The following is an 81054-nucleotide window of genomic DNA, read 5'->3' as shown; positions in this document are numbered from 1 at the left end:
AGTAGCCGGCTTGATGCTGGCGGCGGCCATTAATATCCGGCCCATTTACCTGGCCAGTGCGCCGGGCATGCTATGGCTGTTGCTGCGAAAGTCTCAGCCGGGCTCCGGCTCCCGCCCGGTACTCTGGCGGCGTGGGGTGGGGCTGGCGGTCGGGCTGACACTGCTGTGGCTGCCGCAGCTGCTCATCAACCTGCGGCATTTTCAAACCCCGACCCCGCTGGTGCTAGCCCGGCTGCCCGGCACCGCGCCGCTCTATTTGATGCAGCTGACTTGGGGTACCGCTTTCCAACGCTACGAATCTAGTCTGGTGCCGGAAATTCCCCGTTCGCTGGTTTACGCCGATTCCGCCGGGCAGTATGCCCTGCTAGGTGAGCCCGGCCACCGATTTAACAGCTACGGACAGTACGTGCAGTTTGCGCTGCACCAGCCGGTTGCCAGCAGCGGGCGCTACCTCCGCCACCTGTTCAACGGCTTGGATATTCGCTTCCCAACGCCCTATCCCCGGCAGCTACACCCGCCGGGGCAGGCGTCGTTGCGGCTGCTGAACTATGCGCTGCTGGGCTTAGGCACATGGCTGGCTTTATCCACATGGCTGAAAAACCGCCGGGCGACGTGGAAGCCCGTGGCAGTGGGCACGCTTCTGGCATTGCTACTGCCGTGCCTGCTGGTGCTGCCCACGCTCATGGAGTGCCGGTTTCTGCTGCCGCTGCATCTGCTGGTGCTCACGGTGGTTGCGGGTACGTGGCAGCCGGGTGCATGGTGGCTTGGGTCCGGCACTCCTGTGCGTCGGATTGCCTTTACTGTGGTTGCCGTCGGCTGGCTATGGGGCTGCTGGCAATTATCCGAAGCCACCGCCGGGCAACTGCGCCCGCCGAGTGAGGCACCGCAGGAATAATAGCCTCTCGCATCAACATTAAAAAGGCCCCGTCAGCTTTCGCTAACGGGGCCTTTCAATTATCATAATTCAGTCTTACACCTTGGCGTAGGTCACTTCCTTCACGGCCTTCACCACGCGGGCCACGTTGGGCAGCGAGGCTTCGATGAGGGTGGGGGCGTAGGGCAGGGGCACGTCGGCGCAGGTGATGCGGATGACGGGCGCGTCGAGATAATCGAAGGCGCGGCGCTGCACGATGTAGGCCAGCTCGCCCGAGATGCTGGCCAGCGGCCAGGCCTCTTCGATAACCACCATGCGGTTAGTTTTCTTCACCGAGGTGATGAGCGTGTCGTAGTCAATCGGGCGCACCGAGCGCAGGTCGATTACTTCGGCTTCGATGCCTTCTTTGAGCAATTCGTCAGCGGCAGCGTAGGCGATTTTCATCATTTTGCCGAAGCTCACGAGCGTGACGTGCTTGCCCTGGCGCACGATGTTGGCTTTGCCGATTTCGAGCAGGTACTCTTCTTCGGGCACTTCGCCCTTGTCGCCGTACATCAGCTCCGACTCCATGAAAATCACCGGGTCGGGGTCGCGGATGGCTGATTTCAGCAGGCCCTTGGCATCGTAGGGGTTCGAGGGAATCACTACTTTCAGGCCGGGGGTGTTGGCAAACCAGTTCTCGAAGTTCTGCGAGTGCTGGCTGCTGAGCATGCCGGCATTGCCTGTGGGGCCACGGAACACGATGGGGCAGGAGTACTGTCCGCCCGACATCGAATAGAGCTTGGCGGCCGAGTTAATTACCTGGTCGATAGCCACCAACGAGAAATTGAAGGTCATGAACTCGATGATGGGAATCAGCCCGTTAGCAGCCGCGCCTACGCCGATGCCGGCAAAGCCCAGCTCGGCAATCGGGGTGTCAATCACGCGCTCAGGGCCGAACTCGTCGAGCATGCCCTGGCTTACTTTGTAGGCGCCGTTGTACTCGGCCACTTCTTCGCCCATGAGGAACACCCGCGGGTCGCGGCGCATTTCCTCGGACAGGGCCTCGCGCAAGGCCTCACGGAATTGAATTTGACGCATGGTTTTCTTTAGGGTAAAGCCGGTTTTCAGCCGTTTGGCAAAGCTACGACAGGCACGGGCGTTGGGCCAAAGCTAATTGGCGCTTACTTGAGGGCATCGCGAAATACCTTGCCCTGCGCGTAATCCTGAAACTCCAGGTCCTCCACGGCGCGCTGGGCGTAGGCACGGTCGAGGGCCACGGCCTGCTTGAGGAAGGTGCCCACGGCGGCTTCGTTTTTCTGGCGGGCGGCTACTACGGCAAAGCCATAAATGGGCGCGGCGGCCGTGGGGCGCAGGGTTTGGGCCAGCTGGTACTGTTCCTTGGCCAGCTCGTAGTGCTCGCGGCCTACTTCGATGAGGGCGCGATTGAGGGCGTTCTGGTAGCTGGGACCGGCGTATTGCAGGCTGCGCAGCGCCTCGTCGGGTTGGCCGACTTCGATTTCCAGCGCGGCGCGGTCGGAGAAAATTTTGCGCAGCAGCGGGCGCGGGCCGCCCAGCTTGATGGCGTAGTCGTAGTTCTGGAGGGCTTCGAGGCGGTCGCCGGCGCGGTGGTAGGCGGTGGCGGCGTGGTAGAAGAACTCGGCCGTGGGGTTGCGATGGGCGGCCAGCGTGAAGTTGACGGCCGCGCGGCGGTAGTAGGCCTTCTGGATTTTATCGGTGGGCTCTTTTTCGGCGCGCATCAGCAGCACCACACCCAGGTTGTGGAAGGCTTCCCAGCTGTTGGTATTGGCGGCTGAGACTTCGTAGATGCGTTGTTTTTCAGCTAATAAAGGCGTGAGGGTAGCGGAATAGCGCAGCTCCTCGGGGGTGAGGGCATCGGTTTCGATTTGTTTCTCGACAATCTTTTTTGAGAGCAGATACACTTCCGAATCGTAGCGCTTGGGGGCGGTGTAGGTGACGGCCACGGTGCCGAAACGCAGCACGGGGTAGATATACTGCTCGATGTAATCGAAGGAAGAAAGCCGGTGCAGGGCCTTTTCCTTCTGCTCGAAAGTGCCCTTGGTGTCGTTGATTAGGGTGACGACGGAGTCAATCTGGTCGGCTTTCAGGGCCGAGGTCGTGACTTTTTGCAGGAAGGTGTCCCACTTGCGCACGTAGGCCAGTGTGTCGTAGCGAATTTCCTCGTTCTTATTGAGATAAGAGAAGTTTTTCACGCGCTGCTTGTAGTAGTAGAGCAGCATCCGAACGCGTTTACTGGCCAGCAAGCGGTTGTGGGCGTCGGTGGAGTCGGGCGAGTGGCCCGCGATGATGAGCACCTGCCGGGTGTGCTGGTTGGCGTCAATCAGGTCTTCGAGGGCGGCCACGTTAGTGCCCAGGTAGCCCCGGATAAACCACTTGTCCTCATCGAAGAAGAAGGGCAGGACGCGGGTGCCGCTCATGTTGTTGCTGGCGCGCTCGGGCAGTAGCGCCAGGGCAGTGTCTTCGCGCACCACCAGGCGGGCGGGGTCGGCAATGCCGCGGGCCACGCGCACGTCGGCGGGGGCGCGGAGGATTTTGCCGTTCTTTTTCAGCTCGCGCACCTGGGCGTGGGCCAGCAGCTCACCGGGATTGCGGCCGGGCGTGTTGGGCAGGGTAAATTTTTGAGTGGCGAGGAGTTGGCCCTTGTGCTCGTCGTCGTACACGAAGTTGCCCGACGTGAAGGTGATGCGGCCGAGGGTGTCTTCGCGCAGGCCGTGCTCGTAGCGGTAGCGCAGCAGCAGCTCGTAGGCCACGCCTTTGTGCAGGTGTTGGGCGGGCACGCGGGCTTCCACGGCGAAGGGAACGGCCTCGCCCGAGGCCGTGAGCACGGCGGGGCGGGCCACCACGGTGCGCCCGGCTTCGGCCTGCTTCAGCACCCGGGGCAGGGTGCAGGCCGAGAAAAATACGGTGGCTGCCAGCAGCCCGTGGGCCACTGGCCGCAAATAATTACGCATTAAAACACCTGAGGTGGGAAAACAAAAACCGCCCTTTCTAACGTAGAAGCCCCAAAATTAGTCGGCTTCCGAGGGGCGAAATTACACCGGGCGGGTTGCCCTTGCCTGGTGAGTGCCTTATCTTAGCCCAGAGAAACTGTTTTTGGCCAGCCCTTATTTCCCATGAAACGCTTCACCGACTACCTCGAAACGCAGTCCTTTGGCCTGTGCTCGGCCCTGGCGCAGAAGTGGGGCTTCAGCACCCGCAGCGTCCGGCTGTCGTTCGTGTATGCCTCGTTTTTCACGTTTGGCTCGCCCATCGTGCTTTATTTCGCTGGGGCGTTTTGGATGAATGTGCGGCGCGCCATGCGCCAGCAGCGCAGCACCGTTTGGGATTTGTAAATGGCATCTGTCATTGCGAGTGGAGCGCAGCGGAACGCGGCAATCTGTCCTCTCTTGGCAACAAGCTTTAATTATGTGAAAAGCCCCGGCTCTGGATTAGAGTCGGGGCTTTTTTATGTCGGGGCTTTTTTATAAGGTTCGTCACATCTCAGGGCTAGTCGCATCGGGAGGACGGATTGCCGCGTTCCGCTGCGCTCTACTCGCAATGACAGACTTCTTTATTTCAGCCCTAACTCGCTGAACTTGCGCTTGCCTTTTCCAAAATACGCCCACACCAAGCTGCCATCATACACCCCAGCGCGGTCTCGCACCCGCAGGTGCGGCCGGGCGGCCCGACGCTTCTTCTGCCAGTAGCCAAAGCTGCCATAGAAGCTGAAATGCGCCCGTAGCACGGCCCAGAAATTCCCCAATTGCCCGCTCAGTAAAAATCGCAAGCCCGCCACGCCATCTAGGACGAGGCGCTGGAACATGGGGCCGTACAACTCGCCGGGCGCGGCGTTTTTGTAAAGCAAAGCCAAGCCGTTGCGGAAGTTCAAATACGTTTTGCGGGGGTTGGTTTTGTGCAGAGTGCCGCCGCCGACGTGCTGCACAGCGCTGCCACCGTGGTACCAGACTTCGTGGCCGGCATTCTGCAGCCGCCAGCAGAAGTCGATTTCCTCCATGTGCGCAAAAAAGGCCGGTTCTAGTCCGCCAAGGGCTTGCCAAGCAGTGCGCCGCACCATGAGGCAGGCCCCGGTAGCCCAAGCCACGGGGCGTGGGTCGTCATACTGGCCGAGGTCTTTTTCGAGGGTGTCGAAGAGGCGACCGCGGCAGAAGGGGTAGGCTAAGCGGTCGAGGTAGCCGCCGCCGGCTCCCGCGTACTCAAATGACGTAGGGTCGATTTGGGACAGGATTTTGGGCTGCACGGCGGCAATGCGCGGGTTGGCTTCGAGCAGGCCGCGCAACGGGCGCAGCCAGCCCAGCGTGACTTCTACATCGGAATTCAGCAGCACGAAAAACGGGCTGTCGACTTGCGCTAATGCCTGGTTGTAGCCTTCGCAGAAGCCCCAGTTGCGGTCGAGCAAGAGTAGCTCCACGGTCGGAAAGTCTCGGGCCAGCAGCTCCACCGAGTTGTCGGTGGAGGCGTTATCGGCCACGATTACGCGCGCGCCGTCGGCGTGGGCGACCACGCCGGGGAGGAAGCGGTGCAGGAATTTCGCGCCGTTCCAGTTCAGGATGACGATGGCCACGTCGGCGCAGGCGCCGGCCGGGGCCGCAGTGTTAGGCCCCAAAACCGCTCAAATCGAGGCCGGGTACGTTGGGCATCAGGCCGCTGGTTTTGCGCTGGAGCTCCTGGCGGGCCAGTTCGGCGGCTTCGTCGAGGGCCTTGTTCACGGCGGCTACCACGAGGTCAGCCAGCATGTCACGGTCCTGCGGGGTGAGGAGGGTTTCGTCGATTTCGAGCTTGAGGATTTTGCGGTGGCCGTTGGCCGTGGCGCGCACCATGCCGCCGCCGGCTTCGCCCGTGGCGGTGATGTGCTGGATTTCCTGCTGGGCCTGCTGCATCTTGTCTTGCAGCTCTTTCACTTTGCCCATCATGCCGGTGATGTCGAATGCCATATTGCTAGTTGTCAGTTATTAGTTGTCCGTTGTCAGTGAACAGGAAGAAGGCCAAAAAGGATGCCTCACAGCGTCGGTATTGACTGAAATTCCCCGCAAAGGTGGCGGTGGGGCGTGGTTTTATTTCAGAATGGTAACCGAGCCCGTGGCTGAGAATGGCTGGCCGTCCTCGTTATTCTGCTGAAAGCGCCACACATACGCGCCCAGCACCGGGGCGTGGCCTCTGATGGTGCCGTCCCAGGTTTCGCTGCGCTGGGTACCGCGAAAAACCTCCTGACCGTTGCGGTCCACCACCACGAAGGTGTAGTTGTTCAGGTACTTGCCCTTTACTTCGAGTACGTCGTTCAGGCCGTCGCCATTGGGCGTGAAGGCGGTGGGAATGGTGAGCGTTAGCTGCCGCGTGAGGCTGGCCAGGTTGGAATAGCTGAACGTGCCGGTCGGCAAACCTGCCCCACTGATTTGCAGGCGGTAGCGCAGCACCTGGCGGTCGGTGGGCGGGGTGAGGTCGGTATACGTATTGCCCGTCATGGCTACGGTGCTCAGTATGGAGCCATCGGCGGCGAGACGCTGGAGGGTGTAGGTGGCCGGAATAGCGGGGTCGGGGCCGGTGAAGGCCGTCCAGGTGAGGGCGGTGGTGCTGCCGTCGGCATCGGCGGCGCTGGCCGAGAGGATGGCCGGGCAGGTGGCCGGGCTGGCGGGCGAGATGTTGCCGCAGAAATCCACGAGGCGCACCGAGTAGCAGGGCGGGCTGGCTTTGAGGGTAGCCAGGTCGGTGGAATCGCGGGGCGCACGTAGCGAGGCGACGGGTTTGCCGAAATCGGTCGGTGCGCCGCTGCCAGCCGTACGGCTGTAGTGCAGTGAACTGCCAGCGGGCAGGGTGGGCGTGGCCAGCGTCGGCGTCAGCACCACCACATTATTAAGGTTGAAGCTGGCCACCAGGCGGGGCTGTGGCGGCGGCAGTTTTGATACCGTGCGGATGGCAAAGGGATTGGAAATAGCCACCCCGCCGCCCGGCTGCGTGGCCGTTACCACATAGGTGTAGCGGATGCCGCATTGCACGTCGGCATCCTCGAAGCCATCGCCTGTGCGGGTGAGTGTGTTGATGGCCGTGCCGTTGCGGGTGACGGTGTAGGCGGTGCCGGGGCGGAAGCCGTTGGCATCGTCCAGCACCAGCTGGTTGAGGTTGCTGGCCGATGCGCCGGTTAGGCTCAGCGTGCCGATTTCGAACGAGGCGTCCGGGCTGCCGCCGCAATAGTCGGCGCGGGCAATGCGGTAGCGGCCTTTCACCGTGCCGGGCACAGGGAAGGGGGGGCTGCCCGGCGGCACGTTCACGTGGGGCACCACGTCCTGAAAGCCGGTGCCGGTTTCAACCTGCAGGGTGTAGCGGTAGCCGGCCGGCAGGTTGCCCACGGCCAGCGTGGCCGTGCCGCTGGGCAGTGGGGCACTGAGCGTGAGGCTGGTGAGAGTTGGTTTTACGGCCGGAGCCAATGTGCCTACGGGCTGGGTGGCGGTTCGTTCGCACACGTTATTATCCTTGTAACGGCCCGTGACGGTGACGGAAGTAGCGCCCATTAAGGGCACAAACAGCGGCTGGTTATACGCAATGGGCTGGCTCGTGCCCGTGCCAGCCTGCACCTCATATCTGTTGTAAGTAGAATCGGTGACGGTGACCAAGGCCGCGCCGCCGGGGCAGGGCGCTACCGTGAAGACGGGCAGCGGGGTATCGTAAACCTTGAAGTTGCGGATGTAATACGTGTCTTTTCCCACTTCATTTGCCAGTTCCGAAACTGTAACCGGCCCGGCTGCCGTGGGCGTGTAGGTATAGGGCAGATAATTGGTTGGAAAGCAACGCGGATTTGCGTTGATGTATGTCGCATCTGTTCCTGGCAGGACGCCATAGCTTAGCTTGTCTAACGGAATATTGCGGCCGGGGCATTGTTCAAACCGAACTGGCCTTCCCACGCAAAATGCATCAACATAGCTGTTGCTAATTATATCGACGGCCCGAAACGTGCAACTCAACTGAACCTGGTTGGGGCGGGCACAGGGGTTCGTCTGTGCCTGGGCCAAGGTGCTCCAAAGGCAAAGAAGAAAAAAGCAGCGGTTCACCAACTTCATAAGCTGTACTCGTAACAAGACGTGCGGCATTGCTTGGGCCGCATGAACTCCTGACCGCAAACCTTATCAAAAGGTGCCGCAATCGGTGGCATTACGCCGAAACAGCCCGCTTTATTGCCAGTCAAACTTACGGACGAAGGCGGCGGCTTTGTGCAAATCCGGGTACAGTACCCGGTCGCGCACCACGAATTTTACTTCCTGCCCGAAGGCTTCCACTACGCGCTCCAGCGCCTCGGAGGTGCGGCCGGGGCGGCGGAAGGCCAGCGCCTGTACGGCCGTAAGCAGTTCGATGCCCAGCACCTGCTCCACGTTTTCGATGACGCGGCGGGCCTTGGTGGCGGCGTTGGCACCCATGCTCACGTGGTCTTCCTGGCCGTTGCTGCTCACGATGCTGTCGACCGAGGCGGGGGTGCAAAGCTGCTTGTTCTGGCTCACGATGCCGGCGGCGGTGTACTGCGGAATCATCAGGCCGGAGTTCAGGCCGGGCTCGGCCACCAAGTAAGTAGGCAGGCCGCGCTGGCCGGAAATGAGCTGGTAGGTGCGGCGCTCCGAGATGCTGCCCAGCTCGGCCATGGCAATGGCGAGGTGGTCGAGGGCCAGGGCCAGGGGCTGGCCGTGGAAGTTGCCGCCGCTCAGAATCAGGTCTTCGTCGGGGAAGATGTTGGGGTTGTCGGTGACGGAGTTGCACTCGGTTTCGACCACCTGGGCCACGTAGGCCAGGGCATCGCGTGAGGCCCCGTGCACCTGCGGCTGGCAGCGGAAGGAGTAGGGGTCCTGCACGGCCAGGCGGGGCTGGGTTTGCAGCTCGGAGCCGGCCAGCAGCTCGCGCAGGCGCTTGGCCACCAGCACCTGCCCCGCGTGGGGCCGGATGCGGTGCAGGTTCTCATTAAATGGATGCGTGCAGCCGCCAAACGCTTCGGTGGAAAGTGCCCCGATGACATCGGCCGCGGCCGCCAGGCGCTGGGCGCGTAGCACGCCATCCACAGCGTAGGCCAGCATAAACTGGGTGCCGTTGAGCAGGGCCAGGCCTTCCTTGGCTTGCAGGGTCAGTGGCTCCCAGCTGAAGAGGCTCATGGCGTCTTCGGCGCTGAGGCGGTAGCCCTGGTAATTGACTTCGCCCAACCCTAAAAGTGGCAGGCAGAGGTGGGCCAGCGGGGCCAAATCGCCGGAGGCTCCGAGACTGCCCTGCTCGTACACCACGGGCAGCATTTCGCGGTTGTACATGGCCACAAGGCGCTCGGCGGTAGTCACCTGCACGCCGCTGTGGCCGTAGCTCAGGCTCTGGGCCTTGAGGAAAAGCATGAGGCGTACAAGGTTTTGCGGAACTTCGGCCCCGGTGCCGCAGGCGTGCGACATCATCAAATTTACCTGCAATTGGGTGCGCTCCTGGGGGGCAATGCCCACATTATACAAGGAGCCGAAGCCGGTATTGATGCCGTAAATCGGCTGGTCGTCGTGGGCCAGACGCTCGTGGAGGTAGGTGTGGCAGGCGGCAATCTGGGCCTTAGCGTCGGTGCCGAGCTCGACGGGGCGGCTGTCGGCCAGCAGGGCAGCCAGCGCGGCCAGGGTGAGGGGCTGCGCGGGCGAAATGGTGTGGGTGGGCATTAAAAAGGGGCGGGTGGTGAAGTTGGGGGCAACAAAGAACGAAAAAAACTCCCCTCCTTACCAAGGAGGGGATGTTCGAGCCAACGGCTCGGACGGGGGTGGTTGTGGCGTTGAATGCTATTGGAACGAACTGCCAACGGCGCGCAAGCCCTAACCACCCCCGTTTCAGCTTCGCTGAAACATCCCCTCCTTGGTAAGGAGGGGAGTTTGTTGTTCAATACAATTCCTGATTACTCCACCGTCAGCGCCGCCACTACTTCGCCCAGCGGCAGCACGCGCTCCACGCCGGAGGCCATGATTTTCACCTTGGCCACGCCGGCCGCGATTTCCTCCGGGCCGAGCACGATGACCAGCGGAATGCCCTTGGCATCGGCGTACTTGAACTGCTTTTGCAGCTTGCTCACGTCGGGGTATAACTCGCTGGGGATGCCGGCGGCGCGCAGTTGCGCCAGCAGCGGCAGGGCGGCCCGGCCGCTGGCCACGTCGAAGTGCGTGATGAGGCAGCGGGTGGGAGTCTCAGCCGTCATCGTGAACAAATCCAGCGCCTCTAGGCAGTCGTACAGCCGGTCCACGCCAAACGAGAAGCCCACGCCCGACACGCCCGGCAGCCCGAAGGAGCCGGTGAGGTTGTCGTAGCGCCCGCCGCCGCTCACGCTGCCCATCTGCACGTTGTTGATTTTGACTTCGAAAATGCAGCCCGTGTAGTAGGAGAGGCCCCGCGCCAGGGTGGGGTCGAATTCGAGCCGGTCGAACTGCCGGAAACCGGAGGCCACCAGCAGGTCGCGCACCTCGGCCAGTTCCGTCAGGCCCCGGTAGCTGGCGGTTATTTCATCGGTTGCGGCCGAGTCTTCGGCCGCCGTGGGGCGAGTGCCGTCGGGCTCCACGCCAGCCGTCACGAAGCCGGCCAGCAGGCGCTGGAGCTTCTCCTCGTAGCTGCCATCCACCCCGAGCAGGGCAAACAGCGTGTCAATGGTCGGCTCGGTAAAGCCGCGTTCCAGCAGCTCCTTGGTCACGCCGTCGCGCCCGATTTTATCGAGCTTATCAATCGCCACGAACAAATCCGTCTCCCGTCCTTCGCCGCCCAGCGCCTGGTGAATGTTGCGCAGCACGCCCCGGTGGTTGATTTTGATGGTGAAATCGTGCAGGCCGAGGCCGTCCAGCACCTGGGCCATCATGAGCACGATTTCGGCTTCGCAGAGCAGCGAGTCGGTGCCCACCACGTCGGCATCGCACTGGTAAAACTCGCGGTAGCGGCCGCGCTGGGGACGGTCGGCGCGCCACACGGGCTGCATCTGGTAGCGCTTGAAGGGGAAGGTGAGGGTGCCCCGGTTCATGGCCACGTAGCGGGCGAAGGGCACGGTGAGGTCGTAGCGCAGGCCTTTTTCGGCCACTTTGGGCAGCAGGGCTTTCGAGCCGGTAGCCAAATCTTCAGCCGTCACGTCCTTGGCAAAATCGCCGGAGTTCAGCACCTTGAACAGGAGCTGGTCGCCCTCGTCGCCGTACTTGCCGGTGAGGACGGAGAGGTTTTCCAGCGTCGGCGTTTCGAGCGGCGCAAAGCCAAACGACTCGAACGTGCGGCGGATAACGTTGAAAATGTGTTGGCGGCGCGCCACCTGCGCGGGGCCAAAGTCGCGGGTGCCCTTGGGAATACTCGGTTTTTGCATAACGGGGCAAAGGTAGTTGGGCCCCGCCGATGGCCCACGGATGGCGCGGGCCTGCGGCCCGTGCCGACTATTGGCAGGCTTCCAGCCTGCAATCGTTGAACAAAACCCAAACGGCGCGGGCACCCGCGGGCCTGGAGGCCCGCCAATAGCCGGCACGGGCCGCAGGCCCGCGCCATCCGTTTCCTCACCCAGTACAAAAAAGCCGCTTCCCTCGCAGCGGAGGAAAGCGGCTTACGTAATGCCAACCTAGTTCTTTTATGCCTTGGCTACTTTCGCGGCCCGTACGGGCTTCTTGCGCTCGCTCTCGCGGATGCCACCGCACTGCTCGTACTCGCTGCTGTCTTTGGTCAATTTCTGGCCCACGCCCGTGAGCAAGGCACTCGATTTCTTGGCCAGCACTTTTTCCGACGCGTCCAGGGTATTCTTGAGCGCGTCGAGGGTTCTGCGGGCCTCGTTGTAGTTGCTGAGGTTGGTTTTCACGGTGTCCATCTGTTCCTGATAGGATTTCATGGTGTGGCCGTTGCCCAAATCGAGCTTGCCGTCGGGGTCGATGGCTTTGAGGCCATTCATGCGTTTGGTCGCGGCGGCCAGCTCAGCCGATTCGCGTTGGATAGAAGCCATGTTGTGGAAATTTTGGTAAAGAAGTAGATGAAGAATTCGTGCCTGATTGGCCCGGCCAAACTACGGGAAATAATTGAATTTCAGGCGTGAAATCAGCCGTATTGCGTGTGGAAATATTCGATGCCAGTGCCGGAGAAGAAATTGCCGAATCCGAGAAAGACTTAACTAGTACCAGCAACTCTTTTACCAACGCTGAATAAGACTTGACCAGCATTAGTAAAGGCTTTTCCGGTAGTAGAAAAGACTTATTCAAGGCTGGCAAAGCCTTTACTGACAGTGAAAAACCTTTAACCAATGCTGGATAAGTCTTTTCCACTACCAGAAAAGCCTTTACTAATGCTGAAATAAAAGTTAGTAGCTCACCGGAAGAAGCAAAAAGCCGCTCCAGATGCACTGGAACGGCTTTGCGGTGTCTCCTTGGGCTGCGGGGTGACTTAGAAGCGCTTCACGCCAAGGACTTTGAGTACCGTGTAATGCAATTGAGGATTGCCAAAACTGCCTTGGAACGTGGTATCAGTACGTAGCCGAATGCTTAAATAGTCATTGGGCCTCACGTCGACAAGGCCCTGATGGAATTCCTCTAGCCACGCCGTATCGGCCATTTTTGCGGGAATAGTGTGGTTTTTCAATACCAACTCCCACATGGCTTCGCCCATAAAATCGGGCCGTTTGATTCTAACCAGATACTCGTTTTCGGACGTTTCAGTATTCGTCGCAAGCAAAGCCCGGAGGTTCGAGGTATCAAAGTTGGGATTGATGCGGGCATTTCCGAATTGCGAACGGTAGTCGGCGTAATCGTTAGAACGTAGGAGCGCGGCGGCCCGAACAATGTCCTCAATCAATCCCACAAGTTTGATGGATGGAATCTGGCCCGGCACCATTAAGGGGTTGAATGTTTCGGTGGGAGCCATCGATTCTAGAGAGATGCGCAGGTTTTCGATTTCCTGTGCGTCGGTAAAGCTCTCTTTCCCTTCCAATAGCTTTAATAGGTTATACTTCGCTTTTAGCAAAAAATGGCCGACCAGTTTTTTCCAGTCGAAGTTCTTGATAGCTTCGTCGGGGATGCCGCGCAATAAAATAGCCAGCTTTGACCGGATGGAACCTGCTTCTACATCGTCCAGAATCAACTCGGCGTGCAGCTCGGGAAGAATAGATTGCGCTAGTAATTCATCGAATTTGGTAAAGGCAGTCACCAAATCTGCAATGGCCTTAAACACCCGTTGCGGGGTTTGGCTTTGCCGCTCAAACTGGACATACAATTCAAATTCAGCGACGACTACTTCCATTTTATAAATGCTGAGTAATTCCTGAAATCACACCCTTCATCTCAGTGATAATGGTGCAACGCATTATACAATGAGCCGCGAAGTAACGGAGCTTATTATGTAATAAACTGCGGCATTTATTTTAATATCATTCAAAACACAAAACCCCGCCGCCGGAGAACCGACGACGGGGTTTTTCGCAGAAAGAAGAAGGTGAGAAAAGCGGGGTGGCAATGGGTGGTAAAAGGAGGTTAACCTCAGCCGCCGAAGCCGCCACCGCCCTGGGGCGCGGCCTCGATGCGGCCCGGCTTGGCCTTGCTGGCCCCGATGTACCAGGTGAAGCCCAGCCAGCCCACGCGGGTTTCGTCCTTGCTGTAGCGGGTGCTGCTCAGGGCATCGGTGGCGATTTCGGTGCGGTACACGTTGGTGTTGAAGAGGTCGGAAACGCGCAGGGTGAGGGCGGCGCGGTCGGAGAAGAGGCGCTGGCGCAGGGCCAAATCGACCTGCCCCCAGGCCAGCTGCCGGCCCTGGGCCGTGAGCGAGGCCGAGCGCACGTTGCCGCTCAGCTGCATTTCCAGGGTGGGGCGGATGGTGAAGTTGTTGGCGAGGCGGGCGCTGCCCACCAAGGCCGTGCGGTTGTTGGCGATGCCGTTGCCGGCAATCTGGGCGCGGTAGAGGCTGGTGCTGGCAGTCACGCGCCACCACTTGGCCAGGGGCTGGTTGAGGCTGAACTCGGCCCCGAGGTTGGTGGTGGTACCCAGGTTGTCGTAGGTTTCGGCGGTCACGAGGCCCGCGCCGGCCCCGGCCAGGCGGGTAGCCGTGGTGTCGATGAAGCGCAGGCGCTGGATGGAATTGGTGGTGATGCGGGCAAACAAGGTGCTGGTGATGGTGGCCTGCCCGATGGTGAGCTGGTGACCCAGCTCAATGTTGTTGCTGAACTCGGCCTGCAAGCGCGGGTTGCCGAGGCGGTAGCTGCGCGGGTCCTGGTAGATGGCCAGCGGCAGCTGCTGCATGAAGTTGGGGCGGTTGAGGCGGCGGGCGTAGCTCAGCTGCAGGCGGTTCTGGCCGGCTTCCTTGCCAAAGTCCCGGCTGATGAGGGCCGACGGGAAGAAGCTGAGGTAGTCCTGGCTGAGGCTGCCGCGCTGGGCAATGCCCTCGCCGCCCTGGATGGAGCCGGACAGGTAAGTGTATTCGGAGCGCAGGCCGGCCTGGGCGTTCCACTTCTTGCCGAAGCTGTGCTGGGCGGTCACGTAAGCGGCGGGCACCACCTGCTGCGAGGTGTAGGTGAGCGAGCGGGTAGGGTCGTTGCGGAAGTCGTCGGGGCGGGCTTCGCTGGTGGCATAGCCGAAGCTGTTGCTGCCGTCGTTGGCCTGGCGCTCTACTTTAGCCCCCATTTCGAGGCGGCCTTTGCCGTCGGCCAGGGGGTGGGTGTAGTCCACCTGCCCGTACTGCACGTTGGCCAGCAGCTCCAGCAGCTGCCGGGTGCCGGGCTGCGGCACGCCCACCGAGCCGGCTTCGGCGTACTGCCGCTGCACCACCGGCACGTTGGCGTCAATCACCACGCCGCCGAAGTTGGCGCTCAGCTCGCGGCCCTTGTGGGCTTCCCAGGTGCGGCGGTAGTTGCTGTTGAAGTTCAGGACTTTCACTTTCACGTCGAGGTCCTGCCGGCCCCGGGCGCGCTGCACGGCGTCGGCGTTGGTTTGCTGGCCCAGCTCCTGGCTTTCGCCTTCGATGTTGCGCTCGGTGCTGCCGTTCACGCTCAGGCCCAGGGTCTGGCTTTTGGGCAATTCCAGGTCCACGCCGGCCCGTAGCGAGTGGTTGCGGTGGATTTCGTCGCCCACGCTTACCTGCGTGGTGCGCACGGTTTCGCCGGGGCCCAGCAGGGCGGTTTGCTCGGCGTGGCCGTGGCTGCCGTAGGTCACGTCGCGGCCGTCGTAGCCGGCGGTCCAGGTGGCTTTGCCCACCTTGCGGCTCAGGCTGAGGTTGCCGCTGTATTTGTCGGCGGTGCCCAGGTTGATGGCGGCCGTGCCATTGGTGCCGGTCTTGGTTTCTTTCTTGGTGATGAGGTTGATAACCCCGCCGCCGCCGGCCGCGTCGTACTTGGCCGAGGGGTTGGTAATCACCTCAATCTGGGCAATGCGCGAGGCCGGAATCTGGTCGAGGCGCTGGCCGCCGCCACCGCCGCCGTTGCTCACGCCCGCCGGCTTGCCATCAATGAGGATGGTGATGTTGGAAGTGCCGCGCATCGAAACCGTGCCGTTCACGTCCACGCTCACCGAGGGCACATTCTGGAGCACGTTGGCCGCCGTGCCGCCCACGCTGCCCAGGTCCTTCTCCACGTTGATGACGCGCTTGCCCAGCTCTTCCACCACGGCCGCTTTCTGGCCCGTCACCACCACTTCACTCAGCTTGGTAGCCTTGGCCGCGCTCATCTTCAGGCCCGATAATTCGACCGAAGGCGCGGCAGCTGTAAGGGTAAAGCGGCGGCGCAGCACGCCGTAGTTCAAGTCCTGCACCCGCAGCAAGTAAGTGCCCAGCGGCAGCGCAGCCGCTTTAAAAGTGCCCTGCTCCGTGGTCTGGGCCACCGCCACAAAGGTGGAATCGGCCGAGCGCAGCAGCAGCACATCGGAGAAGGGCACGGCCTGGCCGGAGCCAGCCTCCACCAGGCTGCCGCTCACGCGGCCGGGGCCAGCGGTTTGGGCCATAGCCGCCCCAATGGGCAGGAACATCATCGTAGCCGAAGCGAGCAGCAGGCGGCCAAAGCAGAAACCAGTGAGTGGCGTGAAAAAGGTTTTCATGGTGCAGCGAAAAAGATGAGGTCGGGCGAGGGGCGGCTCAGGTCCGGCAGCGGCCGCGGTTCCGCTGGGGAGGTGAGGGGTCCGGGGCCCGAATCCCCGGTGAGTGAGAAGCCGCGCCGGGTAGCGGGCCGTCTTTGGTACGCGCTGACGGCAGCTACTGGGCGTTGTATGGAACAAATGTAAAGCAGGTACTTTGTAACGCAAGGTACTGGTTAAATAAATTTCTGTTAAGCAAAGCTTTTGAGATTGTTACCAGTTGAAATTCAGATTATAAGCGCCAGAAAAATAATTTTGGCGTAGGGGCCTCGGAAGGCGTGGCGGAGGAATGGGGTTCGAAGCGTTAGATGCCGGGTTGCATCCGGCGGTTGCCTGAGTTATTTAAAATCGACTCAAGAGCAAAAAAAAAGCCCCGCCTAACAGGGCGGGGCTTTCAGTGCAACAGTAAAATGCACGTCATGCAGAGCGCAGCGAAGCATCTTTACTGCGCAACTAATTGATTTTACTATTGAGGTAAAGATGCTTCGCTACGCTCTGCATGACCCTCTTGTATCCAAACACTACTTCCGTTTCAGCGGGGGCCGGGGCTTGGCTTTGGGCTGTTTGATGGGGTCGGTGACCTGCTGGCCGTTGCGGTAGGTCACGGTGCGGTCCACGGTGGTGCCATCTTCCTTGTAATAAGTCCACACGCCGCTTTGGCGGCTGTTGCGGTACAGGCCGTTCACGGCCACCGTTCCATTCTCGCGGTATTCTTTAAACGGCCCCTGAATCTGGCTGCGCACGTAGGTGGTTTCCTTGCGCAGCTTGCCCGAGGCAAAGTATTCCTGCCCCACACCGCCCAGAAAGCCGTTCAGATACGTCTGCTTGGTCTGCACCTGGCCATTCTCGAAATAAGTAATCCGGTCGCCCACCAGGCGGCCGCTGGGGCCGTAGGTTTCCTGTTTGCGCACGGCCTTGCCGTCGGGGTAATAGTCGCGCCAGGTGCCGGCGGGGCGGTTGTTCTTGTACTGCTCTTCGGCCTGCACCACGGCGGGCGCGGCGTCCTGGTAGCGCGTGATTTTGCGGTCGCGGCCGTTGTTGCTATAGTCGGTTTCCTCGTGCAGGTGGCCGTTTTCAAAGTATTCCAGGCCATGGCCCGTGGGGATGCCGTTGCGGTACGTCAGCTTGCTCTTGATTTGGCCACTCTCGTAGTAGCTGGTGGCGGGGCCGTCGAGGTTGCTGGTGCCAGTGGGCGGGGCCACGCGCTTGGTCAGGTCGTCGCCAAGCTGGTTTTTCACGGGGCGCTGCACCAGCGGAGCGGGTGCGTAGGTGCTCTCCGTCTGGAGCTTGCCGCTCTGGTAGTAGCTGCGGTAGCGGCCCCGGCCGTTCTTATCGGCCAGCACTTCCACCTCAATCTGCCCGTTCGGATAATACGTTTTGTAGGGACCCGACAGCAGCCCGCGCGTGAAGCTGCCCTCGCTCTGCACCGCGCCGTTGGGGTAGTAGAATTTCACCGCGCCGTTGGGCTGGCCGTTCTCATAGTTCACCTCGGCCTGGGTTTTGCCGTCAGGGTACACGGCTTTCAGCGGCCCGTTGGGCTGGCCCTTCACCAAAGTGGTTTTCAGGCGGATGGAACCATCGGGATGGTAATAGGTCAAGTCGCCGTTGGGCTCATCGTCCACAAAAAAGCCGGCCTGCGCCACTTTCCCATCATCATAGTAGGTTTTGAAAGGCCCCTGCCGGACGCCATCCTGATAAGTAGCCTCCAGCCGCCGCGTGCCGCTGGGATGAAACTCCACGTAGGCCGAATCGCGCTTGCCCTGCCGGAAGCTGGTCTGCTGCTCCAGTTTGCCGTTGCGGTAAAAACGCTTGTAGCTGCCCTGCGGCACAGTATCGGCCGCCACCAAGGCCGTATAAACCTCGCGCTTGGTCGTTTTCAGCGAGTCGTAGTAGGTGATGAATCGTTTCAGCCGCTGCCCATGCGAGGGGAGGGCCAGCAGCAACAAACAAAAAGGCAACAAATATTTCATAGGCGAAAGAACGCAGGAATTGCTATTTCCGTGCGGAAGGGCTTCTTGCTAAAATTCGGGCCAAAAAAAGCCCCGCCGGTTTCAAACGGCGGGGCTTTCGGAATTTAATTATCGAAAAGGCTACAGCGCCTCCACCACAATGGCGCTGGCACCGCCACCACCGTTGCAGATGCCCGTGACTCCAATTTTGCCGCCCTCGTTCTTGAGCACGTTCATCAGCGTGGTCACGATGCGCGCGCCCGAAGCTCCCAGCGGGTGGCCCAGGCTCACGGCTCCGCCGTACTTGTTCACCTTGCCGCCGTCCAGGTTCAGCAGCTTATTGTTGGCTAGACTCACCACCGAGAAAGCCTCGTTGATTTCGTAGAAATCCACGTCAGCGGCCGTCTTACCGGCGTTTTTCAGTGCCTTCGGAATAGCCAGCGAGGGCGAAGTGGTGAACCACTCCGGAGCCTGCTCAGCATCGGCGAAGCCCAGAATGCGGCCGATGGGCGTGAGGCCCAGCGCGTCGGCTTTCTCGCGGCTCATCAGCAGCACGGCGGCCGCGCCGTCGTTCAGCGTCGAGGCGTTGGCGGCCGTCACGGTGCCGCCTTCTTTAATGAAAGCGGGTTTCAGGGTGGGGAATTTGGCGAAATCTGCTTTCAGGTATTCCTCATCATCCTCAATCACCGTGGTTTTGCCGCGGCTCTCGATGGTGACGGGCACAATTTCGTCTTTCTTTTTGCCGGCCTTAGCAGCGGCGGCGCTGCGGGTGTAGCTCTCGATGGCGAAGGCATCCTGCTGCTCGCGGGTAATTCCCATTTCCTTGGCCGTGTGCTCGGCCGCGTTGCCCATGGCGTAGTCGTTGTACGGGTCCCACAGGCCGTCGCGTACCAGGCCGTCAATCATCTGGCCGTGACCATATTTCGCACCGAAACGAGCCTTGTCGAGGTAGTAGGGCACGTTGCTCATGCTCTCCATGCCGCCGGCCAGCACCACGTCCGACTGTCCCAGCATGATGCTCTGGGCGGCCATCATAATGGCTTTCGAGCCCGAAGCGCACACTTTGTTCACGGTCGTGCATTCCACGGAGTCGGGTAGGCCGGCTTTCTTGGCGGCCTGGCGGGCCGGAGCCTGGCCCAAATTGGCCGAAATCACGTTGCCCATAATCACCTGGTTTACCTCCGAGCCGGCCACGCCGGCCTTGTCGAGCGCGCCCTTGAGTGCAATAGCGCCCAACTCAGTAGCCGACAGCGAAGCGAGGGACCCGCCAAATGAGCCAATCGGCGTGCGAACGGCCGAGATGATGACAACTTCTTTAATCTGCATAATCAGGAAAATGAAAGGGTTGGGGTGGGATGGTGAATCAGGCCGCAAAAGTACGGATTTCAAACGCACCGGCCGGCAGTTTGCCTAACAGTCGTTAGCCGTGGCGAGTTGCGATGATGAATGACTTCCCAGAATAACGATATAAAACCTACCACGTCGGTTTATCGGGGTCGGGCTTCTGCATAGTCGGCCGCGTAAGCTGCTGCAAATACTGCTGCTCCTGCGCCCGCAGCGTTTCCAGCAGCTGTCGGGCCTGGGCCGGACTCAGGTTCATGGCTTGCAGGCGCTCGCGCTGGGTTTGCAGGCTGAGGTCGGCAGCCGTAGCGGCATCTGTGCCGGGTCGGTTGCTCCTGCCGCCCGCTGCCGAGCCGGCCGTAGCACTGTTGCGGTCCAGACCGCGCTGGGTGCCGGGTGCGTTGCCGCTGGCCACGGGCTGCGCCGGTCCGGTGCCGGGAGTCCGGCCACCATTGGCGGCGTTGCCGGGGCTTACGGCAGGACGTTGGTTATCCGGCTGGCCCGCCGCGTCGGGTCGGCTGGACTGGGGCGCGGTCGGGGAGGGCGGGGCCGTCTTGTTATCATCGACTTCGCCCTTGCGGTCAGTGCCCGCCTTTTCACCCGGCTTATTTTTCTCCATTGATTTCTTATCGTTCGAGTCTTTGGGCTTGCCAGGAGCTGGCGCTTTGGACGGGGCCGAAATCTGCGGGCTGTTGGGCCGGCGGGCCAGGTAGTCGCTCACGGCTTCAAAGTCGAACCGCGCCCCAGCATTAGTAGGGTCGAGCAGCAGCGCCTGCCGCAGCAGGCTCAGCGCCTGCGCCAACTCGCCCCGCTGCGCCGCCAGCACAGCCAGCTGTTGCCGCGCAATGCTGCCCAGCCGCGCCGGTGTGCCCGCCAGCAAGCGCCCATAAGTAGCCTGCGCGGCCTCTGGCTGGTTGGCCAGCACCTGCGCATGAGCCAGATTAAGCACTAGGCGCGGGTCCGGGCTTTTCTGGCGTTGGGCCGCCAGCGCCGCCGCAAAAGCCCGGGCCGCCCGCGAGGCATTACCCCGGGTGTACGCGGCCGTCGCGTCGGCCACGGCCACGTTGCGGTCGCGCACGCCCGTCAGCAGGTGCCACGCCGGGCCGCCCAGCATTAGCAGTAGTAGCACCGCGTATTTCATGGCCGGATAACGGTGATGGTGAGCGCCACATCCAGCGCCAGCAGCAGCAGCGCCGCCGCCAGCGGGTAGCGGTAACGGTTATCGGCCACAGCCACGGTGCGTACCTGCTCGGCAGTGCCCTGCATGGCCCGTAGCGAGCGCAGCAACGGCCCAAACCCGTTCTGCTGGTTGGTCAACTCCACGTATTGCCCGCCGGTTTGGGCCGCCAGCTGCAGCAGCGGAGCTTCGCGCAGACGGGTTTGCACGGCCCGGCCCTTTCCATCTACCACAAAGCTGCCGTTGGCCTTCGGAATTTTGGACCCCACCGCCGTGCCCACCCCAACTGTATATATCCGCGCCCCGGTGCGGCCCAGGGCGCGCAGCGTGGGCTCCAGGTTTTCGCCAAAGTCCTCGCCATCACTCACCACCACCAGAGCCGTGGCGCGGGGTGGGGCAGGGCTGCCGGTACTGGGGGCCACCGTCAGGCGGCTCAACAGCAATTCCAGCGGCGCTTGCAGCGTGGTGGGGCCGGCCGGCAGCAGGCTGGTGCGCAGCGTGGCAATAAAAGTTTGCACGGCCGCTTGGTCATACGTGAGCGGGCATTGCACCACCGCCTCCGCCCCAAACACCACCAGCCCCAGCCGGTCGGCCGGGAACTGCACCACCAAGTCTTGCAATTCCGCCTGGGCGCGCAGCAGGCGGGTAGGGGCCACATCGGTAGCATCCATCGAGCGCGACACATCCACCAGCAGCCACACGTCTTTGCCGGCCGTGCGCACGGGCCGCTGGCTCACGCCCAGCGACGGCCCCAGCACGGCCGCCAGCAGCAGGCCACCCGCCACGATGCGCAGCACGGCCTTCCAGCCGCGGTGGTGCGGCCGGCTGCCCAGCAGATGCGCCAGCCGGCCGCCCCGCCGCCAGTGCCATACCAGCAGGCCCAGCATCAGGCCCAGCGCCAGCGCCGCTACTATAAAATCAGGATAAGCCCAGGTCAGCACGTTCGGTCAGAATGAGCACCAATATTACTACGCCTGGCCGGGCTACCCATTTTTTTGCATTAGTTGACAGGCGCAAATCAGCACTTCAAACGCTTGATTTAGTTAGCAGATAGGCCCGCGCGGAACCCTTCGTTTTTTAACAGCGCAGATATTTTTTTCGGCAAAAGCATGGCTCTTTCAGTTCGGCCCGTATATTTGCACCCGCTTCAGACGGAAGCGAACAACAGCCGGAGAAGTGGGTGAGTGGCTGAAACCAGTAGTTTGCTAAACTGCCGTAGCTCTAAAGGTTACCGGGGGTTCGAATCCCCCCTTCTCCACTATAATGTTGGGTTGCGAAAGCAGCTCGTTGGGGCTCCACCCAATAAGTCGTTTTCTAAACTCAACATTATTTTTTTTCGGGGTGTAGCGTAGCCCGGTATCGCGCCTGGTTTGGGACCAGGAGGTCGTAGGTTCGAATCCTGCCACCCCGACATTTTTTTGCCCCGTTTCGACCCCGTAGCTCAGCTGGATAGAGCAACTACCTTCTAAGTAGTCGGTCTTTGGTTCGAATCCAAACGGGGCCACTGTACAAGGCCCTCCCCCCGCGGGGAGGGCCTTTTGCATTTTCAGGCTGTTGCTTTCAAAACGAAGGGCTACAGTAGTGATAAGCACTCAGCAGCGTGCCTGGCAGAGCCCCACCATTCCCGGTTTTGCCGAAGCTCATCCGTTATTTTGAGGTAAAATCCACAACCCTTCTTATCTTGGAGCCCGAATAGCAACCTTGCCAGCTAATGGCCGGAGGTTGCCATTCATTTCATCACCCACCCCCGTTTGATTTTCATTTTCCCTCTTCACCCCTTTTAACATCTTAGTTGTCATGAAGAAACAGTTACTTTTCCTGGGCCTGCTGGGCTTAGCCACCCAAGCTCGCGCGCAGAGTCCCTGGACCCTGGTTAACTATCCCAACAGCAACATCCTGACCCAGTATAATATCAATGACATCCACACTCTGTCGCCAACCGTGGCTTGGGGCGTAACGTCAGATAAGGTAGCTACTGGGGCTCCGGCTGCTATTCCCAATACCTTTATTCGTACGAATAACGCGGCGGGCGATGAATTTGATTTCAACTCCGTTACGCTGACTACCGACGGGGCTGTGCCAACGGCTCACTCCGCAACGCTGGGCAATATTTCCGGGGTCAGCGACCTCATCGCCGTGGCGGCTGCTTACCCTGGCAGCACTTTTGTGCAGCCCACCAACGGCTCGCCAGCCTATGGCGGCGAAATCCGCAAGACCACTGACGGCGGCACGACCTGGCTCAACAAAACCGTTGGTAAGTTCGTTGGCGACGGCTCTTTCTGTAACTGGGTGCACATGTTCAACGCCACGACCGGCGTAGCCCTGGGCGACCCTACCGGCAAGACGGCTACTAACCCGGGCGTTTTTGAAATTTTGCGCACCGTTGACGGTGGCGAAACCTGGAACCGCCTGACGGCGGGCGTTCCCGCACCCCTGCTGGCCGAATACGGCAACGCCGGCGCCTTCTACGCTTCTACCTCCACGCCGGGTACGCTGTGGACAGGCCTGGCTTCGGCCAATAGCACCGACCAGGTGCGGGTGTTCAAAACGACTGACTTTGGCTTGACTTGGACGGCTTCGGCCATCATCCCGAACATCATCGGGTCCATCTCGCAGTTGACTTTCAAGAGCAATAACCTTGACGGCATTGCTTACGGCTACGTCATCACGGGCTCGGGCTCCAGTGCCACAGTTACCGGCATCAACTACGCCCGCACCAGCGATGGCGGCCTGACCTGGTCGCCCTTCACGCCCGTAAACACGGCTACCGGCAGCTTCTTCCGCAATGCCATCGATGCCGTTGGTAATACGTACTACAGCACCGGTCCGCGGTACCCCGTGCCCACCACCGGCCAGGTTCCCGAAGATTTCGGTTTCTCTTCCAGCACCGATGGCATCAACTGGACTAACATTACGGTTTCCGGCAGCAATCTGAACAATCCGGGCTATTTCTTCTGCATGGACCTGATTGCCGGCACCGCGCCTAACAGCGTAGTGGGCTACGGTGGCCTCTACACGGATGTGAACGGCCTGGGCGGTGTCTACAAGTATTCGCGCACGACGCTGGCCACCCGCAATGCGGCCCTGCAAAGTGCTTTGAACGTGTACCCCAACCCCAGCGCTAACGGCCAGTTCAGCATAGACCTTGGCTCGGAGCTGAAAGCTGGCGCACAACTCACCGTTTCGGACGCTTTGGGCCGTCAGGTGAAGTCGCAGACGTTGAACGCCGCCACTGTTGGCTCGCGCAAAGTCAACCTCGACCTGAGCGGCGAGAAAACCGGTGTGTATACCCTGCAAATCCGCACGGACGCCGGCCTGGCCACCCAGAAGATTGTGATTGACTAAGTAGCTAGCCTTCTTTTGAAAAGGGCCTTTCTCTGCGGAGAAAGGCCCTTTTTTTGTGCCGGTTTGCAGGCCCTGGACGGGACTGCCACGAACCCCTTTCCAGCGCACAGGAAAATGAAAAAATCCGAGGATAAATGGCGCGAAAAATACTCAAAATGGGATTAAATATGTACTTTTGAGTGTTCAGTACCTAGCCGCCCGTGGGGCGGTTTTATGACCTGATTTAATCCCGCCCTCATGAGCGAAACAACAGCAAAGATTCCCCAGTCGGACTATTCGGCCGACAGCATTCAAGTTCTCGAAGGATTGGAGGCCGTGCGCAAGCGGCCCAGCATGTACATCGGCGACACCGGCCTGAAAGGCCTGCACCATTTGGTGTGGGAAGTGGTCGATAACTCGATTGACGAAGCCCTCGCCGGGCATTGCGACCTGATTAACGTGACCATCAACGAGGACAACTCGGTGACCGTGCGCGACAACGGCCGCGGCATTCCCGTGGACTGGCACGCCAAGGAAGGCAAGTCGGCCCTGGAAGTGGTGCTGACCGTGCTGCACGCTGGCGGCAAGTTCGACAAAGGCTCCTACAAAGTATCCGGTGGCCTGCACGGCGTGGGCGTGAGCTGCGTGAACGCGCTCAGCACCGATCTGAAGGTGACCGTGCGCCGCAACGGCCACAAGTACGAGCAGGAGTATAAAATCGGCTTCCCGCAGTACCCGGTGAAGGAAGTGGGCGATACCGACGAGCACGGCACCGAGGTGCAGTTCCTGCCGGATGCCACCATCTTCTCCGAAACTGAGTACCGCTACGACACCGTGGCCTCGCGTCTGCGCGACCTTTCGTACCTCAACAAAGGCATCCGCATCACCCTCACCGACCGTCGCGAGAAGCTGGATAGCGGCGAGTTTCGCGGCGAAGAGTTTTACTCGACCGGCGGCCTGCGCGACTTCGTGCAGTACCTCGACGGTGAGCAGCGGCCTTCGCTGCTCTCGGAACCCATTTACGTGGAGAGCGAGAAGGGCGGCACGCCGGTAGAAGTGGCTCTGCAGTACAATACCTCGTACCAGGAAAATGTCTATTCCTACGTCAATAACATCAACACCATCGAGGGTGGCACGCACGTAGCGGGCTTCCGCTCGGCCGTGACGCGGGTGCTCAAGAGCTACGGCGACAAGAACAAGCTGTTCGAAAAAGCCAAAGTGGAAATCACCGGCGACGACTTCCGCGAAGGCCTCACGGCCGTTATCTCGGTGAAGGTGATGGAGCCGCAGTTTGAAGGCCAGACCAAAACCAAGCTGGGCAACTCCGAAGTGAGCGGTGCCGTGAACTCGGTGGTGGGCGAAATCCTGATGCAGTACCTGGAGGAAAACCCCAACCAGGCCAACCGCATCATGGAGAAGGTGATTCTGGCCGCCAAGGCCCGTATTGCCGCTCGTAAGGCCAAGGACATGGTGCAGCGCAAGGGCGTACTCTCCTCAAACAGCCTGCCGGGCAAGCTGGCCGACTGCTCGGAGTCGGACCCCGAAATCTGCGAGCTGTACCTCGTCGAAGGAGACTCGGCTGGTGGCACGGCCAAACAGGGGCGCAACCGGGCGTTTCAGGCCATTCTGCCGTTGCGCGGTAAAATCCTGAACGTGGAGAAAGCCCAGGAGCACCGCATTCTGGAAAACGAGGAAATCAAGAACATGATTACCGCGTTGGGCGTGAGCTTCAACGAGCGCAAGTCGCTGGCCTTCACGACGGAGGACGACGGCACCGAATCGGGGCCGCTGAACTTCAGCAAGCTGCGCTACCACAAGGTCATCATCATGACTGACGCTGATATCGACGGCTCGCACATTCGCACGCTGATTCTGACCTTCTTCTTCCGCTACATGCGCGAGCTGGTGGACCGGGGCATTATTTACATCGCCCTTCCGCCGCTCTACCTCGTGAAGCGCGGCAAAGAGGAGCGCTACTGCTGGACCGAGGAGGAGCGCAGCCAGGCCCAGGAAGACCTCGGCCGCGGCAAGCCCGAAACGGTGAACGTGCAGCGCTACAAAGGCTTGGGCGAGATGAACGCCGAGCAGCTCTGGACCACCACTATGCAGCCCATGACCCGTACCCTGAAACAGGTAACGGTAGAATCGGCCGCTGAGGCCGACCACCTGTTCTCGATGCTGATGGGTGATGAAGTGGCCCCGCGACGGGATTTCATCGAGCGCAACGCCAAGTACGCGAAACTCGACGTTTAACTTCCAACTCAATGGAAAGGCCCGCTGCAAAGTGGGCCTTTTCTTTTGGTAACTCTTCCATTCTAATCGATGCGACAATTAATTTCTTCCGGTGCGCCGTGGGAGGCCGTGGTAGGTTATTCCCGGGCCGTGCGGGTAGGCAATGTGGTAGAAGTGGCCGGCACCACGGCCCAAGATGGCGACACCGTAACTGGCACCGATGCCTATTCCCAAACCAAGCGCGTGCTGGAGAAAATTGGGGCGGCACTTAATGCAGCCGGTGCATCGTTTGAGGATGTAGTGCGTACGCGAATGTTCGTGACCGACATCTCGCAATGGGAAGAAGTGGGGCGGGCGCACGGCGAAGTTTTTGCGACAATCCGGCCGGCGGCGTCCATGCTGGAAGTTAAGGCACTGATTGACCCGCGATTGTTGGTCGAGATTGAAGCCACCGCTATTATTTCCGCGTAGAGTGTTATTCCCGGGGCATATTTCACGTATTTTGCCCTGTCATCCTTATCCATTATGAAGCTCTTCAAGTCCGCCGACCTTATCCGCAAAAGCAAATACATCAGCCGCGATTTGAGCTGGCTACGGTTCAACTACCGCGTGCTCGACCAGGTGCAGGACGCCAGCCGGGGCCTATTTGATAAGCTTAAGTTTCTGGCCATCACCAGCTCGAACCTGGACGAATTTTTCATGATTCGCGTGGGTTCGCTGTATAATTACCTTGATTACGGCAAGGAGCGGATTGACTACTCGGGCCTGCGTGAGCTGCCGTTTCGGCGCAAGCTGTTGGATTTCGCGCATCGTTTCGTGAACGACCAGAGCCTGACGTACCTGAATGAGCTGAAGCCGAACTTTGAAAAGAACGGTTTCAATATTCTCAAGATGAGCGACCTAACGGAGTTGGAAGTGAAGAAAGCTGACGGCTACTTCAAGAACACCGTGTTTCCGCTGCTCACGCCGATGGTGTACGACTCGTACCATGGCTTCCCGCTGATGATGAACCAGATGCTCATCTTTGGGGTGGTCACGCGCATTGGCAACGGCATTGCGGTGGGCCTGGATGGCGAGGCCGAGAAAGGGCAGGAGCGTCTCACCTTTGTGCAGATTCCGCAGAACCTGACGCGGTTTTTTGAACTTACGCGCAAGGACAAAGTCATTTTTGTGCCCATTGAGGAAGTGGTGCGTGAGTTTCTGCCGCGCCTGTTCCGCAACGTGGAAATTGTATCGGCCGACCTGTTCCGCATCACCCGCAACGGGGATTTCACGCTGGAAGAGTCGGATGATATTGATAATGACTTTATCAAGGAAATTCAGGTGGGCCTGAAAACCCGCAAGCGCGGCCGCGTGGTGCGCGTGGAGGTGGAGCCGAACGCCTCGCCCGTGCTGATGAACGTGCTGCGCGAGCGGTGGAACATTGATAACGGCAACGTATTCGTTATCAACTCGCTGATTGACTTGAAAGGCCTTTGGCAGATTGTGCGCCACCCCAATTTCCGGGGCCGCGCCGCCAAGACGCCGGCTTCGGTGCAGCCGCTGAGCCTGCCCGAAGGGGCCGACGAAAACCTGTTTGAATACCTCAAGCACCACGATGTGCTGCTGCACCATCCCTACAACAGCATCGAGCCGATGGTGCGGCTGCTGGAGCAGGCGGCCGTGGACCCGCACGTGCTGGGCATCAAGCAGACTATCTACCGCCTGGCCGATGACTCGCGCGTATCGGCCGCGCTGCTGAAGGCGGCCGAGAACGGCAAGCACGTTTCGGTGCTGTTTGAGGTGAAGGCGCGCTTTGACGAGGAGAAGAATATCCGCGAGGGCGCACGGCTGGAAAAGGCGGGCTGCTTCGTGATTTATGGGGTGAGCAAGTACAAGACGCACACCAAGTTGCTCATGATTATCCGTAAGGAGGGCGAGAAGGTGACGCGCTACGTGCACATCGGTTCGGGCAACTATAATGAGCAGACTTCGCGTCTCTACACTGATGTTAGTTTGCTGACAACCAACGACGTGTATGGTCACGATGTGTCGGAATTCTTCAACGTAATCACCGGGCACTCGCAGCCTGACGATTACGAGTACCTCATCACCGCGCCGAAAGACATGCGGCAACAGCTCATTCACCTCATTCGGGAGGAAGTCAAGCACGCCAAAAAAGGACTGCCCAGTGGCATCGTGATGAAGATGAACTCGCTGGAAGACAAGGAGATTATTGATGAGTTTTATCGGGCGGCGAAGGCAGGCGTGCCTATTCGCTTCATCGTGCGCGGTATTTGCTGCCTGCGGCCGGGGCGGCCGGGCCTGAGCGAGAACATTGAGGTGCGCAGCATCGTGGGCGAGTATCTGGAGCACACGCGGCTGTTTTACTTCCACAATGGCGGCGATGCCAAGGTGTATGCTGGCTCGGCCGATATCATGGTGCGCTCGTTTGACCGCCGCATTGAGGCGCTGTTCCTGATTGTGAATCCGCAGCTCAAGCGGGAGGCCATCAATATCCTGATGATGAATATGATGGACAACCAGAATAGCTACGTGATGCGGGAGGATGGGGCCTATATCCGGCAGCACCCGGCTCCCGGCGAGCCGGTGGTGAATGTGCACAAGGACTTCTTCAAGCGTGATGAGGCGCAACTGGCCACTGCCACGGCTGAAGGCCTGCTAGCCCTGCTGGGCGTGCAGGCTCAGCGCCGCGCCGATGTGGCGGCTGCTCTGGAAGCGTCGGAAGCTGCCGCCGCGCTCACCGCATTGGAGTCTGTGGAAGCCAATACGCAGGATGATTCCTTCGGCGAAGGCGGGGAACCCGACGACGTGTGCGAGGACGATGCCACGCCCGTGGGGCACATTGACGAAGCGGCAGTGGGAGCGGCGCAGGTGTAGGCGGACTGAGCCGTTTGTCATTGCGAGCGAAGCGCGGCAATCCGTCCTGTAAAAACCAGACATTCTCTTTTACCAGAAAGCCCCGATACTTCGCAGTATTGGGGCTTTCTGTTGGCAAAAAAAGCTTTGTCATATCTCAGGGCTAGTCGCACTGAGAGGACGGATTGCCGCGCTTCGCTCGCAATGACAGGTGGGCACTTCACTCACGCAATGATGACCTTAGCCTTACTCCATTTCGGCGGGCTGGTTCTGCACGTCGGGAACGGGGAGGATGGCGGGGTGGCCGCCTTCGGGGCTTAACTCGTCGAAAAACTCTTCGAACAGGGCTTGGAGCATGCCGTCTTTCAGGCCGATATCGGGCACGACCATGGTGGTGACGTTGGCCCACTGCATGGCCGAGAGGTAGATGTGGCCAGCGGGGATGATGACGTCGGCGCGGTCGGGGTTGAGCATGGCCACGTTCACGCGCTCGGTCATGCTGAGGCCGGAGAGGCGCTTGAGCGTGGTTTCGATGGCGCGGCGGGTGATGTGCTTGTCGGGGGCCGAGGAGGTGAGGCTGTAGATTTTGTTGATGTTGCCGCCCGTGCCGATGGCGCGGGTGACGTGGTATTGGCGGGCGTTGTGGCGTACCCAGGCTTCCATGCGGGCCCAGAGCTCGGCCTGGGCTTCGGTGCCGACTTCGCCGCTTTCTTCCTGCTGCATGCGGCGGATGGAACCGATTTCGAACGACTGCGCGGCCACCTTGCGGCGGTCGTGGTAGATGTTGAACTCGGTGCTGCCGCCGCCTACGTCGATGTGTAGGTAGTGGCGCTTGTCTTCCAGCACGTGCTCGATGACGCGGTTGATGTAGAAGGCTTCGTCCTGACCGTCGATTACCTTGATTTCCATGCCCAGTTCCTGACGCACGCGGGCGGCAATGGCCGCGCCATTGGCGGCCGAGCGCATGGCCGAGGTGGCGCACACGAGGTAGTGGGCCACGTCGTGCACTTCCATCAGCAGGCGCAGGGAGTGCAGGAATTTGACGAATTTTTCCTCCTTGGCGGGCGAAATCTCGCCGCTGGCAAACACGTCCTCGCCCAGCCGCATGGGGAAGCGCACGTATTCGACGCGCTTGAGGCGGTAACGGCCTTCGTAATACAGCACAGCCGATATCTGACAACGAACGGCGTTGGACCCAATATCAATGGCGGCGAGCTTGCGAAGGGGGAAATTCATGCAGGAGCGGGGGATAAATAAAACCCAAAGGTAAGCCGCCGGGCGGGGCTTTGGGCATCGATTTTGGTTGCCCGGCAGGCGGGCGGGCTGAATCCTTGCTTACTCAAAAAACCTCACCCAGGTTTAGCGAAAGGCCATTGGAGCCGTCGGCTCCGAAGCCGTAGTCGATGGCCAGATTGGTGTTGGAAACCTTGTTGAGGCGGACGCGCAGGCCGGCCCCGGCGGCGGGTACTATTTTTTCGAAGCGCCGGCTTTCCTGCTCGGTCACGCTTTGAGCATTGGCGAACACCACGCCACCCAGCAGGTGGTTGCGGCTGATGCCGTAACGGTATTCGACCTCGCCGTAGAGCAGGTCATCGCCCCGAAACCGGCCCTGGATGAAACCGCGGCCGGTGTTGCTGTACGTGTCCCAGCCGGTGCTGGGCAGGTCGAGGAAGGGCGGATTGCCGGCGATGGTGACGGCGTTGTAGGACCAGAAAGCCAGGATATTGGCTGAGCGCGGCGAGGGGTGCAGGTAGGTGCGGGCGTCGATAAGCAGCATTTCGGAGGCGGTGGTGCTGCCGAAAGACTTCAGATTGGTGCGCAGTTGGGTGCTGAGATATTCGCCGCCTTGCGGGTTGATGGCATTGGCGCGACTGTCGTGCAAAATCGACAAAACCGGCCCCGACGACACCGATGTGCCCTCAATCCCGTAGCGGTAGCGCGAAATCCGGCTCACCTCGCGGAAGCTGTTACGGCTCACGATGTCCCAATGGTAGTCGAGCTGATAGCCCAGGCCCGCGTACCAGGCCGGGGCCACGCGTCGGAGGGCGCTTTCGTAGATGCGCAGGTAGTCGTAGTTCATGCTCACCACGCGGTCGGTGGTGCTGGTGTACATGCCCAGGCCGTAGGTGCTTTGGGGATAGCGCATCAGCCGCCAGTCGCCCACGAAATACCAGCGGTTATCGGGCAGCCAGATGGAGGAGGTGGCCGTGATGATGAGCTGGTCGTTGGCGGTGTAGGCCGCCCCGGCCAGCACGGTTGAGACGTTGGCTGCCGGGCGAGCGAAGGCTAGGCTGAACGCCAGCTGTGCGATGCCACCGGTTTGCTGGGTGTAGCCGAGTACGGGCACCACCAGTAGGGCCTTCTGGCCGTGTTGTAGAGAAAGCGAATCGTGGGCGGGCAGGCGCGGGAAGGCCAGTCGGGCCACGTCCACGATATCGGCGGAGGCCGGGAGGGGTGGCGCGTCTTGGCCGTGCGCGGTAAGCGCAATGCCCAGGATGAGTAGCGGCCCGGCGGCCACGGCGCGTTTTTGCCGTAGAAAAGAGGCGCGGAGCCAAGATAACATAGGAGGGTAACCGAAAAGGGCCGGACTGGTTTCGGCCGGCTGTTTTGGCATAGACCTCGAAGGTAGCCGAAGGTTACATCGGGCGGCACGGCATTCGGCCAATGGCCGGTACGGGTCGACGTTGCGGCAATTGAGGCCGTTAGAGAGGTCGGTTCGTGAAGTAGGGTGCGGGGCTTGCCCCCGCCCGTCGTTGAACAACAGTCGTTCAGCGACGGGCGGGGGCAAGCCCCGCACCTACTACTTGTTTAATTACTTATCCAACCGGAAACCCAGCCCGAACTGAATGAGCGAGCTTTCCACCGACTTCTGATAGGATACGGCGAAGGCCAGCGTTTCGACCACCGGGGCGATGTAGAAGCCCGCACCGTAGCCCGAGTGCCAGCCGCTTGGCGAAGCACCCTGGTAGTACACGCGGCCCTGGTCGTAGAAGCCAAATACGCCGTAGTAGAAGGGCAGGAAACCATTTTTGACCTGGCCGAGGGCGAGGCGCAATTCTGTGTTGTAGTAGAGGCTGGCATCGCCGCTGAAGCGGTTGCGGTAGTAGCCGCGCAGGCCTTCGTTCTGGCCCAGGCTGGCAAATTTGTAGAAGGGAATGTCGTTGTCGGGGCCGTAGTTTTTGGCGCCGCCTCCTTTCAGCACGAGGGTGACGGGGATGCCGATTTTGGCCGTGCCGTAGTATTCGGCGAAACCTTGAGTGAGTCCGAAGTTGCTTTTGGTGCTGGTGAGCTGGTAGTAGCTGTCGTGTTGCACGCGGATGCGGACGCCACGCTGGGCGAAGCCGGGACGGTTGCGCAGGTCGAGGTCGAACACGCCGTTCAGGCCAACTAAGCTCTGCTGGCTGGTGTTGGGCCGCACGTCGGCCGGGCGGGTGTTGATGGTGCCGAGGTAGGTATTGTCGCCAAAGCTGCTGGTATAATTCTCATACGTGGGGCCGACGCGGATAACGCTGCGCTGGAGGAAGGTGCGCTCCAGGAAGGCATTCACGGTGTAGCCCTGGTAGCGGGCGTTGTAGAATTTGTTGTCGTACAGCGTCTGGTCGAAGCCGGTGTTGTTGCCCAGCCCGAAGAAGCGGTAGAAGGGGAAGTAGCTGCCGTAGCTGGCCGTGGCTCCCACGTCAACTTTGCCAATGGCATAGCGGTGCCGCGTGCTGGCCGTGAGCTGGAACAAGCCGTTGATACTGCCCTGCACATCGAACGAGTACATATTCTTATACCCCGGCTTGCGGAAGCCCTGGCGCAGGAAGGTGATGCCCGCGCTGGCACCGAATCCGTCGTTGGCGTTGTAGAACAGGCCGATGCTGGGCCGGTAGCTGTTGAATTCGAACTGCTCCCGGTCGTATTCATTCACGCCGGGGCGTGTGCTGGTGCGGTTGTCCGATTCCGAGCCAAGCTGTAATTCGGTATCGGGCAAGTCGTAGACTTTGGTGAGGCGGCGCAGACCGCTGGCGGTGGAGTTGTCGGCAATTTTATCCTTGCCGTCGCCGCCAATCACGCGCACTAGAATGCTGTGCTTGCCACCGTCGCCCGTCACAGTGAATACGTCCTTGCCGCCGAGGCCGTAGAGGCAAACTTCCTGCGTTTCGTTGGGGTTGAAGGTGCGGTCGAACAGAGCCGCGCCTTTGGGGTTTTCGGTGTCGCCAGCGCGGTCAAACATCTGCACGCGCACCTGGCCGCCGGGCAGCCGGTTCACCTGGAAAACTTCGCCCTTGTTGGAGCCAACCACGTCGACGCGGCGGGCCAGTAGGAGGTAGTATTCATCGATAGCCTTAGGCAATTCCTGAATACGGGCCTTTAGCTTGCGGTTGATATCCTGCGCCGACAAGGACTGGATTTCGGCCGGGAGTTGGGCCGTGGCCCCGTCGATAACGGCAGGCGTGATTTTGGCTTGTAGATATTTAGCGGCTTCCTGCCACTGCTCGCGGGTGAGGTCCTGGAGCAGGAACCTGTCGAGGTGGCGGGCGGGCCAGTTCAGGCTTTTCATGTCCTGAAACTTGGTTTCAAAACCTTCGATGCTGGGCACGGCCCACTCGCGGTTGGCGAGGTAGGTGAGGAAGCCATTCCAGAGGGTGAAGCTCTGGTCGCGGTCGCGCGGGATGGGGCGGTAGAGCGTGCCGCCGTCCTTCTGCTTGTAGCCGGCCCATTTCCAGTTGTCCTCGTGCTTGCCGAAATCGGCCACCAGCATGTCGAAGGCGCGGGCGCGGGCCAGAGCGGGCTCGTCCACCTTGTTGTCGTGGTCCTTGTAGAGCTTGCGAAACAGGCCGAAGCTGCGCGTTACCTCATCGGAGCCGCCGAAGCCGGGCAGGTTGGGCTTGGGGTCTTTTGGCGAGTCTTCGAGGGTGCCGAGCAGATTGGCATATTCGGCGCGGTAGGGGCCGAGTTGCTGGTTGTCGGGCAGGCGGAACAGGCGCGGACGGGCGTGCAGAATGTCCGTCTGGTCCAGCATATAGCTGATGGGCAGGTTGCTGTACGGGTTGGCCGTGGCCGTTACGTCGCGCAGCACATCCGAGGCAATGGAGTTGCGCAGCTCGGGCGGCAGAATCTTGGTCACGTCCTTGTCCACGGAGCGGAAAACGTATTCCGCACTGTCGGCCGCAATGAGCTTGAGGGAAGTGGTCTGGCGTCCGCCGCCCTTGCCGGTGGGGCGCAGACCGCCTTTTTCGGCGCTCAAATCCAGCGTTTTCACCGTGACGGGTTGCAGCCACGACGAACGGTAGATTTTGCCGATGAAGAAATTACGGCTGCCGGTGGGCTTGTATTCCGGGCCGGGCACCACGGTGGTCGTGGCCTGGAAAGGCGCGTCGGGTTTGGCTTCAGCTACGGTTTTGGTAGCGCCGGGGCAGTTGGTGATGAACGGGTTGGCGGGGGCTTTCTGGTCGCCACCCTCGGCGCAGCCTGAGCGAAAGAGGGTGGCGGAGTAAGCGTCTTTGGCCGCCTGGCCTTTGTCATCGAAGGTGAAAACGTGCGTCTTCACGGTGCCATCGGCGAAGTATTCGAGTGTAGTATAGCCTTCCTCACTTTTGCTGTAAAGCGACTGGCCTTTGGCCCCCACATGCTCACTCTCGGCAAAGCTGCCGCTCACCACGTGGTAGTTGCCCTGAAAGGGCGTGATTTGCAGGCTAAAGTCGTGGGCGGCGGCGTAAATCACGCCGGGGTTGCTTTGCAGCGTGTTCAGCAGCTCTTTTTTCAACTCCTGGTAGCGCGGGTTGGCGAGGTCGCGCGGGGTGCCCACGTTCTGGCGGTAGGCCGCGTAGATGGTGCCGAACACCGGCGGGCTGAGGTGGCGCGAAAGCGGCTCGTGGCCGCCATACACGCCGTTGGTAACCACCGGGTGGTGGCCCAGCAGCAGCACGTTCTTGTTCTTGGTTTCGTCAATCAGGTCCTGCAGCTGCTCGCGGAATTCCTCCTTGGTGAGAGTCTTACAGTCAGTGTCGGGTGCTTCGGGGCGGTCGAAGGGATGAGTGAACCATGGGGTATTGATGGCCACGAGGCGCACCAGCGGGGCCACGTCCACCACTTCGGGACCGGGGCAGCCGTTGGTGGGGATGAAGGCATTCTGGCCGGGCAGCTGCTGCTCGATGTATTTTTCGAGGCGGCGCACGGCTTTGAGGCCGGCGGGGCCGGAGTTAGCCCAGTCCTTATCGCCGGGCAGGAAGTAGATTTTGCCCTGCGGTAAGTCCTTTACCAGGGCAATGAGCTGGTCGGCGCGGTCGCGCTCGGCTTGGGCCAGGGCGGTGTCGCTTTTGGCCACCAGGCCGGTATTACCCACGATATCGCCGAGGTGCACCACGGTGAAAGGACCGGTTTGCTGCTCCAGCGTAGCACGTAGTAGCTTGAGGCGGGCGGTGGGCAGCTCGGCCTGGGCGGTGTTGCCCAGCAGGAAAACGGTGTGGGCCGGGGCCTGGGCAAAACCGGGAACCGAAGCAGTAAGAAGTAGCCCCGCAAAGAGGGCGCGAACGTAGCGAAAAGGCATAAGCGAAGAAGATATAGCCTTCTTCTACGGCAGAGGAGTAGGGTGCGGTTATTTCCAGCGGCTTGAAAGACACATTCGCCTATATTTACCGCCCAACGGGCCGCCTTCGCCGATGAATTCAACTGCTGCTAACGTGCTGATTGCCGGGGCCGGCCCCTCGGGGTTGATGCTGGCGCTGGAACTGTGCCGCCACGGCGTGCGGCCCCGCATTATCGACCCGCTGCCCGGCCCGTCGCCCCTGAGCCGGGCCCTGGTCATGCACGCCCGCACTCTGGAGCTGCTCGACCGGCACGGGCTGGCCGATACATTCGTGGCTCAGGGCGAAATGGTGCGTGGCGTGGCCCTGCGCCGGAAAGGTCGCGTGGCGGCCAAGCTGCCATTGGGCCGCATCGGTGAGGGGCTGAGCCCGTTTCCCTTTGCCCTGACCATCTCGCAGGACCAGACCGAACGGCTGCTGCGCGAGGCGCTGGCCACCCACGGCGTGGCCGTGGAATGGAACACTAGCCTCACCGGTCTCACGCAGGACGCGGCCGGAGCCACCGCCACGCTGCAAGCCCCCGGCCAGCCGCCCGAAACGGTGGCTGCCGCATACGTAGCGGGCTGCGATGGGGCGCACTCCGCCGTGCGGCACGCGCTGGGCATCGGCTTTCCGGGCGGGACGTATGAGCAGGTTTTTTTCGTGGCCGATACCGTAACCGAGGGCTTGGACGTGGATGCCCGGCTGGGGCGACTGCTGGAAGTGTCGCTGGCCCCGCGCACCTTCAATGCCTTCTTCCCGATGCCGCAGGGGCGGATGCGCGTCATCGGCCTGCTGCCGGATGGGCTGGCCGCGGAAGCCGCCAGCTTCGCCGCCGTGCAGCCGGGACTGGAGGCGGCCGAGCACGTCCGGGTGCAGTCGGTGAGCTGGTTTGCCACCTATCGGGTGCATCACCGGGTGGCCGACCATTTCCGGCAGGGTCGGGCATTTCTGGTAGGTGATGCGGGCCACATCCACAGCCCAGCCGGCGGGCAGGGCATGAACACCGGCCTCGGCGATGCCGTGAACCTGGGCTGGAAAATCGCTGCCATGCTGCAACACGCCGCCCCCGAGGCCCTGCTCGATACCTACGAGGCGGAGCGCATTCCCTTTGCCCGGCAGCTGGTGGCTACTACCGACCGCGCCTTCACCGGGGCCACGCGGGCCACGGCGTGGGCCAGCTTCGTGCGCAGCTGGGTGGCCCCGCTGCTGCTGCCGCTGGCCGTGCGTGTGCCCGCCATCCGCCGGCTGATGTTTCGCACCATCTCCCAGATTGGCATTAAGTACCCGCATTCGCCTTTGAGCCAGGGGCGGGCAGGCAGCGTGGCGGGCGGCCAGCGGCTGCCCTGGGCCGCCGGGCGCTACGAGGCGTTGCGGCCCGTGGGCTGGCATCTGCTGCATGTGGGCCCGGTGCCGGCGGCGCGGGCGTGGGCGGCAGCGCATTCATTGGCCGTCACAGAAGTTGCTCCCGCCGCTGCCGAAACGCCGGGCACCGTGTACCTCGTGCGGCCCGATGGCTACGTTGGAATAGTGGCGGCTGCGTTTAATGAAGCAGAGTTTGCCGCCTATGCCCGGCAGTGGCTGGGGGAATAGGGTACCAGTATTCAATTTAACTAAGTTGCGGCATGTCGGGCCAGCCCCAGCGGGGCGGCATATCGGTAGTAAGTCCTATAGAATTGACGTTAAAGCCCCAGCGGGGCGACATTCGTCGAACGAGTGTCGCCCCGCTGGGGCTTTTGAAATTTTAGCAGCTGTCGTTTCTACCGATATGCCGCCCCGCTGGGGCTATGGGCCGATACGCCGCTGATAGGGTAGCTCATTGACCTAGCGGACTAGCGCTGCACCAGTTTTTCCTCGCTCCGACCAACCCATAGCCTCTGCCAGCCCAGCAACAGCAGGCACGGCAGGCCCACCCATAGGGCTTCACTGGCCAGCACTCGCAGCCCCCTGGCTCCGAAGAAGCCCCGGATGCTCAGGGGTGATACTTTGATGGGCCGGAAGGGGAAGAAGTAGCGCTCCAGGTGCCAGGGGCTGAAGAATGCCACACCCAGGCCGCCGGTGGTAAGGGCATCGAGCACGCCGTGCGAGGCGGTGGCCAGGAACAGCAGCAGCGCCAGTCGCGCGGCGGGTGGCCGCTGGCCGGGGCGGGCCAACTGGGCCAGCAAAGTGCCTATGGCAGCTACTACAATGGCGGCCAGCAGTGAGTGCGTCAGCCCCCGATGGCCCCAGAGGCTGTCGTAAGGCACGCCCAGGCGGTAGCCTATCGAATCCACATCGGGCAGGGCGGCGCAGAGGGCGGCGGCCACCCAGTAGGGCCAGTGCCGATGGTCTGGGAGCAGGAGCTTGCCCAGGGTGGCCCCCAGGGCGGCGTGGCCAAATGCGGAAGCCATGAAAAGTGGGCAGGGAAAAACGCGACTGGTCCGCCTACCGGGGGCAGGCGGACCAGCGCGAAAAGGGAGTATTGGATTACCAGCGGCGAATAATGCCGGCGCGCTCAAGCAGCCACAGCACCACGACGATGCCCACGATGATAAGGGCTTTGGGCCAGAATTCGCGCCAGAAGCCGCGGGTGGGCGGGGTGGACATAGGGCGGGCTTACACGTCCATTGGGTCGGCCATCACCATGTGGTGCACGGGCAGGACCACAAATTCGGGGTGGTGGCGCAGGTCTTCGTGGTTGCTCAGGGCCCAGTCGAAGGCGGCTTGTTCGGTATTGAAGGCTTCGGGGGCTCCCGCAACTGGCCTAAGCATCATGTGATTGTGCTGGTGGGCGGCGTCGTGTTCGTTGCGTAGGCCGAACAGCTGGTATTTGGTGACGAGTCTGTACATGGCGCTAAGGTAGAAAAGAGAAGGTATTCGGTGGATGAAATTTTTCGATAATGGAATGACGGGTGACGTATGGTCTATCTGTCATCCTGAGCGGAGCGAAGGACCTTATCACGCTCGCTGTCGATAGAAATTACTGCAAGCTGTTCAGCGGCGATAAGGTCCTTCGCTGTGCTCAGGATGACAAATAGATTCTAATCACCCTTCCCCTGCCAGCTCCTTCAGCACCTTGGGCACGCCCGTACTGGCCGCCTCGGCCACGTAGCGTACGCCGCGGCGGCCGGCCTCGGGCTGGTGCGGGTCGATGACGAAGACGGGGCAGGTGGCGGGGGCGTAGTGGAGCAGGCCGGCCGCCGGGTACACTTGCAGGGAGGTGCCGACTATTAGAAGGGCATCGGCGGTAGTGACGGTTTCGGCGGCTTCTTCGATGGCGGGCACCATCTCGCCGAACCAGACGATGTGGGGGCGGAGCTGGTGGCCGTCGGGGGCAAGGTCGCCGAGGTTGATGTCGCCGGGGCAGTCGTAGACGGTGATTTCATCGGCTACGGAGCGCATCTGGTTGAGCATGCCGTGCAGGTGCAGCACGTCGGTGGAGCCGGCGCGTTCGTGCAGGTCGTCCACGTTTTGGGTGATGATGCTGACGCGCCAGTTGGGCTCTTCCTCGAAGCCGGCCAGGGCCAGGTGGGCGGCGTTGGGCTGTACGGTGCGGGCCTGGGCGCGGCGCTGGTTGTAGAAATCAAGCACCAGGGCGGGATTGCGGGCGAAGCCTTCGGGGGAGGCTACGTCTTCGACGCGGTGCTCTTCCCAGAGGCCGTTGGTGTCGCGGAAGGTGCGGATGCCGGACTCGGCCGAGACGCCGGCACCGGTAAGGACGACGAGGTGTTTCATGATTTTTGGGTAGGAGGGTGGGATGGTTAGGAGGGTAGGAGTTGGGAGAACCCCGTTATAGAACGTCATGCTGAGCGGAGCCGAAGCATCTCTACCGCAATAGTAAACCCTTTCGATTGGATTAGTTACGCGGTAGAGATGCTTCGACTGCGCTCAGCATGACGGCCTTTTTGCCTGACTGACGCTCTACAATTCCTGACGGCTACAGCGTCACTTCGCCATCCTGTTCGCCGTGCCAGAACTTGATGCGCTTGGCCTGCACGCGGATGAGCACGATGCCGGGGGTATCAATCCCGTCTTTGAACCAGCGCTTGAGCTCGGGCAGCCAGTGCTTTTCGAGCGTGGCTTTTTGGCGGATGAGGGTGGCGGTGCCCACTACGGATACATAAAGCCAATCGGGGCCGGAGAAGCCGAGGCTGACGTGCGGGTTTTCGGTGATGTCGGCGACGGTGCGGGAGCCTTCGTAGGTGAAATAGTAGGAATTGCCGTCGTATTCCACATCGCCGTTGTTGCTCATGGGGCGGGTGCTGAGGTGGCCGCGGCTGGTGTGGGTGGTGAGCAGGGCGATGTCGAGCTTCGCCATTTTGGCGGCGACGGCTTTGAGGGTGGTTTCGGCCATGATGTTTGGGCGGGAAAGGAGTGAGGGCGGAGTACGTAGGGAGGGTGGCGGTTGTTCATGGAAAAAGCCCGCTGCGGGGCAGCGGGCTTTGAAACAAGCGGGTGATGGGGCAGCCTAGGCTTTGGGCGGGGCCGCATCGGCGCGGCCGGCCGAGCCGGGGCGGTCGACCACGGCGCGGGCATCCATGACGCGGTTGTAGAAGTCGGCATCGCGGCGCTTGTATTTGCGCATGAGGCGCTGGAAACGGTCTTTGAGCAGGGTGCCGAGCTCGGCAAACTCGGCGCGGAGGCTCACGCGGGTGGCCTTGCCGTCGACCTGGGCCTGGCGGGGGGCGGTTTTCAGGCCGTTGAAGGCGGCGATGGCTTCGGCTAATTCCTTGATGCGGGCTTTGTCGATGCCGTATTCGTCTTCGAGCACGGTTTTGTGGTTGGGCAGCTCGGCGAGCAGGGCGGTGGCGACGTCGGAGAGGCGGGAGCCGCGCAGCTTGAGCATGCCGGTTTCGTTGTAGTCGGCGAGGGCTTGCAGGGCGGGGAGCTTCTTTTCAGAAGCGTAGGCGAAGACATCGCCGGCGATTTCGGCGGTAACGATGGCGAGGGTTTCGCGGGCGGTTTCCTTGTCGGACTTGCCGCCGGCGGGGGCTCCGGCATTGGCCGTGCGCTGGGTGGCGGTGCGCAGGGGCTGCATGTCAGCAATGATTTCGTCGAGGCGCTGAGCTACGGTTTGCAGCGCCTTGTCATTGGCATAGGGGCTGGGGTCAGTTTTGAGGGCGGCAGAGAGGGTTTCGGCGGCGCTGAGGCGGTTGTCCTGCTTGGCGGTGAGCATGTGTTTGGGGAAGAAAACAATGAAAAAAATGGGAGACGCAGCAGGGGGCGGAGCGCGGAAAGGCGCGGCCGGGGGGAGGAAAGGCGGGGCGGGGGTTCGGCTCTCCGAATCCTTGATTCGGAAGCCCGGGGCGGGACGTCGGAGACGTGGGGCGGGAGGTAGGAGAGCCGGGGCCGAAGGCCGGAAAGGCGGGGCGGGAGGTAGAAAGGTTGAGGCGGAAGGTAGGAAAGGCGCGGCGGCAGGTAGGAGCGCTGGGGCGGGAGGTAGGGAAAGCGTGGCGCTAGGTAGGAAAAATTGTTGGGATTATCAGGGAATGGGGGCCCCGTACCTATTCCCGCCGGCGGGCAAGTGGGCCTGAATCTGCACGGCAGGGGCTTACTTTGCCGCTATGGCTAAAAAAACAATTTCTGCGCCGGCACCCGCGCCGGCTAACCGCCCGCCGTACATGCTCATCGAGGAAATCCGGGTACAGGGGTATAAGTCGTTGGTGGATGCCACGCTACACGTGCGGCCGCTGACGCTGCTGACGGGCACGAATAGCTCGGGGAAATCGAGCATCATGCAGCCGCTGCTGTTGATTAAGCAGACGATGGAAGCGCCGTATCAGCCGGCCGGGGCGCTGGTGCTGAGTGGGGCGCACGTGCAGGCGGAAACGGCGGCGGAATTGGTAAGTAAGATTGGTTCTAATTCCGAAAGCCCGTTTGTTTTAACGTCAGTAGGCTTCAATAAAATGGTCAACTCTAATATTCCAATTTCTATTGAATTCGCATATAGTAAAGACGGCACAAATTTCCGTCTCATTTCGCAGCAAACAGTATCTGAAAATGACGAAAATTACAGAGTAAGAATTGAGCCTGAATTCACCGAAGAGGATATGCCAAATATCCTTCTAGCAGCAATAAATGAATACGAAGGAGAGCCCATTAAATCTTTGTGGACGGAATATCACAATGGTTTTTTAGAACTTCATTACATCGGCAAGGACGATAAAAAGCGAACGACCAGCAGCGGAGCGTATTTAGAAACAAGTCTTGCTTCGCTCATGCATATACCAGGTTTGCGTGGCGCGCCACAGCGCAGTTATGCAGCTACTTTCTTCAAAGAGCAAATAAAAGGCACCTTCGACCTTTATGCTGCCGGCACCGTCAGCCAGTGGCAGCAGCAACAAGACACTGAGAAACTAGCGAAACTCAACGACTACCTGCGCCGCCTCGGCCTCACCGATTCCGTCACGGCGAAAGTGAAAAACGCCAACGAAGTAGAGCTAAGCGTGAGCCGCCTGCCCGCCGGCAGCAAGGGCAAGCCTCGCAAAGCCGACATGGTGAACATTGCCGATGTGGGTATCGGCGTATCGCAGGTGCTGCCGATACTGGTTGCTCTCATCGCGGCGCAGGAGGGGCAGATAGTGTACGTGGAGCAGCCGGAGCTGCATTTGCACCCCCGGGCGCAAGTAGCAATGGCGGAGCTGCTGGCCGAGGCTGCCAACCGGGGCGTGCGCGTTATAGTGGAAACGCACAGTAGCTTGTTGCTGCTGACGGTGCAAACGCTAATTGCACAAGATAAAATCAAGAATACCGACGTGGCACTGCACTGGTTTGCGCGGGATGCCAAGGGGGCGACGACGGTAGATTATGTGCAACCCGACGAGGACGGGGCGTATGGGGAGTGGCCGGAGGATTTCGGGGATGTGGAGTTGAAGGCGCAGGATGCGTACCTGACGGCGGTAGGGATGCGGCACTTTGGCAACGCGGTGAAATAATGCGGCTGCCAACTACTTCGCGCCGCCTCGTGGTGGATACCAATGTGGCACGTTCAGCTAGCGAAAGCCTGCATCCGGTTTCGGATGCCTGCCGACGGGTGATGGAAACGATGTTTGACGGACAGCACTATGTTGTGCTATCGGCTACGCAGTTCATGGAGTGGCAAAAGCATCAGTCGGGTTATTCTAAGCGGTGGCTGGTTCGCATGAAGGCAAAAAAGCTCTGGCACATTCTGGCACCAGAGCCGGATAGTGGATTAGCAGCCCGGGCCAAAAAAATAGCATGTACCGAAGCGGTGCGACAGGAGATATTGAAGGACCTGCATTTGCTGGAAAATGCGCTGACGACTGACAAAGTCGTGTTGTCGATGGAAACGAATGTTTTCGACCTTTTCAGCGAGCACAAGAAGGTGCTGAAAGTGCCACATCCGGTGGCGTGGGTGAATCCGAAGGATGATATTGACGCTTGCGTAGCGTGGATAGAGGCCGGGGCGGATGTTGCGAAGGCGCGTTGTGTTCCGGCCAGCGCTTAGCGAATCAGAAGCCCCAGAAACGTGAAACGCGCCGCCGCTCCCGTAACCGGAGCAGCGGCGCGTTTTTGGTGTTGCGGGTGTGGGCTGCGGCCGGTAGGCGCGGGGAGCCGGCTCACCTCGGCGGATGCTGTTGAGGAAATAGATAATATTTAGGAAACATTATATTCTGGCGCCTGGCGGTTAGCTTTACAAGGCAGGGCTGCCGGGCGGCATACCACAACGCCGGTGCCCTGACGCCTTTTCTCACCTTATTTACTGCAACGTACTTATGGCAACAATCACGGTAAAAGACGGAACCGAAATCTATTACAAGGACTGGGGCACGGGCCAGCCGCTGGTGTTTCACCACGGGTGGCCGCTGTCGAGCGACGACTGGGATTCCCAGCTGATGTTTTTCCTGAATAAGGGCTACCGGGTTATCGCGGCCGACCGCCGCGGGCACGGCCGCTCGGGGCAAAGCTCAACCGGCCACGACATGGACACCTACGTGGCCGATATCATCGAACTGGTCGACCACCTCGACCTGAAGGATGCCGTGCACATCGGTCATTCTACGGGCGGAGGGGTAGCCATCCGCTACGCCGCCCGGGCGGCGAAGGGCCGCGTGGCCAAGGCGGTGCTCATCAGCGCCGTGCCGCCCCTGATGGCGCAAACCCCCACTAACCCCGACGGCGTGCCCATGTCGGTATTTGATGAAATCCGGGAGAGCACGGCCACCAACCGGGCGCAATACTTCCAGGATTTCTCCATGCCCTTCTATGGTTACAACCGCGAAGGAGCCCAGATAAAGCAGGGCATCCGCGACAACTGGTGGCGGCAGGGCATGAACGGCGGAGCCAATGCCCACTACCTCGGCATCAAGGCCTTCTCGGAAACCGATTTCACCGAGGACCTCAAAAGCGTGGCCGTGCCCGTGCTGCTGCTGCACGGCGAAGACGACCAAATCGTGCCGTTTGCCATCAGCAGCGCCAAGTCCATCAAGCTGCTGCAACATGGGAAATTGATTTCGTACCCCGGTTTCCCCCACGGTATGCCTGCCACGGAGGCTGCGACTATTAATGCCGATTTGCTGGCCTTTATTCAGGGCTAGGGGATTCTAGCTTGTTCTTGATTCAACAAAAAAGCTGCCCTGGTATGGGGCAGCTTTTTTGTGTTATTGGGTTGGTAGCCCAGTTGTAGAGACGCATAATTGCGTCTCGTCGGCCGCATCGTTCGGATATCGTTCAACGACGAGACGCAATTATGCGTCTCTACGCGTTTCAAATAACCTTTTAATGGTTAATCGGGCATTCAATGAGCAGAAACCGGGTATCGGCCGCTGCTTCGAGGCTCACGCTGTCCGTTTCCCAGATGCCGAGGCTGTCGCGGGTGCCTACTTCCTGGCCGGCTACCGTTACGGAGCCGCTGATGACGAACAGAAACAGCAACTTATTCAGCGGCTTGAAGCTGTAGGCCACCGTTTGGGCTTCGGTATAGTAGCCGAGGGAGAGCTTGGCGTTCTGGTTAATCCAGCAGTGGGCCTGGCCTTCCTCGTTGCTCACGATGGTGGTGAGCTTATTGGGGCGCTGGGCTTCCGGGAACTGGCGGCGCTGGTAGCGCGGGCCGATGTTCTGGAGCTTGGGCTCAATCCAGATTTGCAGGAAATTCACGTCGGTATCGCCCACGTTGTGCTCCTCGTGGCGCAGGCCGGAGCCGGCGCTCATAATTTGCACCCAGTCCTGGTGCACCACTTCAGTATAGCCGAGGGTGTCCTTGTGGTTCATGCTGCCGGCCAGCATCACCGAAATGATTTCCATGTTGGCGTGGCCGTGAATGCCAAAGCCGCCGCCGGGCTGCACCACGTCGTCGTTGAACACGCGGAGCAGGCCGAACCCGCTACGCTCGGGGTCGGGGTAGGGGCCGAAGCTGAGCGAGAGGTGGCTTTTCAGCCAGCCAATGTCTTTGAGGCCGCGGTCGGCGGCGCGGGTGAGGCGGGTTTTCATTAGGCGGGCAGCTCGTTCTGGAAGGCGAATTCTGCTACCGGCTTGCGGCTGCGGGCGGCTTTCTCGCGGCTCAGGTAGGGCTCTTCAAGTTGCTCGGCTTCGCCGATGTAGCCCAGGGCCATTATCACGGCCGGGGTCAGGTTATCGGGGAGGTTGAAGTCGCGGCGGGTTTTCTCACGGTCGAAGCCGCCCATGAGGTGGCCGTGCAGGCCCAGCGCGGTGGCTTCGAGGAAGAGGGTAGCGTTGGCCGCGCCGAGGTCGTGCATGGCCGCGCCGTTGGGCTGGCCGTCGGCGTTGGCCGTTTGGGCCAGGGCGATGATGAGCACGGGCGCATTTTTGGCCCAGGGTTGGTTACCCGGCACCAGACAATCGAGGATTTTTTGGAAGGCAGCCGTGTCGGCCTTGTGGGCATAGATGTACTGCCAGGGCTGCAAATTCATGGCGCTGAAGGCCCAGGAGGCAGCTTCAAACACTTGGTTCAATTTCTCCTGCTCCACGGGCTGGGCCGCGAAAGAGCGCGGGCTCCAGCGGTTGCGGATGAGCTCGTGGACGGGGTAGGTGGTGGGGGCGGGTTTCATAAGGTTGGGTTGGTACTTGGTATTGGGTAGTCAGTAGTGAGATTTATTCCGGGATTCGGCATTCCGTCTCACTACCGACTACTGCAACAAAAGTTAAAATTCCATCGGTACTTCCATCAGCAGCAGCTCGGCGTTGCTGTCGGCGCTGATTACCAGTTTGTCGGTTTCCCAGATGCCGAAGCCGTCGCGACGGTGCAGGGCCTGGCCGTTGATGGTCACGTCGCCTTCCAGCACGAAGGCGTAGACGCCGTTGCCGGCCTTTTTCACGGCGTAATCGGTCGTAAAGCCTTTATCGAGGTTGCCGATGTGGAACCAGGCATCCTGGTTGATGTGCGGGTTGGTGCCATCGCCGGCGGGCGATACTACTTGCAGCAATTGGTTGTGGCGGGCCTCCGGGGCGAAGGTTTCCTGGCCGTAATTAGGCTTGATGCCGCGCTCCTTGGGGAACACCCAGATTTGCAGGAATTTTACTTCCTGGTGCTGGTTGTGGTTTTTCTCGGAGTGGGCCACGCCGGTGCCGGCGCTCATCACCTGCACGTCGTTCTGGCGGATGACGGTTTTGTTGCCCATCGAATCCTGGTGCTCCAAATCGCCGGACAGCGGGATGGAGATAATCTCCATGTTATCGTGCGGGTGCTTGCTGAAGCCCATGCCACCGGATACGGTGTCGTCGTTCAGCACGCGCAATGCGCCGAAATGCACGCGCTCGGGGTTGTTGTAGCCGGCGAAGCTGAAGGTGTGAAAGGAATTGAGCCAGCCATGATTGGCGTGGCCACGGGTGTTGGCGAGATGCAGAACGGTGTTAGCCATGATAGGGGCTTTGGTTAGGTGCTTTGATATGACAAATGTATGTACATTTGATGTATATACATCATTGACCGCAAAAAAGTTTTCGGACTTCTATTATTTCCACTGAGAGTAAGGGCTGGGCAACTAGCCGGTACCTTTGCCGACAGTATTCCCTGCTTCCGCATTCATGATTCGTACGGTAATCTTCGACATGGACGGCGTCATCATCGACACCGAGCCCATTCACCACGACGCTTTTTTTACGCAGTTTGCCGAGCTGGGCATTCCCGTTTCGGCCGCTGAGTACGCCACTTTTCTGGGCAAGTCGACGCGCAACGTGTTCCAACTCCTCAAGCAGAAGTACGGTCTTTCTCAAGACGTAGAAGACATGGTGCTGCGCAAGCGCGAGCTGTTCAACAAGTCCTTCGACGAAGATGCCACCCTCGACCTGCTGCCCGGCGTGCGCGTGCTCATCGAAGACCTGCGCCGCCACGACGTGCAGCTGGTCGTAGCGTCCTCCGCCTCCAAAGCCACCATTGCCCGGGTGTTCGACCGCTTCGGACTGGACGAGTATTTCACGCACCGCATCAGCGGCGAGGATTTCGCCGAGTCCAAGCCCAACCCGGCCATCTTCCTCCGCGCCGCCGAGCTGGCCGATACGCCCGTCACCGCCTGCATCGTCATCGAAGACGCGGCTAACGGCGTGGCAGCCGCCAAGGCGGCCGGCATCTACTGCATCGCCTACGTCAGCCCGCATTCCGAAGGCCAGAACCTGCACCAGGCCGACCGCATTATCCGAAGTTTCGACGAACTCAGTGCCATTAGCATCGAAGCCATTGTGCCAGTAATCCAGGCCTAGCAGCTACTCAAACCGCTTCAACTCCTCGCGGGCAAACGTCCATTCCGGCGTATTAAATTCGGCCACGGCCGGCCCAGGCACCGCGAACCAAGCTCCAAGCGCGGGTGCGTCAATATTGCGCAGTACATGGATGCTCTGCGCTGGCATATAACTCTGCGCCAGTAGCACGTATTTCTGATGTGTTGTCGGATTTTCGGCCACATCCACCACCAGCACCGCGTGGCCGGGCGCGCCGCCGTGAATGAGCACATCGCCGGGCTGCACCTGCGGCAGCGGTACCGGGCGTAGCTCCCGGCTCAGGGATTTCGTGCCCGCGTAGCCGAACGTGGGCACCAGGTAGCGGGCCAATGCCGCGTGGGTAGGAGCCTCGGCAGGTCGGGTAGCAGGCAGCACTTCCTCATTCGCCACCCGAAACGTGCGCCCCGCCACGAAATCCGAAAACCAGAAATCATAGCCCGTGGTGAGGTGGAAATGCACCTTGTTTGGGTCGTGACTGAACACGTACTCCGCCCGCAGCCGAATGACAGCATCCGCGCACTGCTGCAAATCCTGGGGCGGCACGTCGATGTCGACCACGGCTGCTACCACGTCCTGGCGGTCTTTTAGCTTTCCGTCAAACAAGCGGGCCTGGGTGCCGGCTGGGCGCAGGGGCAATCCACGTAGCCACTCGCCCCAGCTACCGGCTGTTACTGCCAGGCGCTGGCAGCCTTTCGGTGTAGGAAAGCGCGTAGCCAACGTCGCATCATTTGCGTGGTTGAGCCACAGATAGGCCGGCTTGGCAACAGGCCCAGCTGATATTCCTGCCAACAGACTAAGTACTGAGGCCAGAAATAATAGGTTGATAATCGCCATGCGTGCTTAAGCAAAAAGCCCGCATCGTGCGGGCTTTTTGTGAAACTCAAACGGCGGAAAGTCGCAATTATTTTGCTTTTGCTGTGGCAGTTTTGGCTGGGGCTTTTTTAGCAGCAGGCTTTTTAGTGGCGGGTTTCTTGGCCGCCGGCTTCTTGGCTGCTGTGGCTTTCGCAGCCTTCTTGGCTGGTGCGTCCGAATCCTTTTCCTCCTTGGCGGGAGCGGCTTTCTTGCCGAAACGGCCGCCCTTAGGCTTCTCGGGCGTGGCATCGGCCAGCTCGATGCAGCGCTCCAGGGTCAGTTCCGTGGGCTCTTCGCCTTTGGGAATCTTCACGTTCTTCTTGCCCGCCACGATGTAGGGGCCGAAGCGACCATTCAGCACTTGGATATCGGGGTTTTCGGGGAAACTCTTGATGAGGCGCTCCGCGTCGGTTTTGCGCTTGTTCTCAATCAGGGCCACGGCTTCTTCGGCTGTGATGGTGTGCGGGTCCTGCTCCTTGGTGAGGGAGAAGAACTTGCTGTCGTGCCGGATGTAGGGGCCGAAACGACCCAGCGCAGCCGTCATGGCTTTGTCCTCAAACTCACCCACTACGCGGGGCAGCTTGAACAACTCCAGCGCGTCTTCCAGCGTGATGCTTTCGATAAACTGACCCTTGCGCAGGTTGGCGTAGGCGGGCTTGGTTTCGCCTTCGGTATCGCCCAGGGCCACGTAGGGGCCGTATTTGCCCAGGCGGGCCGATATGCGCTCGCCGGTTTCGGGGTGCACGCCCAACTCGCGGGTAGCGCCTACAGTGCTGCGGTCGATGTCCTGCCCGGCCTCAATGGTCGCGTGGAACTTGCCGTAGAAGCCGGTCAGCATCTGCGTCCAGTTCTCGTGGCCGTTGGCAATTTGGTCAAACTCGTCCTCCACCTTGGCCGTGAACTGGTAGTCCACAATCACCGGAAAGTGAGCCACCAGAAAGTCATTCACAATCATGGCCGTATCCGTCGGGAACAGCTTAGCTTTCTCTGCGCCGTAGTTCTCGGTTTTTACTTCGGTCTTGACGGTGTTATCCTCCAGCGTCAGTACATGGAACTTGCGCTCCTTGCCCTCACGGGTATCTTTTTCCACGTAGCCGCGCTTCTGCACGGTGCTGATGGTAGGCGCATAAGTCGAAGGCCGGCCAATGCCCATTTCCTCCAGCTTTTTCACCAGCGAAGCCTCGGTGTAACGCGCCGGGGGCGACGAAAACCGCTCCGTGGCGCTCAGGCGCTGCAAGGGAAGGTTCTGCCCCACGCTCAACGGCGGCAGGCCGCGCGAGAAGCTCGATTCGCCGTCTTTGGCATCGTCCTCATCCTCGTCGTCCTTGCTCTCCGCATACACTTTCAGGAAGCCCTCGAACGTAATCACCTCACCCGTGGCCGAGAGCGTAACGCCCGGCTGCGTGCTGATACCAATCACGGCCGTGGTGCGCTCAATTACCGCCTCTGCCATCTGCGAAGCCATGGCCCGCTTGCGAATGAGGTCGTACAAACGTTGCTCCGACGCATCCGAGCCCGCTTTCACCGCGCTGAAATCAGTAGGGCGAATGGCTTCGTGCGCCTCCTGAGCCGATGCCGACTTGGTCTTAAAAGTGCGCAGGTGGTGGTATTCCGCACCGTAGGAAGCCGTAATAGTGGCTTGCGCACCTGCCAACGCTTCCTGGCTCAGGTTCACCGAGTCCGTCCGCATATAGCTGATTTTACCAGCTTCGTACAGCTTCTGAGCCACGCTCATCGTCTGGGCCACCGAGAAACCAAGCTTGCGCGAAGCCTCCTGCTGCAAAGTCGAAGTCGTGAACGGCGCAGCGGGGCTGCGCTTGCCGGGCTTCTTGTCCAGGCTTTCGATTTGATACGAAGCGCCTACGCAGCGCTCTAGGAAAGCCTCGGCTTCGGCGCGTACCTTATAACGAGTGGGCAATTCGGCTTCCAGCACCGCACCACGGCCGGCATCGAAGCGGGCCACCACGCGGTAGGCGCTGGCCGAAAGGTGGTTGGCCACCTCGCGCTCGCGCTCCACTACCAGTCGCACGGCTACGCTTTGCACGCGGCCAGCGCTCAGGCCGGGCTTCACCTTTTTCCAGAGCACGGGGCTCAACTCGAAACCCACGAGGCGGTCGAGCACGCGGCGGGCCTGCTGGGCATTCACCAAATCCTGGTTCACCGTGCGCGGGTCGGCGATGGCGGCCAGAATGGCGTTTTTGGTGATTTCGCGGAAAACAATGCGGCGCGTTTTGGCTTCGGGCAGGTTCAACGTTTCGGCCAAATGCCACGAGATGGCTTCGCCCTCGCGGTCATCGTCACTCGCTAACCAGACGGTTTCGGCTTCCTTCGAAAGTTTTTTTAGCTGCGCGATGAGTTCGCGCTTGTCCGGCGAAACCACGTAAGTAGGCTTGAAACCATTGGCAATGTCGATGGCATTATTGTCCTTCGGCAAGTCGCGAACGTGGCCGTAGCTGGAACGCACCACGAAATCCTGGCCGAGGTAGCCTTCAATGGTTTTCGCCTTGGCCGGCGACTCGACGATAACTAAATTCTTGACCATGTGGGCGGGTAAGGGGTGCGGCAGTAGGAATGGGGGCTGTGGAGGTGAAACGACCAGCTGCGACGAAAAGTTAAAATTGGCCGCAAAGATGCCGCTTAATTCTTAGCAGTCGCATTCGGTAGCAATAATCCGGCCGGAGCCGCGCTCCGGGAACGACTCTGCGGCCCGACGGGTTCAGCGCCGTAGCGGATGGGGTTACCTTTGCTTATTCGCGGCTAACCCCCGTACTTCGCCCTCCAATTAGCTTTCCCCTTCCCGACTCGATACCCGTACTATATATGGCTTCCCCCCAGAATCCGCGACCCAAGGCTCGTCGTACTGCTGCGCTTACTACGGATGTCACTGACGGCGCAACGCCGGACGCCGGCGCGGTTTCGTCGCTCGACGTGGTGCGCACCAACAACGACCTGACCCGCAAAAAGGGCGGCTCGCGCGGCTCCGTCGACACTCAGGACCCGGGCTACGTCAACGACCAGCTCAACCGGGTGCTTTACGCCCTCGATGCCTTTAAGAAGGGCGATGTATCGGTGCGGCTTACCAAGCAGAACGACGACATCTTCGCCGAAATCGCGGAAGCCTACAACTCGATGGTGGACATGATTGCCGGGGTAGGGGGCGAGGTGTCGCGCATCTCGAAAGTGGCCGGGGTAGAGGGTAACCTCAAGGCGCGGGCTTCGGCCGACGGCGCCGCCGGCTTCTGGCGCGACATGATTAACAACATCAACGGCTTGGTGGACAGCATCGCCGTGCCGGTGTTGGAAGTGGGCAAGGTACTGAAGAACATCAGCCGCGGCAATCTGGACGAAAGCTTCCAGATTCCGGTATCGGGCGACTTCAAGTTGATGGCCGAAACCATCAACAAAACGATTGATAACCTGAACATCTTCGCCGGCGAGGTAACCCGTGTGGCGCAGGAAGTGGGCACCGAAGGAAAGCTCGGTGGCCAGGCTTCGGTACCAAACGTGGGCGGTATCTGGAAAGACCTGACCGACAACGTAAACAACATGGCCTCAAACCTCACCGTGCAGGTGCGGGACATTGCCAACGTAGCCACGGCCGTAGCCAAAGGCGACTTGTCTCAGAAAATCACCGTTGATGTAAAAGGGGAATTCCTGCAGCTGAAGCAGAACCTGAACCAGATGGTGGACTCGCTGAACCTGTTTGCCGGCGAGGTAACCCGCGTGGCCCAGGAAGTGGGTACGGAGGGTAAACTCGGCGGCCAGGCCAGCGTGCCCAACGTAGCCGGCGTGTGGAAAGACCTGACGGACAACGTAAACAACATGGCCAGCAACCTGACTTCTCAGGTGCGGGACATTGCCAACGTAGCAACCGCGGTAGCTAAAGGCGACCTGAGCCAGAAAGTAACCGTTGATGTAAAAGGCGAGCTGCTCCAGTTGAAGCAGAACCTGAACCAGATGGTAGACTCGCTCAACCTGTTTGCCGGCGAGGTAACCCGCGTGGCGCAGGAAGTAGGCACCGAAGGCCGCCTCGGTGGTCAGGCCTCGGTACCCAGCGTGGCCGGCGTATGGAAAGACCTGACCGACAACGTAAACTACATGGCCTCGAACTTGACGAGCCAAGTACGAGACATTGCCAACGTGGCAACTGCGGTTGCTAAAGGTGACCTGACTCAGACGGTTACCGTCGATGTAAAAGGGGAATTCCTGCAGCTGAAGCAGAACCTGAACCAGATGGTGGCATCCCTCAACCTGTTTGCCGGCGAGGTAACCCGCGTGGCGCAGGAAGTGGGCACGGAAGGAAAACTTGGCGGCCAGGCCAGCGTGCCCAACGTGGCCGGTGTGTGGAAAGCCCTCACCGACAACGTAAACGACATGGCCGCGGCTCTCACCTCGCAGGTACGAGACATTGCCAACGTGGCAACGGCCGTAGCCCGTGGTGACTTGAGCCAGAAGATGACGGTGAACGTGAAGGGCGAAATCCTGGAGCTGAAGAACATCCTCAACCAGATGGTGGACTCGCTCAACATCTTCGGTGACGAAGTAACCCGCGTGGCCCGCGAAGTAGGTACCGAAGGCAAGCTCGGCGGCCAGGCCGTGGTGCCTCGGGTAGGCGGCACCTGGAAAGAGCTGACGGACAACGTGAATACGATGGCCAGCAACCTGACCTCGCAGGTGCGAGACATTGCCAACGTGGCCACGGCCGTATCGAAGGGTGACCTTTCGCAGAAAATCACGGTAGATGTAAAAGGCGAGCTGCTGGACCTGAAGGACAACCTCAACCAGATGGTGGACTCGCTGAACATCTTCGCCGGCGAAGTAACCCGCGTGGCCCGCGAAGTAGGCACCGAGGGTATCCTCGGCGGTCAGGCCAACGTGCCAAAAGTGTCTGGCACTTGGAAGGATTTGACGGACAACGTGAATACGATGGCCAGCAACCTGACCTCGCAGATGCGGGACATTGCCAACGTGGCCACGGCCGTAGCTAAAGGTGACCTTTCGCAGAAAATCACGGTTAACGTGCGCGGTGAGCTGCTCCAGTTGAAGGAAAACCTCAACGAAATGGTGGACTCGCTGAACATCTTCGGTGACGAAGTAACCCGCGTGGCCCGCGAAGTAGGTACCGAGGGCAAGCTCGGCGGCCAAGCCAAAGTGCCCAACGTACGTGGTACTTGGAAAGACCTGACGGACAACGTAAACACAATGGCCAGCAACCTGACCTCGCAGGTACGGGACATTGCCAACGTGGCAACGGCCGTATCGCGTGGCGACTTGAGCCAGAAGGTTTCGGTAAACGTCAACGGCGAGCTGTTGGACCTGAAGGACAACCTGAACCAGATGGTGGACTCGCTCAACATCTTCGCCGGCGAGGTAACTCGTGTGGCGCAGGAAGTGGGCACCGAAGGCAAGCTCGGCGGCCAGGCCAGCGTGCCAAACGTGGCCGGCGTGTGGAAGGAACTGACCGACAACGTAAACTACATGGCCTCCAACCTCACCACGCAGGTACGGGGTATTGTTAAAGTAGTAACTGCGGTATCGAAAGGTGACTTGACGCAGAAGCTGACGCTGCAAGCCAAAGGCGAAGTGGCCGACCTGGCCGACACCATCAACAGCATGGTGGATGACCTTAACCGTCTCGCCGTCGAAGTAAGCCGCGTGGCTAAAGTGGCCGGGGTGGAAGGCAAGCTGACTGAGCGTGCCACGGTAGGCGGCGTATCGGGCAGCTGGAAAGAGTTGGTGGACACGCTTAATGCCCTGCTCGAGTCCATCGCCTCGCCGGTACTGGAAGTGGCCCGCGTGGTACGCGCCATCTCGGAAGGCGACTTGACCCAGCGCGTAGACGTGCCGACCACGGGCGACATTCTGGCCATGGCCGATGCCCTGAACCTCGCCGTTGAAAATCTGAATGAACTGCTCGGCGAAATCAACGACTCGTCGCAGATTGTGGGTACTTCTTCGGAAGAAATGGCCGGAAAAGGGCAGGAAATGAGCCGAGTAACTGTCGATGTGGCCCTGGCCATGCAGCAGATGGCCGAAGGTGCTCAGAACCAGGCTTTGAAAACAGACCAAGCCTTCAAGCTGATTGAAGAAATCATGCAGGCCACCAAGGAAACAGCCAACAAAGCCGATGTCGTGAACAAATCGGCAATCCTGGGTGAGCAAACCTCGCAGCTCGGTCTGAAAACGGTGGCCGAAGTGGTGAAAAACATGGAAGAAATATCCAGCGCCGCTTCGCAAACCTCGCGCACAATCGAAGTACTAAGCACCCGGTCGGGTGAAATCAGCAAGTCGCTGGGCGTGATTACCGACATTGCCTCGCAAACCAACCTGCTGGCTCTGAACGCCGCCATCGAAGCAGCCCGCGCCGGGGAAGCCGGCCGTGGTTTCGCCGTAGTAGCCGAAGAAATCCGGAAGCTGGCCGAAAGCTCCCGCCGTTCGGCCAACGAAATTGCCACGCTGGTTGACGACGTGAAAAAGGATACGACCACGGCGGCCACGGCTATTTCGACCATGGAAAACCGGGTATTGAAAGGCAAGAACGCTACGTTCGAAGCCAGCTCGGCCTTTAAGAACATTGCCACCAGCAGCGGCGAAACGCTCCGCACCTCGCGTGACATTCTCACGGCTACCGAGGTTCAGAAAACCTCGATTGGCGACGTGGTGAAATATGTGGAAGAGGTGGTAGCCATTGCCGAGCAAACGGCTACCGGCACCCAGCAGGTAGCCGGCACGGCCAAGCAACTGTCGACAGCTATGCAAGAGTTGACTACTAGCTCGCAGCGCCTCACCGACATTGCCGACGACCTTCAGGCCGGCCTCGAAACCTTCCAGCTCAGCTCCTACGAGCCGGAGCCGGAGCCGGAACCCATACGCCGGGGTGCCCGCGATACCTACCGCGCCCGCGAATCGTACGCCCCCGCGCCACAGCCGCAGAACGGCATGGCCGCCCGCCGCTCGCAGAGCCGTGCCGAAGCTGCGCCGGTTGCTGAAACCAGCCGGCAGCCAAACGCTGCTCGTCGCGTCCGCTCGGAAGCAGCAGCGCCGGTAGCGGCTCCGGCCCCCACCCGTCGGGAGCGTCCGGCCCGCGTGCAAGCCGTAACCCGGCCTGTAGAAGTTCAGCCGGAAGCAGCCGTGAATGGCAAAGCAGCGAAGAATGGTCAGGCCGCTAAAAATGGCCAGGCCAACAAGGCTGCGACCAAATCAAAGGCCAAAACCAAGTAATTCTCAACCCATTCGTTTAGCCCATTTTCGACTAATCCCGCATGGCTGAGATTGAAATAACTGCTCCCATTGCCAAAGCCGAACGCCCTAAGCCCGCCGAACTGGTGCAGCTTATCGTGTTCCGCTTGGGCGATGAGGATTATGGCATTCGCATCGAGCAGGTGAAGGAAGTGACCGTCACGCCCGACGTGGCTCGCATGCCCAAAACCCCGCCTTTCATCAAGGGCATTGCCAACCTGCGCGGCGATATTATTGCCATTCTGGACCTGGAAGAACGGTTCCGGCTGCGGCCAGCCGGCCGGCCAATTCCCGAGCGCAGCTACACCATTGCCGTCGAAGCCGCCGACTACGTGCTGGGCCTGATGGTACGCGAAGTGCCGCGCCCCTTTACCATGCCGCTCAGCCAGATTGAGCCGGCCCCGGAGTTCGTGCAGGACTCCAGCACCCGCGACAAATACCTCGAAGGCATCGCCAAACTGCCGGAAGGCGGCATTATCATCGTGCTGGACATGCGCAAGCTCCTGACCCCAAGCGAAGTGATGCGCCTGCCGGGCAAAACGGCATCTTCGTAGCCCCGGCCCCGTACAAAGGTGGCCCGCAACTACGCTCGGCTACCCGTTAAATCTCACGTTCCCCAATTCCATGAATAAGCGCATCCTCATCGTCGACGACTCCTTCTATATGCGTACGATGCTCAAAAACATGCTCACCGATGCCGGCTACGAAGTAGTAGGCGAGGCAGCAAACGGCGCACAGGCGGTGGAAATGGCCGCTTCGACTTCCCCCGACCTCATCACGCTCGACGTAATTCTGCCCGACAATACCGGCCTGGACGTGCTGAAAAGCCTCCGCCAGATTCAGCCTTCAGCCAAAGTGGTAATGTGCAGCGCTGTTGGCCAGGAGGTTATCGTGACCGAAGCCATTGAAAATGGTGCCCTGGCTTACATCGTGAAGCCGTTCTCGGAAGAGAAAGTACTGGAAATTGTGGGTGCGGCGCTGCAAAACGACGCTTCTGAGCAGGCTGCGTAAAGTGCGGCTACAACATTCCGTCTCTGTGCCACATTCCTTCGGAAACGATGGAATGTGTCTGTGTGCGCCGGAAAGTTGGTTTATTAACTCAATTTCTAAGGCCTAATGAAAACGCGCGACCAGGAATACCGGGAGCTTTTCATGGCCGAAGCGCTGGAGTATTACGACTCCATGAGCCGCCATTTGAGCGAGCTTGAGCGCAACCCCAATGCCGGCCCGGCCCTGAATGAGCTGTTCCGGCTCATGCACAACCTCAAGGCTAATGCCCGCGCCATGGGCTTTACCGATTTGGGCGAGGTTGCGCACCATCTCGAAACGCTGTTTGGGCTAATTCGGGACCAGGAGCGCACGTTCAGCGGCTCGCTCATCAAAGTGGTTTTTGCCGGCGTTGATGCGCTGGGTAATATGATTCGGGCAGTGGGAGCCAACCAGCCGCTTCCGGATGCCAAGGCGTTGCTCGACAACCTCGACCGCTTGGTGCGTGGCGAAGAGCCGATACTGGACGAAGCCGAAGAAGCAGAGTCTGAGGAGGAATCGGGCAAGAAAATGGAGCTTTCGGACCTGGTGTATATCCAGGTTAAAAAGCTTGATAATCTGCTAAATCTGGTAGGGGAATTGGTGATTGACCGCGACCGGATTATGACCCTGGCGCAAGAAATTGGCAACCCCGCGCTGCTGGCCACGGCCCAACACTTGTTCCGCATTTCCGACGACTTGCAGTACAGCGTGATGGATGCCCGCCTGGTAGGCGTCGGGGTGTTGCTGAACAAATTCCCTCGCGTGGTGCGCGACGTGGCCAGCGCCGAAAGCAAAGAAGTTGAGCTCACCCTCAGCGGGCAAGATGTACAGATTGACCGCAATATCCTGCAAATCATTACCGATGCGCTGTTGCATTTGGTGCGCAACGCCGTCAGCCACGGCCTTGAAACCACGGCCCAGCGGGCAGCAGCCGGCAAGTCGGCCGTTGGTCACCTGACACTTTCGGCCCTGACTGAGCGTGACGACGTACTTATTCAGGTGCGTGATGATGGTCGGGGCATCGATACCGAAGCCGTGCGCCGCAAAGCCGTGGAGCGTGGCCTGACCACAGCCAGCGTGGCCGCCACCTTGGATGAGCAGGCCGTGTGGGCTTTCCTGTTTGAGCCCGGCTTCTCGATGGCCAGTAAGATTACCGACATTTCGGGTCGCGGCGTAGGCCTCGATGTGGTGAAGCTGGCGCTTGACTCGTTAGGCGGGCAATTGCGGGTGGAATCGCAGCTGGGCGTGGGCACTACGTTTACGCTGGTGCTGCCCACGTCTATTGCCGTGAAGGGCGCGCTGCTGATTGAAGTAGACGAACGGCCCTACGCCATCCCGCTGATGCACACGGATACTGTACTAGCGCTGCAACCCGACCAGATTTCGGTGGTCGGCGGCGTGCTGGTAACTCATGTGCAGGGCCAGGCCGTGCCGCTGATACCACTGCGGATGCTGCTGCACGACGAGGGTGACGAAATGCTGCCCTTCGCTGATAAAAACGACATGACCGGTGCCCAGCAGGTACTGGTCGTGAATTACAATAACCGCCGACTGGGCTTGTTGGTTGACCGGTTTATCCGGCAGCAAAACATTGTCATCAAGCCCCTTAGTAAACCCCTGGATACCATCGACCTGTTTGGTGGAGTTACCCTGCTTGGCAGTGGGCAAGTTTGCTTGGTGCTCGATGTGCCGGCCCTGACTCGCCTGTTTCTGACCAAACGCCCTTAATTTTCCTTCTTTCACCCCCAGTCCTCGCAGCTGCACTTTCCCCTATCTTTGACGTTATGGATTTATCGATGACTGAGTTAGAGCGTGATATAATCCGCGAGATTCTTAACATCGGCTTGGCCCGTGCCGCCGATTCATTCGCTGTAATCGCCCAGGAACGGGTGCTGCTTGAGGTGCCCAATATCGATTTGCTGATGAGCGACGATATACTGCACCGCGTGCGCGATTACCAGACCCGTCACGTGCCCATTCAGTCCGATATCCGGGGTGATTTTAATGGTACGACGCTCATGTTCTTCTCGGGGCAGCACGTCCAGCGTCTCTCGCGGGTGTGCCTGCGAATGCAAACCACTGAAACCTTAGAGTTGAACGAGTTGCAGGAATCCCTGCTGCTCGAAATCAGCAACATTATCACTGGGGCTTTGGTGACTCAGCTGGCTAATATTCTCAAGGCCAATATCTACGGTGCGCCGCCCGTGGCGCCCAAGGGTGATATTGCGGAGAACCTGCAGAGCCTGTTGCCAGCGCAGCAGCTACAGCCGCTCATTTTCTCCGTTATCACGCAGTTTTCGGACCGCGACAACACGGTGGAATTGCCGCTGATGCTGTTTTTTGACCGCGTGACGTTCCAGAAAATTCTGGAAATCATTCGCAGCTACGACTTCCTGGGTAGCCAGATGTCGGCCTAATAACGTTTTTGGGAATGCTTAACCGCGTTCCGGCCCGTCATGCCGCGCCGGCCGTTACAACTCCCCTACGAGCCCGTTCGCTGAACTGGGCTGGTGTGCTGGGACTTGCAACGGCCGGCGCGGCATGACGTTCTTTTTCGCCTTCAACTTTACTGTTTACATACGCATCAATTCCAATGTCTAAAGCGGACGCCCTAGCCCAGAAAATTGCTTCTTTCGACCCCAACGCGCCCGGCGATGCGGACAGCGGCCTGTTCGGCCTGCCCTTCACGCCCGAGGAGGCGCAGGTAGTGGTGGTGCCCGTGCCATGGGAGGTGACCGTGAGCTACCGCGCCGGTACGGCCGCTGGCCCAGCCGCCATCCGAGAAGCCTCGTTGCAAGTGGACCTGTACGATTCCGACGTGCCCAATGCCTGGAAGCTCGGGCTGGCCATGGAGGAAGCGGATGAAACCATTGCCGAAGCCAGCCGCAAACTGCGCCCGCTGGCCGCCGATTACATCGGCTGGCTGGAAGAAGGCCAGCCCGAAGCCGACCGCAAAAAGCACGAAACTGTGCCCGCCCAGGCCACGGCCGAAGGCGACAAAATGCTGCAATGGCTGAAAGCCAAAACCGGTGCCCTGCTCGATGCCGGCAAAGGCGTGGTGGTGCTGGGTGGCGACCACAGCACGCCGCTGGGCTACCTGCACGCGTTGGCCGAGCGCCACGAGGAATTTGCCATTCTGCAGTTCGACGCGCATTGCGACCTGCGTCCGGCTTACGAAGGTTTCAAATACTCGCACGCCAGCATCATGCACAACGCGCTGGAATTGCCGCAGGTGAAGAAGCTGGTGCAGGTGGGCATTCGGGACTTTTGCCAGCAGGAGGCCGATGTTATCGACCAGTCTAATGGCCGGGTGGCGCTGTTCAGCCAGCGGTTTTTGAGCGACGAGAAATTCGCCAAGAAATCGTGGAAGAAGGTGTGTGGCAAAATCATCGCCCAACTGCCCAAAAAGGTCTATATCAGCTTCGATATCGACGGCCTCGACCCCAAGCTGTGCCCCGGCACCGGCACGCCCGTACCCGGCGGCCTGGAGTTTGAGGAAGCCACTTACCTGCTACGCTCCATCGTGCGCGAGGGCATCCAAATCATCGGCTGCGACCTGAACGAGGTAGCGCCCGGCGACACCGAGTGGAATGCCATCGTGGGCGCGCGCCTGCTCTACCAACTTTGCAACTGGATGGCCGTATCGCAAGGGCGGCTGCCGGCCAAAGGCATGCATGCCGAGTAGGCTTCTTTCACCTTAACCCTTTTGCCATGTTAGGATTCATTCTCAAATTCATTCTTACCGCCGTGCTGGTGTATGGCCTCAGCATGGTGCTGCCGGGCGTGGTGCTGGGCGGCGTGGGCAGTGCGGCCATTCTGGTCATCGTGCTGGGCATTCTGAATGCCATCGTAAAGCCCATTCTGCAAATTCTGGGCTTTCCCATCACGGTGCTCACGCTGGGCCTGTTTCTGTTGGTTATCAACGTCATCATCGTGAAATTGGCCGATTTCCTGATGAGCAGCTTTGATGTGCACGGCTTTCTGAATGCGCTGCTGTTCAGCATCGCGCTGTCGGTGGTGAATGCCGTGGTGGATTTGGTGATGGATTAGATTTTATTGCTAATACCCAAAAAAGGGCTTCCCGCGCGTGCGGGAAGCCCTTTTTTGTTACGCATTTATTCTGGTTTACGTCAGGCAGCTACCTGCCGCTGACGCCACCGGCGCAGGGCCCAGCCGCCCGCTCCCATCAGTAGTAATAAAGGCCAGATGTTGGTGAGAGCAACTACCAACTCCAGCACAACCGACCAGCCCCGGTAAAAGGCCGTGAGGAACTGCGGGGAAAAGTCGTGCATGGGAGTTTGAGGTGCGGGCGTTGGCAATACTTGGAAGTAGTGAAGCGTCAGAGTTGCCCAGTCGGCGCGGGTGCCGAACCGTTGCAACTGCGACTCAGTAGTGGCGGCATCAGCCCGTTGCCGCCGGATTTCGCCCTCCAGGTGGGTGCGTTCGTCGGGAGAGGTGGCGCGGGCTAGCTGCTGGCGTAGCTGGGTTTCGGAAGTCTGTTGTTCTTGGAGATGGGCGGCCGTTGCGAGTACATCAGCCGTGATATCGGCAGAGGCAATGTCTTTGTTCTCGATATGGCCCAGCCTTCCTAGGGCGGATACCAGGGCTACAAACTGAGCTGGCGGCACTTTTACCGTCATTTCCTGGCGGCGCTGGCCATCGGCGCGGGTTTCGTGGGCGGTACCGAGATAGGCACCGTGGTGCTCCAGTAGCGCATTGATGCGGTCGGTGGCTTTGTCGAAATCCTCCACCTCCATGTTCAGTTCGGCCTGATAGGCGACCGAGTGCCCGGGCTGGACCTTGGGTGTGGCAACTACCTCGGGTTGTACCGCTTGCTCATCAGGCATTGCCACTGTTGTGGGCTGCGAAGTAGTGGATGAGGCGGGAGCCTGATTGTTTGCGGTGGCCGGTTCGGCGGCAAGGGCAATAGTTTCGTCGGATTTGGATTGGCTGCACCCGGCCAGCCCCAGTCCGAGCAGGACGGGAATTATCAGGAATTTCATCGGCAATGAATTGGGAAAGCTGAATGGAAAAGGACTCAGCGGCGCAGCTGAACCTTTATCCAAATTCAGCTTTTCGGTAACCCGATGGGGCAAAAAAACAGCCCGACCTGTAAGGGGCGGGCTGTTTAAAAACTGCGTTGCGATATCCGCAATAGGGCTTTTAGGTATCAATAAAAAAACTATAGGCGGCGAATATCAGCCCCCAGTGCATTCAAGCGCAGGTCGATGTTCTGGTAGCCGCGGTCAATCTGCTCCACGTTTTCGATGGTGCTTTTGCCTTCGGCCGACAGCGCGGCGATGAGCAAGGCTACGCCGGCCCGGATATCGGGCGAAGTCATGGTGATGCCGCGCAGGCGGGTGCGCTGGTCGAGGCCGATGACGGTGGCGCGGTGCGGGTCGCAAAGAATTACCTGCGCGCCCATGTCGATGAGCTTATCGACGAAGAACAGGCGCGACTCAAACATCTTCTGGTGAATGAGGACTGTGCCCTTGGCCTGGCAGGCCACCACGAGCACAATGCTGAGCAAGTCGGGGGTGAAGCCGGGCCAGGTGTGGTCGCTCACCGTCAGGATGGAGCCGTCGAGGTAAGTAGCAATTTCGTAGTGCTCCTGGGCCGGAATGTAAATGTCATCGCCCCGGAATTCCAGTTGGATGCCCAGCTTGCGGAAGGTGTCGGGGATGAGGCCGAGCTCGGGAATCTGGCAGTCCTTGATGGTGATTTCGGAGCCCGTCATGGCCGCGAGGCCGATGAAGGAGCCGATTTCAATCATATCCGGCAGCATGCGGTGGTCGGTACCGCCGAGCTTCTCCACTCCCACGATGGTGAGCAGGTTGGAGCCAATGCCTTGGATATTAGCGCCCATGCGTACGAGCATGCGGCACAGCTGCTGCAGGTAAGGCTCGCAGGCGGCGTTGTAGATGGTAGTGGTACCTTCGGCCAGTACGGCGGCCATCAGGATATTAGCGGTGCCGGTTACCGAGGCTTCATCGAGCAGCATGTGGGTGCCCTGCAACTTGCCTTCCACCTTGATGCGGTAGAAATCAGTGCCTTCGAGCGTGAGCTTGCCGCCCAGCTTTTCGAGGCCCAGAAAGTGCGTATCCATCGGCCGGCGGCCGATTTTGTCTCCGCCCGGCTTGGGCAGCTGGCAGCGGCCGTAGCGCCCCAGCATGGGGCCGAGAATCATAACCGAGCCGCGCAACGCGCCGGCCTGGGCCACGAACTCGGGCGTGTCCATGTAATCAAGGTTGACATCCTCGGCCTGGAAAATGTAGGTATCGGTGGCCAGTTTGCCCACTTTCACGCCCATGTCGCGCAGCAGCTCGATGAGCTTGTTGACGTCGCGGATGTCGGGGATATTGCTGATGGTTACGGGTTCCGGAGTCAGCAATACCGCGCAGAGAATCTGTAGGGCTTCGTTTTTGGCGCCCTGGGGCGTGATTTCGCCGCGCAGTGGTTTGCCGCCGCGTACTTCAAATGCAGCCATTGAGGTTGGATTGGGATTCTAAATGAAGAACGTCATGCAGAGTGCAGCGAAGCATCTTTACCGAGCAATGCAATCATTTACTGTTGCGGTAAAGATGCTTCGCTGCACTCTGCATGACGTGCTGGAAATAAATTATTGAGGGGGCTGTTGCGGCTCCTGGCTGCGGCCTTTCTTACGCTTCTTACCGTTTTTGTTGCTAAAGCTATTGCCCCGGTTGTCGCGGTCGCGGCCTTCGCGGCGGTCGCGGTTCTGGCCTTCGCGCTGCTGCGGCTGGGGTACGATGAACGGCTTGGTTCCCGCCGGAGCGGCTGGCATCTCAAACAGGCCTTCGCTGTCCACCACGGCCGCGTCGAGCTTGAGCTGGCCGCCCGAGAGCTCACCCAAATGCCGCAAAATGGTCACATCCTTGGCGTTTTCCTTGTTGTGCTGGCGGTAGAGGAACTTCATAGTTCGCCCAATCTGGATGGTGGCCTGCTCGCGCTCGGCCGCATCCTCCAGGGTCAGGGCTTTCGCAATCAGCGCCTCAATGGCTGCGCCGTAAGCGCGCAGCTTGGGCGCGGTGCGGGGGTAGGGCACACGGCCGGGCTTTTCGGTGCGTACCGTGAGGCTGCGCAGGGCTACGGGCGCTTCCAGGGCCACATCCTCGCCGGCCATGGCGTGCAGGTGGTTCCAGAGGCGGGTCTGGATTTCGGGCAGGTCGCGCAAAGCCGGTTGCAGGCGCAGCATGAGCTGCACAATGGCGGTGGCGCGCTTGGTACGCTCGGCCACGTCCTCAATGTCTTTGAGGCCCTGAATGAGCTGGTAAGTGCTGTGCCCGTATTCGCGCACCAGCAACTGCAGGTGGAAGGGCAGGGAATTAATATCGGTCATAAAAAGCAGGAGGGAGGCCGCCAGAGGCGGGGCTCAGGCCAAAGATACGGCGTTGGGGCCGTCGTGTAGTGCATGAAAGCACGTCATGCTGAGCTTGTCGAAGCATCTCTACCGCGCAACTAACTATTAAAAGTTGCAACGAAGCGGTAGAGATGCTTCGACAAGCTCAGCATGACGTTCCTAATTAACCGTTCGGAAGCATCGAAAACCTAATGCACCCGCAGCTTTGCGAAACTCAGCAGCAGCACTTTCTCGCCCACTTCCTCGAATTGAATGGTGGCTTTGGTGGTTCCCTGCTGGGTTTCAAGCGCGCTCACTGTGCCGAAACCGAACTTGGCGTGCTCCACGCGCTGGCCAGCTTGCAGCTTGGATGTGTCAGAAGGCGTGAAGTCGGCCGGAGCTACGTACTTGGTGGCCTGCACCTTGCGCGGCGGTGTCGGAATCAGGTTCGAACGACGCTCGAAAACGTGCTGGAACGGGCCCGGCTCGCCCGCACCCGGCCCGGAAGCAAACTTGAAGTTGACGTACTGCGGGTCAATCTCGTCCAGAAAGCGGCTTTTTTCGCAGCTGCGCAGGTTGCCCCACTGGTAGCGCGAGGTAGCGTAGCTCAAGGTCAGCTTCTTCTCGGCCCGCGTAATGGCTACGTAGAACAGGCGGCGCTCCTCCTCCAAATCGGCCCGCGAGGTAATCATCATCTGGCTCGGGAAAAGGTTTTCCTCCATGCCCACGATGTACACGTTGCGGAATTCCAGTCCCTTAGCGGAGTGAATAGTCATCAGGGTCACGGCTTCACCTTCCTGCGCCGCGTCCTTCAGGTCCGAGTCCGTTACGAGGGCGATGTCCTGGAGGAACGCGCCGAGGCTCTTGTCCTCACGCTCGGGGTCATCCACGTATTCCTTGATGCCGTTGAGCAGTTCCTGGATGTTCTCATAACGCGAAAGGCCTTCAATGCTTTTATCGGCATAAAGCTCCTCAAGCATCCCGGAGTTTTTGGCGATGAATTTGGCCGCTTCAAAAGCATCCTCCTTCTCGGCAACCACAATATAGCTCTTGATTTTTTCGGCAAATCCTACTACTGGATTGCTCACCCGCGCCGGCATAAACTGGTCGGCGTGGGCCACTACTTCCCACAGCGTATGGTTGGCTTCATCGGCCGTGGTAATCAATTTGCTGATGGTGGTGTCGCCAATGCCACGCTTCGGGTAATTAATTACCCGGCGAATGGCCTGCTCATCATTTTGGTTAACCGTAAGGCGCAAATAGGCCACCAAATCCTTGATTTCCTTGCGCTGATAAAACGACAGGCCGCCAACAATTTTGTATTTGATATTTAATTTTCGCAACGATTCTTCCATCGCGCGGCTTTGCGCGTTGGTGCGATAGAGAATGGCAAAATTGTCGTACGACAAATGCCCATTCATCTTGTCCTCGAAGATGGAATTGGCCACCAGTTTACCTTCCTCGTTGTCCGATGCGGCTTTCAGAACTTCAATCAGCGTCCCATCCTCATTCTCCGAAAAGACATCCTTGCGCAACTGTGCCTGATTGTTTTTAATCACTGAATTCGCGGCCCACACGATATTTTTCGTGGAGCGGTAATTCTGCTCCAGCTTAAATACCTGCAATTCGGGGTAATCCTTTTCGAAATTCAGAATATTGGAAATGTCCGCGCCCCGGAAGGCGTAAATACTCTGCGCATCGTCGCCCACCACGCAAATATTCCGCTCCTTCGCCGCTAGTTTGCGCGTAATTAAATACTGCGAATAGTTGGTGTCCTGATATTCGTCCACCATCACAAACCGGAACATATTCTGGTATTTATTCAGAATATCGGCGTGGTCCCGGAACAGCACGTTAGTATTGAAGAGCAGGTCATCAAAATCCATCGCGCCGGCCTTGAAACAGCGCTGCTGATACTGCTGGTAGAGCACACCGATTTTGGGCCGCAGCGCCGCCTCATCGTCAGCCTTGATGGCGGCATCGTTCAGGTACTGGTTATAGGAAATCAGCTTGTTCTTCGCGGCTGAGATGCGGCCCAACACCAGACTAGCTTTGTATAGCTTGTCGTCCAGCTCCAGCTCTTTCACAATCTGGCCAATCAGGGTTTTTGAGTCCTGCGTGTCGTAGATGGTGAAGCTGCGCGGGTAGCCGATTTTATCGGCCTCGGAACGCAGGATTTTGGCGAAAACCGAGTGAAAGGTGCCCATCCAGAGGTTGCGGGCGGCGGGGCCAACCACCTTTTCCACGCGGGCACGCATTTCCTTGGCGGCCTTGTTGGTGAAGGTGAGGGCGAGGATGTTGAACGGGTCGACGCCCTTTTCGAGCAGGTTGGCGATGCGGTAGGTGAGCACCCGGGTTTTGCCCGAGCCGGCTCCGGCGATAATCATGCAGGGGCCTTCGGTTTGCATCACCGCGGCGCCTTGCGACGGATTCAGGAGGGAAAGATAATCTAGTGCCATGTGCGAAATAAGCCGCCTTTTGGGCGGGTCTACAAAGGTACGGAGCCCCGGGCAGGGGCGGGCCATCATTTCGGGCCCGCGCCGCCGGGGTTATCTTTGTGAATGATTATTATCCAGGAAACGGTCATTTCCGATGACATCGCCGACAACTTTTTCGTCTGCAACCTCGACGCCTGCAAGGGGGCCTGTTGCGTGGAGGGCGACCTCGGCGCGCCGCTCGAAGAGCCCGAGCTGAAGATTCTGGAGCAGGAATACGCCAACATCAAGCCCTTCCTCACCGAAGCCGGGCAAGCCGCCATCGAGGCCCAGGGCCTCTACATCAAGGACTGGGAGGGCGATTTCAGCACCACCACGATTGACGACAAGGAGTGCGCCTATGCGCTCTGGGACGAGCGCGGCATCCTGAAATGTGGCATCGAACAGGCCTATCTGGCCGGGGCAACCACGTTCAAAAAGCCCATCAGCTGCCACTTATATCCGATTCGCATTACGAAATACGAAGGGTTCGACGCGCTGAACTATGACCGGTGGAATATCTGCAACCCGGCCTGTGACTTCGGCGGTAAGCTGGGCGTGAAAGTGTACCAGTTTCTCAAGGAGCCGCTGATTCGCAAGTATGGCGAGAGCTGGTACGGGCAGCTGGTGCAGGAAATTGAGAACCCGACGCCGGAAAAGAAGTAGCCTCGCTGTCATCCTGAACGCAGTGAAGGACCTTACCACGCCAGAACAAGCCGTTCGAGCGTGATAAGGTCCTTCACTGCGTTCAGGATGACAAAGAATTTTCTATGCCTCCGTCACCACAATTTTCTCAATTTCGTCGTTGGGCGTAATTTTGTCGATAACGTCCACGCCATCCACAACTTTGCCGAACACGGTGTGCACGCGGTCGAGGTGGGCGGTGTTGTCGCGCGAGTGCACGATGAAGAACTGCGAGCCGCCCGTGTTTTTGCCGGCGTGGGCCATGCTCAGCGCGCCGCGCTCGTGGTACTGGTGGCCGCCGCTGGTTTCGCAGTCGATTTTGTAGCCGGGGCCGCCGGTGCCGGGCTGGCCTTTGGCACCTTCGCGGGTGTTGGGGCAGCCGCCCTGAATCACGAAATTCGGGATGACGCGGTGGAATTTCAGGCCGTCGTAATAGCCTTTCTCGGCCAGGTCGGTGAAGTTTTTAACGGTTTTCGGAGCGTCCTGCTCGTAAAACTCAACTTTCATTACACCTTTCTTGGTGTGGATTTCGGCAGTTTTCATGAATCGCAGATTTTTAGCGGATTAAACGAATTTCCCGGAAGCAGTTACTGCTTTCGGCGGGCGAAGGTAATAATTTGATGCGCTTACGAAACATCCGGCATAGGCTGTTACTTCGTAAGCTCACAGCCGTAGGGTTACTTACGGCGTTTATCTTTTTTCGCTTAGCTGCTTTTCTTCTTTCACACTATCTGTTTCATGAAAAAATCATTTGCTCCCCTGTTGGTTGCCCTCGCTACCTCTCTAATGCTGGCTAGCTGCGGCAACGACAAGCCCGCTACTACCGAAACCGAAACCGTTAGCACCGTAAACCCAGCTGATTCCCTCGCGGCCATTGCTGGTGATTCGGCCCGCATGGCCAAGCCCGAAGGCGTGATGGTGGACGGCGTGGCCATGACGGCCGATAAAAACATCGTAGCCAATGCTTCCGGTGCCAAGAGCGTAAGTACTCTGGTTGCTGCCGTGAAGCAGGCCGGTTTGGTTGAAACCCTGAGCGGTACGGGTCCCTTCACCGTATTCGCGCCCACCAACGCGGCCTTCGAAAAGCTGCCCAAAGGCGCAGTAGCCGGCCTGATGGACCCCGCCAGCAAAGCCAAGCTGGCCGGCATGCTCACCTACCACGTCATCCCCGGCCGCCTCGTGGCCGCCGACCTGAAAGACGGCCAGGAGCTGACCACCGTGAACGGCGAAAAGCTGCACATCACTGTGAAAAACGGCCAGATTATGGTTGGGAACGGCAAAGATGCCCCCGCCACTGTGCAAATTGCCGATGTGATTTCGAGCAACGGCGTGACCCACGTAATTGATAGCGTGGTGCTGCCCACGGCGAAGTAACTCGACCTGTTGACAAAAGAAAGGCGGCCACTCATGTAAGAGTGGCCGCCTTTCTTTTGTCTCTGCTATTTCAATTAGTGTCGGTTATCCTCGCCCGCCAGCATACTCAAATAGCTGTCATAGCGAGGGAGGGCGATGCGGCCCTGGTCCACGGCTTCGCGCACGGCGCAGCCGGGCTCGTGGGTGTGCTGGCAGTTGTGGTAGCGGCACTGGCCCAGCAGGGCGCGGAATTCGGGGAAGTAGCCGGCCAGCTCGGCGGGCGGCAGGTCTACGAGGCCCAGTTCTTTGATGCCGGGCGTGTCGATGATGAAGGTACCGGGGCGCACTTCCAGCATTTCGGCGAAGGTGGTTGTGTGCACGCCTTTGTCGGAAAATTCGCTGATTTCGGCGGTTTTCAGGTCGAGGTCGGGCACCAGGGCGTTGATGAGTGTGCTTTTGCCCACGCCGGAGTGGCCGGCCAGCAGGCTTACTTTGCCATCGAGCAGTTGGTCGATTTCGGCCACGCCCTCGCCGGTGGTGGCGGCACAGGTGCGGCTGGGGTAGCCCAGGCTGGCGTACATCCCCGCAATCTGGGCCTGGTACTCGAAGCCGTCCTCGTCGTACAAATCCGTCTTATTAAAGAGCAGCGTGACGGGAATGTGGTAGGCCTCGGCCGTGACCAGAAACCGGTCGATAAACCCGAATGACGTGGCCGGCGACACCAGCGTAACCACCAGCAGCGCCTGGTCCAGATTAGCCGCTACAATGTGGACGTGGCCGGTTTTGTGCACCGAGCGGCGCACGATGTAGTTGCGACGCGGCGCGATGTGCGAGATAACGCCTGCGCCCTCGGTCTGGGCTTCGATGCTGAAATCGACCAGGTCGCCCACGGCCAGCGGGTTGCTGGCTTTCAGGCCTTTTATCTTGAATTTGCCGCGCAGGCGACAGCGGTACAATTGCCCGGTTTCGAGGCCGCGCACGATGTACCACGAGCCCGTGGATTTCACCACGATGCCGTGTAGCAGGCCGGTGGGGCCATCGGGGAGGTAAGAATCAGCGGTTTTCATCGGGTGGGAGTGAGGGTGCGCAGGGCGGCCATGATGGTGCGCGTGGCCCCGGCCTGGTCGTGCACGTAGTCGAGAATGGTGTCCTGGAGGCGCAGGCGGGCCTCGTCAGTGTTCCAGAGGTAGGTGAAGGCGGCTTCCAGCTCCGCGCCGTTGTGCACGGGGAACGCGCCTTTCATCGCCACCAGCTCCACGGCTTCCTGAAACTTGCCATACGTAGGCCCGAAAAACAGCGGCAAGCCGAATGCCGCCGCTTCCAGTGTGTTGTGCAGGCCCTTGCCGAAAGCGCCGCCCACGTAGGCATACTCCCCAAAGCGGTAAAGCTGACTCAGCAGGCCCACATTATCAAACAGCAGCACGCGGAACAGGCCCACGGTAGCCGCATCGGCCAGCGAATACCGCTGCACTGGCCCTGGTAGTGTGGTTTCGACCAGGCGCAGGTTTGTTTCCGTGACTTCGTGCGGGGCGATGAGCACGCGCAGCTCCGCGCCGTAGCGTTGCAGCAGCGGGAGCAGCACGGGCAGGTCTTCGGCCCAGCTGCTGCCCACCACCAGCACCGGCGCGCCATCGGCCACGAAGGCATCGACCAGCGGCAAATGGCGGGCCGGGGCCAACGCGGTGGCCACCACGGTATCGAAACGGGTATCGCCGGCCACGCTCACCTTGTCAATTCCGGCATCGCGCAGCAATTGGGCCGAGGCTTCGTTCTGCGTGAAAATGTGCGTGAAGCGCGTCAGGATTCTCCGAAAGAAGCCGCCCCAGGGCTTGAAAAACACCTGCTCAGGCCGGAAAATGGCCGACACGACAATGGCCGGAATTCGACGCTGAAAAGCCTCGTTCAGGTAATGATACCAGAATTCGTACTTCACAAATACCACCAGCCGGGGCTGCACGATATCCAGAAAAGCACGGGCGTTGGCGCGGGTATCCAGCGGCAGGTAGAAGATGTAGTCAGCACCCGGCCAGTTTTTGCGGATTTCGTAGCCTGAAGGCGAGAAAAACGTGAGCACTACTTTGGTGTCGGGATGCGCCTGCCGGTAGGCCTCAATAAGTGGGCGGCCCTGCTCAAACTCGCCCAGCGAGGCGCAGTGAAACCACACGCGGGGCGCGGCATCGGCCCCAATCGTATTTCGGATGTGGGCCAACAGCCCACGCCGGCCCGCCACCCAGGCCGCAGCCTTGGGTACAAACGGCGCTAACAGCCGGAGCAGCAGGCCATACAGGCCCAGGGCGATATCGTAGAGGAAAAGCAAGCCCCAAAATTACGCACTACGCGCCTAGTCGATGTTTCGGGGCACGATTAAACCCCTTTATCGGCTTCCCAATCCACGGGGCAGGCCTCGCCGTTGTTCTCGTAGTATTGCAGCGCGTCAATCATGCGCAGGGCCTCGGTGAGGCTGCGGCCCAGCGGCCGGTCATTCACTAATTGGTGCCGCACGATGCCGTCGCGGTCAATCAAAAAGAGGCCCCGATAAGACATTGGCGAACCCACGAAAGTCATTTCGCCCTGCTCGGCGTAGTCGTAGTGGCCGCCCAGCACGTCGTAGTTGGCCGAGATGGTTTTGGTGGCATCGGCCACCAGCGGGTAGGTCACGCCGGCAATGCCGCCCTTGTCGCGGGGTATTTCCTGCCAGGCCAAGTGGGCGTAGTGCGAATCAGTGGAGCAGCCCACCACAGCCACGCCGCGCTGCTCAAACTCCGCCAGCCGGTCCTGAAACGCCAGGATTTCGGTGGGGCACACCCGGCTGAAATCGGCGGGGTAGAAGTAGAACAGGACGTGCTTCTTGCCCAAGTAGCGGTCGAGCGAAAACTCTTCTTCGGTCTTGCCGTCAATCACGGCCGTGGCCTTAAAGGAAGGGGCGCGCTTGCCCACGAGAACTGCCATGCGGAGGGGGATAGGTATTGGTTATTCAAATAATTTGTCATCCTGAGCGCAGCGAAGGACCTTATCACAAATGAGCAATAAGGTGCTAACGTGATAAGGTCCTTCGCTGCGCTCAGGATGACAAACGCTTTATCTACTGCCTGGGTTGGCTTTGCCGCCCGCCTCACCCCTGGCACACAAACTGAAACGTATGCCGCGTGCGCTGCTCCAGCAGCAGCCGCTTGCCGGCCGTGAGACGCGCAATGCTGGCCGCATCGTAATTCTTGATGGTGAACAGCGTGAGGCCCGTGTTGTAGTGCAGCGTGAACTGCTCGCGCAGCAAATCGAGCAGCTGATGCACCCGCCGCTCCGAATAATCGACGCACACCGAAAAGCTGATGGCCGAGTTCTGCATCACGTTAATCTTGAGCTTGGCCTGCGCCAGCGCCCCAAAAATCACCGCCATGTTCTCCTCCGAGATAAATGAAAAGTCCTTGCTCGCAAACGACAGCAGCGCCTGGTCCGTCTTCCGGATAAATGCCGGGGCCAGCGCCGGATGCTGGCAGTCGTGAATGAGCGTGCCCTCCGCCGCCGGGTCCAGAAACGACTTCACGCGCAGCGGAATGTTGCGGTCGGCCAACGGTTTCAGCGTTTTTGGGTGGATGACGGATGCGCCGTAATACGCCATCTCAATGGTTTCGCGGTAGCTGATTTCGGGGTAGCGCACCGTGTCGGGGAAAATCTTAGGGTCGGCGTTCAGCAGCCCCGCCACGTCTTTCCAGATGGTCACCGACTCGGCCCGCAGGCAGTAGGCCAGGATGGCGGCCGTATAGTCGGAGCCTTCGCGGCCGAGGGTGGTGGTGCGGCCGTCGGCCGTGCCGCCAAGAAATCCCTGTGTGACAACAATGCCTTTTGCCAGCAGAAGGGGCAGCGTCTCAGCGATGTTTCGCTCGGTTTCGGGCCACTTTACTCCAGCGTCTCGCCAGTTTTCGTCCGTTCGAATAAGGGGCCGGCAGTCTAGATAGTGTACGGGTCCGTACCAAGCCAACAGCAGCGCCAGCACGCGGGAAGCCAATAGCTCTCCAAAGCTTACCACTTGGTCATATTGCTCATCAAAATTGCCGTTTAAGTCGACTTGCTTCAGACGAGACTCAAGTTCCTTGAACAAAGCTTCCGTTTCGTCATAAACATGTTCGCTGCCGAAGCTGATGGGGATGACGCCTGCTATAGTATCGAAATGGTATTTTCTTAGCGCCGCAAGTTGAGATTGGCAACTCTTGCCAGCGTAAGCCAGCTGGAAAATCTCTTCCAGTGCATTGGTCGTCTTGCCCATTGCCGACACCACAATCACCAGCGGCCCCTGCGGCCCGAAGTCCCGCACAATGCGGCAGAGGTTAAGAATAGCCGCTGCATCTTTCACAGACGCGCCGCCGAATTTATACACCTGAAGTCCCTGTATTTTCTCCATAGGCTCCAAAAGTAGCGCCGCCGGCCGCAAACGCGCTTTTCAGGTCAGTGCGCTACCAAAATAAGGCGGTACGCCACCCTTTATGGGCAGTGCGGCATCGTTTTCGGACAGTGCGCCAGCGGTCCAGGGTAGCGCGCCACCGAGTTAGGGCAGTGCGCTACCCTTTTCAGGCAGCGTGCCACCTTTCTTGGGCAGTGCGCCAGCCTTTTTGGGTAGCGCACTGCCTTTTTAGGGTAGCCTGCCGGCCCCACCGCGAAAGCAACCGATTGCACTTCGCCCCGGCTAGAGTAGCTTTGTTGGGCATTCCCGCTACCTCAATTCGATTTCCCAATCCGCTATATGGACCACAATAAACTGGCCCTGCCCGTCGGCACCACCCTCGACCGTTTTATCATGCGCAAGCAGGAGGATTTCCCCTACGCCACGGGTGAGCTCTCCCAGCTGCTGCGCGACATTGCCCTGGCTGCTAAGATAGTTAACCGAGAAATCAACCGCTCCGGCCTTATCGATATCGCCGGGGCCTACGGTAGCCAGAACGTGCAGGGCGAAGACCAGCAGAAGCTCGACGTCATCGCCAACATCCGCTTCATCCGCGCCCTGCGCAACGGCGGCGAAGTCTGCACCATCATCTCCGAAGAAGACGACGAGATGATTCAAACCGGCAACAACCAGGGCAAATACGTGGTGGCCATCGACCCCCTCGACGGCTCCAGCAACATCGACGTCAACGTCAGCATCGGCACCATTTTCAGCATCTACCGCCGCGTGTCGCCCACCGGCCGCGAAGGCACCGCCGCCGATTGCCAGCAGCCCGGCACCCACCAGGTGGCCGCCGGCTACGTCATCTACGGCTCCAGTACCATGATGGTGTACACGACCGGAAATGGCGTGAATGGCTTCACCTACGAGCATTCGCTGGGCGAATTCTTCCTCTCGCACCCCGACATCATCACCCCCAAAACCGGGGCCATCTACTCCATCAACGAAGGCAGCTCCGACTCCTTCTCACCCGGCGTGGCCGCCTTCGTGCAGCAGTGCAAGGATAATAACTTTTCGGCCCGCTACATCGGCTCACTCGTGGCCGATTTCCACCGCAACCTGCTCAAAGGCGGCATCTACATCTACCCCGCCACCGCTAAAAACCCCAACGGCAAGCTGCGCCTCATGTATGAGTGCAACCCCCTCGCCTTCATCGTGGAGCAAGCCGGCGGCAAAAGCAGCAACGGCCACCGCCGCACCATGGAAATTGAGCCCCAGGCCCCGCACGAGCGCTGCCCCGTCTTCATCGGCAGCAAAGAGCTGGTGGAGCAAGCCGAAGCCCTCATTGCCCAGCACCAGCACGCTGCCAAAGAGCAGCCCGCCAAAGAGCCCAAAGCCAAAGCCGACGCTGCGAAATAACGGTGGGCAACAACACTAAAAAGAACGTCATGCTGAGCGCAGCCGAAGCATCTCTACCGCAGTAGTAAACAAATTACTTACGCGGTAGAGATGCTTCGACTGCGCTCAGCATGACGTTCCACTCAACTATAACAAAAAAGCCGCTCCTGATTTCAGGAGCGGCTTTTTTGTTGCTTAAGAAAGTCGAAATTACTCGGCCTTCTTGCGGCTTTTCTTAGCTGGGGCCGCAGCCTCCGGGTTGCCTTCAGCATCGGAAGATTCATCCGCTGCGCCAATCACGCCGCCAGTGCTCAAGGGCTCATCAGCGCTAGGCTCAGCCGCTTTCGCAGCTTTGGTCGATTTGGCTTTGGCCTTTGGAGCCTCGTCCGTAGCGGCCGAAGTTTCTTCGGTGGCTTCCGTAGCGGCGGCCGCTTCCTGGTAGGGGCGGTGCTTGCTCACGATGTCGTACCAGCTGGCCAGCTTCTTGATATCGGACAGGTACACGCGGTCGCGGTCGTAATCGGGAATCACGCCGGCCAGGAAATCGGTCAGCTCGCCTTCGCTCGACTTCGCCGTCACGGGCGAGGCCGCGCCGTGCTTCTGATAAATGCGCTCGAATACTTCCGTCAGCGGCACCGTCTCTTCGGGGTCCTGGGTATAGATGGAAATCTCCGACAGCAGCGACACTTTGTTGCGGGCCGGGGCCAGCGTGCGGGTTGCTTTTTCGTCGAGGCTTTCGACCAGCACGCCGTGGCGGGCGGCGCGCACCAGGCGGTACAGGCCGGGCATGCCGCTGATAGCGGCCAACTCTTGCAATTCGTAGGGCATTTTTGGGAATTTTGAGAATGAGAAATGAAGAACAAAGAATGAGGAATGAAGCACGAAACGCCGTGGGGCATTTCACCAGCTTCATTCCTCATTCGTCCTTCTTCAGGGCAAAACTACGGACTATTGCGCTTCCAGCGCGTTCGAGCCCGTCACACCCAGCTTGAACACAATGGGCAAGCTGGCCCGAATGGGCAGCTCCGGCTTTTTAAACTTCAGCAGGCGCGCTACGCGCAGGGCTTCTTCGCCCGTGCCGCCGCCCAGCTGCTTCACAATACGCATGTCCTGCATCGTACCATCGGCATTCAGCTGAAAGCTGATGATGCACTGGCCCTGAATGCGGTTGCGCTTGGCCATCGGCGGGTAGTGCAGTTCCTTGGCAATAAACTCGTACATGGCCACCTGGCCACCTTCGTAGTACTCCGCCACGGGGATGGATTTGCCCACTGAGCCGATGCCGGTGCCCTGCTCCGTCTGGGACTTGGGCGGCGTAGTGTTAGGAGTGGTTTGGGCGGCGGCCGGCGCGGCAGCCATCAGCAACAGGCCCAGGGCCAGCTGCGGAATGGAAATGTTTTTGGTCATGATGTTAATAAAGGGGCGGGGAAAAACGAGAGGAAAACGCAGCCCGTGCGGGCCAGTGGGCGGTTGGCAATTTAAGGGCCAATCTACGCATTAGCGGCGGCATCGGCCTTCCACTCGCTATTCACCTCCGTAATAAAGTCCAGCACCTCATCGCGCCCCAGCCCGGTTTCGGCCGAAGTCAGGAAATAGCGCGGCAGCTCGTCCCAGATTTCGCTCATCTTGCGCAGGTAGTCGGTCACCAGCGCCTTGGTCTGAGCCGTCGACTGCTTGTCGGCCTTCGTGAATATCATCACGAACGGAATGCCTTCTTCGCCCAGCTTTTCCATGAATTCTAAATCGGCCGCCTGCGGGGCGTGGCGCGAATCAATCAGCACGCACACGCACATCAGGTTGGCCCGGTTGCGCAGATAGTAATTAATCATCTTGGCCCATTCGGCCCGCGAGGTTTTGCTCACTTTGGCATAGCCGTAGCCCGGCAAATCGACCAGAAACCAATTATCGTTGATGACGAAATGATTAATTAATTGCGTCTTGCCCGGAGAGGACGACGTTTTGGCCAGCCCCTTGCGCTCCGTCAGCATATTAATAAGCGACGACTTGCCCACGTTGGAACGGCCGATAAAAGCGTATTCGGGCATAGTAGGAGCGGGGCACAAATCGGCCCGCGAATTACTGGTCAGAAAGCGCGCGTCGTGAATAATCATGGATAAGGCGGGGAATAAACGGGAAATTAACGAGCCGCAAAATTACGCCGGAATGCAACCCGATGATGAATAAATAAAAATGCAGCAATGAATGGCTATTTCATTGGTGCTTCTATATTTGCGCGGCATGCCAGCCAAACCAGCAGGCCACTGCTGCCGCACTCGACCACACCGAAATGGCCGAAATTTTGCCAAAAACCGCTTTTCGTAAGCAAACAGCCTATCTTTGCCCGTCATTGGCGTTGCCATGACGTGGCTCCGTGTGGGCTTTTACGCCCGGTAGCCGGTTACCTTCTGCGCAAATGCGCATTAAAGCCTAACCCTATCGTGGTTTTTCAGTATAAGCCCAAAATATAGTTGCCTGCTGCTGCCTCCGGCGTGGCATTTCCACTTACAACCCCTTCAGAAATTTCTTTTTTTCAAACCTCTCCTCCAATGGACAACTTATCCAGAAGGTTACTGCAAGCGTCGTGCGCCGTTGCCCTCACCGCCGCAATCGCCTCCCCGGCTCAGGCGCAAAGCACGCGTAAGGACCTCAAAACCGGCAACAAGTTCTTCGAGCAGGAAAACTACCGCGCTGCCCTGCCTTACTACGAAAAGGTATTGGCCAAAGACCCGAACAACGCCAAAGCGCTGTTCAACGCCGGCATTTCCTACATGTCGTTCGACAAGGAGAAGGCCAGCGACTACATCTACAAAGCGCAGAAGCTGAAGCCGAAAGTTTCGAAAGACGTGGAATACTGGCTCGGCCGGGTTGACCACCTCAACTACAACTTCGACGAGGCCGTGGCTCACTTCCAGGCCTACAACGCCACGCTGAAGAAAAACGACCAGCGCAAAGAGGAGTTGGCGCAGTGGATTCAGCACAGCAAAAACGCGAAAATCCAGTTCAACTCGCCCAAGGATATCTTCGTGAAGAACCTGGGCCCCACTATCAACACGCAATTCTCGGAGCACAGCCCCGTGATTTCGTCGGATGATAAAATCCTCATCTTCACCTCGCGTGGCGAAGCCGTAACCGGCGCTACCGGCAGCGTGAGCGACAAAAAGAACAAGAGCGTTGCCGCCGACGGTGAGTACTATGAAGACATCTTCGAAGCCACCCGCGTTGACGACGAGAACTGGCAGAAGCCCCGCTCGCTGAGCGGCGTGCTGAACGGCAAAGGCCACGATGCCTCGATTCAGTTGTTCGACAACGACACCAAGATGTTGATGTACCGCAACGACAACAACGGTGACATCTTCGTGACCGACAAAACTGGTGGCGACTGGTCGGCTCCCAAACCCCTGGACGGCAACATCAACTCGAAAGCTTTTGAGTCGGATGCCTTCATCACGCCAGACGGCCTGACCATTTACTTCTCGACCGGTAAATACTCGGAAGATGGCACGCTGGACCTCTACACTTCTACCCGCACCTCTACTGGTTCGGACTGGGGTACGGCTCGTTCGCTCGGTGCTAACATCAATACCAAGTACGACGACGACAGCCCCTACCTGAGCAAGGACGGCAAGACGCTGTACTTCTCGTCGCGCGGCCACAACACCATGGGCGGCTACGACATCTTCAAGTCGGAGTACGACGAAGCCGGCCGCAAGTGGGGACCGGCCCAGAACATGGGCTACCCCGTGAACACGCCGGACGATGACTCCTACTACCGCCTGAGCCCCGATGGCTCATACGCTTACCTGAGCTCGTACCGCATCGGCGGCTACGGTGAGAAGGATATCTACACCATCAACTACATCAAAAACGCCAACATCGTTGGTAAGGTGTTCTCGTCGAAAGACAGCACCACGGTAATTCCGGGTGTGGAGCTGGTATTCAGCGGTTCGCAGGCTGATAAAACGGCCCTGAGCTTCCGCGATATTACCAAGCCGGATGGCGCTTACCAGGTGGCTGTGCTTTCGGGCCGTACCTACCAGGTAGCTGTTAGCAAGGATGGTAAGCCGATTGAGACGCAGGAATTTGCCGTGCCGGTATCGACGAACGACTCGACGACCATCACGAAGAATTTCTACATCAACTACGTAGATACTACGGCGAACAACATGTTCGCTACCAAGAACATCTACTTCGATACCGACAAGTACAAGCTGCGTCCGGAGTCGATTAAGACCCTGAACGAAATCAGCCAGGTGCTGACGGCTAACCCCGGCATCAACATCTCGGTTGAAGGCCATTGCGACTCGCGTAACACCGACGAGTACAACATGGTACTCGGCCAGAACCGCGCTAACGCGGCCTTCAACTACCTGAAGAAGCAGGGCGTTGCTGAGGCTCGTATGACGACCGTGAGCTACGGCGAGCGTCGTCCTGCCGCGCCGAACGATTCGCCCGAGAATATGCAGCTTAACCGTCGCGACGAGTTCAAGGTGGTTCTGAAGGAAGGCGAATCGATGCCGACCATGACGGCTCCGACCAGCGGCACCGGCACCGGCATGAGCGGTTCCTCGACGACCACGACCACCACGGCTGTTCCGCTGACCCCCGGCAAGAGCAAAGTGAAAATGGCCGACGGCACCAAGGTGAAAACCAAAGTGGACGAGGACTCGGATAAAGTGAAGGTTAAAACCAAAGGCTCGGCCGGCGACAAATCGAAGACCATCACCAAAGACGGTGAACTCGACGCGAAAGCCAAGGATGCCAACGGTGAAAAAACCAAGGTAAAAGCTAAGAACTAATTATCGTTCAGGCTACTAAGTTGGGAAGCGGGCCGGGCAATTTGTCCGGCCCGCTTTTATTATCAAGCGTTTCGGAATGCTGTTTTTCTTTTATGGCAGTGTCCGCTAACAAACCAGCCCGATTGGGCGTTGGGGGAGAACAATTTTCCCGCTTCATTAACGTTCTTTGCGCCCGCACATGGCCGTCGTACCCTACAAAGACAATTCCGCCGACAAGAAATCGCAGGTTGCCCAGATGTTTAACTCCATCGCGGGCAAGTACGATTTCCTCAATCATTTCCTCAGCGCAGGCACCGACATTTACTGGCGGCGCAAAGCGGTGGACGAGCTGAAAACCCTGCGCCCGGCCCGCATTCTAGACATTGCCACCGGCACCGCCGATTTTGCCATTGAAACGCTGCGAGCCGCCGCGCCCAATGCCCAGGTGACTGGCGTCGACATTTCGGAAGGAATGCTGGAGGTGGGCCGGCGCAAGCTAGCCGCCAAGGGCCTGGGCCATCGCATTCAGCTGGAGCTCGGCGACTCGGAAAACCTGCCGTTTGAAGACGGTGAGTTTGATGCGGTGACGGCTTCGTTTGGGGTGCGCAACTTTGCACATCTTGAAAAGGGCCTTTCCGAAATGCGGCGCGTGCTGCGGCCGGGGGGGAAACTTGTTATCCTGGAATTCAGTAAGCCCAGTGCTTTTCCCTTAAAGCAAGCGTATAACTTTTACTTCCGTCGGGTACTGCCGGTTTTTGGTAAGATGATTTCCAAAGACCAGTCGGCGTACACTTACTTGCCGGCCTCGGTGCAGGCCTTCCCCGACGGCCCCGATTTCCTGGCAATTCTGACCAAAGTCGGCTTCAAAGAACCTGCATGGCAACCACTCACCTTCGGCATAAGCTCCATTTACACCGCGCAGAAGTAAAGCGCCTGATGCTGCTGGGCTTGCTGGCGCTGCTGCTGCCCACGGCGGCCATGGCGCAGCGCAAAGCTCAGTCGCGGGCCAACCGGGGCAAAAACGGTACGCTCAAATCCATCACGGTGAACAATCTGCCGGGCTACGATGACCGGTGGTTTCACCCGGGCATGTACATCAGCGGCTCCGCTTCGCGGTTCGTGATTGAGCAGTCGAGTGCCTATATCTCCAGTCAGAACGTGACGGCCAATTCCATCTACAGCCCGAGCCTGGGCGTGGGTTTTATTGCCGATGCGCGGATTGGTGGACCTCGTTCGCCGTTTATTTTCCGCTTTGCGCCGGGGGTTAACTTCCTGACGCGGAAAGTGGAATTTACGCCGCGCAATTACCCGGCACGGGACTCGGTGGTGACGCAAGAAGTGACCTCGACGGTGGTGCAGTTTCCGCTGCTGATTAAGTATCAGTCGGACCGGCGACGCAACTCGCGGATGTATATGATTGCCGGCATCAACCCTAGTGTCACGGCCAGCAACCGCCGTAGCGACCCATTGCGCAACCAACTCAAGGCGCTCGGCAGCGACCTGACGTTGGAATATGGCGTGGGTCTGGATTTGTTTTATCCGCTGTTTAAGCTGGCCCCGGAAATACGATTTTCACACGGACTGAAGAACCTGCTGGTGGGGCACAATGACGTGTTCAGCAACAGCCTGCAAAGCATCAGCACCAATTCGGTGACGCTGTACATTAACATTCAAAACTAAAATTCGGGTAGTCGGTATTGGGTATTCGGTAGTTGGACAAAAGCATTCTGACTACCGAATATCCACTACCGACTACCTTTTACAATACCATGAAAACTGCATTCGTAACCGGCGCGTCATCGGGCATTGGCCGGGCTACGGCGGTGGCACTGGCCAAGGCCGGATATCAACTGGTAGTGACCGGGCGGCGGCGCGAACGGCTCGATGAACTGGCGGCGGAACTGGCCCCGGTGCCGGTGCATGTGCTCACGTTCGACGTGCGCGACCGGGCGGCGGTAGATGCGGCGGTAGAGACCTTGCCCGAGGCACTGCGTGCGCCCGATGTGCTGGTGAACAACGCCGGCGGTGCCCACGGCCTGAACCCCATCCAGGCCGGCGACCCGGCCGACTGGGACCAGATGCTGGATGCCAACGTGCGCGGCCTGCTGAACGTGACCCACGCGCTGCTGCCGGGCATGACGGCCCGCCAAACGGGCTTTATTCTGAATATTGGCTCCATTGCCGGGCAGGAGGCTTATGCCAACGGCAACGTGTACTGCGCCACCAAGGCCGCCGTGCAAATGCTTACCAAAACCATGCGCCTCGACTTGCTGCCTACCGGCGTGCGGGTGGCCGAGGTGAACCCAGGAGCAGTGGAAACCGAGTTTTCGCAGGTGCGCTTTAAGGGCGATGAGGCGCGGGCGGCGAAGGTGTACGAAGGCTTCGAGCCGCTGAAGCCGGAGGATATTGCCGAGGTGATTGTATTTATGGTGACCCGGCCGCCGCACGTGACCATTGCAGAGGTGCTGGTGCTGGCGGGCGC

At 59.7% G+C, this 81054-nt stretch carries 65 protein-coding genes and 3 tRNA genes; 28 read left to right on the top strand and 40 right to left on the bottom strand.

Annotated features, from left to right (window positions below; all coding sequences use genetic code 11):
- Nucleotides 1-895 (top strand): hypothetical protein (locus tag AAFH49_RS10445; protein ID WP_342297905.1); only part of this gene is annotated, 895 nt, incomplete at its 5' end.
- A gap of 75 nt (nucleotides 896-970) precedes the next feature.
- Here the strand turns inward: AAFH49_RS10445 and AAFH49_RS10440 are convergent.
- Together AAFH49_RS10440 and AAFH49_RS10435 are read right to left on the bottom strand one after the other, a co-directional pair.
- Nucleotides 971-1954 (bottom strand): pyruvate dehydrogenase complex E1 component subunit beta, encoded by a 984-nt coding sequence (locus AAFH49_RS10440; RefSeq protein WP_342297904.1) that lies wholly within the window; start codon nucleotides 1952-1954, stop codon nucleotides 971-973.
- Nucleotides 1955-2037: 83 nt separating this feature from the next.
- A complete protein-coding gene (locus AAFH49_RS10435; RefSeq protein WP_342297903.1) occupies nucleotides 2038-3846 on the bottom strand; it encodes a tetratricopeptide repeat protein in 1809 nt (602 codons plus the stop codon).
- A 162-nt stretch (nucleotides 3847-4008) separates the two neighbouring features.
- On the opposite strand from AAFH49_RS10435, the gene AAFH49_RS10430 reads away from it, so the two are divergent.
- Nucleotides 4009-4227: a PspC domain-containing protein gene (locus AAFH49_RS10430; RefSeq protein WP_046242767.1), complete on the top strand. Its 219-nt coding sequence runs from the start codon at nucleotides 4009-4011 to the stop codon at nucleotides 4225-4227.
- Nucleotides 4228-4445: 218 nt separating this feature from the next.
- On the opposite strand, the gene AAFH49_RS10425 is transcribed toward AAFH49_RS10430, so the two are convergent.
- From AAFH49_RS10425 to AAFH49_RS10365, 13 genes are all read right to left on the bottom strand, one after another.
- A complete protein-coding gene (locus tag AAFH49_RS10425; RefSeq protein WP_342297899.1) occupies nucleotides 4446-5498 on the bottom strand; it encodes a glycosyltransferase family 2 protein in 1053 nt (350 codons plus the stop codon).
- Complete coding sequence (locus AAFH49_RS10420; RefSeq protein WP_198070429.1) at nucleotides 5488-5826, bottom strand: YbaB/EbfC family nucleoid-associated protein; 339 nt, start codon at nucleotides 5824-5826, stop codon at nucleotides 5488-5490. Before AAFH49_RS10420 ends, AAFH49_RS10425 begins: the two co-directional genes overlap by 11 nt.
- Nucleotides 5827-5946: 120 nt before the next feature.
- Nucleotides 5947-7593, bottom strand: a complete 1647-nt coding sequence (locus AAFH49_RS10415) for a T9SS type B sorting domain-containing protein (RefSeq protein ID WP_342297898.1) — start codon at nucleotides 7591-7593, stop codon at nucleotides 5947-5949.
- 462 nt (nucleotides 7594-8055) lie between these two features.
- The gene (gene hutH, locus AAFH49_RS10410; protein WP_342297897.1) at nucleotides 8056-9549 is read right to left on the bottom strand and encodes a histidine ammonia-lyase; all 1494 of its coding nucleotides are present in this window, start codon (nucleotides 9547-9549) and stop codon (nucleotides 8056-8058) included.
- A gap of 230 nt (nucleotides 9550-9779) precedes the next feature.
- Nucleotides 9780-11213, bottom strand: a complete 1434-nt coding sequence (gene hisS / locus AAFH49_RS10405; RefSeq protein WP_342297896.1) for a histidine--tRNA ligase — start codon at nucleotides 11211-11213, stop codon at nucleotides 9780-9782.
- Between the two features lie 255 nt (nucleotides 11214-11468).
- Nucleotides 11469-11834, bottom strand: coding sequence for a hypothetical protein (locus AAFH49_RS10400; protein ID WP_342297894.1), 366 nt, complete (start codon nucleotides 11832-11834; stop codon nucleotides 11469-11471).
- The gene (locus AAFH49_RS10395) at nucleotides 11806-12228 is read right to left on the bottom strand and encodes a hypothetical protein (RefSeq protein WP_342297892.1); all 423 of its coding nucleotides are present in this window, start codon (nucleotides 12226-12228) and stop codon (nucleotides 11806-11808) included. The genes AAFH49_RS10400 and AAFH49_RS10395 overlap by 29 nt, the downstream gene beginning before the upstream one ends.
- Nucleotides 12229-12268: 40 nt before the next feature.
- Nucleotides 12269-13120 carry a hypothetical protein gene (locus AAFH49_RS10390; protein WP_342297890.1) on the bottom strand — a complete coding sequence of 284 codons (852 nt, stop codon included), beginning with the start codon at nucleotides 13118-13120 and terminating at the stop codon, nucleotides 12269-12271.
- A 236-nt stretch (nucleotides 13121-13356) separates the two neighbouring features.
- On the bottom strand, nucleotides 13357-15897 hold the full coding sequence (locus AAFH49_RS10385) for a TonB-dependent receptor domain-containing protein (RefSeq protein ID WP_342297888.1): 2541 nt from the start codon (nucleotides 15895-15897) through the stop codon (nucleotides 13357-13359).
- Nucleotides 15898-16454: 557 nt separating this feature from the next.
- On the bottom strand, nucleotides 16455-17903 hold the full coding sequence (locus tag AAFH49_RS10380; RefSeq protein ID WP_342297886.1) for a toxin-antitoxin system YwqK family antitoxin: 1449 nt from the start codon (nucleotides 17901-17903) through the stop codon (nucleotides 16455-16457).
- A gap of 120 nt (nucleotides 17904-18023) precedes the next feature.
- Nucleotides 18024-19208 (bottom strand): acetyl-CoA C-acyltransferase, encoded by a 1185-nt coding sequence (locus AAFH49_RS10375; protein ID WP_342297884.1) that lies wholly within the window; start codon nucleotides 19206-19208, stop codon nucleotides 18024-18026.
- Nucleotides 19209-19356: 148 nt separating this feature from the next.
- Complete coding sequence (locus AAFH49_RS10370; RefSeq protein WP_342297882.1) at nucleotides 19357-20364, bottom strand: hypothetical protein; 1008 nt, start codon at nucleotides 20362-20364, stop codon at nucleotides 19357-19359.
- Complete coding sequence (locus tag AAFH49_RS10365) at nucleotides 20361-21341, bottom strand: VWA domain-containing protein (RefSeq protein ID WP_342297880.1); 981 nt, start codon at nucleotides 21339-21341, stop codon at nucleotides 20361-20363. The genes AAFH49_RS10370 and AAFH49_RS10365 overlap by 4 nt, the downstream gene beginning before the upstream one ends.
- A 229-nt stretch (nucleotides 21342-21570) precedes the next feature.
- Between AAFH49_RS10365 and AAFH49_RS10360 the strand changes: the two genes are divergently transcribed.
- From AAFH49_RS10360 to ppk1, 7 genes are all read left to right on the top strand, one after another.
- Nucleotides 21571-21658, top strand: a tRNA-Ser gene (locus AAFH49_RS10360).
- A gap of 79 nt (nucleotides 21659-21737) precedes the next feature.
- Nucleotides 21738-21811, top strand: a tRNA-Pro gene (locus AAFH49_RS10355).
- Nucleotides 21812-21830: 19 nt separating this feature from the next.
- Nucleotides 21831-21904, top strand: a tRNA-Arg gene (locus AAFH49_RS10350).
- A gap of 293 nt (nucleotides 21905-22197) precedes the next feature.
- The gene (locus tag AAFH49_RS10345) at nucleotides 22198-23745 is read left to right on the top strand and encodes a T9SS type A sorting domain-containing protein (protein WP_342297878.1); all 1548 of its coding nucleotides are present in this window, start codon (nucleotides 22198-22200) and stop codon (nucleotides 23743-23745) included.
- A gap of 237 nt (nucleotides 23746-23982) precedes the next feature.
- Entirely contained in the window at nucleotides 23983-25977 is a 1995-nt protein-coding gene (gyrB, locus tag AAFH49_RS10340; RefSeq protein WP_342297877.1) for a DNA topoisomerase (ATP-hydrolyzing) subunit B, read from the top strand.
- 69 nt (nucleotides 25978-26046) lie between these two features.
- Entirely contained in the window at nucleotides 26047-26427 is a 381-nt protein-coding gene (locus tag AAFH49_RS10335; protein ID WP_342297875.1) for a RidA family protein, read from the top strand.
- Nucleotides 26428-26481: 54 nt separating this feature from the next.
- Nucleotides 26482-28836, top strand: a complete 2355-nt coding sequence (ppk1, locus tag AAFH49_RS10330) for a polyphosphate kinase 1 (protein WP_342297873.1) — start codon at nucleotides 26482-26484, stop codon at nucleotides 28834-28836.
- A 225-nt stretch (nucleotides 28837-29061) separates the two neighbouring features.
- Here ppk1 and AAFH49_RS10325 read toward each other — a convergent pair whose 3' ends face one another.
- The 3 genes from AAFH49_RS10325 to AAFH49_RS10315 form a co-directional block, all read right to left on the bottom strand.
- Entirely contained in the window at nucleotides 29062-30051 is a 990-nt protein-coding gene (locus AAFH49_RS10325; RefSeq protein WP_342297871.1) for a Ppx/GppA phosphatase family protein, read from the bottom strand.
- Between the two features lie 103 nt (nucleotides 30052-30154).
- Nucleotides 30155-31378 carry a BamA/TamA family outer membrane protein gene (locus AAFH49_RS10320; RefSeq protein WP_342297869.1) on the bottom strand — a complete coding sequence of 408 codons (1224 nt, stop codon included), beginning with the start codon at nucleotides 31376-31378 and terminating at the stop codon, nucleotides 30155-30157.
- Nucleotides 31379-31627: 249 nt separating this feature from the next.
- Entirely contained in the window at nucleotides 31628-35347 is a 3720-nt protein-coding gene (locus AAFH49_RS10315) for a BamA/TamA family outer membrane protein (RefSeq protein ID WP_342297867.1), read from the bottom strand.
- A 112-nt stretch (nucleotides 35348-35459) separates the two neighbouring features.
- On the opposite strand from AAFH49_RS10315, the gene AAFH49_RS10310 reads away from it, so the two are divergent.
- A complete protein-coding gene (locus AAFH49_RS10310; RefSeq protein ID WP_342297865.1) occupies nucleotides 35460-36956 on the top strand; it encodes an FAD-dependent monooxygenase in 1497 nt (498 codons plus the stop codon).
- A 239-nt stretch (nucleotides 36957-37195) separates the two neighbouring features.
- Here the strand turns inward: AAFH49_RS10310 and AAFH49_RS10305 are convergent, their stop codons facing one another.
- From AAFH49_RS10305 to AAFH49_RS10285, 5 genes are all read right to left on the bottom strand, one after another.
- On the bottom strand, nucleotides 37196-37753 hold the full coding sequence (locus AAFH49_RS10305) for a metal-dependent hydrolase (RefSeq protein WP_342297863.1): 558 nt from the start codon (nucleotides 37751-37753) through the stop codon (nucleotides 37196-37198).
- Nucleotides 37754-37958: 205 nt separating this feature from the next.
- Nucleotides 37959-38192, bottom strand: a complete 234-nt coding sequence (locus AAFH49_RS10300) for a hypothetical protein (protein ID WP_342297861.1) — start codon at nucleotides 38190-38192, stop codon at nucleotides 37959-37961.
- Between the two features lie 195 nt (nucleotides 38193-38387).
- The gene (locus AAFH49_RS10295) at nucleotides 38388-39077 is read right to left on the bottom strand and encodes an SIR2 family NAD-dependent protein deacylase (protein ID WP_342297859.1); all 690 of its coding nucleotides are present in this window, start codon (nucleotides 39075-39077) and stop codon (nucleotides 38388-38390) included.
- A gap of 202 nt (nucleotides 39078-39279) precedes the next feature.
- Nucleotides 39280-39696, bottom strand: a complete 417-nt coding sequence (locus tag AAFH49_RS10290) for a pyridoxamine 5'-phosphate oxidase family protein (protein ID WP_342297857.1) — start codon at nucleotides 39694-39696, stop codon at nucleotides 39280-39282.
- 114 nt (nucleotides 39697-39810) lie between these two features.
- Nucleotides 39811-40518 carry a hypothetical protein gene (locus tag AAFH49_RS10285; RefSeq protein ID WP_342297856.1) on the bottom strand — a complete coding sequence of 236 codons (708 nt, stop codon included), beginning with the start codon at nucleotides 40516-40518 and terminating at the stop codon, nucleotides 39811-39813.
- A 388-nt stretch (nucleotides 40519-40906) separates the two neighbouring features.
- Between AAFH49_RS10285 and AAFH49_RS10280 the strand changes: the two genes are divergently transcribed.
- The 3 genes from AAFH49_RS10280 to AAFH49_RS10270 all read left to right on the top strand — a co-directional run bounded on the left by AAFH49_RS10280 (nucleotide 40907) and on the right by AAFH49_RS10270 (nucleotide 43900).
- Nucleotides 40907-42277 carry an AAA family ATPase gene (locus tag AAFH49_RS10280; protein WP_342297854.1) on the top strand — a complete coding sequence of 457 codons (1371 nt, stop codon included), beginning with the start codon at nucleotides 40907-40909 and terminating at the stop codon, nucleotides 42275-42277.
- A 29-nt stretch (nucleotides 42278-42306) separates the two neighbouring features.
- Nucleotides 42307-42810, top strand: coding sequence for a hypothetical protein (locus AAFH49_RS10275; protein ID WP_342297853.1), 504 nt, complete (start codon nucleotides 42307-42309; stop codon nucleotides 42808-42810).
- A gap of 268 nt (nucleotides 42811-43078) precedes the next feature.
- Nucleotides 43079-43900 carry an alpha/beta fold hydrolase gene (locus AAFH49_RS10270; RefSeq protein ID WP_342297852.1) on the top strand — a complete coding sequence of 274 codons (822 nt, stop codon included), beginning with the start codon at nucleotides 43079-43081 and terminating at the stop codon, nucleotides 43898-43900.
- 181 nt (nucleotides 43901-44081) lie between these two features.
- On the opposite strand, the gene AAFH49_RS10265 is transcribed toward AAFH49_RS10270, so the two are convergent.
- The 3 genes from AAFH49_RS10265 to AAFH49_RS10255 form a co-directional block, all read right to left on the bottom strand.
- Nucleotides 44082-44792 (bottom strand): pirin family protein, encoded by a 711-nt coding sequence (locus AAFH49_RS10265; protein ID WP_342297851.1) that lies wholly within the window; start codon nucleotides 44790-44792, stop codon nucleotides 44082-44084.
- On the bottom strand, nucleotides 44792-45370 hold the full coding sequence (locus AAFH49_RS10260; protein ID WP_342297850.1) for a nitroreductase family protein: 579 nt from the start codon (nucleotides 45368-45370) through the stop codon (nucleotides 44792-44794). Before AAFH49_RS10260 ends, AAFH49_RS10265 begins: the two co-directional genes overlap by 1 nt.
- A 93-nt stretch (nucleotides 45371-45463) precedes the next feature.
- Complete coding sequence (locus tag AAFH49_RS10255) at nucleotides 45464-46180, bottom strand: pirin family protein (protein ID WP_342297849.1); 717 nt, start codon at nucleotides 46178-46180, stop codon at nucleotides 45464-45466.
- A 166-nt stretch (nucleotides 46181-46346) separates the two neighbouring features.
- Between AAFH49_RS10255 and AAFH49_RS10250 the strand changes: the two genes are divergently transcribed.
- Nucleotides 46347-47018 carry an HAD family hydrolase gene (locus AAFH49_RS10250; RefSeq protein ID WP_342297848.1) on the top strand — a complete coding sequence of 224 codons (672 nt, stop codon included), beginning with the start codon at nucleotides 46347-46349 and terminating at the stop codon, nucleotides 47016-47018.
- A 3-nt stretch (nucleotides 47019-47021) separates the two neighbouring features.
- On the opposite strand, the gene AAFH49_RS10245 is transcribed toward AAFH49_RS10250, so the two are convergent.
- Nucleotides 47022-47870: a DUF4846 domain-containing protein gene (locus tag AAFH49_RS10245; RefSeq protein ID WP_342297846.1), complete on the bottom strand. Its 849-nt coding sequence runs from the start codon at nucleotides 47868-47870 to the stop codon at nucleotides 47022-47024.
- A 67-nt stretch (nucleotides 47871-47937) separates the two neighbouring features.
- Complete coding sequence (gene topA, locus AAFH49_RS10240; RefSeq protein ID WP_342297844.1) at nucleotides 47938-50430, bottom strand: type I DNA topoisomerase; 2493 nt, start codon at nucleotides 50428-50430, stop codon at nucleotides 47938-47940.
- A 278-nt stretch (nucleotides 50431-50708) separates the two neighbouring features.
- Between topA and AAFH49_RS10235 the strand changes: the two genes are divergently transcribed.
- From AAFH49_RS10235 to AAFH49_RS10205, 7 genes are all read left to right on the top strand, one after another.
- Nucleotides 50709-55109, top strand: a complete 4401-nt coding sequence (locus AAFH49_RS10235; RefSeq protein ID WP_342297842.1) for a methyl-accepting chemotaxis protein — start codon at nucleotides 50709-50711, stop codon at nucleotides 55107-55109.
- Nucleotides 55110-55150: 41 nt separating this feature from the next.
- Entirely contained in the window at nucleotides 55151-55681 is a 531-nt protein-coding gene (locus AAFH49_RS10230; protein WP_342297840.1) for a chemotaxis protein CheW, read from the top strand.
- 70 nt (nucleotides 55682-55751) lie between these two features.
- Nucleotides 55752-56138: a response regulator gene (locus AAFH49_RS10225; protein WP_168674249.1), complete on the top strand. Its 387-nt coding sequence runs from the start codon at nucleotides 55752-55754 to the stop codon at nucleotides 56136-56138.
- A gap of 105 nt (nucleotides 56139-56243) precedes the next feature.
- Nucleotides 56244-57884, top strand: coding sequence for a chemotaxis protein CheA (locus AAFH49_RS10220; protein ID WP_342297837.1), 1641 nt, complete (start codon nucleotides 56244-56246; stop codon nucleotides 57882-57884).
- Between the two features lie 56 nt (nucleotides 57885-57940).
- A complete protein-coding gene (locus AAFH49_RS10215; protein ID WP_342297835.1) occupies nucleotides 57941-58573 on the top strand; it encodes a chemotaxis protein CheC in 633 nt (210 codons plus the stop codon).
- A 176-nt stretch (nucleotides 58574-58749) separates the two neighbouring features.
- Nucleotides 58750-59841 carry an agmatinase family protein gene (locus tag AAFH49_RS10210; RefSeq protein ID WP_342297833.1) on the top strand — a complete coding sequence of 364 codons (1092 nt, stop codon included), beginning with the start codon at nucleotides 58750-58752 and terminating at the stop codon, nucleotides 59839-59841.
- A 26-nt stretch (nucleotides 59842-59867) separates the two neighbouring features.
- Nucleotides 59868-60206, top strand: a complete 339-nt coding sequence (locus tag AAFH49_RS10205) for a phage holin family protein (protein WP_342297831.1) — start codon at nucleotides 59868-59870, stop codon at nucleotides 60204-60206.
- 80 nt (nucleotides 60207-60286) lie between these two features.
- Here AAFH49_RS10205 and AAFH49_RS10200 read toward each other — a convergent pair whose 3' ends face one another.
- The 4 genes from AAFH49_RS10200 to AAFH49_RS10185 all read right to left on the bottom strand — a co-directional run bounded on the left by AAFH49_RS10200 (nucleotide 60287) and on the right by AAFH49_RS10185 (nucleotide 65972).
- Nucleotides 60287-61159: a DUF4349 domain-containing protein gene (locus AAFH49_RS10200; protein WP_342297829.1), complete on the bottom strand. Its 873-nt coding sequence runs from the start codon at nucleotides 61157-61159 to the stop codon at nucleotides 60287-60289.
- A 179-nt stretch (nucleotides 61160-61338) separates the two neighbouring features.
- Nucleotides 61339-62643 (bottom strand): UDP-N-acetylglucosamine 1-carboxyvinyltransferase, encoded by a 1305-nt coding sequence (gene murA / locus AAFH49_RS10195; protein ID WP_342297826.1) that lies wholly within the window; start codon nucleotides 62641-62643, stop codon nucleotides 61339-61341.
- 132 nt (nucleotides 62644-62775) lie between these two features.
- Entirely contained in the window at nucleotides 62776-63513 is a 738-nt protein-coding gene (locus tag AAFH49_RS10190; RefSeq protein WP_342297823.1) for a DUF4290 domain-containing protein, read from the bottom strand.
- Nucleotides 63514-63722: 209 nt separating this feature from the next.
- On the bottom strand, nucleotides 63723-65972 hold the full coding sequence (locus AAFH49_RS10185) for an ATP-dependent helicase (protein WP_342297821.1): 2250 nt from the start codon (nucleotides 65970-65972) through the stop codon (nucleotides 63723-63725).
- A 102-nt stretch (nucleotides 65973-66074) separates the two neighbouring features.
- Between AAFH49_RS10185 and AAFH49_RS10180 the strand changes: the two genes are divergently transcribed.
- Complete coding sequence (locus tag AAFH49_RS10180) at nucleotides 66075-66653, top strand: DUF3109 family protein (RefSeq protein WP_342297819.1); 579 nt, start codon at nucleotides 66075-66077, stop codon at nucleotides 66651-66653.
- 102 nt (nucleotides 66654-66755) lie between these two features.
- On the opposite strand, the gene AAFH49_RS10175 is transcribed toward AAFH49_RS10180, so the two are convergent.
- A complete protein-coding gene (locus tag AAFH49_RS10175; RefSeq protein ID WP_342297818.1) occupies nucleotides 66756-67214 on the bottom strand; it encodes a peptidylprolyl isomerase in 459 nt (152 codons plus the stop codon).
- Between the two features lie 195 nt (nucleotides 67215-67409).
- Here AAFH49_RS10175 and AAFH49_RS10170 point away from each other — a divergent pair, with 195 nt between their 5' ends.
- On the top strand, nucleotides 67410-68045 hold the full coding sequence (locus AAFH49_RS10170; protein WP_342297815.1) for a fasciclin domain-containing protein: 636 nt from the start codon (nucleotides 67410-67412) through the stop codon (nucleotides 68043-68045).
- Nucleotides 68046-68119: 74 nt separating this feature from the next.
- Here AAFH49_RS10170 and rsgA read toward each other — a convergent pair whose 3' ends face one another.
- From rsgA to AAFH49_RS10150, 4 genes are all read right to left on the bottom strand, one after another.
- Nucleotides 68120-69091, bottom strand: coding sequence for a ribosome small subunit-dependent GTPase A (rsgA, locus tag AAFH49_RS10165; RefSeq protein ID WP_342297814.1), 972 nt, complete (start codon nucleotides 69089-69091; stop codon nucleotides 68120-68122).
- Entirely contained in the window at nucleotides 69088-70341 is a 1254-nt protein-coding gene (locus AAFH49_RS10160; RefSeq protein WP_342297812.1) for a 3-deoxy-D-manno-octulosonic acid transferase, read from the bottom strand. Before AAFH49_RS10160 ends, rsgA begins: the two co-directional genes overlap by 4 nt.
- A 47-nt stretch (nucleotides 70342-70388) precedes the next feature.
- Nucleotides 70389-70973 (bottom strand): peroxiredoxin, encoded by a 585-nt coding sequence (locus tag AAFH49_RS10155; protein ID WP_342297809.1) that lies wholly within the window; start codon nucleotides 70971-70973, stop codon nucleotides 70389-70391.
- 163 nt (nucleotides 70974-71136) lie between these two features.
- Nucleotides 71137-72420, bottom strand: coding sequence for an aspartate kinase (locus AAFH49_RS10150; protein ID WP_342297807.1), 1284 nt, complete (start codon nucleotides 72418-72420; stop codon nucleotides 71137-71139).
- Between the two features lie 339 nt (nucleotides 72421-72759).
- Here AAFH49_RS10150 and fbp point away from each other — a divergent pair, with 339 nt between their 5' ends.
- Complete coding sequence (gene fbp, locus AAFH49_RS10145; protein WP_342297805.1) at nucleotides 72760-73818, top strand: class 1 fructose-bisphosphatase; 1059 nt, start codon at nucleotides 72760-72762, stop codon at nucleotides 73816-73818.
- Nucleotides 73819-74007: 189 nt separating this feature from the next.
- Here the strand turns inward: fbp and AAFH49_RS10140 are convergent, their stop codons facing one another.
- The 3 genes from AAFH49_RS10140 to yihA all read right to left on the bottom strand — a co-directional run bounded on the left by AAFH49_RS10140 (nucleotide 74008) and on the right by yihA (nucleotide 75908).
- The gene (locus AAFH49_RS10140; protein WP_342297804.1) at nucleotides 74008-74625 is read right to left on the bottom strand and encodes a DUF5606 family protein; all 618 of its coding nucleotides are present in this window, start codon (nucleotides 74623-74625) and stop codon (nucleotides 74008-74010) included.
- Between the two features lie 120 nt (nucleotides 74626-74745).
- Nucleotides 74746-75204, bottom strand: coding sequence for an energy transducer TonB (locus tag AAFH49_RS10135; protein ID WP_342297802.1), 459 nt, complete (start codon nucleotides 75202-75204; stop codon nucleotides 74746-74748).
- Between the two features lie 83 nt (nucleotides 75205-75287).
- Nucleotides 75288-75908, bottom strand: a complete 621-nt coding sequence (gene yihA, locus AAFH49_RS10130) for a ribosome biogenesis GTP-binding protein YihA/YsxC (protein WP_342297800.1) — start codon at nucleotides 75906-75908, stop codon at nucleotides 75288-75290.
- A gap of 435 nt (nucleotides 75909-76343) precedes the next feature.
- Between yihA and AAFH49_RS10125 the strand changes: the two genes are divergently transcribed.
- From AAFH49_RS10125 to AAFH49_RS10110, 4 genes are all read left to right on the top strand, one after another.
- Nucleotides 76344-78593: an OmpA family protein gene (locus AAFH49_RS10125; RefSeq protein ID WP_342297797.1), complete on the top strand. Its 2250-nt coding sequence runs from the start codon at nucleotides 76344-76346 to the stop codon at nucleotides 78591-78593.
- 178 nt (nucleotides 78594-78771) lie between these two features.
- The gene (gene ubiE, locus AAFH49_RS10120; protein WP_342297795.1) at nucleotides 78772-79500 is read left to right on the top strand and encodes a bifunctional demethylmenaquinone methyltransferase/2-methoxy-6-polyprenyl-1,4-benzoquinol methylase UbiE; all 729 of its coding nucleotides are present in this window, start codon (nucleotides 78772-78774) and stop codon (nucleotides 79498-79500) included.
- Nucleotides 79449-80252, top strand: a complete 804-nt coding sequence (porT, locus tag AAFH49_RS10115) for a type IX secretion/gliding motility protein PorT/SprT (RefSeq protein ID WP_342297793.1) — start codon at nucleotides 79449-79451, stop codon at nucleotides 80250-80252. Before ubiE ends, porT begins: the two co-directional genes overlap by 52 nt.
- An 89-nt stretch (nucleotides 80253-80341) precedes the next feature.
- Nucleotides 80342-81054 (top strand): SDR family NAD(P)-dependent oxidoreductase (locus AAFH49_RS10110; protein WP_342297792.1); only part of this gene is annotated, 713 nt, incomplete at its 3' end.

Source organism: Hymenobacter segetis (assembly GCF_038448715.1).
Lineage (GTDB): Bacteria > Bacteroidota > Bacteroidia > Cytophagales > Hymenobacteraceae > Hymenobacter > Hymenobacter segetis.
Note: the sequence above shows the minus strand (reverse complement) of the source record. Positions and strands in the feature narration are given on the sequence as shown.

What these genes read in the sequence shown, in the direction of transcription:
- AAFH49_RS10440 (WP_342297904.1), bottom strand. Translation starts at nt 1,954, where the DNA reads ATGCGTCAAATTCAATTCCGTGAGGCCTTGCGCGAGGCCCTGTCCGAG.
- AAFH49_RS10435 (WP_342297903.1), bottom strand. Translation starts at nt 3,846, where the DNA reads ATGCGTAATTATTTGCGGCCAGTGGCCCACGGGCTGCTGGCAGCCACC.
- AAFH49_RS10430 (WP_046242767.1), top strand. Translation starts at nt 4,009, where the DNA reads ATGAAACGCTTCACCGACTACCTCGAAACGCAGTCCTTTGGCCTGTGC.
- AAFH49_RS10420 (WP_198070429.1), bottom strand. Translation starts at nt 5,826, where the DNA reads ATGGCATTCGACATCACCGGCATGATGGGCAAAGTGAAAGAGCTGCAA.
- hutH (WP_342297897.1), bottom strand. Translation starts at nt 9,549, where the DNA reads ATGCCCACCCACACCATTTCGCCCGCGCAGCCCCTCACCCTGGCCGCG.
- hisS (WP_342297896.1), bottom strand. Translation starts at nt 11,213, where the DNA reads ATGCAAAAACCGAGTATTCCCAAGGGCACCCGCGACTTTGGCCCCGCG.
- AAFH49_RS10400 (WP_342297894.1), bottom strand. Translation starts at nt 11,834, where the DNA reads ATGGCTTCTATCCAACGCGAATCGGCTGAGCTGGCCGCCGCGACCAAA.
- AAFH49_RS10390 (WP_342297890.1), bottom strand. Translation starts at nt 13,120, where the DNA reads ATGGAAGTAGTCGTCGCTGAATTTGAATTGTATGTCCAGTTTGAGCGG.
- AAFH49_RS10385 (WP_342297888.1), bottom strand. Translation starts at nt 15,897, where the DNA reads ATGAAAACCTTTTTCACGCCACTCACTGGTTTCTGCTTTGGCCGCCTG.
- AAFH49_RS10380 (WP_342297886.1), bottom strand. Translation starts at nt 17,903, where the DNA reads ATGAAATATTTGTTGCCTTTTTGTTTGTTGCTGCTGGCCCTCCCCTCG.
- AAFH49_RS10375 (WP_342297884.1), bottom strand. Translation starts at nt 19,208, where the DNA reads ATGCAGATTAAAGAAGTTGTCATCATCTCGGCCGTTCGCACGCCGATT.
- AAFH49_RS10370 (WP_342297882.1), bottom strand. Translation starts at nt 20,364, where the DNA reads ATGAAATACGCGGTGCTACTACTGCTAATGCTGGGCGGCCCGGCGTGG.
- AAFH49_RS10345 (WP_342297878.1), top strand. Translation starts at nt 22,198, where the DNA reads ATGAAGAAACAGTTACTTTTCCTGGGCCTGCTGGGCTTAGCCACCCAA.
- gyrB (WP_342297877.1), top strand. Translation starts at nt 23,983, where the DNA reads ATGAGCGAAACAACAGCAAAGATTCCCCAGTCGGACTATTCGGCCGAC.
- AAFH49_RS10335 (WP_342297875.1), top strand. Translation starts at nt 26,047, where the DNA reads ATGCGACAATTAATTTCTTCCGGTGCGCCGTGGGAGGCCGTGGTAGGT.
- ppk1 (WP_342297873.1), top strand. Translation starts at nt 26,482, where the DNA reads ATGAAGCTCTTCAAGTCCGCCGACCTTATCCGCAAAAGCAAATACATC.
- AAFH49_RS10325 (WP_342297871.1), bottom strand. Translation starts at nt 30,051, where the DNA reads ATGAATTTCCCCCTTCGCAAGCTCGCCGCCATTGATATTGGGTCCAAC.
- AAFH49_RS10320 (WP_342297869.1), bottom strand. Translation starts at nt 31,378, where the DNA reads ATGTTATCTTGGCTCCGCGCCTCTTTTCTACGGCAAAAACGCGCCGTG.
- AAFH49_RS10315 (WP_342297867.1), bottom strand. Translation starts at nt 35,347, where the DNA reads ATGCCTTTTCGCTACGTTCGCGCCCTCTTTGCGGGGCTACTTCTTACT.
- AAFH49_RS10310 (WP_342297865.1), top strand. Translation starts at nt 35,460, where the DNA reads ATGAATTCAACTGCTGCTAACGTGCTGATTGCCGGGGCCGGCCCCTCG.
- AAFH49_RS10305 (WP_342297863.1), bottom strand. Translation starts at nt 37,753, where the DNA reads ATGGCTTCCGCATTTGGCCACGCCGCCCTGGGGGCCACCCTGGGCAAG.
- AAFH49_RS10300 (WP_342297861.1), bottom strand. Translation starts at nt 38,192, where the DNA reads ATGTACAGACTCGTCACCAAATACCAGCTGTTCGGCCTACGCAACGAA.
- AAFH49_RS10295 (WP_342297859.1), bottom strand. Translation starts at nt 39,077, where the DNA reads ATGAAACACCTCGTCGTCCTTACCGGTGCCGGCGTCTCGGCCGAGTCC.
- AAFH49_RS10290 (WP_342297857.1), bottom strand. Translation starts at nt 39,696, where the DNA reads ATGGCCGAAACCACCCTCAAAGCCGTCGCCGCCAAAATGGCGAAGCTC.
- AAFH49_RS10285 (WP_342297856.1), bottom strand. Translation starts at nt 40,518, where the DNA reads ATGCTCACCGCCAAGCAGGACAACCGCCTCAGCGCCGCCGAAACCCTC.
- AAFH49_RS10280 (WP_342297854.1), top strand. Translation starts at nt 40,907, where the DNA reads ATGGCTAAAAAAACAATTTCTGCGCCGGCACCCGCGCCGGCTAACCGC.
- AAFH49_RS10270 (WP_342297852.1), top strand. Translation starts at nt 43,079, where the DNA reads ATGGCAACAATCACGGTAAAAGACGGAACCGAAATCTATTACAAGGAC.
- AAFH49_RS10265 (WP_342297851.1), bottom strand. Translation starts at nt 44,792, where the DNA reads ATGAAAACCCGCCTCACCCGCGCCGCCGACCGCGGCCTCAAAGACATT.
- AAFH49_RS10260 (WP_342297850.1), bottom strand. Translation starts at nt 45,370, where the DNA reads ATGAAACCCGCCCCCACCACCTACCCCGTCCACGAGCTCATCCGCAAC.
- AAFH49_RS10255 (WP_342297849.1), bottom strand. Translation starts at nt 46,180, where the DNA reads ATGGCTAACACCGTTCTGCATCTCGCCAACACCCGTGGCCACGCCAAT.
- AAFH49_RS10250 (WP_342297848.1), top strand. Translation starts at nt 46,347, where the DNA reads ATGATTCGTACGGTAATCTTCGACATGGACGGCGTCATCATCGACACC.
- AAFH49_RS10245 (WP_342297846.1), bottom strand. Translation starts at nt 47,870, where the DNA reads ATGGCGATTATCAACCTATTATTTCTGGCCTCAGTACTTAGTCTGTTG.
- topA (WP_342297844.1), bottom strand. Translation starts at nt 50,430, where the DNA reads ATGGTCAAGAATTTAGTTATCGTCGAGTCGCCGGCCAAGGCGAAAACC.
- AAFH49_RS10235 (WP_342297842.1), top strand. Translation starts at nt 50,709, where the DNA reads ATGGCTTCCCCCCAGAATCCGCGACCCAAGGCTCGTCGTACTGCTGCG.
- AAFH49_RS10230 (WP_342297840.1), top strand. Translation starts at nt 55,151, where the DNA reads ATGGCTGAGATTGAAATAACTGCTCCCATTGCCAAAGCCGAACGCCCT.
- AAFH49_RS10225 (WP_168674249.1), top strand. Translation starts at nt 55,752, where the DNA reads ATGAATAAGCGCATCCTCATCGTCGACGACTCCTTCTATATGCGTACG.
- AAFH49_RS10220 (WP_342297837.1), top strand. Translation starts at nt 56,244, where the DNA reads ATGAAAACGCGCGACCAGGAATACCGGGAGCTTTTCATGGCCGAAGCG.
- AAFH49_RS10215 (WP_342297835.1), top strand. Translation starts at nt 57,941, where the DNA reads ATGGATTTATCGATGACTGAGTTAGAGCGTGATATAATCCGCGAGATT.
- AAFH49_RS10210 (WP_342297833.1), top strand. Translation starts at nt 58,750, where the DNA reads ATGTCTAAAGCGGACGCCCTAGCCCAGAAAATTGCTTCTTTCGACCCC.
- AAFH49_RS10205 (WP_342297831.1), top strand. Translation starts at nt 59,868, where the DNA reads ATGTTAGGATTCATTCTCAAATTCATTCTTACCGCCGTGCTGGTGTAT.
- AAFH49_RS10200 (WP_342297829.1), bottom strand. Translation starts at nt 61,159, where the DNA reads ATGAAATTCCTGATAATTCCCGTCCTGCTCGGACTGGGGCTGGCCGGG.
- murA (WP_342297826.1), bottom strand. Translation starts at nt 62,643, where the DNA reads ATGGCTGCATTTGAAGTACGCGGCGGCAAACCACTGCGCGGCGAAATC.
- AAFH49_RS10190 (WP_342297823.1), bottom strand. Translation starts at nt 63,513, where the DNA reads ATGACCGATATTAATTCCCTGCCCTTCCACCTGCAGTTGCTGGTGCGC.
- AAFH49_RS10185 (WP_342297821.1), bottom strand. Translation starts at nt 65,972, where the DNA reads ATGGCACTAGATTATCTTTCCCTCCTGAATCCGTCGCAAGGCGCCGCG.
- AAFH49_RS10180 (WP_342297819.1), top strand. Translation starts at nt 66,075, where the DNA reads ATGATTATTATCCAGGAAACGGTCATTTCCGATGACATCGCCGACAAC.
- AAFH49_RS10175 (WP_342297818.1), bottom strand. Translation starts at nt 67,214, where the DNA reads ATGAAAACTGCCGAAATCCACACCAAGAAAGGTGTAATGAAAGTTGAG.
- AAFH49_RS10170 (WP_342297815.1), top strand. Translation starts at nt 67,410, where the DNA reads ATGAAAAAATCATTTGCTCCCCTGTTGGTTGCCCTCGCTACCTCTCTA.
- rsgA (WP_342297814.1), bottom strand. Translation starts at nt 69,091, where the DNA reads ATGAAAACCGCTGATTCTTACCTCCCCGATGGCCCCACCGGCCTGCTA.
- AAFH49_RS10155 (WP_342297809.1), bottom strand. Translation starts at nt 70,973, where the DNA reads ATGGCAGTTCTCGTGGGCAAGCGCGCCCCTTCCTTTAAGGCCACGGCC.
- AAFH49_RS10150 (WP_342297807.1), bottom strand. Translation starts at nt 72,420, where the DNA reads ATGGAGAAAATACAGGGACTTCAGGTGTATAAATTCGGCGGCGCGTCT.
- fbp (WP_342297805.1), top strand. Translation starts at nt 72,760, where the DNA reads ATGGACCACAATAAACTGGCCCTGCCCGTCGGCACCACCCTCGACCGT.
- AAFH49_RS10140 (WP_342297804.1), bottom strand. Translation starts at nt 74,625, where the DNA reads ATGCCCTACGAATTGCAAGAGTTGGCCGCTATCAGCGGCATGCCCGGC.
- AAFH49_RS10135 (WP_342297802.1), bottom strand. Translation starts at nt 75,204, where the DNA reads ATGACCAAAAACATTTCCATTCCGCAGCTGGCCCTGGGCCTGTTGCTG.
- yihA (WP_342297800.1), bottom strand. Translation starts at nt 75,908, where the DNA reads ATGATTATTCACGACGCGCGCTTTCTGACCAGTAATTCGCGGGCCGAT.
- AAFH49_RS10125 (WP_342297797.1), top strand. Translation starts at nt 76,344, where the DNA reads ATGGACAACTTATCCAGAAGGTTACTGCAAGCGTCGTGCGCCGTTGCC.
- ubiE (WP_342297795.1), top strand. Translation starts at nt 78,772, where the DNA reads ATGGCCGTCGTACCCTACAAAGACAATTCCGCCGACAAGAAATCGCAG.
- porT (WP_342297793.1), top strand. Translation starts at nt 79,449, where the DNA reads ATGGCAACCACTCACCTTCGGCATAAGCTCCATTTACACCGCGCAGAA.